This window comes from Rhodoblastus acidophilus (genome assembly GCF_009720655.1).
In the GTDB taxonomy this organism is placed as follows: domain Bacteria; phylum Pseudomonadota; class Alphaproteobacteria; order Rhizobiales; family Beijerinckiaceae; genus Rhodoblastus; species Rhodoblastus acidophilus_A.
The window spans coordinates 55,612-170,954 of the sequence record NZ_WNKS01000006.1; the positions used below are offsets into that span (position 1 = coordinate 55,612).

A 115,343-nucleotide genomic window follows, 5' to 3' on the forward strand; every position below is an offset into this window, starting at 1 on the left:
TGTCCGAATCTTTGCCCGGCGCGGGGAGAACTTCCGCTGAAGGCGCCGCAAGGCGTCCGCAGCGGCGGAAGGGCCGAAATGCTTGAGCCCCAGGTTTGAGCGCTTCGACCCGTCCTGTCCGAGACTGCCGGCGCTTCCCTTTCGGGAAGCTTAATCGGCGCCACGGTTTTCCGTGCGCGGCCAGCATAGACGGGGAAAGACCGGATTTCCCGGCGGCTCAACCGCCGGACACAAGTTTGGTTCGAACCCTCTGATCCACGGGGCGCGTCAAGGCGCGTCCTCGAGTGGGGACAGGCATCGGCGCCGTGACGCGAAAGCATCACGGCATGTCGGCAACCGGCGTGATCAGCTTTCGATTGCGCCTACATAGTGAGAGCACTGTGGACAGAGCGGAAAAAAAACAAGCCGTATCCACGCTCCATGACGTCTTCTCGAAGACGGGCGTGGTCGTGGTGGCGAAATATTCCGGCCTGACCGTCGCCCAGATGCAGAACCTGCGCAAGCAGGCGCGTGCGGCTGGCGCGAGCGTGCAGGTGGCGAAAAATCGCCTCGCCAAGATCGCCCTCGACGGCACTGACGTCGCCTCCATCGGCGCCCTTCTCAAGGGCCCGACCCTGATCGCCTATTCGGCCGATCCGGTGGCGGCGCCCAAGGTCGCTGCGGCCTTCGCCAAGGATCACGACAAGTTCGTCATCCTCGGCGGCGCCATGGGGACCACGGCCCTGAATCCGGATGGCGTGAAGTCGCTTGCGACCCTGCCGTCCCTGGACGAACTGCGCGGCAAGCTGGTTGGCCTTCTCCAGGCCCCGGCGACCAAGCTCGCGCAGCTCACGACCGCTCCCGCCAGCAAGCTGGCGCGCGTGGTCGGGGCCTATGCCGCGAAGGACGACGCCGCCGCGTGACCGCGGCCCGGCGAAGCAAATCGTTAAACGAACCAAACTCAAGACAACGGAACCATTACAATGGCTAACCTCGAAAAGATCGTCGAAGACCTCTCCGCCCTGACCGTTCTGGAAGCGGCTGATCTGGCCAAGATGCTCGAAGAGAAGTGGGGCGTGTCCGCCGCCGCCGCCGTGGCCGTCGCCGCCGCTCCGGCCGCTGGCGCCGCCGCCGCTCCGGCCGAAGAGCAGACCGAGTTCACGGTCGTTCTCGCCGCCGCCGGCGACAAGAAGATCGAAGTCATCAAGGAAGTCCGCGCCATCACCGGCCTGGGCCTCAAGGAAGCCAAGGACCTCGTCGAAGGCGCGCCGAAGCCGCTCAAGGAAGGCGTGTCCAAGGACGACGCCAAGAAGATCAAGGACGCCCTCGAGAAGGTCGGCGCCAAGGTCGAGCTCAAGTAATTCGCTTCGGCGTCCTTGTTCCGCCACGCCCGCTCGCGGGCATGGCCAGGAGCGAATGCGACGCCGAGCTGACGCGAGGGGCGCCGCAAGCGTCCCGCGCTCGGCACGAACAACGGCGGTCCCGGGGTTTCCCCCGGGGCCGCCAAGCCGTCCCAAGGGGCCGAAAGCTTGGGCGTGAGGGGGAAGACCTCACGAACACAAAATCTTCCAGGAATTTGCGCGGTTTCTGGGCCGCGCATCCCCGGCCAGGTCCTTGCCGACCGTCGGGAGGGGCGGAGGTCAATTCGGACCCGCCAGCAATGAGGTGCGAGGAGCGACATGGCGCAAACGTTCACCGGCCGGAAGCGTATCCGCAAATTCTTCGGTCATATCCGCGAAGTCGCGGTGATGCCCAATCTGATCGAAGTGCAGAAGGCTTCCTACGATCAATTCCTCATGGTGGAGGAGCCGAAGGGCGGCCGCGCCGACGAGGGATTGCAGGCCGTGTTCAAATCGGTCTTCCCGATTTCCGACTTTTCCGGCGCGTCCCTGCTGGAATTCGTGAAATATGAGTTCGAAGCGCCCAAATATGACGTGGACGAGTGCCGCCAGCGCGGCATGACCTTCGCTGCGCCGCTGAAGGTCACCCTGCGCCTGATCGTGTTCGATGTGGACCCCGACACCGGCGCCAAGTCGGTCAAGGACATCAAGGAGCAGGACGTCTACATGGGCGACATGCCCTTCATGACGTTGAACGGCACCTTCATCGTCAACGGCACCGAGCGCGTCATCGTCTCGCAGATGCACCGCTCCCCCGGCGTGTTCTTCGACCATGACAAGGGCAAGAGCCACAGCTCCGGCAAACTCCTGTTCGCCGCGCGCATCATCCCCTATCGCGGCTCCTGGCTCGACATCGAGTTCGACGCCAAGGACATCGTCTATGCCCGCATCGACCGCCGCCGCAAGATCCCGGCGACGTCGCTGCTCTATGCGCTGGGCTTCGACGGCGAGGAAATCCTCAAGTCCTTCTATCGCACGCTGACCTACAAGCGCGAGAAGGACGGCTGGCGCCTGCCGTTCGACGCCGACCGCCTCAAGGGCGTCAAGGCGACGATCGACATCGTCGACGCCGACACCGGCGACGTCGTCGTCGAGGCCGGCAAGAAGCTGTCCGCGCGCGCCGCCCGGCAGCTCGCCGAAAAGGTCAAGTTCATCCGCGCGGTGGACGAGGACCTGTACGGCCATTACATCGCCGAAGACCTGTTCAACCCGCAGACCGGCGAGATTTTCGCCGAAGCCGGCGACGAGATTTCGGCAAAATCGCTCGAAAGCCTGATCGGCCTCGGTTTTGACGAACTGCCGATCCTCGACATCGACCACATCAACATCGGCCCCTACATCCGCAACACGCTTGCGGTCGACAAGAACTCTTCGCGCGAAGAGGCCCTGTTCGACATCTATCGCGTGATGCGTCCGGGCGAGCCGCCGACCATCGATTCGGCGGAGGCCATGTTCCATTCGCTGTTCTTCGATCCCGAACGCTACGACCTTTCGGCCGTGGGTCGCGTGAAGATGAACATGCGCATGGACCTCGACTGCGAGGACAGCGTGCGCGTGCTGCGCCGCGCCGATATTCTGGCGGTGGTCAAGGCGCTGGTGGACCTGCGCGACGGCCGTGGCGAGATCGACGACATCGACCATCTCGGCAACCGCCGCGTCCGCTCGGTCGGCGAGTTGATGGAAAACCAGTATCGCCTCGGCCTGCTGCGCATGGAGCGCGCGATCAAGGAACGCATGTCCTCGGTCGACATCGACACGGTCATGCCGCAGGACCTGATCAACGCCAAGCCCGCCGCCGCCGCGGTGCGCGAATTCTTCGGCTCGTCGCAGCTGTCGCAGTTCATGGACCAGACCAATCCGCTCTCGGAAATCACCCATAAGCGCCGCCTGTCGGCGCTGGGTCCGGGCGGTCTGACCCGCGAGCGCGCCGGCTTCGAAGTCCGCGACGTGCATCCCACCCATTACGGCCGCATCTGCCCGATCGAGACGCCGGAAGGCCCGAACATCGGCCTGATCAACTCGCTCGCGACCTTCGCCCGCGTCAACAAATACGGCTTCATCGAAGCCCCCTACCGTCGCGTGAAGGAGGGCAACGTCACCGACGAGGTCGTCTATCTCTCGGCGATGGAAGAGGGCAAATATTCGGTCGCCCAGGCCAACGCCACGCTCGACGAGCAGGGCAATTTGATGGAAGACCTCGTCGTCTGCCGTCAGGCCGGCGAAGTCGTGATGCACACCCGCGACACCGTGGACTTCATGGACGTGTCGCCCAAGCAGCTGGTCTCCGTCGCGGCGGCGCTGATCCCGTTCCTTGAGAACGACGACGCCAACCGCGCGCTGATGGGCTCGAACATGCAGCGTCAGGCCGTGCCGCTGGTGCGCGCCGACGCGCCGCTGGTCGGCACCGGCATGGAAGGCGTGGTCGCCCGCGACTCCGGCGCCGCCATCGCGGCGCGCCGGGCCGGCGTCGTCGACCAGATCGACGCCACCCGCGTGGTGATCCGCGCGACGGAAGAGCTCGACGCCGGCAAGCCGGGCGTCGACATCTACCGCCTGATGAAGTTCCAGCGCTCCAACCAAAGCACCTGCATCAACCAGCGTCCGCTGGTGCGCGTCGGCGATGTGGTTCGAAAGGGCGACATTCTGGCCGACGGCCCGTCGACCGACATGGGCGATCTCGCGCTCGGCCGCAATGTGGTCGTCGCCTTCATGCCCTGGAACGGCTACAACTTTGAGGACTCCATCCTCCTCAACGAAAAGATCGTCAAGGAAGACATTTTCACCTCCATCCACATCGACGAGTTCGAGGTGATGGCGCGTGACACCAAGCTGGGTCCGGAGGAAATCACCCGCGACATTCCCAACGTCTCGGAAGAGGCGCTGAAGAATCTCGACGAAGCCGGCATCGTCTATATCGGCGCCGAGGTTCAGGCGGGCGACATTCTGGTGGGCAAGATCACGCCCAAGGGCGAAAGCCCGATGACCCCCGAAGAAAAGCTGCTTCGCGCCATCTTCGGCGAGAAAGCGTCCGACGTGCGCGACACCAGCTTGCGCGTGCCTCCGGGCGTGCAGGGCACGATCGTGGAAGTGCGCGTGTTCAACCGCCACGGCGTCGACAAGGACGAACGCGCCCAGGCGATCGAACGCGAGGAGATCGAGCGTCTGGCCAAGGACCGCGACGACGAGCAGGCCATTTTGGACCGCAACGTCTACGCGCGTCTCTCGGACATGCTGATCGGCAAGGTCGCTCTGTCAGGCCCGAAAGGTTTTAAGAAGGAGCAGACTCTTACCCGCGAACTGCTGGATGAATATCCGCGCAGCCAGTGGTGGGTGTTCGCCATCAACGACGACGCCATGATGGGCGAAATCGAGGCGATGCGGAAGCAGTACGACGAGGCCAAGAAGGGTCTTGAGAGCCGCTTCCTCGACAAGGTCGAAAAGCTGCAGCGCGGCGACGAGCTGTCGCCGGGCGTGATGAAGATGGTCAAGGTCTTCGTCGCGGTGAAGCGCAAGATCCAGCCCGGCGACAAGATGGCGGGCCGCCACGGCAACAAGGGCGTGGTCTCGCGCATTCTCGCGCAGGAGGACATGCCCTTCCTCGCCGACGGCACCCCCGTCGACATCGTGCTCAACCCGCTGGGCGTGCCTTCGCGCATGAACGTCGGCCAAATCCTGGAGACGCATCTGGGCTGGGCCTGCCGCAACCTCGGCAAGCAGGTGGCGGAGGCCATCAACGCCTACCAGCGTTCGATGGAATCTGGGCCGCTGCGTGAAACGCTCAAGGGCCTTTATGGCGAGGGCGCGAAGATCGATGACCTCGACCGCCTCGAAAACGTCGAACTGCTGGAAGTCGCGCAGAACCTGACGCGCGGCGTGCCGATTGCGACGCCGGTGTTCGACGGCGCCCGCGAGCCCGACATCGTCAAGATGCTGGAACAGGCCGGCCTGGACGCGTCCGGCCAGACCGTCCTCTATGACGGCCGCACCGGCGAGGCATTCGACAGAAAAGTGACGGTGGGCGTGATCTACATGCTCAAGCTTCACCATCTCGTCGACGACAAGATCCACGCGCGCTCGATCGGCCCCTACTCGCTCGTCACCCAGCAGCCGCTGGGCGGCAAGGCGCAGTTCGGCGGCCAGCGCTTCGGCGAAATGGAGGTCTGGGCGCTCGAAGCCTATGGCGCCGCCTACACCTTGCAGGAAATGCTGACGGTGAAGTCGGACGACGTCGCGGGCCGCACCAAGGTCTATGAAAGCATCGTGCGCGGCGACGACACGTTCGAATCGGGCATTCCCGAGAGCTTCAACGTGCTGGTCAAGGAAATGCGCTCGCTCGGCCTCAATGTCGAGCTGGCCCAGTCCACGCCGCCGGGCGTCGATGGCGAACTGCCGCCGGCCGAAGCCGCCGAATAATTTGGGAGGCGTCAACGCCTCCCACCCCCTCCGCAACCGCTTGCCGGTTGCGCGTATGAAAAGACATTCGAGCGAGCATCCCCCTCGGGATCGCAGGAGCAAAGCATGAACCAAGAGGTCATGAATCTCTTCAATCCGGTCGTCCAGCCGCAGGCTTTCGACCAGATTCAAATTTCCATCGCCAGCCCGGAAAAGATTCTGTCCTGGTCGTTCGGCGAGATCAAGAAGCCCGAAACGATCAACTACCGCACCTTCAAGCCCGAGCGCGACGGCCTGTTCTGCGCCCGCATTTTTGGGCCGATCAAGGATTACGAGTGCTTGTGCGGCAAGTACAAGCGCATGAAGTACAAGGGCGTCATCTGCGAAAAGTGCGGCGTCGAAGTCACGCTGTCGCGCGTCCGCCGCGACCGCATGGGCCACATTTCGCTCGCCGCTCCGGTCGCGCACATCTGGTTCCTGAAGTCGCTGCCGTCGCGCATCGGCCTGCTGCTCGACATGACGCTCAAGGACCTTGAGCGCATTCTGTATTTCGAATCCTACATCGTCATCGACAACGGCCTGACCTCGCTGAAAAACCGTCAGCTGCTGAGCGAAGAGGAATATCTCGTCGCCCAGGACGAGTTCGGCCAGGATTCGTTTACCGCCATGATCGGCGCGGAAGCCATCCGCGAGATCCTGCGCAACATGGACCTCGAGAACATCGCGGCGCAGCTGAAGGTGGAGATCGCCGAGGCGACCACCGAGCTGAAGCCGAAAAAGCTCGCCAAGCGCCTGAAGATCATCGAGGCCTTCATCAATTCCGGCAACAAGCCCGAGTGGATGATTCTCACCGAAGTGCCGGTGATCCCGCCGGACCTGCGTCCGCTGGTGCCGCTGGACGGCGGCCGCTTCGCCACCTCCGACCTCAACGACCTCTACCGCCGCGTCATCAACCGCAACAACCGCCTGAAGCGGCTGATCGAACTGCGCGCTCCGGACATCATCATCCGCAACGAGAAGCGCATGCTTCAGGAAGCGGTGGACGCGCTGTTCGACAACGGCCGTCGTGGCCGCGTCATCACCGGCGCCAACAAGCGTCCGCTGAAGTCGCTCGCCGACATGCTCAAGGGCAAGCAGGGCCGCTTCCGCCAGAATCTTCTGGGCAAGCGCGTCGACTATTCCGGCCGCTCGGTCATCGTCGTCGGTCCCGAGCTGAAACTGCACCAGTGCGGCCTTCCCAAAAAGATGGCCTTGGAGCTGTTCAAGCCCTTTATTTACTCGCGTCTCGACGCCAAAGGCCTGTCGGCGACCGTCAAGCAGGCCAAAAAGCTGGTTGAGAAGGAAAAGCCCGAGGTTTGGGACATCCTCGACGAGGTGATCCGCGAACACCCGGTCATGCTCAACCGCGCGCCGACGCTGCACCGCCTCGGCATCCAGGCGTTCGAGCCGACGCTGATCGAGGGCAAGGCGATCCAGCTGCATCCGCTGGTCTGCTCGGCGTTCAACGCCGACTTCGACGGCGACCAGATGGCGGTCCACGTGCCCCTGAGCCTTGAGGCTCAGCTGGAAGCCCGCGTGCTGATGATGTCGACCAATAACATCCTGCACCCGGCGAACGGCCAGCCGATCATCGTGCCGTCGCAGGACATCGTGCTCGGCCTGTACTACCTGACCCTGATGCGCGATGGCGAGCCGGGCCAGGGCATGGCGTTTGCCGAAATGTCCGAGATCGAGCATGCGCTGTTCTCGAAAAGCGTCACGCTGCACGCCAAGGTCAAGGGCCGCGGCTGGACCTATGACGAAAACGGCAATCGCGTCGCGAAAATCTTCGAGACCACGCCGGGCCGCATGATCCTCGGCCAGCTGCTGCCCAAGCACGTAAAGGTCCCCTTCGACGTCGCCAACAAGCTGATGACGAAGAAGGAGATTTCCGCGATGATCGACACCGTCTACCGCAATTGCGGTCAGAAGGAGACGGTCATTTTCTGCGACAAGATCATGGCGCTGGGTTTCCGCGAGGCCTGCAAGGCCGGCATTTCCTTCGGCAAGGACGACATGGTCGTGCCCGAGGCGAAGAAGCGCATCGTCGAGGAGACGCGCAACCTCGCCAAGGAATACGAGCAGCAATATCTCGACGGTCTGATCACCCAGGGCGAGAAATACAACAAGGTCGTCGACGCCTGGGGCAAGTGCTCCGCCGTGCTCGCCGACGAGATGATGAACGGCATTTCCGCCGTCAAGAAAGACACGAACGGCCGCGACGCGCCGATCAACTCGATCTACATGATGGCGCATTCCGGCGCGCGCGGCTCGCGCGAGCAGATGCGCCAGCTCGCGGCCATGCGCGGCCTGATGGCCAAGCCCTCGGGCGAAATCATCGAGAGCCCGATCATCTCGAACTTCAAGGAAGGCCTGACCGTTCTCGAATACTTCAACTCCACCCACGGCGCCCGTAAGGGACTCGCGGATACGGCGTTGAAGACCGCGAACTCGGGTTACCTGACCCGCCGTCTCGTCGACGTGGCGCAGGATTCGATCATCACCACGGTGGACTGCGGTTCGACCCGCGGCATCCGCATGCGGGCGATCATCGACGCCGGCCAGGTGGTGGCGCCGCTGTCGATCCGAATCCTCGGCCGCACGACGGCGGAGGATCTGGTCGACCAGGAAGGCGAGGTGATCGTCAAGACCGGCGAGATGATCCAGGAATGGCACATCGACCGGATCAACGCCGCCGGCATCCAGGAAGTGATGATCCGCTCGGTGCTGACCTGCGAAGCCACCAACGGTGTCTGCGCCAGGTGCTACGGCCGCGACCTCGCGCGCGGCACGCCGGTCAACATGGGCGAAGCGGTCGGCGTCATCGCGGCGCAGTCCATTGGCGAGCCCGGCACCCAGCTCACCATGCGCACCTTCCACATCGGCGGCGCCGCGCAGATCGCCGACAGCTCGTTCATCGAATCGAGTTTCGATGGCGAAGTGCGCATCCGCAACCGCCATGTCGCCCGCAATTCCGAAGGCGACGTCATGGTCATGGCGCGCAACGTCGCCATTGTCGTGGTCGGCCCCGATGGAACGGAAAAAGCCACCCACCGCGTCCAGTACGGCTCGCGGCTGAAGGTGGACGAGGGCGACAAGGTCAAGCGCGGCCAGCGCATCGCCGAATGGGACGCCTACACCCGTCCGATCATGACCGAAGTCGATGGCGTCATCGGTTTCGAGGATCTGGTCGAAGGCATGTCGATGTCAGAATCCGTCGACGAGGCCACCGGCATCGCCAAGCGCATGGTCATGGACTGGCGCATGAACACCCGGTCGTCCGGCCTCAAGCCGGCGCTGGTGATCAAGGGCAAGGACGGCAAGATCCTGAAATTGGCGCGCGGCGGCGAGGCCCGCTACCTGCTGCCGGTCGATTCGATCATCAGCTTCGATCCGGGCTCTTCGGTCCAGGCCGGCGACATCATCGCCCGTATCGCGCTGGACTCGGCGAAAACCCGCGACATCACCGGCGGTCTGCCGCGCGTCGCGGAACTGTTCGAGGCGCGCCGCCCGAAAGACCACGCGATCATCGCGGAAATCTCGGGCACGGTGCAGTTCGGCCGCGACTACAAGAACAAGCAGCGCCTCTCGATCATCCCGAGCGAAGAGGGCGGCGATCCCGTCGAGTACCTGATCCCGAAGGGCAAGCACATCCATCTGCAGGATGGCGACATCGTCGAAAAGGGCGATTACATCGTCGACGGCAATCCCGCGCCGCATGACATTCTGGCGATCAAGGGCGTGGAGGAGCTTGCGGCCTACCTCGTCAACGAAATCCAGGAAGTCTATCGCCTGCAGGGCGTGAGCATCAACGACAAGCACATCGAGGTGATCGTTCGCCAGATGCTGCAAAAGGTCGATATCGTCGATCCCGGCGACACCGACTTCCTGGCCAACGAACAGGTCGACCGGCTGGAAATGGACGAGGCCAACGAAAAGGTTGTCAACGAGGGCGGCAAGCCGGCCACCGGCACCCCGGTGCTGCTCGGCATCACCAAGGCCTCGTTGCAGACCCGCTCGTTCATCTCGGCCGCCTCCTTCCAGGAGACCACCCGCGTCCTCACCGAAGCCGCCGTCAACGGCAAGGTGGACACGCTGGAAGGCCTGAAGGAGAACGTCATCGTCGGCCGGCTGATCCCGGCGGGCACGGGCGCGGCCATGTCGAAACTGCGCAACATCGCCAACACCCGCGACGACCTGATCCTGCAGCAGAAGGCGGAAGATTCCGCCGGAGCGCAGCTGCAGCCCCCGGCCCTGCCGGCGGCGGAATAAAGGACAAAGCAAAGGCCGCGAAAGCGGCCTTTGTTTTGACGAGCGCTGGGGTTTCTGCCTTCTCCCCTTGCGGGAGAAGGTGGCTCGCCGCCGTCAGGCGGCGAGACGGATGAGGGGTGCGCCGACCACTGCTCATACGATTTCCGAAGGATCAGTTCGGAAATCGTATCCCGCTCGCGCGGAAATCCGCCCTTCGCCTGAAGGATTTCCGCGCGATTTCGTTTTCGCGGATCGCGAAGCGATCTTGCGGAAACCGTATCATCCATTTGAAAACGAAGGAAAAGACCCCTCATCCGGCGCTTCGCGCCACCTTCTCCCGCAAGGGGAGAAGGAGAGCGGCGCCGCTTCGGCCCTACTTTGCCCGCTTCTCCCGCGCCATCTGGAAATGCAGCGCCTCGGCCATGAAGGAATAGATCGCTCCGGTCATGGCGTGGATGAAGCCGGGCGCGCCGCACAGAAACACGCGACGCATAACAAAAATGCGGAAGAAATACAGCGGCGGATTGAAGACCAGCTTTAAGACGCTCGGCCTTTCCCCGGCGGCGATGCGCTGCTCCGCCTTGAGCCGCGCGTAAAGAATCTCCTTGGGCATTTGCGCGTCGAGCCGCAAGCCGCGCTCGTGCCGCAGCAGCCCGCGCGCCACATCGCGGATCTCGCCCTCGACGACGAGACCCTCGTGCACCAGCACGTCCTCGTCGAAACGCGCGCCCTCCCGGCGAACCAGCCGCAGGATCGGATCGGGCCGCACCGAGGCCGGCGGCGGCGCCGTCTCGCCGTAAAGCGTCAGCACCCGCGGCAGCCGCCAGCCCCCAACCTCGGCCGGCGCCTCCAGCAACCCCGGCAATGCGGCGCGCAGATCGGCGTCGAGCCATTCGTCGGCGTCGATGCTGAGCACCCAGTTTTCGCGCGCCTGCTCCAATGCAAACTGCTTTTGTTTCGCGTAACCCGGCCAGTCGCGCCGGTACAGCACGATGGGAAAACCCCGTTCGGCAAAATCCTGAACGATGGCCAGGGTGCGGTCGGTCGATCCGGAATCGACCACGATGATCTCGGCGCAATCGGCGAGGCTTTGCAGACAGGCGCCGATGCACGCCTCCTCATTTCTGCAGATGAGTGTGGCGGCGAGCGGCAGAGGCATCAGGCTTCCCCGGAGCGGCGCAGCGGCGTGAGTTGCGGGCGCCGCGTGAATTGCCGACGCAGAATGGTCAGGATGTTGCGCAGCGGCGGCTCCTGCATGCCGAGCTTGCGATGAACGCGGGCATAACCCCAGGCCATGCGCAAGGCCAGCGCTCCGCGCCCCTCGACCCGGCGCCCCCTCTCGTCGATGCCCGCGTAGAACAAGGGGCGATGCCGTCCGGTCACGCCAAATTTCTCGCGCAGAACCGCCTCTTCGTCCTCGGCGATCAAGCCCCGTTTCGCCATCTGGCCGCGCAGCACGCGGCCGACGGGGCGGGTGTGGCGGACCGGAATGCAGTCGAGAATGGCGGCGCGCCGGCGCGGGTCGTCGGAGAGCCGGCACCAGACATAGTCGAGGCCGAAGCCGCTCTGGGTGTAGGCGAAATCAGGCAAGATTTTTTCGAGCACGTCGCGGCGCAGGCAGGGCGCCATGATCTCGACGAAATTCACGTAGCGCAACGTGAAGCCGGGACAGGCCAGCACGGAGAAATGGGAAAAATAGCTGTCCCAGCTCAGCGCGGGCTGCGCCACATCGAGGTCGTGGCGGCGCATGGCGGCGAAGATCGCCTCGATATCGGCCGCGCGCATGTCGAGGTCGTCGTCCGGCAGCAGGACATAGTCATAACCGTCGAGCGCCCCCTCCCGCGCCAGCACGGCGTGGAGGCCGTCCCATTTCCCGCCGGGACGCAGCACGACGGGCGTGTCGGGCCCGTGTTCGAAGGCGGCTTCGGGGTCATAGACGCTGACGATCAGATCGAAGCTGCGCGCGTGCGCGCCGGCCAGCCAGCGCGGGTGCAAAGAATTTCGCCCCGCGCGCACGACGACGAGGTTCCTTCGTCCAGTATCAGGCCGCATCAACCGTGGCTCGTCATCTGCTCTTGAAGCCGACGCACGGCGCGGCGGTTGTCGCCGCGCGCCTGGAAGAGCTGCACATTGTAATCGAGCTGGTAGCGGATATTGGCCATGAACCGGCGCATCCCTCCGACATTGGCCTGGGACGCCGCCTCCAGCCGCGAGGCGGTGATGTGGCTGCGCAGCCCCAGCTCGCCGATGCGCAGAGGCGGCGGATCGACCACCAGCACCGGCAGGCCGAACTCCCACCAGTGCTTGATGTCCATGTCGAGCGGCCGGCTGAACGGCAGCGCGTTGACGAGCAGCATTTCGGCGGCGGTGCGGTCGAGCGCGTAGCCGAGCGTCAAGCCCGGCACGCGCTTGGGCGAGACCAGCCGACGGTCGCCCGTCATGTGGGCGACCGTCGTCCCCAGCACCGGCTTGCGTGAAAACAGCTTGACCAGCGCGCCGGAGGGAGGCGTGGCCCCGATCTCCTCGACCACCTTGCCCAGGACGCAATCCGTCTCGAAATCGTCCTCGAGAATGACGGCGCCTTCGAGATCGTTGTCGACGATGCGCCGCCACAAGGCGTGATGGCTCAGGTAGCAGCCGATTTCCGGCCGCGACAGCGGTCGCTTGTACTGGCGGGCGTTCAGGTCGGCGTCATAGACGCGGGCGACCTCGGCGTCGTCAAGCTCCGCCCCCTCGACGGCGTCGAAAAACGTGAACGGCAGCCCGATCGCATCGAGCGCCCGCTTGCTCGCCGCGCGCCTTTGCATGGCGCGTTTCAGCGAAATCACAAAAATTGGCCAAGCCAAATTGTTGCTCCAAACGAAATTTCGCCCAGGGCCCAAGCCCAAAAACTATTCGCGCGTGGCAGTCCCGCAGGCCGAAAGGCAGACATATACCAAAACGCCCTCGCGCGCCACAGCCAAGTCGTTCGATTCGCCGAGCAACTCTTGAGCTTGACTTGACTATACGCAAGGAGTGGTGTCGAACTGGTAAACAGGTCACGGATTGGGCGCCGCGACGTGACAACAACACGCCCCGCGGCTAGAAAGACAAGAAAATCCGGGGCGTCCTCGTGTCCGACTGCAAGGCCTTCATTCTTCATCTGGAACGGGCCCGCCAGAGGCGGGCGCAAGCGGAGGCGATCGCCGCCGCCACGCCCATGCCGACCGAAATTCTTGCCGCCGTCGACGGTCTGGCGCTCAGCGAGGCCGAGATCGCGACGGTTTACGCGCGCCAGCTTCATGCGCCGCGCTTTTACCTCGGCCTCAACCGCGCCGAGATCGGCGCCTTCCTCTCCCATCGCGCCGCCTGGCGACGCATTGTCGAGGACGGGCTGGATTTCGGGCTGATCTTCGAGGACGACGCGCATGTCGAGGCCAGCGTCTTCGCGCGCACCTGCGCCTTCGCCAAGGCGTCCCGGAGCCAATGGGACTATGCGCTGGCGCCGGCGATGCGCCGCCGCCCCGGCGCGGGCCAGCGCGTGACGCTGAACCATCCCAGCGCCCCGCCGCTGCGCGCGCTGGCGCAATTCGTCTCCAACGCCGCCGCGCGCCGCCTGCTCGCGGTCACCGAGCGGTTCGACCGGCCCGTCGACACGTTTTTGCAGATGAGCTGGATCACCGGCGTCGAACTGCTGACTTTCACGCCGTCCGGCGTTTACGAGATCTCCAGCGCGCTCGGCGGCTCGACGATTCAGCACCCCAGCAAGTCCGCCCAGGAAAAGCTCTGGCGCGAGCTGTCGCGCCCGATCTATCGCGCGCAGGTGCGGTTCTATCACGCCTTCGCGGCGCGCCCGCAGCCGTAATTTTCACTTCCAGCGGTCGTGGGTCCACATCCATTGTTCCGGATGCTGGCGGATCGTGCGCTCCAGCTCCGCCTGCATCGCCGCGGTGGCGGCGAAAATGTCGGCGTTGCGGTCCTCGGTGCGCGGCACGTCGATCACCTGCGCGCGCATGCGGAATTTGACGCCCGGCAAACGTTCCCCGGTGATCAGCACCAGCGGAATGCCGCACTGGCGCGCCACCATGGCGGGAAAAGGCGTGCTCTGCGCCGGACGGCCGAAGAACGGGGTTTGCAGCCCCATATGGACCTGCTGGTCGACCAGGAAGGCGATTCCGCCTCCCTGTCGGGCATAGCGGATCATGGCCACGGGGGTTTCGGGATCGCGCTTGGCCATGAGGCCGCCGGGATAATATTTCAGCCGCGTCGCCAGCACGCGGGCGTTGACCAGCGCGTTGGACATCGGGTGATAGACCCCGAGCGGCTTAAAGCCGAAGTCGACCAGGACGGCGCCGCCGCCCTCCCAATTGGCCTGATGCGCGCCGCAGAACACGGCGCCCTTGCCGGCGGCGGCGATGGCGCGCAGCACTTCGGGATTTTCGACCGCGACTCGCCCCCGGGCGATCTCGTCGAGATGGAAGAATTCGCCGAGCACGAAGCCAAGGTTGCGCCAGACCTCGCCGGCGAGCTTTTCCGCGCCGGCGTCGTCGAGCTCCGGCATGGCGGACTTCAGGTTGCGCAGCAGGCGGGGATGGCGCTTCTTCGATTTCGGCCCGAACCAGCCGACCAGCCAGCCGCCGAGCTTCGATGACGCTTCGACCGGCAGGGCCGAAAGCATGAAGCCCATGACGCGAAAGCCGGCATATTCCAGCATGTGGAGACTCTGACGCGATCGCGTGGCCATTTCACCACATTGCTCCTGATTTTGCGCGGGGGGCGCGGGCGACGCCCGCAAGACGCGAGGCGCCTCTAGCGCATCGGCCGCGCTCGCGTCAAGCCGAGCGCGGGACTGGCTCGGGCGACCGAAGGCTCGCCGGCCTTCGTTAATTTTCCGTTCATGTGGCGCCCCGGATAAGCCAAACTGACATTGCAAGTTTTTCATATGGCGGCAATAGGGAGTTCATCTCGGCGACTCGCTTTCCGCGGCGCACCGGGCTAACACGAAGCCGCCAGACGGACGGAAGGGAATGAAAATGGCCGCGCGGGCCTCGCACAGGAGAGAACGAGCCAAGCGAGCGATCGCCCGATTCGCAACGCTGGCGGCCGTCCTGACCCTGGCGTCCTGCACCGTCGGTCCCGATTACCAGCGCCCGGAAGCGCCCATTTCCGCCGAGTTCAAGGAAGCCAAGGGCTGGAAGCCGGCCCGCCCGCGCGACGCCCTGGAAAAGGGCCGCTGGTGGACGATCTTCCACGACGCCGAACTGGACCGCCTCGCATCCCAGGTCGATGTCACCAACCAGAATGTCGCCGCCCAGCTCGCCGCTTACGAACAGGCCAGGGCGATCGTGCGCGAGACCCAGTCCGGGCTGTTGCCGACCGTCGCGTCCAACTGGAGCGGGCAGCGCAGCGGCACGGGCGGCGCGCTCAGCGCGACCCGCCACGCCGTCGCCACTGGGGTCTCGAACCCGCAGGGCACCATCAGCTGGACGCTCGACGTCTGGGGCCAGGTGCGCCGCCAGGTCGAGTCCAACCAGGCCCTCGCCCAGTCCGACCTCGCCCTGCTGGAGAACGCCAAGCTTTCGGCCCAGGCGCAACTGGCGCTGGCCTATATCAACCTGCGCACCCAGGACATGCTGCGGGCGCTGCTGGCGCGAACCATCACCGCCTACCAGGAAACCCTGCGCATCACCCGCAACCAGTACAACAGCGGAACGGTGTCCCAGGCCGACCTGATCACGGCGGAAATCCAGGTCTTGAACACGCAGGCGCAATATGAGTCCGCCGCCGTCAGCCGCGCGCAATACGAGCACGCCATCGCCGCCCTGATCGGCCGCCCGCCGGCCGATCTGACCATCAAGGTCGGCAGCCTGGCGCATCTGCCGCCGCCGGTTCCGGCGCGCCTGCCCTCCAGCCTGTTGGAGCGCCGCCCCGACGTCGCCAGCGCCGAACGGACCATGCAGGCCCAGAACGCGCTGATCGGCGTGGCGGTCGCGGCCTATTACCCGCAGATCACCTTCAACGCCGCCGGCGGTTTCGAGGGCGCGAACGCCTTTCCGCTCACCGCCGCGCATCTGATCTGGTCGATCGGCGGCCAGGGCGCCGACACGCTGTTCGACGGCGGCCTGCGCGCCGCCCAGACCGACGCGGCGCAGGCCGCCTACAGGCTGGCGGTCGCCAATTACCGGCAGACGGTGCTCACCGCCTTCCAGGAGGTCGAGGACCAGCTCGTCACCTTGCGAATCTACGCCAGGGAGCTGAAGATCCGCGAACAGGCGCGCGACCGGGCGGCGGAAGCCGTCAAGGTCTATCTCAACCAGTACCGCGCGGGCACCGTCGCCTTCACCACGGTGGTGGTGGCGCAGGCGACCCTGCTCGCCGACGAGGAGGCGGTGCTGAACTCCCGGCAGACGCTGTTCGCCGCCACCGTCAACCTCATCCAGTATCTCGGCGGCGGCTTCGACGCCTCCGAGCTGCTCGCCGAACAGCCGCCGCCGCTTTCCGAGGCGGTGGCGCGGTCTCTGCCGATTCCGCCGCAATAGGGCTTGATCCCCGGGGACGCCGCCTCCAAGTGCTGGAGACGGCGCAATCCGTGAGCTGCGCCGCCCCGCCGGCGATGAAATGGACGTGGAATGACGACCGAAGATTTGGAACATTTCGCTTCCGAACGGCAGGCCCCCGCCGGCCGCATCGCCGCGCCGCCTGTCGCGCCCACGCGGACGCGCGGACGGCTGCGCACGATTCTGGTCTGGATCGCGGTGCTGGCGGCGCTCGGGCTTGGCGCCCGTTTCCTCTGGACCCGCAACATCGAGGTCGCGACGCCCGTCGCGCAATTGAAGAAATCCGACCGCGGCGGCCCGCAGCCGGTGGGCGTGGCGACGATCGGGCGGCGCGACGTCCACGTCATCCTCAACGCGCTGGGCACCGTCACCCCGCTCGCCACCGTCACCGTGGTCAGCCAGATTTCCGGCGTTTTGCAAGACGTCGGTTTTGTCGAGGGCCAGAAGGTGAAGAAGGGCGACTTCCTCGCCCAGATCGACGACCGGCCTTATCGGGCGCAAAAGGCGCAGTACGAGGGGCAACTCGCCCGCGACCAGGGTTTTCTGGCCCAGGCGAAGGCCGACGAGGAGCGCTACCAGCGCCTGCTGAAACAAAACTCCATCGCCAGCCAGACCGCGGACAACCAGAAATTCGTCGTCAAGCAATATGAGGGGACCGTCGCCGCCGACCAGGCGCTGGTCGACGCGCAGGCGCTGAACATCGCCTATGCCCGCATCACCTCGCCGGTCGACGGCCGCGTCGGCCTGCGTCTGGTCGATCCCGGCAATTACGTCACCGCCGGAACCGCCTCCTCCTCCTCGTCGAGCGCCGGCATTGTCGTGGTCACGCAATTGCAGCCGATCTCGGTGCTCTATTCCATCCCCGAGGATTCGTTGCGCCGCGTCGCGCCGCAATTGCTGGCCGGAAAGACACTTGAGACCGACGTTTACGACCGCACCAACACCAGGCTTCTGGCCAAGGGCGAGACCCGCGCCATCGACAACCAGGTCGACGCCACCACCGGCATGGTCAAGCTGCGCGCCTATTTCGACAACAAGGACAACACGCTTTTTCCCAATCAGTTCGTCAATGTCCGGCTGCTCGCCAACACCATTCCCCAGGCTCTGGCGGCGCCGATTTCCGGCATCCAGCACGGCGCGCCCGGCGATTACGCCTGGGTGGTGTCTCCGGAAGGCAAGGTTTCCGTCCAAAAGGTCAAGCTCGGCCAGACCGACGGCGACATCGTGCAAATCCTTGAGGGCCTGAACGAGGGCGACCGCATCGTCGTCGACGGCTCCGACCGCCTGCGCGAGGGCGGCGAGGCCCGCGTGGTCATGACCGACGGGGTTTCGGCTCCCGTGGAGGGCGACGCCAAGGCCTCCGAGGCCAAAGCGTCCGGCGAGGAGCGCCGCAAAAAGCGCAAGGACGGCGCCGCGCCGCCGACAACGAACTGAGCCGGCGATGAACGTCTCCGCGCCCTTCATCCGGCGGCCGGTGGCGACCACGCTGCTGATGATCGCCATCATCCTGGCGGGCCTCTCGGCGTTCAGGTTCCTGCCGCTCGCCACCCTGCCCTCGGTCGATTACCCGACCATCCAGGTCCAGACGTTTTATCCCGGCGCCAGCCCGGAGGTGATGACCTCCGCCGTGACGGCGCCGCTGGAGCGTCAGCTCGGCCAGATGCCGGGCTTATCGGAAATGACCTCGGCGAGTTCGGCCGGCGCCTCGATCATCACTCTGCAATTCGGCCTGTCCCTGTCGCTCGACGTCGCCGAACAGGAGGTCCAGGCCGCGATCAACGCCGCCAACAGTCTTTTGCCCTCCGATCTCCCGGCGCCGCCGATCTATGCCAAGGTCAACCCGGCCGACGCGCCGGTCCTGACGCTGGCGGTGACCTCGAAAACCCTGCCGCTGACGCAGTTGCGCGACATCAGCGAGACGCGGCTGGCGCAAAAGATTTCGCAACAGCCGGGCGTCGGCCTCGTCTCCATCGCGGGCGGACAGCGCCCCGCCGTGCGCGTAAAACTCAATCCGGCGGCCCTCGCCGCCTATGGGCTGGCGGTGGACGACATGCGCACCACGCTCGCCAACGCCAATGTCAACATTCCCAAGGGCAGTTTTGATGGGCCGACGCAAAGCTCGACCATCGCCGCCAACGACCAGATCGCCAACGCCGCCCAATATGCGGAGGTCGTCGTCGCCTATCGCAATGGCGCGCCGGTGCGGGTCAAGGACATCGCCACCGTCGTCGACGGTCCCGAAAACACCCGCCTCGCCGCCTGGGCCGACCGCACCCCGGCCATCCTGCTCAACATCCAGCGCCAGCCCGGCGCCAATGTCATCGCCACCGTGGACAGCGTGCGCAAACTGCTGCCCCAACTGCTCTCGGACCTGCCGGCGGGCATGGACGTGGCCGTGCTCACCGACCGCACCACCACCATCCGCGCCTCCGTGGCCGATGTCGAGTTCGAGCTGATCCTGGCGGTGATCCTCGTGGTCGCCGTCATCTTCCTGTTCCTGCGCACCCTGCCCGCGACGCTGATCCCGTCGCTCTCCGTGCCGCTGTCGCTGATCGGCACGTTTGGAATCATGTATCTGCTGGGCTTCAGCCTCGACAATCTGTCGCTGATGGCGCTGACCATTTCGACCGGGTTTGTCGTCGACGACGCCATTGTCATGATCGAGAACATCGCCCGTTACGTCGAGCGCGGCGACAGTCCGATGCAGGCGGCGCTGCGCGGCTCCGCGCAGATCGGTTTTACGATCATCTCGCTCACCGTCTCGCTGATCGCGGTGCTGATTCCGCTGCTGTTCATGCAGGAAGTGGTCGGCCGCCTGTTCCACGAATTCGCTTTGACCCTCGCCATCACCATCATCATTTCCGCCATCGTCTCGCTGACGCTGGTGCCAATGCTGTGCGCGCGGCTGATCAAGCGCAAGCCGGACTCCGAGCGCGGCTGGTTCGATCTTGGGGCCGAGCGCGTCATCAACGGCATGATCTCGGGCTATGCGCGCATGCTGGACGTGGTGCTGCGCCATCAGTTCGCCACCCTCATGGTGGCGATCGCGACGCTGGGCGTGACCGTGGCGCTCTGGGTCGCGATTCCAAAAGGTTTTTTCCCGCAACAGGACACCGGCGTGATTCAGGCCATGTCGGAGGGGCCGCAGGACGTCTCCTTCCCCGAAATGGTGCGGCTGCAAGGCGAGCTCGCCGAGATCATCCTGAAGGACCAGGACGTGGCCTCGCTGTCCTCGTTCGTCGGCGTCGACGGCGGCAATCTCACGCTCAACTCGGGCCGCTTCCTCATCAATCTGAAGCCCCAGGGCCAGCGCAAGGACAATATCGCCGAAATCATCCGGAGGCTGACCAAGGCCGCGTCCGAAATCCCGGATGCAAAACTCTACATGCAGCCGGCGCAGGATTTGACCATCGACGCCTCGGTCACCCGCGCCCAATATAAATTCGTGCTGGAGAACGCGAACTCCAAGCTGTTCAAGGAATGGGCCCCGAAACTGACGGAGCGGCTGCGGCAGTCGCCGGAGCTGGCCGATGTCGCCAATGACATGCAGCAGGGCGGCGCGGCGCTCGACCTCGTCGTCGACCGCGACGCGGCGGCGCGCTTCGGCGTCACCATGGCGAGCATCGACAACGTGCTCTACGACCTGTTCGGCCAGCGCATCATTTCGACCGTTTACAGCCAGTCCAACCAGTACCGGGTGATTCTGGAAGGCGACGAGTCCGTCCGCACCTCGCTCAAGGGGTTGGACTCCATCTACCTGCCCTCCAACGCCTCCGCGACCAACCGGCAGACGCCGCTGTCGGCGCTGGTGACGATGAAACAGCGCAACGGGCCGCTGGTCGTCACCCATCTCGCGCAGTTTCCCGCCACCACCATTTCCTTCAACCTCGCCAAGGGGGTTTCGCTCGGCGAAGCCGTGGAGGCGGTGGATCGCGCCGCCAAGGACATCGGCCTGCCCGACTCATTCTTGCTGGCGTGGCAGGGCGCGGCGGCGGCCTTCAAGTCGAATGTCGTCAACCAGCTGCTGCTGATCATGGCGGCGATCGCCACCATGTATATTGTGCTCGGCGTGCTCTACGAGAGTTTTGTCCATCCGGTGACCATTCTCTCGACCCTGCCCTCGGCGAGCGTCGGCGCCCTGGCGACGCTGATGCTGTTTGGCTACGACCTCGACATTATCGCGGTGATCGGCATCATTTTGTTGATCGGCATCGTCAAGAAAAACGCGATCATGATGATCGATTTCGCCCTGGAGGCCGAACGCGACGAGGGCTTGCCTCCGGTCGAGGCGATCCGGCAGGCGTGCCTGCTGCGCTTCCGCCCGATCCTGATGACCACGCTCGCCGCGATTCTCGGCGCGCTGCCGCTGATGCTGGGGAACGGCGTCGGCCACGAACTGCGCCAGCCGCTCGGCTACGCCATCGTCGGCGGCCTCGTGGTGAGCCAGATCCTGACCCTGTTCACCACGCCGGTGATCTATCTCTATTTCGACCGGCTGGCGCAAAGGCTCGGCGGCGGACAACGCCACGAGCCAACGGACGATGCGTTGCCGGAGCCGCTGGCATGATGGGCGTTTTCGATTTCCGCGCCGTCATTGCGAGCGAAGCGAAGCAATCCACCAAATGTCTCGCCCGAAACGCGGGCCGTGGGGCGCGCGTCGAAACCGATCGCGAGGCGCAGTCGCCGGGTGGATTGCTTCGCTTCGCTCGCAATGACGAACCGAGACCAATCGGGAGCAACGCGTCGCCCGGATCGGGGGCGGGCGGAAAAAGATGAACATCTCCGCCCCGTTCATCCGCCGCCCCGTGGCGACCATCCTGCTGACGCTGGGCATCGCGCTCGCCGGCGCCATTTCCTTCTACCTGCTGCCGGTGGCGCCGCTGCCGCAGTTCAACATCCCCACCATCACCGTCAACGCCGCCCTGCCCGGCGCCAGCCCGGAGACCGTGGCCAACAGCGTCGCCGCGCCGCTGGAGCGCCACCTCGGCCAGATCGCCGACGTCACCGACATCGTCTCGCAATCGAGCCTCGGCCAGACCCGCGTCACCCTGCAATTCAACATCCGCCGCGACCCCGACGGCGCCTCGCGCGACGTGCAGGCCGCCATCAACGCCGCGCGCGCCGACCTGCCCACCGCCCTGCGCTCCAACCCCACTTACCGCAAATTCAACCCGGCCGACGCGCCGATCCTGATCCTCAGCCTGAAATCCAAGACTCTGACGCGCGGCCAGCTCTATGACCTCGCCTCCAACGTCCTGCAGCAGCGCATTTCGCAAATCCCCGGCATCGGCCAGGTCCTGATCGGCGGCTCGACGCTGCCCGCCGTCCGCGTCGAACTCAATCCGCAGGCCCTGTTCAAATATGGCATCGGCCTGGAGGACGTGCGCGCCGCGCTCGCCTCCGCCAACGCCAACGCGCCCAAGGGGGTCATTGAACAGGGGCCGCGCTCCTACCAGATCTACACCAACGATCAGGCGTCGCATGCCGAGGATTATCGCCCGCTGGTGATCGCCTATCGCAACGGCAACGCGGTGCGGCTGTCCGATGTCGCCGAGGTCGTGGATTCCGTCGAGGACCTGCGCAACGCCGGTTTCGCCGACGGCGTCCCCGCCATTCTCGCCATTCTCACGGCGGAGCCCGGCGCCAACATCATCTCCACCGTGGATGCGGTCCAAGCCGAGCTGCCGCGCCTCGCCGCCGCGCTCGGCGGCGATGTCGTGCTGAACACGGCGATGGACCGATCCATCACCATCCGCGCCTCGCTGAAGGACACGGAAATTTCGCTGGTGATCTCGATCGCGCTGGTGACCCTTGTCGTCTTCCTGTTCCTGCAGAACGGCCGGGCCACGCTGATCCCGAGCATCGCCGTGCCGGTGTCGATCATCGGCACGTTCGCCGCCATGTACCTGCTCGGCTACAGCCTCAATCTGCTGTCGCTGATGGCGCTGACCATCGCCACCGGCTTTGTCGTCGACGACGCCATCGTCGTGGTCGAGAACATCGAGCGCCATCTGGACGAAGGCATGCCGCCCCGGCAGGCGGCGCTGGTCGGGGCGAGCGAGGTCGGTTTCACCGTGCTCTCCATCACCCTGTCGCTGGTCGCGGTGTTCGCGCCCATCCTGTTCATGGGCGGCATCATCGGCGCGTTCTTCCGCGAATTCGCCATGACGCTCACCGTCGCCATCATGATCTCGCTGGTGATTTCGCTCACCACCACGCCCATGCTCTGCGCGCTGCTGCTGCGCCGCCGGGAGGGCGAGGGTCACGGCCGCATGGCCCGCGCCCTGCAAAACGCCTTTGCCGCGACGCAGGCCCTTTACGGCCGCACCCTGTTGGTGGCGCTCCGCCATCCCAAACTGATCGTGGTCAGCCTGATCCTGGTGGTCGTGGCCAATGTCCAGCTTTACAAGCACATCCCAAAAGGCCTGTTCCCGCAGCAGGACACCGGGCGCCTGATCGGCCGGCTCGAAGCCGACCAGAGCATTTCCTTCGCCGCGATGAGCGCCAAGCTGGAAGAGCTGGTTCGCGTGGTCAAGGAGGACCCCGACATCGAGACCGTGGTCGGTTTCACCGGCGCCGGCAGCGGCGGCGGTTTTGGTTCCGTCAACACCGCCACCGTCTTCGCCGCGCTCAAACCGCTCGGCGTGCGCAAGCTCACCGCCGACCAGGTGATCGCGCGCCTGCGGCCCAAGCTCAACCACGTCCCGGGCGGGCGCCTCTACTTCTTCCCCGCGCAGGACCTGTCGCGCGGGCCGCGCAGCTCCTCCGCACAATTCCAGTACACGCTCGGCGCCGACGACACGGCGGAACTGCACGAATGGGCGCAAAAACTCGTCGACCAGTTGCAAAAACGCGGCCGGCTCAAGGATGTGACCTCCGACCAGCAGACCAAGGCGCTGCAAACCGACCTGGTGATCGACCGCGACGCCGCCGCCCGCTACGGCATCACGCCGGCGATGATCGACAACACGCTTTACGACGCCTTCGGCCAGCGTCAGGTGTCGGTGATTTTCGCCCCGATCAACCAATATCACGTCGTCATGGAAATCGACCCGCGCTACACCAAGCGCCCGTCCATGCTCGACGAAATCTATATCTCGACGGCGGGCGGCGCCGCGAAAGGATCGGCGACGACAAACCTGCCGTCGGGCGCGGTGACCAAATCCGGCGACACCACGGCGGCGGCGGGATCGGCGAGCCTCGATTCCGCGCGCAACGCCTCCACCAACGCGCTCGCGGCGAGCGGCCGCAGTTCGGCCTCGGCCGGCGCCGCCGTCTCCACCGCGCAGGAGACGATGATCCCGCTCTCGGCCATCGCCCGTTACGAGCGGGGCAACACGCCGCTTTCGGTCAACCACCAGGGCGGCTTCGTCACCACCACGATCAGCTACAATCTCGCGCTCGGCGACACCGAATCCGACGCGGACGCGGAGATTCGCGCCGCCGCCGCGGACATCCACATGCCGGCGAGCGTCCACCCCGTCACCAACGGCGCCAACGCCATGTTCGCGGAGAGTTTTTCGAACATGCCGCTGCTGCTGATGATCGCGATCCTGTCGATCTACATCGTGCTCGGCATTTTGTACGAGAGCGCCATCCATCCGATCACCATCCTCTCCACCCTGCCCTCGGCGGGCCTGGGCGCGCTGATCGGCCAGATGGCGTTCGGCATCGAATTCACCGTGATCTCCGCCATCGCCGTGGTGCTCCTGATTGGCATCGTCAAGAAAAACGCGATTTTGATGGTCGATTTCGCCATAGACGCGCGGCGCGAGCGCGGCCTGTCGCCGTTCGAGGCGATTTACGAAGCCTGCCTGATGCGCTTCCGCCCGATCATGATGACGACTTTCGCGGCTGTGCTCGGCGCGGTGCCGCTGGCGATCGGCTTTGGCGAGGGCGGCGAGGTGCGCCGGCCGCTGGGCGTTTCGATTGTGGGCGGCCTGCTGGTGTCGCAAATTTTGACGCTCTACACGACGCCGGTGATCTACCTCTATCTCGACCGCTTCAGCCTGTGGATGGAGCGCAAGCGGGCGAACTGGAAGGGTCAGCGCGCGGCGGAAAGCCCGGCCGAATGATGACGAAAAGGTGATAATTGCGCCTCCCCGGCGCTTGACATGGGGTTCGGCTGGAGGACAATTTTGCGCTATGCATTGACAAACACTTCGTTGCCGAGAGCCATCACATGAATGAACAGGCTCAACTCGAAAGCGCGGCCTCCGACCGCGATCGCAAGCCCAGGTTCTCCATCAGCGTGACGACGTTCATCGCGGTCTCGTCCTTCGTCATCTCCATCTACAATTTCTACGTGACCTCGATCAAGCAAACCGAAGCGCTGATCGTCTCGCAGGATGGATTTGGCGACTACGTCTCGATGAAGAAGGACGACCTCAAGATATCGACGAAGTATTTTTCGCACGTCAATTTCGCCAATGCGGGAAACCGGAACCTGGTGATCGACGAGGTCTCGCTGGTGGTGTTCCAGCCGGGCGCCACGGATTATTCATCCTACCCTCTGGAGCAATACACCCAGGCGGCCGACCCCATGAACCCCTCGACGAACCGTTTCGACAATCAACGCTGCGTCGGCGACATGTCCGTCATCAGGCTCGACATCCCGCCCTTCACCGTCAAGGGCGGTGAAATCGAAATCAAGAATTTCAGCCTGGGCGCCGGCCTGGAGGTGCATGAGCAGATCAAACCTCCGCAAGTCGCATCGCTGAACGGAGAAGACGGCAGACCGCGCTCTGTGGCCGCCCTGGCGCTGACCGAGCAGAACAGGACGCAAACCGCCCGTTTCGTCTATTGCATCACCATCCGCTTGCGCAACGCCGACGGCAAGACCTTCCCCCTGACGCGGCCGATGTGGTCGGCGGAGTTCAAGCTCGTGTCGGATTCCGACCTCTTGGAGCCCGGCGCCTTCAATTGGCTGCCGGGACTGGACCAGAAGGTTTTCGAGCGCACGAGTTTCAGATTGCTGGATTAAGCACTGCCTCTGGCGCTTGATAGACAGCGTCTATCACGTCTTAAGAAAAATTCATTTGCGCCAAACGAACCTTACCGTTTCAATCGGGTTCAATCTGCAAAACCATAAAAAATGCAGGACTCAGGGATGGAAAAACCGCTGGCGTGGGACGAACCGCGCGCGAAAGCGCTTGTCGACGCAAAATCAGGACTGGAAGGACCGCTGCTGCCGATCCTGCACGATCTGCAGGAAACATTTGGCTATGTCGATCCGCGCGCGGTGGCGATCATCGCCGGCGCGCTCAACGTGTCGCGGGCCGAAGTTTTTGGAACCCTAAGCTTCTACAAGGATTTCAAGAAGCAGAAGCCGCTCGGGCGCACCATAAAACTGTGCCTGGCCGAGGCCTGCCAGGCGCGGGGCGCCGACGCGCTGGCCGAGCGTTTTGAAACGAAAACCGGCTGCAAGATCGACGGCGGGTTTCACCAGGGCGTGGAGGTCGAGACCGTCTATTGCCTCGGCAATTGCGCGCTCGGCCCCAACGCCCTCTACGACGGCGAGCTGTTCGGCGCGCTGACCGACGAGTCTCTCGCCGCCCTGCACGCCCGCGCCGCACGCGAAGGAGTCGCTCCATGACGACCCTGACCGTTTACATCCCGGCGGACGCCGCCGCGCTGTCGCTCGGCGCGGAGCGGCTGGTCGCGGCCTTCGGCCGCGAGGCCGAAGCCCGAGGCGTTCCGATCGACATCAAGCGGGTCGGCTCGCACGGCATGTTCTGGCTGGAGCCGCTGATCGAAATCGAAACCTTGAAGGGACGCGTCGGCTTCGGCCCGGTCCGCCCCGAGGACGTGCCCTCGCTGTTCGACTCCGGCGCCCTGGCCGGCGCCGAGCACCCCTTAAAACTCGGCCATGTCGCCGACATGGTGTGGATGCTGCGCCAGCAGCGCCTGACCTTCGCGCGCTGCGGCGTGATCGATCCGCTGTCGCTTTCGGACTACGAGGAAAAGGACGGTTTTAGGGGCCTGCGCAACGCCCTCGCCATGTCTCCGGCCGAAGTGGTCGAGCAGGTCCGCGCCTCGGGCCTGCGCGGTCGCGGCGGCGCCGGCTTTCCCACCGGCATCAAGTGGAAGACGGTTCATGATGCGCAGGCCGACCGCAAATATGTGATCTGCAACGCCGACGAAGGCGACAGCGGCACATTCGCGGATCGCATGGTGTTCGAAGGCGATCCGTTCATGCTCATCGAGGGCATGGCCATCGCCGCCTATGCCGTCGGCGCCGACAAGGGTTTTATTTATCTGCGCTCCGAATATCCGCACGCGGCGAAGGTCATGGCGCGCGCCATCGCGCTCGCCGAACAGGCGGGATGGATCGGCGAGAACGCTTTTGGGCCGGGCAAGCCTTTTTGCCTGGAACAGCGCATCGGCGCCGGCGCCTATATCTGCGGCGAGGAAACCGCCCTGATCGAAAGTTTGGAGGGCAAGCGCGCGCTGGTGCGGGCCAAGCCGCCGATTCCCGCGCTGCATGGGCTGTTCGGGCGTCCGACGCTGGTCAACAATGTGCTGTCCTTCGCCGCCGTCCCCTTCATCCTCGCCGAGGGCGGCCAGGCCTATGCCGATTTCGGCAGCGGAAAATCGCGCGGCACGCTGCCGGTGCAGCTCGCCGGCAATGTCCAGCGCGGCGGGCTGATCGAACTGGCGTTCGGCATCACGCTGCGCGAAATCGTCGAAGGGTTTGGCGGCGGCACGGCCTCGGGACGGCCGATCCGCGCGGTGCAGATCGGCGGGCCGCTGGGCGCCTATATCACCGAAAGCCAGCTCGATCTCGAAATGGACTATGAGGTGCTGGCGGCCAACGGCGCCATGCTCGGCCACGGCGGCATCGTCGTGTTCGACGACACCGTCGACATGGCGAAAATGGCGAAATTCGCCATGCGTTTCGGCGCCGAGGAAAGCTGCGGCAAATGCACCCCCTGCCGCATCGGCGCGACGCGCGGCGGCGAGGTCTTGCAAAAAATCATCGCCGGCGAGCGCGTCGAACAGAATATCGCCCTGCTGCGCGATCTCTGCGACGTGATGACCGCGGGGTCGCTGTGCGCCCATGGCGGGCTGGTTCCCAATCCGGTGCTGTCAGCCCTCAATCGTTTTCCCGAAGATTTCTCCAAGGGACCACAAGAGACCGTCGCGCACAAAAACGCCGCCGAATAGGAGCGTTCCATGTTGATCAAGGAACTGGACACCGGCACGCCGATCCGGACCAATGTCGAAACCGTCACCCTCACCATAGACGGCGAGCAGGTCACTGTCCCCAAGGGGACCTCGGTGATGGCCGCCTCGACGCTGCGCGGCGTCAACATCCCAAAACTCTGCGCCACCGACTCGCTCGAAAGTTTTGGCTCCTGCCGCATGTGCATGGTGGAGATCGAGGGGCGGCGGGGAACGCCCGCCTCCTGCACCACGCCCGCCGAACAGGGCATGGTGGTGCGCACCCAGACCGAGCGCCTGGCAAAACTGCGGCGCGGGGTGATGGAGCTGTACATCTCCGATCACCCGCTCGACTGCCTGACCTGCGCCGCCAACGGCGATTGCGAGTTGCAGGACGTGGCGGGCGAAGTCGGCTTGCGCGAGGTGCGCTATGGCGACGGCGCCAACCATCTGAAGGATGTGAAGGACGCGTCCAACCCCTACTTCACCTACGATCCCGCCAAATGCATCGTCTGCTATCGCTGCGTCCGCGCCTGCGAGGAGGTGCAAGGCACCTTCGCGCTCACCGCGAGCGGACGCGGGTTTGACTCGCGCATCGCCTCGGGTCCGACCGATTTTCTCTCCAGCGAATGCGTCTCCTGCGGGGCGTGTGTTCAGGCCTGCCCGACCGCGACGCTGATCGAAAAGAGCGTGATCGCCGAGGGCCAGCCGGAACACTCGAAAGTGACGACCTGCGCCTATTGCGGCGTCGGCTGTTCGTTCAAGGCGGAGATGCGCGGCGAAAAGCTGATCCGCATGGTCCCCTACAAGCAAGGCCAGGCCAACGAGGGCCATTCCTGCGTCAAAGGCCGGTTCGCTTACGGCTATGCGACCCACAAGGACCGCAAGACCCGGCCGATGATTCGCGAAAAAATCACCGATCCCTGGCGCGAGGTGAGCTGGGAGGAGGCCATCGCGCACACCGCGTCCGAGTTCAAGCGTCTGCAAGCCAAATACGGCCGCGAATCCGTCGGCGCCATTTCCTCCTCGCGCTGCACCAACGAAGAAGTTTTTGTGCTGCAAAAGATGGTGCGCGCCGCTCTGCGCAACAACAACATCGACACCTGCGCGCGCGTCTGCCACTCGCCCACGGGCTACGGCCTGTCGGTGACGCTCGGCACCTCCGCGGGCACGCAGGATTTCAAGTCGGTCGACGAGGCCGATGTGATGCTGGTGATCGGCGCCAACCCGACCGACGCCCATCCGGTGTTCGGCTCGCGGATGAAGAAGCGGCTGCGCCAGGGCGCCAAGCTGATCGTGATCGATCCGCGCGCCATCGACTTGGTGCGCACGCCGCATGTGCAGGCGGCGCATCACCTGGCGCTGATGCCGGGAACCAATGTCGCCGTGGTCAATGCGCTGGCGCATGTAATCGTCACCGAAGGGCTGCTCAAGGAGGATTACATCGCCGCGCGCTGCGACCGCGACGCTTTTGAATCCTGGGCGCGCTTCATTGCGCTGGAGCAGAATTCGCCCGAGTACACCGAACAATTCACCGGCGTGCCGGCGGCGGAGGTGCGCGCGGCGGCGCGGCTTTACGCCGGCGTGAAGAACGCGGCGATCTATTACGGCCTCGGCGTCACCGAGCACAGCCAGGGCTCGACCACCGTCATGGCGCTGGCGAATCTGGCCATGGCCACCGGCAACATCGGCCATGTCGGCGCCGGCGTGAATCCGCTGCGCGGACAGAACAATGTGCAGGGCTCCTGTGATATGGGCTCGTTCCCGCACGAGTTCCCCGGCTACCGCCACGTCTCCAACGACGCGGTGCGTTCTGTTTTTGAGACGCGCTGGGCGACGAAACTCGACGACGAGCCGGGCCTGCGCATTCCCAACATGTTCGACGAAGCGCTCGATGGCGCCTTCAAGGGTTTGTTCGTCCACGGCGAGGACATCGCGCAATCCGACCCGAACACAAATCACGTCTCCGCCGCGCTGAAAAACATGGAATGCGTGGTGGTCCAGGACTTGTTTCTGAACGAGACCGCCAAGTTCGCGCATGTCTTCCTTCCAGGCGCGAGCTTTTTGGAAAAGGACGGCACCTTCACCAATGCCGAGCGCCGCATCAACCGCGTGCGAAAAGTGATGACCCCGCTGTCCGGAAAAGACGAATGGGCGGCGATTTGCGAGCTCTCGACCGCGCTCGGCTATCCCATGAGCTACGCGGACCCGTCCGAAATCATGGACGAGATCGCCGCGCTCACCCCCACTTTCGCGGGCGTCAGCTACGCCAAGCTCGACGAAATGGGCTCGGTGCAATGGCCGTGCAACGAGGCTTCTCCAAACGGCACGCCGATGATGCATGTCGAGCGTTTTGTCAACGGCGCCGGCAAGTTCATGCTCACCGAATATGTGCCGACCAGCGAGCGCAGCGGCCCGCGCTTCCCGCTGATCCTCACCACCGGGCGCATCCTGTCGCAATACAATGTCGGCGCGCAGACCCGGCGCACCGAAAACAGCGCCTGGCATGCCGAGGACGTGTTGGAAATCCATCCGTTCGACGCGGAACAGCGCGGCATTCTCGACGGCGAACTGGTGTCGGTGGCCTCGCGCGCCGGCGACGTCGCGCTGCGCGCGAAAATCAGCGAGCGCATGCAGCCCGGCGTGGTTTACACGACGTTCCATCATCCGGGCTCGGGCGCCAATGTCGTGACCACCGACAACAGCGACTGGGCGACCAACTGTCCCGAATACAAGGTGACGGCGGTGGAGGTGCGGCGCACGAACTCCCTGTCCGAATGGCAGCAGCGCAACGCCGACGAGGATTTTTCGCTGCGCCGCCTGGAGGTGATCGATGCCGCAGAGTGAGATTTTCGCCGCGCGGAAAATCCCAACCAAGGTGTTCGAAGCCAACGGTTTGACGCACACGGGCGAGCGCGCCGTCGCCGAGGAAACGCCGATCAGTTTTCTCTACGGCGGCGTGCCCTATGCCGTGATGATGGCCAGCCCCGGCGACACCGAGGATTTCGCCTACGGCTTTTCCCTCACCGAAGGTTTGATCGCACGCGCCGACGATATTCGTGCGCTCAACGTGTCGCCGCAGGGCCATGGCCTCGCCGTGGACATCCGCCTTGCGCCGGAGAAGATGAGCGGGCATCTGGCGCGGCGGCGCGTCATCGAAGGCCGCAGTTCCTGCGGGTTGTGCGGCGTCGAAAGCGCCGACATGCTGCCGCAGGCGCGGCCCGTCGAAAAGACCGCGCCCGTCGAGGCGCAGGCGGTGTTCATGGCGCTGCGCCATCTCTCGGCGAACCAGCCGCTCAACGCCGCGACCCGCGCCGTCCACGCCGCCGCCTTTTGCGCCCGCGACGGCTCGATCCTGGTGGCGCGCGAGGATGTCGGCCGCCACAACGCGCTCGACAAATGCATCGGCGCGGCGCTGCGCGCTCGGCTCGACGCGCGCGAGGGATTTGTCGTCGTCACCAGCCGCGCCTCGTTCGAAATGGTGGAAAAAACCGCCTTCTTCGGCGCGCCCCTGCTCGCCGCCATTTCGGCGCCGACCGGCCTCGCCATCGAGCGGGCGGAAGCGTTGGGGCTGACGCTGGCGGCCATCGCCCGCGCCGACAGTTTTGCGGTTTTCGTCGGCGATATCGCCGAGACGAACGCCTCTTGTCACAGGAATGTTTCATGAGCGAAATTGCGCACGACACGGAAGCGAAACTTTTGCGCATGGCCGTCCAGATCGCCGATTACTACAAGGCTTACGGCGACACGGCGCCCGGCGCCATCGCGGGCCACATCAACAAGTTCTGGACCCCGAAAATGCGCGAGGAATTTTTGTGCGCCGCCACCGGACGCACGCTGGAGCCGCCGCCGCTGGACGCCGCGCGCGCCCTGGTGAAGAGGAGAAAAGCGGAGGTGTTTTAGCCGCGATCCATCCCCTCTCCCCGCGAGCGGGGAGAGGGTGAGGGGGACTCGAGCGCTGGCTCCAACGCCGGGGCTAATACCGTACTCCCCCTCACCCCTGCCCTCTCCCCGCTCGCGGGGAGAGGGAGAAGGTCGAGGCCTTCATCGAACATCGAAATTCGGACCGGAGCAAAAAATTCCGGCCGCTATGGGAGGGAAGCAATGACTGCGACGACACACGCCGGCGCCCCGCCGGCGCCGCATTGGCTTGACCGCGAATACACCGTGGCCAAGCCGGGATTCAATCGCTGGCTGGTCCCGCCGGCCGCGCTGGCCATCCATCTGTGCATCGGCATGGCCTATGGCTTTTCGGTGTTCTGGCTGCCGCTGTCGCAGTCCATCGGCGTCACCAAAGCCGTCGCCTGCCCCGCCGACACCGGCCTGCTGACCGCTTTGTTCACCACCAGCTGCGACTGGAAAGTGGCCGATCTCGGCTGGATGTACACCCTGTTCTTCGTCCTGCTCGGCTCCTCCGCCGCGCTCTGGGGCGGCTGGCTGGAGCGCGCGGGACCGCGCAAGGCGGGCCTCGTCGCGGCCTTCTGCTGGGCCGGCGGCCTGCTGCTCGGCGCGCTCGGCGTCTATTGGCACCAACTGTGGCTGCTGTGGCTTGGCCCGGGCATCATCGGCGGGATCGGCCTCGGCCTCGGCTATATCTCGCCCGTGTCGACGCTGATCAAATGGTTCCCGGATCGGCGCGGCATGGCGACGGGCATGGCGATCATGGGCTTTGGCGGCGGCGCCATGATCGGCTCGCCGCTCGCGGCCATGCTGATGAACCATTTCAAATCCGCCGACGGCGTCGGCGTCTGGCAAACATTTGTGGTGCTGGCCGGCGTCTATTTTCTCTACATGCTCGGCGGCGCGCTGGGCTATCGCGTGCCGCCGCACGGCTGGCGCCCGGACGGCTGGACCCCGCCCGTCCGCAGGAACAAGCTGATCTCCAGCGGCAACGTCCATCTGCGCGACGCGCACAAGACGCCGCAATTCTGGCTGATCTGGCTTGTTCTGTGCCTCAACGTGTCCGCTGGCATCGGCGTCATCGGCATGGCCTCGCCCATGCTCCAGGAAATTTTTGGCGGCGGCCTGATCGGCAAGCCGGAGCTGGGTTTTGCCGCGCTCGACGCCGGGGACAAGGCGAAGATCGCCGTGATCGCCGCCGGCTTCACCGGCCTGCTCTCGCTGTTCAACATCGCCGGGCGTTTTGTTTGGGCTTCTTCGTCCGACCATTTGGGACGCAAGGCGACCTATTTCATCTTTTTCGGCTTGGGCATCGCCCTTTATGCGGCGGCGCCGACCCTGGCGCATACCGGCAACAAGGCCCTGTTCGTGCTGGCCATCGGCGTCATCCTGTCGATGTATGGCGGCGGTTTCGCCACTGTGCCGGCCTATCTCGCCGACATTTTCGGCACCGCTTATGTCGGCGCCATCCATGGACGGCTGCTCACCGCCTGGTCCACCGCCGGCATCGTCGGCCCGGTCGTCGTCAACTACATCCGCGAGTTCAACAAGGCGGCGGGCGTGCCGGCGGACCGGCTCTATGACGCCACCCTCTACATCCTCGCCGGATTCCTCGTGGTCGGGCTGATCTGCAACGCTCTGGTGCGGCCTGTGAACCCCAAATATCTGATGCCGGAGGACGAATCGGAAAAGCTGGCGGCGGCGCAGGCGATTCCCTCGGGTCCGCTCGGGACCTATGGCATCGGCGGCGGCGGATTCGGCATAAAGACCGCGCTGGCCTGGAGCGTGGTCGGCATCCCGCTGGCCTGGGGCGTCTGGCAGACGCTGCAAAAAGCGCTGGCGATCTTCCAGTAATTTTGAGCCCGGAGGCGAACCCTCCGGGCTCAGACTGCCGACAAACGCGTGGACCGCCCTCGTCCTTCGAGACAGCCGCCAAAGGGCGTCTTTAGACGCCCGTCTGGCCACGGGCTTTGGCGGCTTCCTCAGGATGAGGGCTACTATTTTGATCTAGAAAGATAAAAATCCTCCGCCCGGAGGCGAGCCCTCCGGGCCTGTGCTCAAAAACCCGCGCAAGCGGGCGTCGCGAAGCGGGCTTTTTAGAATTTTTCCAAACTACGCCATTTTCGTTTGCGACAAGCGCGGCCGCTGGCATTCTGGCTGCGTTGACGAACAAGGCGAGGGTTCGGAATTGATCATCTGTTCCTGCAATGTCATCTCTGATCGGGACGTGCACGGCGCCTCCAAACCGTGCGGGGCTCCGGCCGAGCGACCCGCTGACGTGTTCCGCGGGCTCGGCCGCGCCCCCAAATGCGGCAAATGCGTGCGGAACATTCGCGCGGCGCTCGACTCGCGCTGCTGCGGCGACGAACACGCGGCGCGTGAGCCCGGCATGGAGGCTTGCGCCTGAGCAAGACGGTGTTTTCAAATGCAACGGCGCCGAAAAATCCCGCTTGCCGCGAACCTTCCAGCCGATACACTCGTTATGAGACGATATTGAGGAGGCGAGGATGCGCGGCGACGCCAAAGTGATCGACTATTTGAACAAGGCCCTCCGCAGCGAGTTGACCGCAATCAACCAGTATTGGCTGCACTATCGCATTCTCGACAATTGGGGATATCGCGAGCTGGCGAAAAAGTGGCGCAAGGAATCCATCGAAGAGATGGAGCATGCCGACAAGGTGACGGCGCGCATCCTGTTCCTTGAAGGTTTTCCCAACATGCAGGAGCTGAACGCCCTGCGAATCGGCGAAAACATCGAAGAAATTTTGCGCGCCGATCTGGCGGCGGAAACCGATGCGCGCACGCTCTATCTCGAAGCCGCCGCCTATTGCCTGTCGGTCAACGACCGCGTCACCCAAAACCTGTTCGAACAGCTCACCCATGACGAGGAGGAGCACATCGACTTCCTCGAGACCCAGCTTGAGCTGATCAAGCAGATCGGCGTGCAGCTTTACGCGCAAAAGCACATCGGGGAGATGTCCTGAACCGTCGCAGCGCCTGGGCGGCGCTGCTGTTTTTCGGATCGATCCAGCAGGTCGGCGCCACCGCGACGCTGACCTGCGATATTGACGACCGCACTCTGCATTTCAGTTTTCAGACCGCGGTCGGCAGCGCATCGAGCCTGAGCGGCGCGCAGGGCCGACTCGACCTCAAAGGCGACGGCTTGCCGAAACTGGGCTTCGACCTGGACGCCGGCAACGTCGCCCAACATTGGCTCGACGAACCCGATCTGCGCCTGTGGCTGCGCGGGCCGGCAGAGGTTCCCTTCGAGATCGATCTCGTGCTGAAGACGCGAAAAATCAAGGAATTCGATTTTTCAGGCGCCTATCTCTTGAAGGTCGCCTCGGCGGGCAAGACGCTCAAGCGCTCGGGCCGGGCCTCCTGCACGCTGGGGGCGTTGCCGCCGGCGCCTCAATCCGCACGTTCCGCCGTCAGATCGACATCGACGCCAACCGCGAAAGCCACCCAGGCGTCGCTGGCGTAATCCCCCTGCCCGACCCCAAATTCGTTGCGCAGCAAATCGGCATGGCCGCGTGCGCGCGCCGTCCGGCCGTCGATGTCGAGGCTGAACGGCAGCACGATTTTCTTGGTGACGCCGCGCAGCGTGAGATCGCCGGTGGCGACAAACCCTTTTTCCGCGCGCTTGACCTCGGTGGCGACGAAGGTCGCGTTCGGCGTTTTCGCCACGTCGAACCAGTCCTTGTCCGGCAAGGCGCCGTCGCGCTGCCGGTCGCCGGTCGTGGCGCTGGCGAGATCGACGGTCACCGCAATCTTCGCGGATTCGGGATGCTCGGGGTCGAAGCTGATCCGGGCGTCGAACCGGGAGAAGGCGCCCGTGAATTTTTCGCCCATCTGAGTCCCGGTAAAGGTCAGGGCGCTTTTCGGCGCCAAAACCTTCCATTCCGCGGCGTCGGCCATGGGCGCCGCGCCGGACAGCGCGAGCGCCAGCAGGACAAAGCTCATCCTTCTCCCCTTGCGGGAGAAGGTGGCTCGCGCGAGGCGCGAGACGGATGAGGGGGTGCGCTTGGGAGGGACGAACCCCTCATACGGTTTCCGCAAGATCGCTTCGCGATCCGCGAAAACGAAATCGCGCGGAAATCCTTCAGGCGAAGGGTGGATTTCCGCGCGAGCGGAATAGGATTTCCGAACTGATCCTTCGGAAATCGTATCATCCGGCGCTCCGCGCCAGCTTCTCCCGCAAGGGGAGAAGGGCGTGGCGTCCTTCGTGACATCGAATTTCAACGCTGTTTCCTCCGAAACGAAAAGCCCATCCGCGCCAGGGGCACATCGCCCTTCACCGCATGCCGCACCGCCGCCGCGCCATGTCCCAGGATGACCGCGATAAAGACAAGGGCCCCGGTGTCGTGGATCGCCTTGAACAGCGGCTCCAAACCCTTCTTGTCCTCAAGGGTCGAAAACCACGGCAGGTGCGGCCAGGGAATCGCGCCGTAAAGCACGGTCGGCAGCTTGAGCGGCGAGGCCGAGACCACGACCCAGCCGCTGACCGGGACCGCGATCAGCAGCACATAAAGCAGCGCATGGCCGGCATGGGCCGCCGTCCGCTCCCAGGGCGCGAGCGCCTCCGGCAGCGGCGGCGGACGATGCGTCGCCCGCCAGACCAGCCGCAACGCTGCCAGCCCCAGCGCCGTCACCCCAAGACTCTTGTGGAGCTGGAACAGGGCGAACATGGTTTTGGGCGGCAGCGGCGCGTTCTTCATATAAAGACCGACGCCGATCGCCGCGAGCACGAATAACGCGCTCAACCAGTGCAGCGCGACCGCGCCGCGCGAATATGGCGTCATCTCAGTTCGCGGCCTCGAAGGCGGCGTGGATGGTCAGCGTGACCTCGTCGCCAATCATCGGCGCATATTTCGACACGCCGAACTCGGTGCGCTTGATGACCCCGGTCGCGTCGAAACCAACCGTATAAACCTTCTTCATCGGGTTCAGCCCGGCGCCGACGAATTTTGCGTGCAGGGTCACGGGCCTGGTGACCCCGCGCAGGGTCAGTTCGCCGGCGATGTCGGCCGTTTCCGCGCCCGTCTGCGTCACTTTTTTCGAGACAAAGGTCGCCTTGGGGAATTTGGCGGCGTCGAACCATTCGGGATCGCGCAGCTCGCCGGTGAGTTTGTCCACCGGCGTCGAAACCGTCCCGGTGGCGACGGAAACCTCAAGCTGCGTGTCGAGCGGCTTGGCCGGGTCAAGCTTCATCGTTCCCTCGACGCCGGAGAGGACGCCGGAAAAATTCGACAGACCGAAATGCGACACCGAGAACAGCACTTCGCTGTGCGGAGAATCGATCGTGTAGGTCCCCGCCTTCACGGATTTGGCGCTGTCGGCGAGCGCGGGGGCGGCGGCCAGCAGGGCGGCGGCGAAAACAATGGCTTTCATGTCGTGACCTCTCAAAATCCGGCGATTGACGTTCGCCTTGGCCGAGACTCTGCCGGCTTGCGGCCCCACCGTCCAGCCGTTAGTTTGTGATAAAATCCATCGGATATTCAGATAGAATGCGCGACCGCTTCTCCCTCGACCAGATTCGCACCTTTATCGCCGCCGCCGAACACGGCTCGTTTTCCGCCGCGGCGCGCAAACTGGGACGCGCGCAATCCGCCGTCAGCGACCTGATCCGCCGGCTGGAGGAGGAGACCGGCGTTCCCCTGTTCGATCGCAGCGCGCGCTCGCCGACGCTCACCCGCGAGGGAAAACTGCTGCTCGCCGACGCCCGCGCCATCGCCGGCGCCGCCGACAAGCTCAATTTTCGCGCCCACGGCATGAAAAAGGGGGTGGAGGCCGAGCTTTGCGCCGTCATGGACGTTTATTTTCCCGTGCAGGCCATGGCCGAGGCCGCCGCCGACTTCCGCGACGCGTTTCCGGCGACGCCGCTGCGGCTTTATGTGGAAGTGTTGGGCGGCGCGCTCAAACCCGTGCTCGACGGACGCGCCAGTTTCGCCGTGATCGGCCCCACCCCGATTCCCGGCGATTGCGCCAGCGAACCGCTTTACGGCGTCGAAATCGTCATGGTGGCGGCGCCGACCCACCCGCTCGCCTGCATCAACGGGCCGATCACCCGCGAACACCTCGCCGCCGAGGTCCAGCTGGTCCTCACCGAGCGCAACAGCGCCGCGCCGGAGCGCGAATATGGCGTGCTCTCGCCCACCACCTGGCGGCTCGCCGACCTCTACGCCAAGCAGGCGTTCCTGCTCAGCGGCCTCGGCTGGGGTTCGATGCCCCGCCACGCCATCGCCCGCGAACTCGAGGACGGCAGGCTCAAGATCCTGGAGATCGCGGACGCCCCGACCTTCTCGAGCGCGCCGATGAACGTGGTCTATCGCGCCGCCTCGCCCCCCGGCCCCGCCGGGCGCTGGCTGATCGAGCGCCTGCGACGGCCGGCGTGATACGATGTCCGAACGGTCCGTTCGGACATCGTATTCCACTCGCGCGGAAATCCGCCCTTCGCCTGGAGGATTTCCGCGCGATTTCGGTTGCGCGGATCGCGAAGCGATCTTGCGGAAACCGTATGATACGATGTCCGAACGGTCCGTTCGGACATCGTATTCCACTCGCGCGGAAATCCGCTCTTCGCCCGGAGGATTTCCGCGCGATTTCGTTTTCGCGGATCGCGAAGCGATCTTGCGGAAACCGTATGACGCCGCAGTTTGGAATTCTTCCAAACTGAGGGCAGGTCCATTGCCCCGGCGGCCCGCTTCCTGCATCGTCGGGATCAAGGCGGCGCAACGCCGCGTGACAGGGAAACACAATGCTCGGCGCGCTCATCATCGTCTTTCGCGAGGTCATCGAGGCCGGCCTGATCGTCGGCATCGTGCTGGCGGTCACCCGTGGGGTGCCGCGACGCGGATTTTTCGTCGCCGGCGGCGTGGGCGCGGGCGTGCTCGGCGCCTGCCTGCTCGCGATTTTCGCCAAGGAGATCGCCGGCGCGCTCGAAGGCATGGGCCAGGAGGTTTTTAACGCCGCCGTGCTGATCGTCGCCGCCTGCATGCTCGCCTGGCACAACGTCTGGATGGCGAGCCACGGCCGCGAAATGGCGGCGGAGCTGCGCGGCGTCGGCCAGCAAGTCGCGGAGGGCGGCAAGGATTTGACCGCGCTCGCCATTGTCGTCGCCGTCGCCGTGCTGCGCGAGGGCTCCGAGGTGGTCCTGTTCCTCTATGGCGTCGCCGCCTCCGGCAAGGAGACATTGGGCGCGATGCTGGCGGGCGGCGCGGCGGGCGTGGCGCTCGGCGCCGGCCTGTCCGCCCTGATGTTCTACGGTCTGGTCAAAATTCCCGCCAAAACCCTGTTTGGCGTCACCACGGCGCTGATCACCTTCCTCGCCGCCGGCATGGCCGCGCAGAGCGTCGTTTATCTCCAGCAGGCGGGGCTCGTGGAGGCCTGGTCGCGCACGCTGTGGAACACCTCCGCGCTGCTGCCCGACGACGGCATTTTGGGGCGCGTGCTGCATGTGCTGTTCGGTTACGTCGATCAGCCCTCCGGCATGCAGGTCGCGGTCTATCTCGTGGCGCTCGCCAGCATTTTCCTCGCCACCCGCGCCGCGGCGCCCAAGCCGCCGCAGCCGAGCCTCAAAGTGGCGAAATCTTGACGCGCATCATGGCGGTTCCGTGACGCCGGGGGTTCACTCGTGACTGGAAGGGTTTTTCGCCGTCATGCGAAAAAATCCTTCCGAACAGGAGTCGATAGCCGTGACCAAGCTCGCAGTTCCCCATGACGCCTTCGTCTTTGTCGGCGATGGCCGGAAAGCCCTTTTTCTGCGCAATGAAGGGGACGAGGTTTACGCCAATTTCGTCACCGAGCGCGTTCTGGCGGACGAGCCGAATCCGGCCACGCGCGAGCAGGGCAGCGATCGTCCGGGCCGCGTGAGTTCGGGAAGCGCCCGCAGCGCGGTCGAGACCACCGACTGGCATGACATCGAGGAGCACAAGTTCGCGCAGCACGCCGCCGCGGCGCTGGAAACGGTCGTGCGCGAGCGGGACGCCCCGGCGCTGGTGATCGCCGCCCCGGCCCGAACCCTCGCGGACGTTCGCAAAGCCCTGCACGACGACGTGAAGGCGCGAATCATCGCCGAAATCGACAAGGATTTCACCAAAATGCCGGTCTGGGAGATCGAGAAGCACATCATCGGCTGAGCCCGAGCCCCGCGCATCCGGCGAAACGGGTCTCGCCGGATGCGCCGCCGCTGGCGGACTCACAACTTCAAGATTGCATCTCAAGCCTCTGTTTCACCGGCTTTATTTTACGCAACCTCCAGTCATACGGTTTCCGCAAGAACGCTTCGCGATCCGCGAAAACGAAATCGCGCGGAAATCCTCCAGGCGAAGGGCGGATGTCCGCGCGAGTGGAATACGATTTCCGAACTGATCGTTCGGAAATCGTATCATGTCTCAAGAGCCGGGGCCCGTCTCCGGCCGGGCCGCGCGACCGTCCCTGAAAAATCCGCCCGCAAGCCCAGCACAACCTTGCCCGCCTAGCCTGCCGGCCGATCGCCAAGAGTTCGGATCTGGGAGGCGGAAAAGTGATCAATTCGTTATGGCGGAACATCAGCGCGCGCGTCAAAATCATCGCGGCGTTTTCCGTGCTGCTGGTCGTCGTCGCCGGGCTCGGCGCGCTGTCGCTGACGCAAATGGCGAAGATGGAGGAAACCGCCGCCATCATCAGCAAGAACCGGCTTCCCTCGGTGTACCGCGCCTCGCTGCTGCGCGCCTCGGTGAACGCTTACCGCAACGCCGAAGCCAATGGCATATTGGCCATCGCCGCCAACTTCGGCGCCGAACAGGTCGAGGACGACATGGCCAAGGCGGCGGCCAAGGTCGATGAGGCGCTGGCGACCTACCGCAAGCTGGTCGACGCCGGCACGGAACACGAAAAGCTGATGGCCGAATTCGCCGCGGCCTGGCCGGCGTTCCGCCAGTCCGCCCTGGACACCCAGGACATCGCCCGCTCCGGCAACATGACCGGCGCGATGAACGCCTTCAACAATGGCGACGCCGCCGCCCGCGACAAGCTGATCAAGATCGTCGCCAAGGATCTCGACTACAATCTCGCCGCCGCCGCCCGGGAACAGGCGGCCGAGGAGGACATCGCCAGCTTCAGCCGCAAGATTGTGGGGGGCGCCATGGTGTTCACCGTGGCGCTGGCGCTCGCCGTCGGCGGCGCGCTTTTGTTTGGCCTGCTCACGCCGCTGCGCCGCGCCATCGATGCGCTGCAAAAACTCGCCAAGGGCGATTCCAGCGTGGACATCGGCGGCGACGAGCGCGGCGACGAGATCGGCGCCCTGGCCCAGGCCCTGCACGTGTTCAAGGCCAATCTGCTGCACAGCCGGGAGCTGGAGACCGAGGCCGACGCCGCCCGCGCCAGCCAGGAGGCGCAGCGCCGCGCCGTGGCCGCGCAGCTCGCCGAAAAATTCGAGGCTTCCGTCAGCGGCATCGTCAGCGGCGTGTCGCGCGCGGCCGAGGAATTCCAGTCCACGGCCCGCATCATGAGCGATTCGGCGGCCGAGGCCGCGACCCAGGCCGCCGCCGTCGCCACGGCCTCGGAGGCCTCCTCCGGCAATATCGGCTCGGTCGCCTCCGCCACCGAGCAATTGTCCTATTCGGTCCGGGAAATCGACGAGCAGGTGCGGCAATCGCAACAGATCGCGCAGGAATCGGCGGAGCAGGCCGAGCGCACCGACGCGCGCATGCGCGAGCTCGCGGCGGCGGCCGAAAAGATCGGCGGCATCGTCAACGTGATCTCCGACATCGCCGGCCAGACCAACATGCTGGCGCTGAACGCCACCATCGAGGCGGCGCGCGCCGGCGAGGCGGGCCGGGGCTTCGCCGTGGTGGCGCAGGAGGTCAAGGGCCTGGCCGAACAGACCGCGCGCTCCACCGCCGAAATCGGCGCGCAGATCACCGACATCCAGGCCACCAGCCACCGCGCCTCGGAAACCATCACGGCGGTGGTGCGCGCCACGGAACGGGCGGCGGCGATCGCCCAGTCCATCGCCGCCTCGGTCAGCCAGCAGGGCGAGGCGACCCGCGAAATTTCCGCCAATGTCCAGGAGGCGTCATCGGGCGCGCGGCAGGTGACCGACAATATCGGCGGCGTCCTCCAGGCGGCGCGGGAATCCTCCAGCGCCTCCAACCAGATTCTGGCCTCCGCCGGAGAGCTGGCGAGCCAGGCGGGCCTTTTGCGCGCGGAAGTCGACGCCTTCCTGGCGTCGATCCGCGCCGCCTGAGGGCGCGAAGCGGCGGGGACGCGACGCTCCCGCCGCCCCGAGCGCGTCCACGGGCGTCCGCTTCGCTTGAAAACGCTCTATTTCGAGAACCAGAAGAAGGTCTGGACGAGCGCGATGATGATGGCGGCCAGAAGGACGGCGGCGGCGATGCGCGGCAGCGCCGCCCCGACGCGGCCGCCGACGAAGCGGGGCAGCAGGTAGAGCAGAATGGCGACGACCGCCAGCGCCTGCATGAGTTGATCGAGATTGGCCATTGGCGTTCCCATAACAGGAAAGCTCCATTATCGCTTGAACCGACGTGCGCGCAACGCTTCGAGCGGCCCACCGGAATTCTGCCCCGCGCCGCCTTGTGCGCCAAACCTTTCATGCATATCATACACACGATGAAGAGCGCCGACCTGATCCGTGAGCTCAAGGCGCGCGGTTGGGTCCTGGACCGAATTCGCGGGTCGCATCACGTCTTTCGGCATCCTGACCACGCGGGACATGTGATACGATTTCCGAAGGATCAGTTCGGAAATCGTATTCCGCTCGCGCGGAAATCCGCCCTTCGCCCGAAGGATTTCCGCGCGATTTCGTTTTCGCGGATCGCGAAGCGATCTTGCGGAAACCGTATGACTGTGCCCCATCCGAAGAAGGATCTCGGCCGAGGACTGGTCGCGGCGATCCGCAAGCAGGCGGGCCTGGAGGGTTGAGATGATGCGTTATCCCATCGCGATCGAGCCGGGGACCGAGACCTCCGCGTTCGGCGTCATCGTTCCAGATCTTCCGGGCTGCTTTTCGGCCGGCGACACCCTGGACGAGGCGATCGCCAACGCCGAGGAAGCCGTGGCGGCCTGGATCGACAGCGCGCTCGACCACAACCAGGCGATTCCCGGCCCATCCGGCATCGAGCGCTTGCGCGCCGATCCACGTTTCGCCGGCTGGATTTTGGCGATCGTCGCCGTCGATCCGGCTTTGCTTGACGATTCCATCGAACGCGTCAACATCACGCTGCCCCGACGCGTGCTGAACCGGCTGGACGCCATGGCCAAAGCGGCCGGAGAAACACGTTCCGGTTTCATCGCCAAATTGACATTGGGCTCAAAAACAGCGGCGTAATTCCCTCCCGTCTTGCGTCAACATCGGGGGCGACGCCACGCGCCTCCGCCAGCGCCTTCCCGCAAGGGGGCCGTCTCCCCTCACCTTCGAAAACCATGCCGTTCCATATCAATCTCGAAGGCGCGCCAAAAGGGCCGCCGCCCTCCGAACTCTGGCCGTTCGTCTGGCATTTTGTCCGTCAGATCAAGGGCCTGCTGCTGGTGCTGCTGACGCTGGAGGCCTGCGTCGCGGCGGGCCAGGCGATGATCCCGCTGATGATCGGCTGGCTGGTCAACGACATCAACGCCTCCGGCGAAGCCCGCGACGTGCTCGCCCATCCCTGGCTGTGGACGACGGCGCTGCCGATCCTGGTCGGCTGGGGCCTGTGCATGATGGTGATGTGGTTCCTCTACGACCACATCTACACGCCGCGCTTCAACAACCTGATCCGCCTGCAGCTGGCGCGCTACACGCTCGGCCATTCCATGGCCTATTTCGCCCATGATTTCGCTGGCCGCATCGCCAGCAAGGTGATCGAGGGCGGCGGCGCCCTGCGCGATCCCCTGCGCAGCGTGATGAGCGCGCTGTGGTACTGCGGGTTTTTCTCGCTCGCCGTGGTCGGGACGATGATGCATTTCGATCTGTGGCTGGCGACGCCGGTGGTGTTGTGGCTCATCGCCTATATCGGCTCGCTGTTTTATTTTTTGCCCGGCGCGCGAAAATTGCAGCTCGCGCACAATCGCGACCACTCGCGGCTGGTCGGCCATGTCAACGACGTCTACGCCAACATCGGATTGGTGAAACTTTTCGCCCGCGAGCGCGAGGAAGCCGCCGCGACACAGGCCGAGATGGAGGCGCATGGCGCGAGTTTCACGAAGGCGCTGGACCGCATCTGGCGGATGGGCGCGACCCATACGGTGATGAATGTGGCGCTGATGATCTCGGCGCCGACGCTGGCGCTGATGTACTGGCAGGAGGGCCGCATTTCCTCGGGCGTGGCGGTGATGGTCATCCCGATGGTCTGGCAGCTCGTCAACATGTCCGGATGGATTCGCCATGAATCCACCGTCGTGTTCGAGTGCCTGGCGCGGGTCGAGGAATGCATGGAGACCATCACGAAGCCGTGGTCCGTGGTTGACCGCCCCGACGCCACGGCGCTGACGGTGAAGCCGGACGGCGGGACCATCGCGTTCCACGACATCACCTTCGACTATGGCGGCGAGACGGTGATGCACGGGCTCCACCTGAAGATCCCGGCGGGCCAGAAGGTGGGGCTGATCGGCCGCAGCGGCGCGGGCAAGAGCACGCTGGTCAACCTGCTGCTGCGTTTTTACGATCTCAAGTCCGGCAAGATCCTGATCGACGGCCAGGACATTTCGACCGTGACGCAGCGCAGCCTGCGCCGCCACATCGCCGTGGTGACGCAGGACAGCAGCCTGCTGCATCGCACCATCGCGGAGAACATCGGCTATGGCCGCCCCGGAGCCTCGGAGGAGGAGCTGCGCGAGGCGGCGCGGCGCGCCCATGCCGAAAGTTTTATCGAATCCCTTTACGATCAGGACGGCGCGCGCGGTTTTGACGCCCAGGTCGGCGAGCGCGGGGTCAAACTGTCGGGCGGCCAGCGCCAGCGCATCGCCATCGCGCGGGTGATCCTGGAGGATGCGCCGATCCTGGTGCTCGACGAGGCGACCAGCGCGCTGGACAGCGAGGTGGAGGCGGCGATCCAGCAGGAAATGCGCGAGCTGATGCGCGGCCGCACGACGCTCGCCATCGCGCACCGCCTCTCGACCATCGCGCATCTCGACCGTTTGATTGTTTTGGACAAGGGCCGGATTGTCGAGGATGGCTCGCATGCGGAGCTTCTGGCGCGCGACGGGCTTTATGCGCAGCTGTGGCGGCGCCAGAGCGGAGGCTTTTTGGGCGATTGACCCGCCCAAAATTGCTTGGCATAAGGGGACGCGCGCGGGTGTAGCTCAATGGTAGAGCAGCAGCCTTCCAAGCTGAATACGAGGGTTCGATTCCCTTCACCCGCTCCACCACTAACCTTCTGAACAACGAGCGATTCTGTTTTAGCAGCACTCGACGCGCCGTTCGCTTTCGTTGCAGAACATGTCGCCCTGCTTTTTCAAATCGGCGCCGCGTCCTTCATGCTTACCCAGACGGTAAGACCGCGTTGAGGATCGTCAGCAGGATCACCGCGCCGACGAAGAGGAACCACGCCCTGCGGGAGTCCTTGCCGGCCCTCATCGCCTCGACTTCTCTGGCCGACATTTGCGAGGATTTCTCGTTCAGCCTCTTGCGTTCACGAATAGCGTTCGGATCGAATTTGTAGACGTTTGACATTCGTTTCTCCGTCATTGTTGGCTGACACGACAGTCCTTGTTCCCTCGGGGGCGGGCTGCGTCGGCGCAGGGGCGCCCGTCAGAGACTCTCGACCTTCAGCGTGTTGTGGAACGTCCGGCCGCAGAATTTCTCGAAAATTTCGACGGCGGAGATGCTCTCCGCGTCATTGTAGAAGGGCGTGCCGGGGCCGCGCTCCTTTATCAGGTCGCCGTTCGAGCCGCGCAAGTGCGCGACGATGGCGTCGACTTTGAATTCCTTTGCGGGACCGCGACCGATGCTGGCGGGCTTGGCAACGACCGGAGTGAACGCGATCGTCAGCCCCGCCTTCTTGACCGCGCTGCTCAATTCGTTGGTCGTGTAGCGCGCGGCCTTGTCGCGTCCTCTTGCGGCGGCTGGCGCGGGGGTCGTCGGCGCGGCCCTGCGCGCGCGCGTCGCCTTGGCGGGCTTCGCAGCCTTCGCCGGCTTGGCGCCACGGTCGGACTTCTTTGTCTCCCGCGCCTGCGCAGGAGTTTCGACGACAGCCGTCGGGGTCTCGGAAACGGTCTGTCCGGCTTCGGAATTCGTGTCGGCGGCCTGCGTGTGGTCGGTCATACGGTTTCCGCAAGATCGCTTCGCGATCCGCGAAAACGAAATCGCGCGGAAATCCTCCAGGCGAAGGGCGGATTTCCGAGCGAATGGAATACGATTTCCGAACTGATCGTTCGGAAATCGTATCATGCGTCTGGTCGTTCGCTCCGAATATTCAGCCTCTCGGAGCATCGCCTGCAGCGCAACGTGCTTGTCAATCTGTTTCGTCGAGAGTGCTCGGCTTCGGAGCGCCAGCGCGTGTCGCATTGGACTGCGACACGACTCGCGATGCGCCTGGGTCAGCGAACGAATCCGAAGCCGATGAGGCCTGAAAGGATCAGGTAGATAGCGACGACGTAATTCAGGAGTTTCGGCCGGATGAGGATCAGCACGCCCGCGACAAGCGAGACGATCGGTTGGAGGTGGGGAACGCCGATGTTCACATGCATGTGCAGTGTCTCCGATCCGAGAAGGCGAGGCGAACGTGCCTGGCGCCGTGCCCCGTACCTGCAACTCGCGGCTGGCGCCCTAATGACGCGCCGCCTTTCGCGCCTTCGCGCCAATCCACCTCGCAGCGCGGGTTCGGCTTTGCGGTGGAGTGCTGTCGCCATCCGGCCTTGTCGCGGGCGGCCGGTCCGACTGCGAAAGGGTGGTGGGCGTCGGCTTCGCGCTGGCGGAGCGGGCGGGTTTTTCCCTGCCCGCGGCTGGCGCAGCTTCGGAGGCCGGCTTGGCGGGACGCCGGCCTCGCTTGGTCTGGGCCGCGTCAGCGCGGTCCGGCGCGGGAGCGGAATTCCTGCCGGAAGTCTTCGACAAGGCAGCCCGCTTTCGCGTCACCGTCGCCTCCGCGGGCGCCTCCGATTGCGGATTGGCCTTTTTGGCCAAGCTGCTTTGGGCGCCCTGCTCCACACCGCGCTTCGTCCTGGCGACGACCTTCTGCGCCGCGACCTTCGACTTCGACCCCGCCACGCGCTTGCCGGTCGGCGTGCTTTCCATGCGCGCCGTCGTCGCCGGTCGCGCCTCTGGCGCTTCGATCTCCAGCCCGAACAGCGCCGCCATGTCGTCGACGGCGAGCACGCGCGCGCTGCTGGCGCCGGCGTCGCAGATCGACAGATCGCCCGCCGAGGACACGAGGTCGCCGCGATCGACGCCACGCAGGGTGAACAGCACGTCGGGATCATGGTCCAGCCGCGCGCCCACGCCATAAAGCGTCGCCGCCACATGTTTGCACATTCCCGCCCAGTCCGGGCACGAACAGGACATCTTGATCTCTTTTGGCGTCGGGAACAGCCCGTCGGTCTCGCGGCAGACGCGCTCCATCACATGTTTCGAGAATTTTCCCTGAAGCAGTTCGACGAGCGAGCCGATCGAGCCGGCGCAATCGGCGCAGATCGCGCCCCAGCGCGCCGTCGCAGCGACGGTGACGTCGATCTTGACCTTGTAGGTTTCCGAACCCGCCACCAGAGCCTCGACCTTGCCGCGCGAAACACGCAAGTCGATGACGGCGCCATGCTTGACGTAAGAGCGCCCGCGCCCCAGCCGGTTGGCGTAGTCGGAATAGCGCTCGAGATTATCGCACCACGCCCTGCCCCAGAAGCTTTTGGCGATCTTGGCGCCGTCCACCACCACCGGCGCGACGGACGTCCCCTTCTTGCGCAGCTTTTCGACTTCCTTCGCAGCCCGGGCGCGGCGCTCGGCGACCGAGACATAAGGCTGGAAACCCCAAAAGCTCATCACGCCTCCCGTGTCGCCGCGTCGAGATCGAGACGAACGAGGTCGAGCAACTGGCGGCCGTCGAGTTCAGTCAAATTGATCTCGCCGCCGCCGTGCAACAGGTCATCGGCCATCCGCATCTTCGACTCGATCAGCGCATCGATTCGCTCTTCTATCGTGCCACGGCAGATGAACTTGTGCACCAGCACATTTCGCTTCTGGCCGATGCGGAAGGCGCGGTCGGTCGCCTGGTTCTCGACCGCGGGATTCCACCAGCGGTCGAAATGCACCACATGCGACGCCGCCGTCAGCGTCAGTCCCGAACCGCCCGCCTTCAATGACAGCACGAAGAAGGGCGCACGCTCGTCCTCCTGAAATTGCTTCACCAGCGCCCTGCGCTTGCCCACCGCCGTCTCGCCGCTGAGCGACAGGCCGGGACGCTGGAAAATGTCGGCGAGCAGGGCGTACAGCGGGTCGATCGCTTCGGTGAACTGCGTGAACACCAGCAGCTTTTCTTGCCGGCTGGCGATGGTGGCGGCGACTTCGGCGAGCCGGGCGAATTTGCCGCTGTCCTCGCTCGCCCAGTTCGATCCGACGATCCCGTGCTCGGCGTGATTGCAAATCTGCTTCAAGCGCATCAGCGTCGTCAGAACCAGCGCGCGCCGCTCCATTCCGTCAGCATTCTCAAGCCGGCTTTCAAAGGCGTCGACGGTGGTCTGGTAGAGCGCCGCCTGTTTGCGGCTGAGGCTGCAAAACGCCTTCACCTCCGTCTTGTCCGGCAGGTCGGCGATCACGCTGCGATCGGTTTTCATGCGCCGCAGGATGTAAGGCGCGATCAGGCGCCGCAGCGGCGCGTAGGACGGCGGCGTCTGGTCGGCGAGCCGCTTGGCGAAGGTTTGAAATGCCTTGGAAGACCCCAGCAGTCCCGGATTGAGGAAGTCGAAGATCGACCAGAGATCGCCGAGGTTGTTCTCGACCGGCGTGCCCGTGAGCGCGATGCGTCCCTCGGCTTCCAGCGCCTTCACTGCGCGGGTCTGCTTGGCCTGCGGGTTCTTGATCGCCTGCGCCTCGTCGATGACGACGAACCTCCAGGGAGTCTTGGCGATCCAGCCGAACCGCAACAGCGCGCCATAGCTGATCACGACGAGATCGTTTTTCGCCAGCGCGGCTTCTGGCGCCGCGAGCGTGTCCGCCTTCGCGAAGGCGGGATGCGCGACAAACACGTTTAGGGACGGCGCGAATTTTTCCGCCTCCGCCGCCCAGTTGGCGAGGAGCGACGCCGGGGCGACGATCAGGCTGGGGCGGCGCTCTCCGTCGCGCTGGGCGAGCAGCAGCGCGAGCACCTGAACCGTCTTGCCCAGGCCCATGTCGTCGGCGAGACAGGCGCCGAGGCCGAGGCGCGCCAGAAACCCGAGCCAGCGCACACCGGCCTCCTGATACGGCCTGAGCGTCGCCTTGAGCGCCTCGCCCGGCAGCGCCGCCGCGATGGCCTCCGGGCGGCGACAGGCGTCAAGGGTTTGGGCGAGCCAGTCGCCCGCCTTCACATGCGCCCAGGTCCTTTCGGCGGAAGACGCCGCATCGCGCGCGCCGATGTCGGCGCCGGCGAGCAGCCGCATCGCCTGGCCAAAGGAAATCCCCTCGGTCTGGGCAAGCCTTTCGATCTCGGCGTAGCGGTCGAGCGCCGCCTTCAGCTTGTCATGATCGACCTCGACCCATTTGCCGCGCAGCAGGACGAGGCCGTCGGTGGCGGCGACGAGGCTGGCGATTTCGTCGCGGGTCAGGGGCTCGCCATCAAGCGTGACATCCACCTTGAAGTCGAGCAACTGCCCTGCCCCCACCAGCGACGGCGTGTTCGCGCCGACGGTGGCTTCGACGGCCGGGCGGCTCGGACGGCTGGCGGGCCAGGACGCCGGCATCCGCACCACCAGGCCGGCTTCCTCCAAGGTCGCGACATCCTGCAGCAGTCGCATGGCGTCGGCGGGCGTCCAGCGCAGGGGATGGAAAATCTCGCCGGAGTCAACGATCTCCCTCAGCCAATCGCAGGCTTCGCTGGCGCGACTGACCGGCTCCAGCAGTTTGAGCAGATCGGCTTTGGCGCTCGCGCCGGCATATTCGCGCAGAACCGCCCCCAGCGGCGCATGGCGAAGCGCGCCCTGCCCTGTCAGGCCCGGAACATAGGTGGCGAGAAAGGCGAAGGGCCGCTCGGCGTCCTTGCGGTTTTCGGCAAGATTGAAATGCACGCGCCCGACATGCCGCCACCGGCTGTCGCGCGCGGCGAGAAACGCGTCCAGATCGAGACCGCTTTCTGCGCGCTCGACGTCAAAGGCATCGCTGAGCAAACGCCACAGTCCGGCTAACGCATCGGCGTCAAGATATTCGCCGCCGAGCATGGGCGGCGCCTCCTCGGCGATCTGCGCGCATTCGTCCAAGCTCGGGGCTGGCGCCGGCTCGTCTCCCGCCCGGCAGCGCGCAGCGGTGAAACGGAGCGCGACACTGCGCCAAAACGCAAGGTCGGCTGGCAGACGCCCGCCCGCTTCGGCGAGCCCAAGATGCGCGAGCCCATAACCCGCGCCACGCGCGAACGCCGCCTTGATGCCCGCTGCTATAGCGGCATCGTCGATGGTCGCCTCGCCGGCCACGTTTTCCAGACGCAGAGTTCCATGTGGCGTGATGACGGCGGCGAGGGAAAGAGGGTGCGCGCAAGGAGTCGGAGCCATCGCCTTTACCTAACACAGGCAACCGACGCTCCATACCGGGGTGCGGCGAGGCCTGGGTCCGACGGATTTTTTTCGGGAGGAAAACTGGTAATCATCCCGGTGACAATTGAAGAGACGAAAGTCCTTAATTTATTGACTTTATTATCTTTTATCGCCTTGTCGGCTGTTTCCCTTCACCCGCTCCAAAATCCCTGATGGAAAGTGTTTGGACGCGCGCGGTCGCTCGCCGGCTTCATGCGCCTTGTCGCCATCACACGAAAAACCCCGCAACCGGCTTTCGCCGTGCGGGGCCTCTGATCCTCGGCCACTGTACATCCCAGCTCGCCTTGGAATTGCAACTATACTGACCCAAGCTTGTGGCAAACTTATGACGACGAGCGCGCAGGTTTCTGTTTTCCAGAATGACCTGGATGCGCTTGATCTCGGCCTCGGCGTTTTTCACGCGGCCTTGGCGTGATCACACTGCGAAATTGTCGACGTCAGCAGGATTTTCATCCGAAAACCCGTGGCCACTTTTCGGAAATTCCGCTTAGGGCGACGTCGCCTCGATGGCGGCGGCCGACGCCTCCATGGTCTCGATATCCATCGCGCGGGTTTCCGTGCTCAGCAGCAAGGCGACAAGCGTGGCGCCGCCGAGCCCGGCGAGATAGAGGCCGACCGATCCCGGGCCATAGCCGGACGCAAGCCACGTGGCCGCGAAGGGAGTCAAAGCGGCGCCGAGGATCGAGGCCGCGTTATAGGCGATCCCCGAACCGGTGTAGCGCGTGTTGGTGGGAAAAAGTTCGGGCAACAGCGCCGACATCGGCCCGAAGGACAGGCCCATCAGGCTCATGCCAAGGCTCAAGAACGCCGCCATCAACCAGAGGTTCGCGTCCGCGCCCGATCCCATGGTGGCGGGCGACAGGAACCAGCCAAAACTCAGGCCGAACAGGATGATGGCGCTGGTCACAATGAGCAGAAGGCGGCGTCTTCCAAAACGGTCGGCGAGCGCGCCCGAAATTGGGATGAACAGCGCGAAGAACAGTACGGCGACGAGCTGGAGAGTGAGAAATGTCCTGTAGTCGATGCCGAGCATGCCCTGCTCGACCTTGCCGATGGCGTAGGACAGGGTCCAGGTGTTCATCAGATAAAAAATGCCGTAGGTGGCGACCATGATGAAGGCGCCGCGGAAAAGTTCGCCGAAATTGTTGCGAAACACTTCTGTCACCGGCGACCGCAGCTTTTCGCCGCGCTCCACGGCGCGGAGGAACACGGGCGTTTCGTTGAGTTTTACGCGCGCGTAAAGCCCGACCAGCACCATGAGGAGGGAGGCGAGGAACGGCAGCCGCCAGCCCCAGACGAGAAAGGGATCGTCGAGCCGCGCCGCGCCCGACTGGAACGCAAAAGCGGTGGTCAGGGCGAGAAAAGAACCGTTCGCCAGAATGAAGCCGAAGGGGGCGCCGAGCTGCGGCCACATCGCCGCCTTGGCGCGCTGGCCCGGCGCGGCGGTTTCGACGGCGAGCAGAGCGGCGCCGGACCATTCGCCGCCGAGCCCGAGGCCCTGGCAGAACCGCAGCGACGCCAGCAGCGCCGGCGCCAGCAGGCCCACCGTGTGATAGGGCGGCAGCAGGCCCACGGCGAAAGTGGCGAGCCCCATCAGCAGCAGTGAGCCGATCAATGTCGCTTTTCGTCCGGCGCGGTCGCCGAAATGACCGAACAGCATGGAGCCGATGGGACGCGCGATAAAGGCGACGCCAAAGGCGGCCATGGAGGCCAGCAGCGCCGCCGTCCCTTCGCCCTTGGGAAAGAACAGCAGCGGGAAGATCGAGACGGCGGCGGTCGCGTAAACGTAGAAATCGAAGAACTCGATGGTCGTGCCGATCACGCTGGCGACGATGATCCGCCGCCGCTCCTCCGGCGCGACCTCCACATGTCCGCTCATGGCCGGCTCCCATCGGGACAGAGCGCATCGCAAGCGACCGCCGGCGTCGGAACGACGACGATCGCCTTCACGCGAAATGCGTCAGAGCAGTTCGACCTTGAGCTTGTTGTGGAACGTCTTGCCGCGGAACTTTTCGAAGATCTCCACCGCGGCCAGGCTTTCCTTGTCGTTGTAGAACGGCGTGCCGGGACCGCGCTCGCGGATCAGGTCGCCGTTGGAGCCGCGCAGATGCGCGATCATGGCGTCAACCTTGAATTCCCGGGCGGGGCCGCGACCGATGCTGGCGGCCTTGGTGACCACAGGCGTGAAATCCACGGTCAGCCCGGCCTTCTTCGCGGCGGCGTTCAGCTCGTTGCTGGTGTAGCGGGCCGCCTTGGCGCCGCGTCCGGCGGCGACGGCCACGCGCGCGGGTTTCGCCGCGGCGGCCTTGACCGGCTTGCTCGCGGGCTTGGCGGCCTTCACCGGCTTGGCGGCCTTCACCGGCTTGGCGGCCTTCACCGGCTTGGCGCTTTTCGCGGCGGGCTTGGCGCGCTTGGCCGGCGCGGCGGTCTTCGCGCCTTTGGCGACCTTGGCGGGCTTGGCTTCAGCCTTCACCGGCTTGGCGGCTTTCGCCGCCCGGGCGGCGGGCTTGCGCGCCTTCGCGGGCTTGACGACAGGCTCTTCCTGAACCGGCGCGGCGGGCGCCTCGACTGCCTTTTTGGCGCGCGGGGATTTCGCCGGTTTCGCGGCTTTCGGCTTCGCGACTTTGGCCCTCACGGCGCGCTTCTTCGGCTGCGACTCCTGAGCGGGCGTTTCGACACTCGCCGGAGTTTCGGCGACGGCCGGTTGAGCGTCGGAAGTGATTTCGGTAGCCTGCGTGTCGTCGGTCATGAGTTAGTCTCTTGCCTCTGCTATTTTACTTCATTCAGCGTCGCACGAAATATTTGTCAACTTGTTTCGCCGGATTCACGCATCCAACCGCGCGTTTCGCGCGGCGCCAGTCTTGCTGGGGCACAGGTCGCGAACGCAATCGAGGAGGAGTTGCGCGTCATGAATACGACAACGCTCGCCAGCTTCAGGTTTCCGCGTCGGCTCACAACGACGTCCCGGGAGGACTATGCGCCGCAGGACATCATCGATGTCCTGAAGATCGATCCCTCCTATTTTCACCAGTCTTTTCGCAGGAAATTCAAGCCGAAGCCGGCGGAGCCCGACGCCGGCGATTTCTTCGGCGGACCCGCGCGCGCGCTCGACGTGACGTCGAAAACCCGCGACGCGCGCGAACTGCTGGAGACGATGGCGGCGCTCGCCGACTTCCACAAACTTGTGGTCCGCGAAGACGTCGACCGCTTCGAGGCGATCGAGCCGGATTTTTCGCGCTGGCGCGATTTTCCCGGCGCCTTCGTGCTGTGGACGGCGCGAATCATCGCCGATGAGTCCGCGCGCCTGCGCGTCGTCCGCCAGCTCGTCACCAGCGAGGGCGCGGTCGCCGCCGTCGCGCAGGCGCTGGCGCTGTCGCCGCGCGTCAGCGTGGACGGCGAGGACATGATCGTCGCCTATGTCGCGGAGCGGAGCCGCCGTCCCGCGCTCGCCGGGGAACGATGAGACAACCAAGACTCCTGGCGAGTGACTCCTGGCGATCTCGCGAGTGCGGCCCTATCTTGAGTGTCCCTGAACAAGCAAGACGGACCCGATGAAGATTCGCGCGATCGTGTTTCTCGCCGCCGCCCTCGCCATCGCCACCGGCTTGTGGTCGTTGCTGGCGCCGAAAGCCGATCTGACCATCGAGACCACGCAGGTGGACGAAATGCCGGTCACGGTGTTCCGTCCCGCGAACGCGCCGCCCGGCCCCGTCGTCGTCGTCGCCCATGGGTTCGCCGGCTCGCAGCAATTGATGCAGCCGGTCGCCGAAACCCTCGCCCACGCCGGCTATACCGCCATCACCTTCGACTTCGCCGGCCACGGACGCAACACGCGGCCGCTGTCGGGCGGGATCAAGGATCACGACCTGAGTTTTCGCATCCTCAGCGACGAGATCGACCGGATGATCCGGTATGCGCTGACCCTGCCCGGCGCGGGGCCGCGCGTCGGTCTTGTCGGTCATTCCATGGCGGCGATTCTGACCATCGACAACGCCGTCAACAACGACAAGGTCGCGGCCGTAGTCGCCTTCTCCAATTTCGGCAGCAAGGCGACGGCGAGCGAACCGAAAAACCTGCTGATCGTCGACGGCGCATGGGAGGCGTCGCGGCTGAAGGACGACGCGCTGCGGATCATCGGCATGGCGGCGGCGTCGCCGCAGGAACGGGTCACTTACGGCGACATGGCGAAGGGTTCCGCGCGCCGTCTGGTCTATGCCGAGGGCGCCGAACATGTCGGCGTCATCTACAGCCGCGACGGCCTCACCGAAATGCTGGACTGGCTGAACGCGGTGTTCGGGCGCACGCAAACCGGCGCGGTGGATGCGCGCGGAAAGGCGCTCGGCCTGCTGTTCCTCGGCCTGTTCGCGCTCGCGGCGCCGCTGTCGCGATTGCTGCCGGAGCTTTCGACGGTCCCGCTGGGCGCCGGTCTGCCGTTCAAGCGGCAATGGCCGGTCGCCGTGGCGCCGGCTGTTTTGACGCCGCTGATCCTGTGGAAAATCCCGACGGACTTTTTGCCCATCCTGCTCGGCGATTATCTCGTCGTTCACTTCGCGCTTTACGGCGCGCTCACCCTGCTGGGCCTGTGGCTGACGGCGCCTTCACACACCATGTGGCGGGCGCCCTGGCGCGGGTGCGTTGTCGCGGCCTTGCCCATCTTCGCCTATTACGCGGTCGGCTTCGGGCTGCCGATTGATGCGTTCGCGACCTCGGTCGCGCCCACCGCGACGCGCTGGCTGCTGATCGCGCCGATGTTCTGCGGCGTCGTCGTCTATGTGCTGGCCGACGAATGGTTTACGCGCGGCGTGGGGGCGGCGAAGGGCGGCTATCTCTTTTCAAAAATCTGTCTGGTCGTGTCGCTGGCGCTCGCCGTCGCGCTCAATCCGTCAAAACTGTTCTTCCTGGTGATGATCGTTCCGGTGATCTGCCTGGTCTTCGTCCTGTTCGGATGGGTCAGCCGGCTCGCCTACAAGCGCACGGGCGATCCGCGCGTCGCGGCGCTCGCCAACGCCGCCGCGCTGGCCTTCGCCATTTGCGCGACCTTCCCGGTGGTGGATTAGCGGTCCTCTACCCACGTGCGGGGCGATACTCGACCTGTTCATCGGCAAAGCAGGCTGGATCATCGAGTTCGATTCTGCGACTCCCCCTCTCCCCGCTCGCGGGGAGAGGGGGCGGCGGCGCCTCTCTCATACGGTTTCCGCAAGATCGCTTCGCGATCCGCGAAAACGAAATCGCGCGGAAATCCTTCAGGCGAAGGGCGGATTTCCGCGCGAGCGGAATACGATTTCCGAACTGATCCTTCGGAAATCGTATCACTCGACCCAGTCGAGGGACCGGGCCACCGCCTTGTTCCACATCTCGTAAAGCTTTTGACGCTCTTCCTGCGCCATGGCGGGGCGCCAATGCCGGTCCGCCTCCCAGTTGGCGACGATGTCGTCGGTGGACCCCCAAAAACCCGTGGCGAGCCCCGCCGCATAGGCGGCGCCGAGCGCCGTCGTCTCGATCACTTTCGGCCGCACAACCGGGGCGTCGAGCATGTCCGCCTGGAACTGCATGAGCAGGTCGTTGACGACCATGCCGCCATCGACGCGCAATTCCTTGATCGCCACGCCGGAGTCGCGGCTCATGGCGTCGAGCACTTCGCGGGTCTGATAGGCCGTGGCTTCGAGCGCGGCGCGGGCGATGTGCCCCTTGTTGGCGAAGCGCGTCAGGCCCGCGACGAGGCCGCGCGCATCGGCGCGCCAGTGCGGCGCGTAGAGTCCGCTGAAGGCGGGCACGAGATAGACGCCGCCATTGTCCGGAACAGTTTTGGCCAGCGGCTCGATTTCGGACGCCGCGCCGATCAGGCCGAGATTGTCGCGCAGCCATTGCACCAGCGCGCCGGTGATGGCGATGGAGCCCTCCAGCGCATAGACCGGCGCCGCCGCGCCGAGCTTGTAGGCCAGCGTGGTGATCAGCCCGCATGTGGATGGAAACGGTTTTGCGCCGGTGTTCATCAGCATGAAGCAGCCGGTGCCATAGGTGTTCTTCGCCTGTCCGGGATGCAGGCAGGCCTGGCCGAACAGGGCGGCATGCTGGTCTCCCAAAATGCCGGCGAGCGGGACGCCGGCGAGAACGCCGGTCGCGTCGCCAAAAACTTCGCTGGACGAGCGGATTTTTGGCAGGCAGGCGCGCGGGATGTCGAACAGGTTCAGAATGTCCTGATCCCAGTCGAGCGTTTCGAGGTTCATCAATTGCGTGCGCGAGGCGTTGGTGACGTCGGTGACGTGCCAGCCGCCAAGCTTCCAGGCGATCCATGAATCCATCGTGCCGAACAGCACATCGCCCGACTCGGCGCCTTTTTGCGCGCCGGGGACATGATCGAGCAGCCAGCGCAGTTTGAGCCCGGAAAAATAGGTGGCGAGCGGCAGTCCGGTTTTTTGCCGCAGCCGATCCTGGCCGCCGTTTTTTGAAAATTCGCGCACGAGATCGTCGGTGCGCGTGTCCATCCACACCAGCGCATTGTGCAGGGGTTCGCCGGTGTGGCGATTCCAGATCAATGTGGTTTCGCGCTGGTTGGTGAGGCCGACGCTGCGCAGATCGGCGGGTTTTAGGCCTCGCTTCGCCAGCGCGCCCAAAATGACCGCCTGGGTGTTGCGCCAGATTTTTGCGGCGTCGTGTTCGACCCATCCCGGCCTGGGCGTGATCTGTTCATGCTCCATCTGGTCGATGGCGACGATCTCGCCCTGGCGATCGAAAATGATGAAGCGGGTCGAGGTCGTGCCCTGGTCGATCGCGCCGACATAACTGCCCATTCTTTCCTCCGCCGGACGAAAAGGGCAGGCTATAACCTTCGACGCGCCGGCGCCATCGGGGCGCCCACTTGGGGTGACGCCCGGGCGCCGACGAGGATTTGCTTTATTTCGCGGGAGCGGCCTTGAGGCGCACGCCGCGGCCTCCGCCACGGCTTTCGACGTTCTCGCCCAGGATCTCCACCCCGGCGCGGTCGAGGGCCTCGATCACCTTGGTCAGCGTCTGCACCACGCCCCGGACATTGCCCGCGCTCGTTTCCATGCGCTGGATTGTCGGCAACGACACCCCCGACAGTTCGGCCAACTGCCGCTGGTCGATGCCGAGCAGGGCGCGTGCGGCGCGCATCTGGCAGGCGGTGATCACGTGACCTCCGGAGTCGCGATGGTGAATAAAGGCTCAATTCGCATTCTACCATGTTGACCATGGAAATATAGGGTTTAGGCTACGCTTCTCACGTTCGCTCTGTGAACTCTGATGGGTGATACATGACTCTTGACGGACTGCGCAGGACTCCGCGCCCGTCGGCCGGCGGCGCCCTCGGGGCGGGCTAAGCCATGCCGCTGTCCGCCTGGCTCCTCGGCGACGCCGCCCTGCTGGTTCTGGGATTTTTGGGCGTGTTCCTGAGCCGCGCCCGCGCCGGGTCGGCCCTTGTGTACAGCGCCGCCTTCGTCATCACCGCCCTGCTCTGCGGCGTCTCGGTGGCGCGCCTGCTGACCGGCGGCGAAGCGGCGACCATCACCCTGCCCTTCGGCCTGCCCTGGCTCGGCGCGCATTTCCGCATCGACACGATCTCGACCTTCTTCCTCGCGGTGGTGAATTTCGGCGCGGCGGCCGCCAGTTTTTTTGCCATCGGCTACGGCCGCCACGAATCCGAGCCCGGCCGCGTGCTGCCGTTCTTTCCGGTTTTTTTGGCGGCGATGAATTTTGTCCTGGTCGCCGACGACGCCTTCACCTTTCTTCTGTCCTGGGAGCTGATGTCGCTGGCCTCCTGGGCGCTGGTGATGGCCCATTCCCGCGAGCCCGCCAACGCCCGCGCCGGCTTCGTCTATATCCTGATGGCGAGCCTCGGCACGTTCGCGCTGCTGCTCGCCTTCGGCCTGCTCGCCGGCGCCGATGGCCACTACGCTTTTGACGTCATCCGCGCGCATCCGCCCACCCCCGTGCTCGCGGGGCTGATCCTGGCGCTGGCCCTGTTCGGCGCGGGCTCCAAGGCCGGCCTCGCGCCTCTGCATGTCTGGCTGCCGCTCGCCCATCCCGCCGCGCCCAGCCACGTCTCCGCGCTGATGAGCGGCGTGATGACCAAGGTGGCCGTTTACGGGTTTTTGCGCCTGGTGTTCGACCTCAACGGTCCCGCCGACTGGTGGTGGGGCATTCCCGTCCTCACCGCCGGCGCGGGGACCGCCGTGCTCGGCGTGCTGTTCGCGCTGTTGCAGAACGATTTCAAGCGCGTGCTGGCCTATTCGACGATTGAAAACATCGGCGTCATTTTTGTCGCGCTCGGTCTGGCGCTGGCCTTCAAGACCCATAATTTTGGCGCCGCCGCCGCGCTGGCGATGACGGCGGCTCTGTTCCATGTGCTGAACCACGCTGTGTTCAAAAACCTGCTGTTCTTCGGCGCCGGCGCCGTGCTCGCCGCGACCGGTGAGCGCGACCTGGGAAAACTCGGCGGCCTGCTGAAAAACATGCCGGCGACCGGCCTGTTTGTGCTGGTCGGCTGCGCCGCCATTTCGGCGCTGCCGCCGCTCAACGGCTTTGCTTCGGAATGGCTGGTGTTCCAGGCGATCCTGCTGAGCCCGTCGCTGCCGTCATGGGCCTTAAAACTGCTGATTCCGGCGGTGGGCGCGCTGCTCGCCCTGGCGGCGGCGTTGGCCGGCGCCTGTTTTGTCCGCGCTTTTGGCATCGGTTTTTTGGGGCGCCCGCGCAGCGATGCGGCCAAGGACGCGCACGAGGTCGACCGCTTTTCGCTGGTCGCCATGGGCGTTCTGAGTGTGCTGTGCCTGCTTGCCGGCATTTTTCCCGGCGTCATCATCGACGCCTTGTCCCCCATCGTGCGCGCGCTGGTCGGCGTCAGCATGGCGCCGCAAGCCGCGCTCGGCTGGTTCGCCATCGCGCCGATCGCGGAAAGCCGCAGCTCCTATGACGGCCTGCTGGTCTTCCTGTTCATCGCGCTCTCGGCCATGCTCGCCGCCTTCATCATCCACCGGCTCGCCTCGGACGCGGTGCGCGTCGCCCCGGCCTGGGATTGCGGTTTTCCCGATGCCGATCCCAACACGCAATATTCGCCGGAAAGTTTTGCCCAGCCGATCCGGCGGGTGTTCAGCGGCTTCGTCTTCTCAACGCAGGAGAGCGTGGACATGCCCGCGCCCGGCGATCTTCGCCCCGCCCGCTACGAATTGCGCGTGCGCGACCGCGCCTGGGACATCGTTTACAAGCCGGTGGTGGGCGCGGTGCAAAAACTCGCCGACGTGCTGAACCGGCTGCAATTCCTGACCATCCAGCAATATCTCAGCCTTGTCTTCGCGGCGCTGGTCGTGTTGCTGCTGGCGCTGGCGATCTGGACCTGAGCCATGCTGGAACAGCTCTCCATTCAAATGGTGCAGATGTTTCTGGTGCTGCTGGCGGCGCCGCTGCTCACCGGGTTCATTCGCAAAGTGAAGGCGCGGCTGTTGCGCCGGCGCGGCCCGCCCCTGCTCCAGCCCTATCGCGACCTGATCAAACTGGCGCGCAAGGAGGTGGTGGTCGCCGACAGCGCCTCCTGGCTGTTCCGCGCCGCGCCCTATCTGATCTTCGCCGCCACCTGGGTTGCGGCGGCGCTGGTTCCGACGTTTGGAACGGGGCTGATGTTCAGCTGGTCGGCCGACCTGATCGCCATCATCGCTTTGCTCGGCAGCGCCCGCTTCTTTCTGGCGCTGGCCGGCATGGATGTCGGCACGAGTTTCGGCGGCCTCGGCTCCAGCCGCGAAATGATGTTCGCCACTTTGGCCGAACCGGCCCTGATCATGATCGTGTTTTCCGTGGCGCTGATCGCCGGCACGACGCAATTGTCCTATATCGCCGCCTTTGTGATGTACGCGGCGGGCCTGCGGGTGTCGCTGGTGCTCGGTCTCGTCGGCCTCGTCATCGTCGCCATCACCGAGAACGCGCGCATTCCCGTCGACAATCCCGCCACCCATCTCGAACTCACCATGGTGCATGAGGCGATGGTGCTCGAATATTCGGGCCGCCACCTCGCCATGATCGAGCTGTCGTCGCAGTTGAAACTGATCGTCTATGTCTCGCTGATCGCCTGCATCTTCTTCCCCTGGGGGCTCGCCCCGGTCGGCGCGGGTTTGAACGCGCATGTCCTTGGGTTCGCGGCTTACGCCGGCAAGCTTGCGGCGGCGGGCGCCATGCTCGCCCTGTTCGAAACCACGGTGGCGAAAATGCGGGTGTTCCGCGTGCCCGATTTCATCGGCGTGGCGCTCATGCTCGGCCTGCTCGCCACGCTGCTGCGCTTCATGTCGGAGAGCCTGTGATGGATCGTCTCGCCTTCGACATCGCGCATTTTCTGGCGGGCGGCCTCGTCCTGATCAGTTTTGTGCTGCTCTACCAGGACCGGCTGTTCGCTTTGCTCAACGCCTATGCCCTGCAAGCCCTGACGCTGGCCTTCGCCGTGGCGTGGCAGGCCCATATCCAGGAGGCGCCGCATCTCTACATCACCGCCGGCATCACCCTGGTGTTCAAGGCGCTGATCATTCCGGTCGCCTTGCACCGCATGGTGGCGCGACTGGGGGTTCATCGCGAGGTCGAGACAGTGGTGAGCCTGGTGCCGACCATGCTCGGCGGCATCGGCCTCGTCGCCCTGTCGATGGTGGTGATGCTGCGCGTCACCCACGGCGCCGACCCGCTCACCCGCGAAGATCTCGCCTTCGCGCTGTCGGTCGTTCTGCTGGGCATGCTGATGATGGTGACGCGCACCAATGCGGTGAGTCAGGTGGTCGGCTTCATGTCGCTGGAAAACGGCCTCATCCTCGCCGCCGCGGCCGCAAAGGGCATGCCGCTGGTGGTCGAGATCAGCGTCGCCTTTTCGGTGCTGATCGCGCTGATCGTCATCGGCATTTTCCTGTTCCGCATCCGCGAACGTTTTGACTCCGTCGATCTCCAGGCGCTCGACGATTTCAGGGGCGAGACCCGATGAGCGCGCTCGCCGCCTATAACATCCAGATCATCCTGTTCCTGCCGCTGCTCACGGCGGCTTTGCTGGCGGCGCTGAAATCGTATCGCGTTTCGGCGGCGATCAACGTCGGCTCCGCTTTCGTCACCTTCCTCGCCGCCTGTTCGCTGCTGGTGTTTCGCCCCCACTCCGGGCGCTATCTGCTGATCGACGACCTCAACATCGTCTTCGTCGTCCTCAACACGTTTGTCGCCTTCACCACCAGCGCCTTCAGCGCCAGCTACATTTCCCACGAACTCGAGACCCGGCGGCTGACCGGCGCGCATCTGCGTTTTTACCACGCCATGTACCAGTTGCTGCTCGGGGCGATGAACCTCGCGCTCACCGCCAACAATATCGGCATCATGTGGGTGGCGATCGAGGTGGCGACGCTCACCACCGTGCTCATGGTCGGCATCTATCGCACCCCGCAGGCGCTGGAGGCGGCGTGGAAATATTTCATTCTCGGCAGCGTCGGCATCGCGCTCGCCCTGTTCGGCACCATCCTGATCTATATGGCGGCGCGGCCCGTGGTCGGCGAAGGGTTGAACGGCATGGTCTGGACCGAATTGATCCAGCATGTCGCCGCTTTCGACCCGGCCCTGCTCAACTTGGCTTTTGTGTTCCTGCTGCTCGGCTATGGCACCAAGGTTGGGCTGGCGCCGCTGCACGCCTGGCTGCCGGATGCGCATGCGGAGGGGCCGACGCCGATCTCGGCGGTGCTGTCGGGGCTGCTGCTCAATGTCGCGCTCTATGCGGTGCTGCGCTTCAAGCTGCTGATGGCGGCGAACGCGGGCGCCATCGCGCCGGGGCCGCTGATGGTGGCGCTTGGCCTGCTGTCGCTGGTCTTCGCCGGCTTCATGCTGTACCGGCGCGGCGACATCAAACGCCTGTTCGCCTATTCGTCGATCGAACACATGGGCATCATCGTGTTCGCCTTCGGCATGGGCGGCGCCATCGCCAATTTCGCCGGGCTGCTGCACATGACCATGCACAGCCTGACGAAATCCGCCATTTTCTTCGCCGTTGGCCACATCACCCAGGTCAAGGGCACCCAGCAGATCGCCGACATCAGGGGGTTGACCACCACCCACCCGTTCCTGGGATGGGCGCTGGTGGTCGGCGTCATCGCCATCGCCGGCCTGCCCCCGGCGGGCGTGTTCATGAGCGAGTTTTTGATTGTCAGCTCGACCATTTCGCGGGCGCCGATCCTTGCGGTCATTCTGGTGATCGGCCTGCTCGTCGCCTTCGGCGCGCTGCTGCTGCGCCTGCATGGCCTCGCCTTCGGCGAGCCCAAGGGGGAAACAGGGCCGGTCCACGCCTCCTATCTGCCGCTGGCGGCGCATCTGTCGCTGGTGCTGGTCGCGGGCGTTTACCTGCCGCCGCCGCTGGTCGCGTGGTTCCAGCATATCGCCACATCGCTGCACTAGAGCGAGGAGGTTTTGTGACCACCCTCATCCAAGCCTTCGCCGCCTTGCCGCCGGTCCCCGGCCATGGGCCGTGGCCGCGGCGGATGGTCGACGAGACCATCTGGGAGGGACTCGCCGAATGGCTCGGCAACGGCCACGGCGCCTTGTTGGGCCTGTGGGGCGATGCCGAGGCTGTCCATATGGCCCTGCTTGACGCCCCTGAAGGCGTGTCCGTCGCCAGCATCGCCTGTCGCCCGGGACAATTTTTTCCCTCCGTCGGCGCCCTGCACCCGCCGGCGATCCGTTTCGAACGCGCGGTGTGCGACCTGTCCGGCCAAATCCCGTTTGATGCGCCCGACGACCGGCCCTGGCTGGACCATACGCAAGCCTATGCCTTCCTGCCCAGCGAGGGCGAGGGACTGCACCAGATCCCCGTCGGCCCTGTGCATGCGGGCATTATCGAGCCCGGCCATTTCCGCTTCACCTGCAACGGCGAAACCATCGTCCGGCTGGAGGCGCGTCTCGGCTATGTCCACAAGGGCGTGGAGGCGCTGATGACGGGCGCGCGCCTCGACCGCGCGGCGCAACTCGCGGCCCGCTGCTCGGGCGACAGCACCGTCGCCTATTCAATCGCCTTCGCACGCGCCGTCGAGGCCGCTGGGGGCGTCGAAATTCCGGAGCGGGCGCATGGACTGCGCGGGCTGATGGCGGAACTGGAGCGTCTGGCCAATCATCTCGGCGACATCGGCGCCATTTGCAACGACGCCGCTTTTGCATTGATGCTGGCGCATTGTTCTGTGCTGCGCGAAAGAGTTTTACGCGCTTGCGCCGCCTGCTTTGGCCATCGGCTGATGATGGATGGCGTCGCGCCGGGCGGCGTGTGCGTCGATCTCGACGGCGCGGCCACGCGGCGCCTGCAAGAGTTGGTTGCGACGATTCGCACGGCCTTTCCGCCGCTGGTCGAACTCTACGACTCCACCACCTCCTTGCAGGACCGCACGGTCGCCACGGGCATTTTGAGGCCGGAGCTGGCGAAAAAATTCGGCGCCGGCGGTTTTGTCGGCCGCGCCTCCGGCCGCGATTTCGACGCGCGGCGCGCCCTGCCCTACCCACCCTACGACCGCCTGCGTTTTTCCACGCCGGTCTTGACCGAGGGCGATGTAAACGCCCGCGTCTGGATTCGGATCAGGGAAGTCGAGCAAAGTCTTGCGCTGATCGCGCAAATTCTGGAGCGCCTGCCGCCGGGCGAGATTTTTGTGGAGCCCGGCGCGATCACCGGCGAGGGGCTGGCTCTGGTCGAAGGTTTTAGAGGCGACGTGCTGGTTTGGGTGCGCGTCAATAACGGCGTGGTCGAGCGTTGCCATCTGCGCGACCCCTCCTGGCTGCAATGGCCGCTGCTCGAAGCCGCCATCGAAGGCAACATCGTCGCGGATTTCCCGCTCTGCAACAAGTCGTTCAACTGTTCCTATTCGGGGCACGACCTCTAGGGCTTTCGACATGCGCAAGCTGTTGTTTCAGACTGTCGTCAAAAAGCCGCTGACCGAGCCGGCGCCCGCCGCCGACGATCCCGAACTGCTGGCGCTCGCGGAAAAGCTCAAGCACAGGATCGACGCGACATTCGCCGGCAGCCTTTCGATCCGCGCCGTGGACGCGGGATCGTGCAACGCCTGCGAGTTGGAAATCCACGCGCTCAACAATCCGTTCTACGATCTCGAGCGTTTCGGGCTGAAATTCGTGGCGTCGCCGCGCCACGCCGACATCCTGCTGGTGACCGGTCCGGTGACGCGCAACATGCGCGAGGCCTTGCAACGCACCTACGACGCCACGCCGTCGCCGAAATGGGTTGTGGCCGTGGGCGGCTGCGCCGGGGACGGCGGCGTTTTCGCCGGAAGCCCGGCCTGCCTGGGCGGGGTGGCGGAGGTCGTTGCCGTGGACCTGTTCATTCCCGGCTGTCCGCCGACGCCATTGACGCTGATCAAGGGGTTCTTGGCGCTGGTCGGCGGCTGATGCGGCGTTCGCCAGGGGGCGACGGCCCGCGATCTTCAAAATGAAATTTAGCTAACGCCTTATTTTGGAATATATTTTTTCCAACGTCGCGCGGACGAATCGTTCAAGCCCACACCGCAGGGGAGCGCGGATGGCTCAAAAACCCAATGCGTCTCAGCGGCCGGTCGTCACTCCGCCGCCGCTCGCTTCGCTCTGACGCCGTTCGAGTACAGCACGCCGAGGGCCGCGCTTTCGATCGCCTGGACGATCAGCGCATCCTTCGACAGATAGCCGGTGATGCCCGCCCGGAATCCGCAGCGGCGCACTTCCGGCGTGTCGAGCCCCGTCAGCAGGACCACGGGAAGATTGTACTTGCGCTGGAATTCCTGGATCAGCGGGATCGAGGTTTCCTGGCCCAGCCAATAGTCGACGATGGCGAGATCGTAGTGATCCCGACCGGCCGAATCCTTGGCTTCGCCGCTTGAGCCGCATTGCGTGAAGCGGATGTCGAGCTGTTCGCCGCCGCGCGCCGCGCGCATGATCAGCTCCCGGTCGATCGGGTCGTCATCGACGAGAAGCACCCTCACTGTTTCGCGCGTCGGCTGCGCCAGATAGTCAAAATCGGCGCCGACATCCATGTCGATTTCCTGGACTGCCGTCATTGCACTCCCCTCGTTGTTGGCCTCAAACCCATTCCGCGCCGCGCGAAAAATGCTCACGCGTCGAACTTCGGCGCGACGTCCCCCGCGCCCTCCGCCTCGGGCGCGGGCGAACGACTCGCCCAGCGCACGGTCTCCAGAATTTCGCGAACGATTTGCGTCAACTCAGTCATCGTGTTCGGCTTGACGAAGATTCGCGTCGCGCCCAGGTCCATGGCGGCGCTATGCACGGTTTCCGTCGCCGTGGTGGTCAGGACAAAAATCGGCAGTTCGCGCAAATCAAGGGAATGTCGCACCGCGCGCAAAACCCCGACCCCGTCGAGTTTCGGCATGTTGATGTCGAGAATCACCGCCGCCGGCAATTCCGCGAGCATGTCCCTGCGCGACAGCAACGCCAGCGCGTCCACACCATTGTCGACCCGGCCGCATTCGATATGCGCTCCGACGCCCCAGCCGATCCGCTTGAGGGCGCTTTTCATCAGGAAGACGTCGTCGTCATCGTCGTCCACAATCAGGATGTACGGTGACTTCGCGTGCTCGGCGATTTCGAGCATTGTGCGCATCCCTTTCACCGGCGAAACACCGTCGCAACACGCACTCAACCGACTTGCGAATCAGCTAATTGTCGAGCCTCTGTTGCAAATTGTAAACGGAAAGTTAACACACGCAAGCGTTGTGATGTCACGACGAAGGTTGTATCTCCGCCCGCCGGTCATGCGGCTATTCCGTCGCCGCGACCACGTCCTGCGCCGGAATGACGACGGCGAAAGTGGAGCCGACGCCGGGCTCGCTCTCGACCGAAATGGTCCAGGCCCGCCGCTCGCACACCGACTTGCAGATGGCGAGGCCAAGCCCGGAGCCCGCGATCTTGCTGCGCGGCATCAGCCGGGTGAAGGGCTGGAAGATCAGGGCCTGCTGCGACGCCTCGATCCCCCGGCCGTTGTCGCGCACGCGCAGCACGCAATCGCCGTTCGCCTCGATCTGCGCGGTGATCGCCACGCGCGGGTCTTCTTCGGCGCGACGGTATTTGATCGCGTTGGAGACGAGGTTGCGGACCAGTTGCTGCACGCCCGTCATGTCGCCCCGGATCACCGGCAGGCCCGCGCTGACGACGATCGCCGCATTGGACCGGATCGCGGCGTCGAGTTCGTTCACGACCTCGACGACAACGGAATCAAGAGGAATGTCCTCGATGTCGGCCTGCGCATTGTTGGCGTAGGAGAAGGCCAGGATGTTGTGCACGAGGTCGCGCATGCGCACGGCCGCGTCGGTCATCACCTCGAGGCAATGCCGCCCTTCGGCGTTGAGCGCGTCCCCGTGCTCGTCGGCGAGCATCTTGCCGAACACGCTGATTTTTCGCAACGGCTCCTGGAGGTCATGCGAGGCCACATGGGCGAATTTCTCCAGCCCCTCGTTGGCGCTGGCGAGACGCATGTTGGCGCGCTGCAACTCCTCTTGCGCGCGATTGCGCGCGGTCACGTCGACGAGCACGCAGAGATAGGACAGTTCCGGCTCGGTCTCGGTCTCGGCGAAGGCGGAAAACTCGACCTCGATCACCGTGTGGTCGCTGGCGACCAGACGCAAGGGCGCCCCCTGGCAATAGCCGGCGTCGGCGAGCGAGGGCAGCAGTTCGCCGACCAGGGTTTCGCGCGATTCGGGATCGAGCAGATCGCAGATGTCGCGGCCGATGATGTTTTCGCGCGCGCGCCCGGTCTTTTCGAGCAGGGCGTCGCTGGCCACCGCGATGCTGCGGTCGGCCAGAAACGAACACATCATCACCGGCGTGTGGCGGTAGAGCCGCTCGAACCGGATCTGGCTGGCGTCCAGCGCCGCATTGGCCGCCGACAGCGCGGTTTCGCGGGCCTTCAGCTGGGTGATGTCGCTGGTGACGATCAGCAGCATCGCATTCTCGTCGCTGGCGGCGTCGCGATAGGGAATGCGGTCCGTCGAGGTCCAGCGGACCGCCCCGTCCGGCTCGACCGCCTGCGTCAGGACATTGTAGCTGGCGCGGCCCGCCGTCAGCGCTTCGTCGTTGTGCGCGCGCCAGTCCGCGTCGAGCGGCGCCAGCACGCTGTCGATGTCCATGCCGACGACGTCCTCGGGCGTGCGGCCCACCGTGGACGCCGCCGCCCTGTTGGCGCGCAGCACGCGCCGCTCCGCGTCGATCAGCCAGATCGACTGCGGCACGCTGTTGAACAGCAGACGCAGCTTGCTCTCGTTGCGCAGCAGCGCCTGATGGGCGTTGTGCGCCTCGATCTTGAGCCCGATCCACTGCGCGATCTGCTTGACGAAGCCGCGCTGGATGTTGGTGAGCGGCCCGTATTTCGGCCCGGAGTCGGAAAAGAAGCTGACGGCGGCATAGACCTTGCCACGGGTTTGCGGGCGTATGCCGATATAGGTCGCCGAGCCCCTTTCGGTTTCGACCAGCTCCGCCCGGCCGTCCCGCAGACTCAGCTGGGCGCCGGCCAGCACGATTTCGCAGAGGTCCTCATCCTCGGGACAATTGGCATAAGCCTCGGCGCCCGGCGCGATTTGGGGCCAGCTGGACCCCTCCGACGAACAGAAGCGACAGGTTTCCGGCTCCGGCGCGCCGCAGCTCCGGTTGCACAGGTCATGGGGCAGCCAGATCGGCGTTCCCGGCGCGAGCGCCTCGTCCTGCGCGCCGACGACGCCGATCACGCGATGGTGGTCGCCGGCGACCTCGGAGGCGAGCGCGCGGTCGAGCCCGAGAATGCGCAGGCCGATCTCCAGGGCGGGCCGGATCGCCTCGTGCACCGGGAGGTTGAGGTCGCCCTCGATGGCCGAAAGCTCCTTGAGCGCGGCGACATGGCGCACCTGCTCCGAGACGTCGCGGCCGCAGGCGACATAGGCGATGGTCGCGCCCTCGTCGTCCTGGACAGGCGCGAAAATCACCGTGCGCCAGATCTCGCCGCCGTCGGCGCGCTGGCGATGGATGAGCGTTTCGTATTTGCGTTCGGTCTTGAGCGCCTCAATGGCGGCGCGCACATGGGACAGGGTTTCGGGCGCGAGCGAATCCAGAACGTCGAAAATGTCGCGTTCGACCAGGGCGGACGGCGAGGTCTCGTAAACGGACGCGAAAACCTGGTTGCAGAAGGTGATGCGGTTGGTGCGCGCGTCCCAGCTCACCAGCGAATCCTGCATCGACGCCAGAATGGTGCGCTGCCGCCGGTCGAGTTCGCGCACCTGGGCCTGCGCGCGCTTCAGCTTGTCGATGTCGACCAGCGTGACCACCGAGCCCTGCATGTCCTCGCCGTCGACCCGGTAGGGCAGGATGCGCAGCAGATAGCCGCGTCCGCCGACGCTGACCTCCTTCTCGCACAATTCGCGGCTCTCGCTCACCCGGTCGAGCAGCGCATGGAAATCGGCGTTGTCGAAGCGCACGGTGATGTGCGAGATCGGCCGGCCGACGTCATGGGGGATCAGGTTGAAGGCCTGCGCGGCGGCCGGCGTGTAGCGGCGCACATGCTTCTTGTCGTCGAGGAAGATGGTGCCGATCTCCGTCGCCTTGAGCAGGTGCTCCATGTCCAGCGTCACCTGGATCAGCTCGTCGATCTTGCGCTGGTGCTCCGAGGTGACCGAATAAAGCTCCTCGTTGACGGAATGCAGCTCCTCGTTGGTGCTCTGCAATTCCTCGTTCGAGGCCATCAGCTCCTCGTTGGTGGATTGCAGCTCCTCGTTGCTGGTGGCCAGCTCCTCGATGGCGGATTGCAGGTTTTCTTCGGTGGATTGCAGCTCGTCCAGAAGACCCTGGTTGCGGTGGCGCAGCTCCAGCACCTCGTCGGCGGTGGACGCCGATTCCACCGCCGGCGCCGGCTCGGCCGCCCTGGGTTTTTCCTCGCGGGTCTCGATGGTCAGCAGCAGGAAGTCGCTGACGCCCTCGGATTCGGACACGGGTTCGATCGACACCAGTTCGATCCGTTCGCCGGCTTCGGTCTCGCGCCTGATGCTGCGGCGAAATTTTGGAAACGGCATCCGCGCCAGGGGCGTCGCCAGACGCCCGTCCAGGGACGGGCTGTGCGCGCCCAGCCCGTTGGCGACGACCAGCGCGAGTTCGCGCGGCAGCATGTCGGCGATTTTTTGGGTGAAGACGCCCGGCTTCAGGTCGATGTATTTCGAGGCGTCGCCAAAAATGTGCAGCAGCGTTCCGTCGCGCGACAGCAGGAAGCCGGGCGGCGCGAAGCGGGCGAGCAGCTCCTTCAGCGCGGCGAATGTGGCGCGGGACACGTCCCGGGAGGGCGCGAGTCCGCGCGTCGCTTCGACCGCGCGCGCCGCGCCGCCGTGACTTGTGTGCAGGCCGCGCGGCGTGAGCACGCCGGTGGGCAACAGCCTGACGTCGCGCGTCTTGGTGAAAATGCGCCACTTCTGGTTGACGGTCTTGAATTCGTTGGCGACATCGCCGAGCGATTCGCTCGGGCCAAGGAAGGCCACGCCGCCCGCGACCAGGCAGAAATGGAACAGGTTGAGCGCGAATTTTTGCGCGTCCTCGTCGAAATAGATCAGCACATTGCGGCAGGTGAGCAGGTCGATGCGCGCGAACGGCGGGTCCTTGAGAATATTGTGCTGGCTGAAGACGATCAGGCGGCGGATGCTTTTTCGGATGCGGACATGGTCGCCTTCGCGCTCGAAATAGCGTTCGACGTGCTCGGCGGGCAATGGGGCGACCGCCGAGGCCGGAAAGAGCCCCGCCGAGGCCACGGCCAGGGTCTGGGCGTGGATGTCGGTGGCGAGAATTTTCAAGTTCAGCCGCTTGCCCAGCGCTTCCGCGGCTTCGGCGAAACAGATGGCGATCGAATAGGCCTCCTCGCCCGAGGAACAGCCGGCCACCCAGACGCGAATCTCGCGCTCGTCGCCGATGCGCTCGACCAGCGGCTTGACCACCTGTTCGATCAGCGCCTCGAACGCCTCGGCGTCGCGAAAAAAGGCGGTGACGTCGACCAGCAGGTCGTTGAACAGATTCGCCACCTCCTCGCGGTTGATCGCCAGGAAGTCGGCGTAATCGACCAGGCTCAGGCAGCCGACCAGACCCATGCGCCGGCGGATGCGGCGCTCCATCGTCGGGTGCTTGTAGACGCTGAAATCGATGTCGTAGCGCGACTTGATGATCGAGAAGATCGTCGCGAACGGGTCCGCCTCGAGAAGGAGTTCATGACGGGGTTGCGGCGGCGCGTCGCCGCTCAGGCGCTCGGCGATCAGCGCCGGGAGATTTTCGGGCGCGGCGACCCCGTCGGCGAGGTTTTTCGCCAGCACCGAGGACGGCATCGAATCGAATTTCGCGCTCGACGGCTCCTGGACGAAGACGCCGCCGCCGCATTTCTTGATGGCTTCGCAGCCTTTGGTTCCGTCCGAACCCGTGCCCGACAGGATGACGCCGATGGCGCGCGCGCCGAATTCCGCCGCGGCCGAGGCGAAGAAGGAATTGATCGGCAGATTGAGGCCGCCGACCTTTTCGGACGGGAACAGCCGGAACCGCCCGCTTTCGAGCCGCATCTCCTGGCGCGCGGGATTGAGATAGATGACGTTCGGCTCGATCGGCATGCCCGTCTCGGCCTTGCGAATCGGCAGGCCGGAATGCCGGGACAGCAGCTCGTCCATCATGGAGCGGAAATTCGGATCGAGATGCTGGATGACGACGTAGGCCGCCCCGGTGTCGTTGGGGACGAAGTCGAAGAATTTTTCCAGCGCGTCCAGGCCGCCGGCGCTGGCGCCGATGGCGATCACGGCCAGAGGCGGCTCCGCCGTCTTGGCCCTGCGCGGCTTGCCTCCGGCCTGAGCCCCCCGCTTCGTCGATTGACCCGGTTCTTTCACCAACCCCGCCTCCCGCCCGACGAGGGTTTATGGTCGTCACGCCGCGCGGCTCAAGATACCGAGGCGCCGAGGCAAATCAATTCGGAAGATCAAAGACTCCCCGGGCTCTTTCGTCGCGGCGGCGGTCGTCGGCGCGTTTCCTTTGGACCGCCAACAGCTTCGCCGTTTCGCCGCCGCGCTCGCGTGGCGACGCGACGTCATAGACTTGACCAAGATCAGAACGCAGCGTCAGCGCGCCAAGCGTCGCTCGGCCACAATTGATTCGATAGATTGCGGCGCAAAAGTGTTAACGCTCCCTTAACAACTGCGTGTGGCCGCCGAATCACTGTCAATATGCTGCTGATGGGTCATGTCGAAAACACGGTTAAATTTGTAACAGGCGCGTAAGAAAGTTTGATTTGGTTTGACAGGGGGGTGCGGTTACCTTCTAGACGTGGCGCAGCGCATTGCGCCGTCGCCGCTCCAGAGCGACCGGGCCTCAAGGGTTCGCGCACAGTGGAGCCGAAGAGAAAAAGTCCGGCGCGCCGCCTTCGGGACCAATGTCTCGCGAAAATGTGGCGACAGCCGGTCAAAAGCGGAACGCTCCCGCGAATCTTGCGGGGCGAAAAAAAGATCGGGATGCGAATGAAGTCGACCCAACAGACCACGCTTCGGAACCGCGTCGTCGTCTCCGGAGGCATCGGGGTTCACTCGGGCAAGCCCGTCCGCCTCGTCCTCAATCCCGCGGAAGCCGGCGTCGGCATCGTCTTCCAGCGCACCGGCCTCGCCAATGGCGCCAGCCGCCGAATCGAAGCCCGCCATTCCAAAGTCACCATGACCGACCTGTGCACGGTGATCGGCGAAGAAGGCAAAAATCTCGTCGCCACCATCGAACATCTGGTCGCCGCCCTGCGCGGACTGAACGTCGACAATTGCCTGATCGAAGTCGACGGCCCGGAAACCCCGATCATGGACGGCTCCGCCGCCGCCTTCGTCGAGGCCATCGACAGCGTCGGCCTCACCAGCCTCGAAGCGCCCCGCCGCTTCATAAAAATTCTCAAGACGGTGCGCATTGAACACGGCCGCGGCTATTCCGAGCTGCGCCCCGCCAGCGAGGGCTTCAACCTCGACGTCGAAATCGATTTCGACAATCCGGTGATCGGCCGCCAGCGGAAAATTCTGGACCTGGAGCCGCAGGCCTTCCGCCGCGAACTCGCCCGCGCCCGCACCTTCGGCTTCCTCTCCGACGTGGAAAAACTCACCAAGATGGGTTTTGCGCTCGGCGCCTCGCTGGAAAACTCGGTCGGCATCGACGGCGACCGCATCCTCAACCCCGAGGGCCTGCGCTATGCCGACGAATTCGTCCGCCACAAGATGCTGGACGCCGTCGGCGACCTCGCGCTCGCCGGCGCGCCGCTGATCGGCGCCTACCAGTCCTATTGCGGCGGCCACAAGATGAATGTCGCCGTGCTCGACGCCCTGTTCGCCGACAAGCGCGCCTGGCGTTTCGTCGAGGCCCCCGTCCCTCACCGCGAGGGCGCCCGCGCCGACCTTCGCGCTCCCGCCTTCCTGCCGGAACGCAACTGAACGCTTCCCGCCTCAAAAACCAAGGCGCCGCCGCGAGGCTGGCGCCTTTTGCATGCCGTCCTCATCCTGAGGAAGCCGCCGCGAAGCGACCGCTTCAGACTGCCGTGGACCGCCCTCGTTGTTCGAGACGGAGGCTCCGCCTCCTCGTCACCATGAGGGCTCCGGATCTGTTTTTTATAGAGAACACCCACATGGTGAGGAGGCCGCGAAAGCAGCGGTCTCGAACCATGGCCATCAGAACGTCCCGTGTCATCGCAGGCGCCGCAACGCGGCGGCTGTCTCGAAGGACCTGACTTAAATTCGCCGCAAAAGCCCGGCTTTTGTGGCAACGCGCCGCTATAGCCTCGCGACGCGACATCCGTTACAAGCGCTCGAACGCGATCGCCAAACCTGTCCAGAGCCCCAAGATGAACCGCAAAAGCGAATATGGCCCGAAACTGTTTTTGGCGCTTGCCGCGCTCGCCGTGTCCGGCGCGCCCGCGCTTGCCTTTTCGCTGGAAGACCTCAATCCGTTCGGCCCCTCCAAATACGAGCAGAAGGTCGATCCGCAGGTTCCCGCCGACCATTTCTACAACGAGGGCCTGACCAAGCTCGAAAAGGGCGATTACGAAGGCGCGGCGAAGAAATTCGGCGAGCTGCAGAAGAAGCATCCGTTCACCCAGCACGCGCGCAAGGCGCTGCTGATGGAGGTCTATTCCAACTATCGCGAAGGCAAGACCACCGACACCACAACCGCCGCCGACCGCTACCTGTCGCTCTATCCGAATACGCCGGAAGCGGCCTATGTCACCTATCTCGCGGGTCAGGTTCTGTTCGAAAACATGCCCGACATTCATCGCGACCAGGGCAACATGACCAAGGCGATGAAATATTTCCAGGCGGTCGTGGAAAAATACCCGAAATCCGACTATGCCGCCGACGCCCGCACCAAGCTGCAAATCGCGCGCGACCAGCTCGCCGCCTATGAGCTGAACGTCGGCCGCTTCTACATGAAGAAGGAAAATTACGCGGCCGCCATCAACCGCTTCCGCGAAGTCCTGTTCAAATACCAGACCACGCGCGAAGCCGAGGAGGCGCTGGAGCGCCTGACCGAATGCTACCTCGCCATCGGCGTCACCCACGAGGCGCAGACCGCCGCCGCCGTGCTCGGCGCCAACTACCCCAACTCGCCGTTTTACCAGGATGCGTTCGACCGGCTGAAGGGCCAGGGCCTGTCGCCGAAGGAAAGCCAGGACTCCTGGATCTCCAAGCTTTTCCGCAGCTGATCGTTTCTTGAATTCGCGCGGCGTTTTTGCGAGAAACACCTTCAACGCTGCGGAAGACCAAAATGCTCGTCCAGCTCGCGATCCGCGACATCGTCCTGATTGACCGGCTGGAGCTGGATTTCGGCGCCGGCATGACCGTGCTCACCGGCGAAACCGGCGCGGGCAAGAGCATCCTGCTCGACGCCTTCTCGCTGGCGCTCGGCGGACGCGGCGACGGCGCCCTGGTGCGCGCCGGCCAGCCGCAGGGCCAGGTGACCGCGGTGTTCGATCCGCCGCTCGACCATCCCGCCCGCCAGATCGCCGCCGAACAGGAAATTCTGGTCGATGGCGACCTGATCCTGCGCCGCGTGCAGCTCGCCGACGGCCGCAGCCGCGCCTATGTCAACGACCAGCCGGTTTCGGTGCAGGTTTTGCGCGCCATCGGCCGGGAGATGGTCGAGATTCACGGCCAGCACGACGACCGGGCGCTGGCCGATCCCGCTCTGCACCGCACGCTGGTGGATGCGTTCGGCGGCTTGGAGCCTTTGGCCGAATCGACGCGCTCGGCCCATATCCAATGGCGGCACGCCGAACGGCTTTTGCAGGACGAGCAGCAAAAAATCGAGCTGGCGCGCAAGGAAGCCGATTATCTCAACCATTCCTTCGACGAACTGTCAAAACTGCGCCCGGAGCCGGGCGAGGAGGAACGGCTCGCCGGCGAACGCATCGCCATGCAGCAGGCGGAAAAAGTTTTTGGCGAATTGCGCGACGCCCAGGACACAGTGTCCGGCGACGGCTCGCCGCTCGCCCAGCTTTCGGGCGTGCTGCGCCGGCTCGACCGCCGCCAGCCCCAGGCGCCCACGCTGATCGATCCCTGCCTTCAGGCGCTCGACGCCGCGCTCAACGCGCTCGACCATGCCCAGCAGGTGTTGGACCAGGCGCTGCGCGACGCCCGGTTCGACCCGCGCGAGCTGGAGCGGGTGGAGGAGCGGCTGTTCGCCCTGCGCGCCGCCGCCCGCAAATATGGCGCGCCGGTCGAAAGCCTTTCGGCGCTGGCGCAAAAGATCGCCGACGACCTCGCCGCGCTCGACGCCGGGGAAAACCGTCTCAAGCAGCTGGAAGTCGAGCGCGAGGCGACGCAAGCCGCATTCCGAACATGCTGCGCGGCGCTGAGCAAGGCGCGCAAAAAGGCGGCGGCCGAGCTGGACAAGGCGGTCAACGCCGAACTGCCGCCGCTGAAACTGGCCGACGCGAAGTTTTCGACCGAGATCACCCTGGACGAGGCCGGCGCCAACGCCGATGGGTCCGAAAGAATCGAGTTCTGGGTGCAGACCAACCCCGGCGCCCGCCCCGGCCCGATGATGAAAGTGGCCTCGGGCGGCGAGCTGTCGCGGTTCATGCTGGCGCTCAAAGTGGTTTTGGCGGATCGGGGCTCGGCGCCGACCCTGGTGTTCGACGAGATCGATTCCGGCGCGGGCGGCGCGGTGGCCGACGCGATCGGCCAGCGGCTGGCGCGGCTGGCGGAACGGGTGCAGGTTCTGACCGTCACCCACGCGCCGCAGGTGGCGGCGCGGGCGGAGACGCATCTGCGCATCTCGAAACATCTGGCCGACAAGGGGGCGCGGGCCGCGACCAGCGTGGCGCCGCTGGAAGATCGCCACAGGCTGGAGGAAATCGCGCGCATGCTGTCGGGGGCGAAGATTACCGATGAGGCGCGGGCGGCGGCGGCGCGGCTGATGGACGGGTCGGAGTGACGCGTTGAACCCCGCGCCGCAGAGTCTTGCTTTATTGGCGTGGAGGTCTTGCTCATGGCGACGACGGTCACGGTGAAGGGTCAGGTCACGCTGCCGAAAGCGGTGCGCGACGCCGCCGGCATCAAGCCCGGCGACCGCGTCGAGGTGCGCGCCGCGCCGGGCGGCGGCATTCTGATCGAACGGGAACAAAAGGCTCCGACCGATGCCGATGCGTACCGCCGCCAGTTGCAGGAGATTGCGCGGCGGCAGCCTTTTCGCGGCGGGCCGCTGACCGGCATGACCAGCGATGAAATCATGCAATTGCTGCGTGGCGAGGAATAATTCTCGTCGACACCAATATCCTGATCGACATTTTTCAGAACGACGCCGTCTAGGCGGCGTGAACGACACCGCTTCGGCAAGTGGGTTGGCGTGGATGCCCGCGACAAGCGCGGGCATGACGGTTTAGAGTTGGCGGCGTCGCGCTCAAAACGCCCAGTAGGCGCGGGCGTGGGGCGCGCCGTACCACAGCGCCAGTCCGAACAGCACCGTGCGTATGTTAAAAATGCTGAACAGATCGAGCCATCCCCGCGCCGCCGCGGGTTCGGTCGCCGCGCCCTGGACGTAGTGGCCAGCGCGCAGCCACGGCAGCCAAAACGTCCGGCAAAATTCGGCGTTGAGGAAATCGCAATGCGACAGGCCGGCATGGCGCCGGTCCCGGACCCAGGATTTTCGGAAGCCATGGGCGCCCGCGGAGCCGTAGCCGAACGTGACCGCCTCCGCCACCGCCGGCCAGATGTCCCGCGCGCCGATGTCATTGATCAGCGGCCCGTTGAACCGGGTCTTGTGATCGTCCCAACAAAAACTCGACGGCGTCACGCCACCGCAGAAAATGATCCGGTCGAAGGTGAGTTCCTCGCATTCGCGTAAAACGTGCGCGAACACATAGGCGCCAAAACTGTGGGCGATGACGGAGACGGGGGCGGCGCTGTCGCGCACGATCTCGCGGATTTGCGCCTTGGCCTGCTCGATGGCCTGGCGGCGAAAGCGCCCGACCGGCGCCAGAAACCGAAACAGGTCGATGTAGCCGTAATTGGTGAGATGGGCGGTCACGCCGGCATCCCGCAAGGTCGCTTCGATTTCCGGGCGCCAAAGGGTGTTTGAACGGATGCCGTGAATGAGAATGACGACGGGAGGGCGTGCAGCCTCTGGCGAACGGACGCGGTTAACCGACGCCTTGCATCGGAGCGATTCCACGCTCCTCGCGAAATTTTCAGTCTGGACGACGTGTTGCAGCAATGGGGCGCTCGCCAAATTTCCTTGATCTGCATCAATATGACGGGAGAAATCTTTACGTTCAAGTGTGGCCGCGCAATCATCGCGAGCGGAGCGATCCAGCCTGCGACGCGCGGGGTCGCGGATGGCTTCGTCGCTGCGCTCCTCGCAATGACGGCGGGAGGCGGTCACGAAAAAGGCCGGGCGCATCGCCCGGACTCAGACGGCTGATACGGTTTCCGCAAGATCGCTTCGCGATCCGCGAAAACGAAATCGCGCGGAAATCCTTCAGGCGAAGGGCGGATTTTCGCGCGAGCGGAATACGATTTCCGAACTGATCGTTCGGAAATCGTATGACACATCCGGGACCACCCTCGCCCTTCGAGACGCCTGCTCCGCAGGGTGAGGGCTACTTGATTGAACCCGGCCTTAAATCAGCGGGAAAACTTCTTGTACTTCAGCCGGTGCGGGATGACGCTGTCCACGCCGAGCCGGCGCTTCTTGTCTTCCTCGTATTCGGCGAAATTGCCTTCAAACCACTCCACATGGCTGTCGCCCTCGAACGCCAGCATGTGCGTGGCGATGCGGTCGAGGAAGAAGCGGTCATGCGAGATGATCACCGCGCAGCCCGCATATTCCTCCAGGGCTTCTTCCAGCGCGCGCAGGGTGTCGACGTCGAGATCGTTGGTCGGTTCGTCGAGGAGGAGGACGTTGGCGCCTTTTTTGAGCATTTTGGCGAGATGCACGCGGTTGCGCTCGCCGCCTGAGAGCATGCCCACCTTCTTCTGCTGGTCGGCGCCCTTGAAATTGAAGGTCGAGCAGTAGCCGCGCGAATTGATCTCGCGTTTGCCGAGATAGATCACGTCATTGCCGCCGGAAATCTCTTCCCAGACCGTCTTCTTGCCGTCGAGCGCGTCGCGCGACTGGTCGACATAGCCGAGCTGCACGCTCTCGCCGATCTCGATCTCACCGCCATCGGGCTTTTCCTGGCCGGTGATCATGCGGAACAAGGTGGTCTTGCCCGCGCCGTTGGGGCCGATGACGCCGACAATGCCGCCCGGCGGCAGCTTGAAGGAGAGATCGTCGATCAGCAGCTTGTCGGCGAACGCCTTGTTGAGATGCTTGAACTCGATGACGTTCTGGCCGAGGCGCTCCGCCACGGGAATGATGATTTCGGCGGTGCCCGGCGCCTTGTCGTTCTGCTTGGCGACCAGATCCTCGTAACGCTGGATACGCGCCTTCGACTTGGCCTGACGCGCCTTGGGGCTGGAGGCGATCCAGGAGCTTTCCGCCTCGATGGCGCGCTGGCGCGCCTCGTCCTCGCGGCCCTCCTGTTGCAGGCGCTTTTGCTTCTGCACCAGCCAGGACGAATAATTGCCCTCGTAGGGGATGCCGCGGCCGCGATCCAGCTCCAGAATCCAGCTGGTGACATTGTCCAAGAAATAGCGGTCGTGGGTGACGATCAGGATCGCGCCGGGATATTCGCGCAGATGGCCTTCCAGCCAGTTGACGGTTTCCGCGTCCAAATGGTTGGTCGGTTCGTCGAGCAGCAGCAGTTCCGGCTGCTCCAGCAGCAGCTTGCACAGCGCCACGCGGCGGCGCTCGCCGCCCGAGAGTTTTGACACTTCCCAATCGTCGGGCGGGCAGCCCAGGGCGTCCATGGCCTGATCGACCTGGCTGTCGAGGTCCCACAGGTTTTTGGCTTCGATTTCGTCCTGGAGACGGGTCATTTCGTCCGCCGTCTCGTCCGAATAATTCATGGCGAGATCGTTGTAGCGATCCAGAACGTCCTTCTTCTCCTTGACGCCGAGCATCACGTTGCCGCGCACGTCAAGGCTTTCGTCCAGCTTGGGCTCCTGCGGCAGGTAGCCGACCCGCGCGCCCTCGGCGACCCAGGCCTCGCCATTATACTCCGTGTCCATGCCGGCCATGATCTTCAGCAGGGTGGATTTGCCCGCGCCGTTGACGCCGAGCACGCCGATCTTGGCGTCCGGGTAGAAGGAGAGATGGACGTTGTCCAAAACCTTCTTGCCGCCCGGCCAAGCCTTGGAAAGCCCCTGCATGTGATAAATGAATTGCCGCGCCATCGTGCATCCCTGTCGCCGGTTTTTCCGGTGTTTAGCTCCGGTGTCTCTTGGGTCGATCTTGTAGCGGCGGCTCCAGCCCGACGCAAAGGGGAAATTGCCGGGGGACGAACGCGTTTCCGCGCCCTCGGCGCCTTAATTCCCGCCGCGCTTTGCGCTAAGGAGATTCGAGCCGTCCGCCAGCCGGAGCCCGCCGTGCCCGAATTCGACCGAGATTTCACCTCCGAGCCGTCCATCACGCGGTTTCCCGCCAAAACCGCGCCCGCCGCCGCGCCCAAGCCGGGTCCGGCGCCTGCGCCCGTCGCCGCGGTCAGCTTCGCCAGCGATTCGCCGGTCGCGGCCGAGGCCTATGCGCCGCCGCCGACCTGCGCCGTGCGGCTCGCCCGATTCGTCGATCTCGCCGGCGCCGCCCCCACCCCCTTCGCCCTGGGGCTGCTGGCGCCGGCCGGCGGCGGCAAGACCAGCGCTCTCGGCTGGATCGAGGCGCGCGCGCAAAAACAGGGCGGACTGGTTGTGGCGCGATTCGAGGCCGCCGAGCTCGCGGCCGAGCCGGAGCGCGCGTTGGCCGCCGGGCTGTTTCGCGCGCTGGCGCCGACGCAATCGGCGCTGGTCGCCGTCGCCGCGCGCGAGGCGGAAGACGCTTCCGCGACGTCGCACGCGCAGGACAAGCTCGACGAGTTGCGCAAAAAACTGATCGCCGAGCGGCAGGCGCTCGCCGACCATCAGGCGCGTCGCGCCGCCCTGCCCGAGACCGTGCTCTACGACATGCCGGGCACGCAGGTCGACAATTTCGCCCGGCGCATGCGCGGCCGTTTCGAGGCGCGCATGCAAACGTTCGGCCTCACCGGCGATCCCTTGCTGACCTTCAAGGATTTGACCCGCGACCTCGCCGCCCTCGACGGGATGAGGGCGCGGGTCCTGGCCTGCTTGCGCTCGCTTTACGCCTACAAGGGCCAGACGTCGCTGCTGGTTTACGCCGTGCTGCTTTACGTCCTGGCGCAGGGGCTGGACTGGGCGTCGCTGCACAAGGCCGACTGGCTCGGCTGGCTGTCGCGAACCCACGACGCCGGCGCGCAGACCGCCGATTACCTGCGCGACCGGCTCGGGCCGCTGGACGGCGCCGCAACTTTCGCCGCTTGGCTCGCCGTTTTCTGCCTCGGCCTCAATCTTTGGCGCGCCTATGCCTTTTCCGCGCCACTGCTGCGGGCGGCGAAAAAACTCGACGAGGATGTGGCGGCGCGGGCGCCCGAGAGCGACGAGGCGGTGACCAGCCAGGCGCGCGTGGTCGAACGGCTGGCGGCGCAGACCGCCGCCGCCAAACAGCACGCCGCCGAGGCGGAGCGCCGCGCCGAGAGCGCCGGCGCGCTGCAAAACCCGCCCGCCTTTCTGGAGCGCGACGCGGGCGGCCAGAAACGCGATCAGGCGCTGTCGCTGCTGAGCGCCCTGTCCGCCGGTTTGGCGAAAAAGAACGCGCGGGCGCTGGTGATCGTCGACGGCTTCGAAAAGGTTTTGGCGGGCGGCGCGCTGTTCGAGCGTCTCGGCGCCCTGCTGGCGCGTCCCGGCCTCGTGTCTATCTTCGCACTCGATCCGGCGCTGTGCGACGCGTCCAGCCAGGCGCGGCTGTTGCAATTGCCGCTGCGGCTCACCGCCGGCGCCTTCGATTCGCCGAGCTATGCGCCGCTGGATGCGTCGCTGTCGGCGCTGGAGGAGCGGATGCTGGTCTCGCTGACGCCGCTGGTCGGCGATACGCCGCGGGCGAAAAAACGGCTGCGGAACTTTTATCTGTTCCTGCGCCCGGCCCAGGGCGCCGACGACAAGCTCGCGCCCGTCCTGGCCTTCGCCATCGCGACGGACATGGCGGGCGGCGCGGAGCGCGAGGCGCTGGAGACGCTGGTGGCGGGCGGCCATCCCGATGTCGCGCGGGCGCCGCTGTTCGCCGAGATGTTGAAGGCGACGCAGGACATCGGCGGCCCCATCGACGCGGAGACGCTGCGCCGCGCGGCCGCGCTGGCGCGGGTGGTGACGGGGTAAGGGCGCAGCGCTCCTTCTCCCCTTGCGGGAGAAGGTGGGTCGGCGGCGACAGCCGCCGAGACGGATGAGGGGTCCGTCACGGCGATGAGGGGTTCATCACGTCGCGGCGCCCCTCATCCGTCGCGCTAACGCGCGACACCTTCTCCCGCAAGGGGAGAAGGGAGACCGTCACATCATGCCGGTCTTGCTTTCGAGCGTCATGCCGGAAAACGGCTCGATCCACACCAGTTGATCCAGAACCTTGGTCACGCCCGGAATGTTTTCGGCCGCGCAGATCAGCGCCCCGCGCTGGCGCTCGTCGAAAATCTCGCCGGTCAGCGTCACCACGCCCTGGTCCACGGTCACGTCGAGCGTGCGCGGCGACGCAAAGCCCTGTTCCTTCAACTCCTCGATCAGCCGGTCGAGGATCGCCTGGTCGCCGAGCGGCGCCGCCGGGGAAGCCTGCCGAGACGCCGTGAGCGCGCGCAAAAGATCGGAGCGGGTGACGATGCCGACCAGTTCGTCGCCGGTCACCACCGGAACGCGCTTGACCTTGCGCTTGTCCATCACCGCGACGATCTCGCTCAGCGAGGCGTTGGCGGGGACGGTGACGACGTCGCGGGTCATCACGTCGCCGACCCTGCGGCTGTGGCTCATCACATAGGCTTCGGCCACCTCGCCCGGACCGAGCAAAAATTCGATCCAGCGCGGCCGGCGTTTGGCGGTGCCGATCTCGACACGATGCAAAAAGTCGCTCTCGCTGACGATCCCCACCAGCCGCCCGGCGCTGTCGAGAACAGGCAGGCCGGACGCGCGGATCGACAACAGCACGTTGACCGCCTCGTCGATTGTCGCCTCGGGCGCCACCGTCTTGACGTCCCGGGTCATGATATCAGACGCTCTCATGGAAGCTCCCTCCGCGGGGCCTGGACCCTATTGCAAGATTATACACCTGCGGACGCAAATCGTTGACGCCGATCAAGGCTTGTTTTAGGCCTCGCGCCGATAGATGACCGCGAAGTCATTTTTTTGGAGAGTCCGATGGCCAGGCAGGCGCGCACGCCCGAGGCGCGCGAGGCGCGCGTCAAGGCGATCATGGCCGCCGCGCTCGATCAGTTCTCGAAGGTCGGCTTCGAGGCCGCGCGCCTCGACGACATCGCCCAAGCGGCCGGCGTGGCGAAGGGCACGATCTATCTCTATTTCGAGTCCAAGGAGCGTTTGCTGGAGGGGCTGGTCGCCTCGACCATCAGCGCGCCGCTGGAGGCGCTCGAACACTCGGTGGCGGCCTCCACGGCGCCGGCGAGCGAGTTGCTGAGACAATACGGCGCGTTCATGGCGCAGGGGGCGCAGAACGCCGACCGGCGGCGGGTGATGCATCTGGTGTTTTCCGAGGGCGCGCGCTTTCCCGCCATCGCCCAGTTCCATCATCGCGAAGTGATTTCGCGCGGCGCCGCCCTGATCCGCGCCATCATCGCCAAGGGTCGCGCCTCCGGCGAATTCGTCCACGACGAGCCCGAGCGTTTTCCCCAGCTGGTGATCGCCCCGGCGCTGGTCGCCGCCGTCTGGCTGCATGTGTTCGATCCCATCGAAAAGCTCGACGCGCCCGCGCTGATCAGCGCGCATATCGACATGCTGTTGCGCGCCCTCAAGGGCGGCTGAACCCGCAAGGCGCGCCACTCGACATGACGTGCGTAAGATTACACAGGTCATTGAAAAGCACAGGACGCGCGTCACCAAGTAGAAATCGGACCACCATTTACCTTTTTATTAAATTATTGCTCTAAAGCTCGTCGCCAGCGAGATCACTGTGCGGGCGAAAGCTGGCGATGCAGAAGAGTCATCCGTCGGGGGCGCCCCCGTGCGCGGTCGCCCGGCCCCGCGTCAAACCATTGCTGGCGCTCAACCTGTGCCTCATGGGCCTCGCCTTGTTCGGCCCCGCGCTGCTGCCGGCGCCCAACGCCCGTTCCGTCATCGTCATCCCGCGTCCCTTCGGACCCGATGCGGCGACCATCGTCGCGCAAGCTCAAGGCTTTATCCTGCGAACTGGAATGGCGGGCGCCCTGCTCGCGCGCGGCGACGCGCCGGACTTCGTCCTGCGGCTCTACGCAAACGGCGCCCTGATGGTGTTGGACGGCAAGGCCCTGGAAGGGTGCGCCTCCTGAAGATCAAGAAGCCGGTGGAAAGGTCAATTCATGAACAATATCGATCGCCTGCGGGCGACTTTTTCGCCGGCCATGATGGGCGCCATCGCGCTGGCGGCGGTGATTTCGGCGAGCGTGGGCCTGCTGCGCATGGAGGCCGGAGGCTGGCTGGTCGCGCTGGGCGCGCTGGCGGTCGCCGGCGGCGCGGCCGCCCTGTGGCTCGTCGACCGAACCGGCCCGGCGACGCGCATCGTCACCTCGGCCGCGCTCGCCGTCGAGATCGCGATTCTGGTCTATGCCACGGCGGGGCACGCCTACCAGATCGACATGCACATGGCTTTCTTCGCCGCCCTGGCCATCACCGCCGGATGGGTGGATGAGCGGGCGCTGATCGCCAACGCCGCCGTGGTCGCGATCCATCACCTGCTGCTCAATTTCCTGCTGCCCTGGGCCGTCTTCCCCGAAACCGTCTCCGACCTGCCGCGCGTGCTCGTCCACGCCGCGATCCTCGTCGCGCAGACCGGCGCGCTGTGCTGGCTGGCGGCGCGGCTGCGCCACGCCTTCGCCGACGCGGAAAACCTCCAGGTCGAAGCCGAAACGAACAGCCGCGCCACCGCCGACCGCGCCGTCCAGGAGAGCCGGCGCGCGGAAGGCGAGAGCCACCGCCGCACCGAAATCCAGGAGACCATCGCCGGCTTCCAGCGCGAGATCGGCGGCCTCATCGAAAACCTGCGCGGCCAGGCCCGGCAGATGACCCAGACCAGCCAGTCGCTCACCTCCGTCGCGGCCTCGGCCTCACGCGACGCGGAGCAGGCGGCGGATTCGTCTCAGCACTCCTCCGGCGCCATCGGCGCGGTGGCGGCGGCGAGCGAGCAGCTTTCGCACTCCGTCGCCGAAATCCAGAACCAGATCGGCGGCATGAAGGCGCTGATCGACAAGGTTTTCGGCGCCGCCGCGACGGCGCAGGGCGATGTCGGGCAGCTGACGGAACAGGCCAACCGCATTTCAGAAGTGGTCGCCATCATCCAGAACATCGCGGGACAGACGAACCTGCTGGCGCTCAACGCCACCATCGAGGCGGCGCGCGCCGGCGAGATGGGCAAGGGTTTTGCTGTGGTCGCCAATGAGGTCAAGGTGCTCGCCGACCAGACCGGCAAGGCCACCGAGGACATCGCCCAGCGCATCGCCGCGATCAACGCCTCGACGCGCTCGACCGTCGGCGCCATGGAGGAAATCGCCCGGCACATCGACGAGGCCAGCCAGTGCGCCGGCGGCATCGTCTCCTCCATCGACCAGCAGAGGGTCGCGACCAGCGAGATCGCCGCCAACATCTCGCAGGTGGCGCAAACCACCCGCCATGTCTCCGAACTGTCGCGGCGCGCCAGCGAGCAGACCCGCTCCGCCGACAAGGGCGCCGGCAGCGTCGCCGAGGGGGCGGTGAAGGCCGAGGCCACCACCGACGGATTGACGCGGACCGTCGAAACCTTCCTGCGGCGCCTGGCGAGCTGAGACGCGACGTGTCGGCGCCCTTCCCGCCCAAAGCCTTTTCGCGCGCAAGGAGCGGGAGGGGGCGCGCATGACGCGAAGCTTCGCGCTCAAGGCCAGCCTGCTCTACGCTTTGGTCGGCTCGGCGTATATCGCCCTGTCCGACCGTTTCCTGGCGCAGGTCGTCGACCACGACACTTTTGTTGTCCTGCAAAGCTACAAGGGCTTCGCCTTCGTCGCGGTGACCAGCGGTCTGCTCTACTATCTGCTGCAGCGCGGCGAGCGGAAACGCGGCGCCGCGCCGGGAGCGGGGGCGACGCGCGCGCCCGCCGTCGTTTCGATCGCGGCGGCGCTGACGCTGGCGATCGTCGGCGCGGGCTGGCTGGTGTTCCAGAACATGCTCGCGACCATGGAGCAGAAGGCCTTCGACGAAGTCCGCACCGTGGCGGAGCTGAAAGCCGGCGACCTCGGCCGCTGGCTCCAGGCGCAGGAAAGCGCCGCCGCCTCGCTCGCCGCCAACGTCGCCGCGCAGGGCGTGCTCGACGAGCTCGACCTGCGCGGCCTCGACATGGCGTCGATCCGCACCGAACTGGCGCGGCGCGGCGCCGCGTTCAATTTTGTCTCGGTCGATCTCATCGACAACAAGGCGCGCTCGTATTTCGGCGCCGCCGACCAGCCGCCGGAACTCGTGGCCGCCGCCGCCAGGGCTTTCGGCGAATCCGCGCCAGGTTTCGTCGACCTCCATGTCAGGAGCGGCGCCGTCGGGCCGCGTTTCGGCTTTGTCGCGCCGCTGCCGCCGACGGTCTCCACGGGCGCGCGCCGCTTCGCCCTCTATGCCGAACTCGCGGCGGGCGACCATCTCTACCCCTTCGTCTCCGCCTGGCCGCTGCCGCGCGCCACCGGCGCGGGCATTCTCGCGCGCCGCGACGGCGACGACGCGCTCATCCTCACCGGCCTGCCCGGCGACGCCGGCGCCGCGCTGCGCCTGCGCGTGAGCTTCGCCGGCTCGGACGCGCCGATCGTGCGCTTCATGCGCGGCGAGGCCGAGACCATGCGCGGGATCGATCCCTTGGGGCTGCCGGTGTTCGCCTCTGGCGCGAGCGTGCCGGGAACCGGCTGGGCGCTGGTCGCCCGCGTCGACGAAAGCGAGGCGCTCGCCGAAAAAAACCATTTCGCGCGCATCGTCGGACTCGCCGTGACCCTCGCCATCGCCGCCGTCTGGCTGATCGCCGGTTTCGTGCTTCAGGGCCAGAAACTGGCGAAGGCGCGCGCCGACCGAAAGTTGCAGAAGCGCTTCCGGGTCACCTTCGACCAGGCCGCCGTCGGCATGATCCATGGCGACCTCCACGGCGGCATCCTGCGCGTCAACCGGCGCGCCTGCGAAATGTTCGGCTATACGCAGGAGGAAATGCTGGCGAACCACGCGCTGCTGATGTCCGCGCCGGAAGACACGGCCAGGCAGGACAGCGACCTGGAGAGCCTGCGCAGCGGCGCGCAGACGGAATATTTCACCGAGCGCCGCTACCGGCGCAAGGACGGATCCTGGTTCGACGCCTCCGTCTCCGCGAGCCTGGCCAAGGGCGAGGCCGGCGAGCCCGACTATGTCATGATCGTCCTCCAGGACATTTCCGGCCGCAAGGCGACGCAGGCGGCGCTGGAACAGAGCGAGGAGCGTTTTCGCCTGGCGCTGGAGAGCGCGCGCGAAGGGGTCTGGGACTGGCGCCCCGACAGCGACGAAGCCTATTTCTCGCCGGGCTGGAAGGCCATGCTCGGCTATGGCGACGACGAGATCGAGAACCGCGCCTCGGCGTGGCGGCGCGCGGTCGCGGACGAGGGCCGCGAGGCCTTTCGCCGGCAGTTTCTGGAGATCCGGGCGGGACAGCGGAGAAACTTCGAATTCGAAACGCGCATGCGTCATCGCGACGGACGCTGGATCGACATTCTTTCGCGCGGCATTCCCGTTTTCGACGCCGGCGGGCGCATGATCCGCGTGGTCGGCGCCGACACCGACATCACCGAGCGCAAGCGGCACGAGGCGCAGAGGCGGCTGGCCAGCGCGGTGTTCGTCAGCACCCACGAAGGCGTCTGCGTCACCGACGCGCAACGCAACATCCTCATGGTCAATCCGGCCTTCGAGGAAATCACCGGCTATCGAGAGGCCGAAGTGCGCGGCGAGAACCCGCGCGTCCTGAAGTCGGGCCTCCACGACGACGCCTTCTACCAGGCGATCTGGCAGGACATTGGCGACAAGGATTATTGGCGCGGCGAAATCTGGAACAAGCGCAAGGATGGCTCCGTCTATCCGGAATGGCTGACGATTTCGGCGGTGCGCGACTCCCTCGGCGTCGTCACCAATTACGTCGCCCTGTTCACCGACATCAGCCGGGTCAAGGAATCCGAGGAGCGGCTGAAATTTTTGGCGCACCACGATCCGCTGACGTCGCTACCCAATCGCACCCTGCTCAGCCTGCGCATCGCCCAGGCGCTCGGCCGCGCCCGCAACGCGCCGACCACGGCCGCCGTGCTGTTTCTCGACCTCGACCGGTTCAAGACCGTCAACGACAGCCTCGGCCACGCCGCCGGCGACGAGTTGCTGGCGCTCGCCTCCGAACGCTGGAAGCAGGCCTTGCGCCCGACCGACACGCTGGCGCGGGTGGGCGGCGACGAATTCGTCGTGCTGCTGGAAAATCTTCGCGACGCCCACGAGGCGGAGCTGATCGCGCGGCGGCTGATCGCGGCGACATCGGCGCCCTTCACCCTGGCGCACGAGCGCGAAGCCTGCGTCGGCCTGAGCGTCGGCGCGAGCCTGTTCACCCCCGACGCCGACGCCGACGCGCTGATCCAGCGCGCGGATTCCGCGCTCTATCTGTCAAAGCAATCCGGCGGCGGCGCCTTGAATTTCTATTCGGAAGACGTGACCGCCGAGGCCACCGCCCGTCTCGCCATGGAGGCGGGACTGCGGCGCGCGCTGGAGCGCGGCGAATTCGTGCTGCAATATCAGCCGCTGGTTTCCCTGAAGGACCGGGCGATGGTCGGGGTCGAGGCGCTGGTGCGCTGGCGCGGGGCGGGCGGGCTCGTGCCGCCCGAACAGTTCATCGCGCTCGCGGAAAAGACCGGGCTGATCGTTCCGCTGGGCGAATTCGTGCTGCGCGAAGCCTGTGCGCGGATGAAGGTCTGGCGCGACGCGGGCGCGGCGATCGAGTCGATTTCGGTCAATTTTTCGCCGGTGCAGCTCAGCCGCGCCAATATCGCGGAACGCGTGGCGGCGATCCTTGCGGAAACGGGACTGCCGCCGCACTGCCTGGAGATCGAAATCACCGAAACCGCTCTGGCCGAGCCGGGCGAAGAGCTGGAAGCCCGGCTGCGCGCGCTGAAAAACCTGGGCGTGCGCCTCGCCATCGACGATTTCGGCGCCGGGCATTCGTCGCTGTTCTACCTGCGGCGCTTCCCCCTCGATAAGCTCAAGCTCGATCGCGGTTTCGTCCAGGATATTCCGCGCGATCCCGTGAGCATGGAGATCGCGGTCGCCATCATCCGGCTGGCGAATTCGCTCAAGGTGACGGCGCTGGCGGAGGGGGTCGAAACCCGCGAACAGGCCGATTTTTTGGCGGCGAGCGGGTGTTCGCTGGCGCAAGGGTATTTGTTCGACAAGCCGCTGTGGGAGGAGGAGCTGTTGCAGCGGCTGGGAGTCGCGGGCGAAGAACGGCGGGCGGCGGGGTGAGGCGCGGTTTGCCGGTCAACGCGGGCGCAAAGGGGCAGCGTGGCGGGCGCGACGGCTTTCCAAGTTCCGCAATCTCCGCAAGCCTGATTGTGACGAAACGGTGAACGCCGGCTTAACCGGGCGGCAAGAAGCTGGAGCTAGATAGGAGCTGGATCAACAACTTATGGTTGTCCCCCAGCATCCGAACCACGTCATGCTTGTCGACATTTTCCCGGCTGTAGAGCTCGCCATCGCCGCCGACGCAATTCGGCTGCCGACGGCGTCGACGCCAATGGCCGAATGCGCCGACGAGCACGCGATACAGGAAAGCTCCATCGATGCGGATTTCGTTCGGCGCCAAACTTTGGGCTGTCATGGGCCTTTCCTTGATGATGGCTTTAGGGCTTTTCGCTTTTGTCACGCGCCTCAGCGAGTTGAACCGCGGTCAAATCGAAGGCTTGGTGGAGGCTTATGAAGTCGCCCTGGCGTCCTCGAATTTGGTCCAGACCGTGGAACAGGCGGTTGCGCAGGTCGGCGCCGTGATCATGGCGCCCGACACGACGACCGCGCGATCAAAATCCGCCAGTCTTGAAGACAAAATCGCCCAAGTCGACAGCCAGCGGCGCATCCTTCTGTCCAAGATCGGGGACCATCTTCCCGAAGCGGAGAAGATAAAAATCTCCCTCATGATCGACGAATTCATATCCTATCAGACCGACACCGCTCAGCTCTGTCTGAAATTCTCGCCCCAGGCCGCCATTATACAGGCCAATGACAAATCGACGACGGTGAACCGCGAACATATGCTCGCCGAGGTCAAACAGCTGCACTCCGGCATGGTGCGCAGCGCCGAGGAGATGCGAAAGGAGCTTGCGACGTCGCAAAGCACCCGTTCCACGCTTCTCCAGATCGTTCCGGCCTCCTCCCTGATGATCGGCGCGCTCATGGTTGCGGCCCTCATGCGCGGCAGACAGGCGAAAACGAACAAGCAGCGCTTCGATAGCGCCCTGGACACTATGTCCCAAGGCTTTTGCCTGGTGGACGACACGGGCCGCCTGCTCGTCGTCAACAGCCGCTTGCAGGTTCTCTTCGGCCTGACAGAGGATCTGGTTGGCCAAAGCGTGCAGGAAATGGCGCGGCGGATCGTCATCGCAAGACAGATCGACGATCCCGAAGCTCTCAAATTTCTCATGAATTTCAACCTTCACGTCCAGAACATGAAGGCAGCGGTGCTCACGGCGGAACTCGGCCAACGCATTTTCGACTTTCGCTTCGATCCCCTTGCCGATGGCGGACTCGTTCTTCTCGCCGAAGAGGTGACTTACGCGCGCACGGCCGCGCGCAAAATGGAGCGCATGGCGCTGTTCGACGCCCTCACCGGCCTGCCGAACCGCGCCCAACTCTTCCGCAAACTTGAGGCGACGCTCCAGACCTTTCGATTGGATGCGCGCCCCTTTGCCGTTCTTTGCGTGGATCTCGACGCCTTCAAGGACGTCAACGACACGCTCGGACACCTCATGGGCGACAAATTGCTGATCGAGGTCAGCCGCCGCCTCAAGGCCTGTCTGCGGCCGGAAGACTTCGTCGCGCGCCTCGGCGGAGATGAATTCGTCGTCGTGATCGCGCCTTCGCCGACCGCGGTCGTTCCGAGCGCGATCTGCGAGCGCCTGATCGCCGAGATTGGCCGCCCGTATGACATCGAAGGTCAAAGACTCAATATCGGCGCCAGCGCCGGCGTGGCTCTGGCGCCCGCACAGGCTCGGTCGGCCGAAGAGATTTTGGCCAATGCGGATTTGGCCCTCTACCACGCCAAGGAGCAGGGTCGGGGATGTTACCGCCACTTCACCGCTGAAATGCAGGCGAAAGCCGAGCGGCGACGACGCCTCGGCGCCGATCTCCGCAACGCCACGGCCAATCGGGAACTCGATCTCTATTATCAACCCATCGTCGATGGCAGGACGGGCCAGATCGAGACCTTCGAAGCGCTCGTGCGCTGGCGGCATCCGACGGAAGGCCTGGTTTCTCCCGCCGAGTTCATCCCGATCGCGGAGGAATCGGGGATGATCGTCGATATCGGTCAATGGGTGCTGGAGCGCGCCTGTCACGACGCGACCACATGGCCGGACCAGATCCGCGTCGCCGTGAACGTCTCGCCGCTGCAATTTCGGCGCGGCGACATCCTGCAGAGGGTCAAGCAGGTTCTGGCCGTCTCGGGGCTTCCGGCGCGCCGGCTTGAAATCGAGGTGACGGAATCCGTCGTGATCCAGGACCCGAATGTGACGCTGCAAATCTTCGAGGAATTGGCCGCGCTTGGCGTGCGTCTCGCCCTTGACGATTTCGGCACCGGCTATTCAAGCTTGAGCTATCTGAGCCGCTTTCCCTTTCACAAGATCAAGATCGATCGCGCCTTCGTCAAGAGCATCGACGATTCCAAGTCGCTTGCTGTCGTCGGCGCCATGACTCAGCTCGCGAAAAGTCTCGACGCCAAGCTCGTCGCCGAAGGCGTGGAGACGCGCGAACAATTGGAGGTTCTGATCCATCGCGGCGTGACCTCCATCCAAGGCTTTCTCTACAGCCAGCCTCGGCCCTTGGACGAAGTCGCCGACATGATTGAAGCGTCATTCCCCGCGCAGCGATGCGCGTAGCGGTTTAGCGCATTTTCAAGCGAAGTGGATGCCGGCTCCCCGCGCGCGGGACGCGCGCAAGCCAAGCGGGTTCCCTTTTTTTGTCGCGTCGCCCATGTCCGTCGTTATCCAATCCGTCGTTTTCCAAGCGGCGGCGATCGCGTGGTATGTTTTTGGCCTGAATGCGCCGGGCGGCGGCGGGGCGATTCCGGGAAAATTCTATCTGGAGTTGAAATCGATACGAAAGAATTGATCGCAAATCGCGTGTTTTTCTGCATTTTCGCGAAAAAAACGCGAAAAACATGTCGATTTTCGCGCGCACAACTCCGAGGTTGTTTCCGGTGAGGCGCGGCGGCGCGCTCACGCTGGGGTGAGTAAAATCTCGGTAAATCAAGGTTTTGCACAAAAATGTTTCACGTGGAACATAACGAGAACAAAATTTTGGCTTTTGTCAAGCCGGGCGAATCCGTTTTCACTTTTCACCCGCTGGCGCTTTTGGCGCCGGTGTTGGTCTTCTGCGCTCACGCGATCATGCGTCGCTCGCGTGAGTTCTGGATTGCTTCGCGGAGCCTGTCATCGGGCCGGCCAAAGGCTGGACCCGTTGGCTCGCAATGACGGCGGGGGCGGCTTGCGTCGCGCCCAACGCTTCGTCTCGCGGGCTTTCCTGACGACAATGAAGCCAGCGCCCCTGCCCCTCACCCTGTCCCTCTCCCCGCTAAAGCGGGGCGAGGGGACGCGCTTCATCCGCCGTGCTTAACGCGAGGTGCGCATCAGCCGCACATCCAGGTCCCGCACTTTTTTGCGCAGCGTGTTGCGGTTGAGGCCCAACAATTCCGCCGCCTTGATCTGGTTGCCGCGCGTCGCCGCCAGCGCGATCGAAATCAGGGGATATTCGACCTCGCGCAAAATGCGGTGGTAGAGGCCGGGGGGCGGCAGGTTGTCGCCGTGGGCCTTGAACAGTTCGGTCAGGTGGCGCTCGACCGACATGGCGAGCGACTCGTCCGAGTGCGCCGGCTGCGCCGACAGCGAGGCCGAGCCGCTCGGCGGCGTCGGGCGCGGCGCGCCGCTGGCGGTGTCGAGCCCCAGTTCCGAAACCACGATCTGCTCGGAGATGATGTCCTGCGGATACAGCGCGGCCAAGCGGCGGACGAGGTTTTCCAGCTCGCGGATGTTGCCCGGCCATTTGTAGCGCTTGAGGCGGTCGAGCGCGAGCGGCTCCAGCGACTTCAGCGGCAGGCCCTCGTTGGCGGCCTGGGTGAAGAAGTGACGGGCGAGGTCGCCGACGTCCTCGCTGCGCTCGCGCAGCGGCGGCAGGCGCAGCGGCACCACGTTGAGGCGGAAAAACAGGTCTTCGCGGAACAGTCCCTGCTGGATCAGGACGCGCAAGTCCTTGTTGGTGGCGGCGACAATGCGCACGTTGGTCTTGATCGGCGTGCGCCCGCCCACCGTGGTGTATTCGCCCTGTTGCAGCACGCGAAGCAGCCGGGTCTGCGCGTCCATTGGCATGTCGCCGATTTCATCCAGAAACAGCGTGCCGCCCTCGGCCTGTTCGAACCGGCCGATGGAGCGGGAGTTGGCCCCGGTGAACGCGCCCTTCTCGTGGCCGAACAGCTCGGATTCGATGAGGTCGCGCGGGATGGCGGCGACATTGATCGGCACGAACGGGCCTTTTTTGCGCTTGCCGTAATCGTGCAGGGCGCGCGCGACCAGTTCCTTGCCGGTGCCGGATTCGCCGGTGATCATCACCGTGAGGTCCGACTGCATCAGCCGCGCCAGCGCGCGATAAATGTCCTGCATGGCCGGCGAGCGGCCAACCAGCGGCATGGCGTCGAGGTCATCAGGCTCCGGCGCCGCGCGCTTTGACCGGGGCTCGCTCATGGCGCGGCCGACGATGGCCAGCAGCTCCTTGAGGTCGAAGGGTTTGGGCAGATATTCGTAGGCGCCGCGCTCGGAGGCCTTGATCGCGGTCATGAACGTGTTCTGGGCGCTCATCACGATCACCGGCAGATCCGGCCGCGCCTTTTTCACGCGGGGAAGCAGTTCAAAGGCGTTCTCGTCGGGCATGACCACGTCGGTGATCACCAGATCGCCCTCGCCGGCCTCGATCCAGCGCCACAGCGTGGTGGCCGCGCCGGTGGTGCGCACGTCGTAGCCGGCGCGGGTCAGCGCCTGGCCGACCACGGTGCGGATGGCGGCGTCATCATCGGCGACGAGAATATTGCCGGTTGGCATTCAAAAACCTCCAAAAACCGCTTCAGACGTCGCGGCGGGAATAAACGGGCATGAGCATGCGGAACACGGTTTTGCGGGGATGCGATTCGCATTCGATGACCCCGCCGTGATCGCCCACGATTTTCGCAACCAATGCAAGTCCGAGGCCAGAGCCTGACGTTTTCGTGGTCACAAAGGGGTCGAACAGATGCTGGACGAGGTCTTCGGGCACGCCGGGGCCGTTGTCGCGCACGCAGAACTCCAAGGGCAGGCTGACCGGCGAGGCCTTGCCCGGCGCGCGAATGCGCACGCCCGGACGATAGGCGGTGGTCAGCTCGATCTCGCCTTGAAGCGCGTCCGGTCCGATCGCCTCGGCCGCGTTCTTCACCAGGTTGAGAAACACCTGGATCAGCTGGTCGCGATTGGCCAGCACCGGCGGCAGCGAGGGATCGTAGGATTCGACGAAGCGGATGTTGCGGGCGAAGCCGGCCTGCGCCACTTTTCGCACGTGCTCCAGCACTTCGTGGATGTTGATCGCCCGGCGCTCCACCGGCCGCCCGTCGGAAAACGCCTCCATGCGATCGACCAGATGGACGATGCGGTCGGTCTCGTCGCAAATCAGCCGGCACAGAGCCCGGTCCTCGTCGCCCAACGCCGTCTCCAGCAGTTGCGCGGCGCCGCGAATGCCCGACAGCGGATTCTTGATCTCATGGGCCATCATCGCGCCCATGGCGGACAGCGAACGCGCCGCGCCGCGATGGGTGAGCTGGCGGTCCATCTTGTCGGCGATGGTGCGCTCCTGAAGCATCACCACCACGCCATTGTCGAGCTGCGGCAGCGGCGCGATGTGAATGTCCACATAGCGCTCGACGCCGATGCGCGGCGTGCCCAGATCGACGCGATATTCGTTGATCGGCGCGCGGCGGGCGCGCACCTGCTCGATGGCGCCGATCAGCGGCGAACCGAACGGCAGCAGGTCATGAAAGCGGATTTTTCGCAGCGCGTTGCGCGACATGGCGAAAAACAGCTCGGCGGACGGGTTGGCGTCGTGGATCTTGCCGTCGCCGCCGACCGACAGCAGCGGATGCGGCAGCGCATTGAGCAGATGGGTCGCCATGCAGGCGTCCATTTCGCATTCAGCCTCATTTATGGGCAGAACGCCGAAGGGCGCGCCAAGACTCTGGATTTTCTTGGCCTTCATGCGGCTTCCTTCCGGGGCGGGGCGTAGAGGTTCTGCAAAAGGTCCTGGACCTCGCGCGGGTCCTCGCTTTCGACGAGGCGGCGGCGCGCGTGAGGATCGATATCAAAACCGTCGCGGGCGGCCTGGTCGGCATAGGCGGCCAGATGCTTTCGCGCATGGCGCAGGCCGTGGGTCTCGCCGAAAATTTTTAGAAGGGTTTCGAAGTGCTCTACAGCGGCGGCGCGGCGCGTTTCGGCCGGCAGGCTTGCGCGCGCAAAACCGCACGCCAGCTGATGGGCGATGTCGCCGACCAGCCAGGGCTGGCCCAGCGCGGCGCGGCCGATCATCACCGCCTTCGCGCCCGAGAGCGCCAGCATTTTGCGCGCGTCGGCGGCGTCGCGGCAATCGCCGTTGGCGACCACCGGAATCTGGACCGCCTCGACCGTGGCGCGGATCGCCGCCCAGTCGGCCTCGCCCGTGTAAAACTGGTTGCGGGTGCGGCCGTGCACCGTGACCATGACCGCGCCCTCCCCTTCGGCGCGGCGCGCCAGTTCCGGGGCGTTGAGCGCATCGCGGTCCCAGCCGAGCCGCATTTTGACGCTGACCGGGATTTTGGTGGCGCGCACGGTCGCGGCGATCAGGGCTTGCGCGAGATCGAGGTCGCGCATCAGCGCGGATCCCGCGGCGCCCCCGGTCACGCGCCGCGCCGGACAGCCCATGTTGATGTCGATCAGGTCGGCGCCGGCCTGCTCCGCCCGGTGCGCGGCCTCGGCCATCTGGGCGGGATCGCAGCCGGCGATCTGCACGGCGTGCGGCGTCACGCCATCGCCTTGCAGGCGCAGCAGCGATTCGCGCCGGTCGCGGCCGCGCGCGTCGCTCGCCACCATTTCGGAAAAGGCCAGGGCCGCGCCAAAGCGCCGCGCCAGCCGCCTCATGGCGAGATCGGTGATCCCGGCCATCGGCGCCAGCAGCGCGCGGCCCTGCAGCGCCAGCCCGCCCACATGCCAGGGATCGCAGAGATCGCTGCATGTTTGTTGAGCAAAAAGGTCCATGCATTCATTTTAGACAGATTCTTGGATGCTGCAAAGAAAAACGGCGGCGGCTTGACAACGGTCGTCATGCCCGGCCTTGTGCCGGGCGTCCACGCCGAGCCGCGACTTCATCGGAGTCCGAAAGATTCGAGCCTTCCAAAGCGTTTGGTCGCGCTTCATCACGGCGTGGATGGCCGGGACAAGCCCGGCCATGACGCGCGTGGAAATGACAGGCGGAGTTTGCATGGCGGAGCTTTGCGTTTTCCTTGTTGTCGCGGCGGGGCGCGGATCGCGCGCGGGCGCCGGCGGGCCGAAGCAATATCGCGAACTCGGCGGCAGGCAGGTCTTGACCCGCACGCTGGAGGCGCTGTTGCGCGCCGCGCCGGATGCGCGGGCCTTGACCGTCATCCACGCCGACGACCGCGACCTCTATGACGCCGCCGTGGCGCCGCTGTCTCAAGATTTGCGCGAGCGATTGCTGCCGCCGACCATCGGCGGCGCGACCCGCCAGGAGAGCGTCTGCAACGGCCTCGACACGCTGGCCCGCGTCTGCGGCGCCGACGATCTCGTCCTGATCCACGACGCCGCGCGCCCCTTCGTCAGCGCCGCCCTGATCGAGCGGGCGAAGGACGCGGCGCGGAAAGGCGCGGGCATTCCCGGCCTCGCCGTCACCGACACGATCAAGCAGATCGCCGGGGACGCCCGCATCGTGGCGACGCCGGAGCGCGCCACGCTGCGCGCCGTGCAGACGCCGCAGGCGTTTCGTTTCGGCCTGATCCACAAGGCCCATCTCTCCGCGAAGGCGGAGGGCGCCGGCGAACTGACCGATGACGCCGCCGTCGCCGAATGGGCGGGCCATTGCGTTTTCGTCTTCCCTGGAGAGGCGGAAAACGGCAAACTGACCACACTGGAGGATTTTGTGCGCGCCGAAGCCAAGCTCTTGAACGATCTGCCCGACATTCGCACCGGCATGGGATTTGACGTCCATGCGCTCGGCGAGGGCGACCATGTCTGGCTCGGCGGTGTGAAAATCGCGCATACCCAGGCCCTGATCGGCCATTCCGACGCCGACGTGCTGCTGCACGCCATCACCGACGCCGTGCTCGGCGCCATCGCCGACGGCGACATCGGCGCGCATTTCCCGCCCAGCGACGAAAAATGGCGCGGCGCCTCCTCCGACCGCTTTCTCGCCCACGCCGTGGCGCTGGTTTCCGCGCGAGGGGGGCGCATCGCCCATATTGACGCCACGTTGATCTGCGAACGTCCCAAGATCGGCCCGCACCGCGAGGCTATTCGCGCGCGCATCGCCGAAATCATGGACCTGCCGCTCGATAGGGTGGCGGTCAAGGCGACCACCTCGGAACAACTCGGGTTTACCGGAAGGCAGGAGGGCATCGCCGCGCAGGCTGTGGCGACGGTGCGCCTCCCCTAGGAAAAGGGGAGAGGGGCATGAAACGGCATCTGGTCGAGCAGTCCGAAAAGCTGCTGGCGGCGGCGCGCGAGCGAAAGCTCAAGCTCGCCACCGCCGAAAGCTGCACCGGCGGCCTGATCGCCGCCGCGCTCACCGAAATTCCGGGCTCCTCGGATGTTTTCGAGCGCGGCTTCGTCACCTACAGCAACGAGGCCAAGATCGATCTGCTCGGCGTCGCCAAGGAGCTGATCGCCCGGCACGGCGCTGTCTCCGAGGCGGCGGTCGAGGCCATGGCGCTCGGCGCGCTGGAAAATTCCCGCGCCCATCTCGCCCTCGCGGTTTCGGGGATCGCCGGGCCGGAGGGCGGCTCCGCCGACAAGCCGGTGGGCACGGTTTTTTTCGCCCTCGCCCGCGACGAGCGCCCCGTCAAAATTGTCCGCAAGAATTTTTCGCCCGATCTCGATCGCAGCGACATCCGCGCGCAGGCGGCCGCTTTCGGGCTGGACATGCTGATGGAGGCCGTCGAGCCGCATATTCTGGCGTGACGACGCGCGCCGACCGCTGAAGCTTCCGAAACGGCAAACGCCGCAGCAACCAAACCGGGGCCTCTGGCGTTACGGACCCATGTCCGAGCCCTTGCCCCACTTTTTCAAACGCCACTACACGCCCGCGGAATTGATCGCCGACGCCCTGGTGCATGGCCTGGCCATCGCCGGCGGACTGATCGGCTTCGCCATATTGTTCTTTCGCCTCGGCCAGAAGGGTGACGCGGAGAACACGGCCGCCATCGGCGTTTACGCGATTGCGTTCTTCGTGCTGTTCGGCTGTTCCTGCGCCTATAATCTCAGCCCGCCGAGCCGCACCAAATGGCTGCTGCGCCGCCTCGACCATGCCGCAATCTTCCTGATGATATCCGGCACCTATACGGCGCTGCTGTCGCTGACCAAGGACGGCGGCGCCTGGGTTCTGGCGTCTTGCGTGTGGCTCGTCTCCCTGATCGGCGCCGGCGTTGCGCTGCTGGCGCCGCCGGGCCGATTCGACCGGCTGCTGCTGGCGCTCTATCTTGCGCTCGGGTGGGGCGCGCTGGCCGACGCCCCCCGCCTGACGACAAGTCTGCCGCCGGAGACCGTCATCCTCACGGTCGCGGGCGGGGTCATGTATTCGCTCGGCGTTCCGTTCCACCTTTGGAACAGCCTGAAGTTCCAGAGCGCCATCTGGCACGGTTTCGTCGCTGTCGCCAGCGCCTGCCAGTTCGCCGGAATCGCCAAGGCGGTCGGCCCCTGACCCTTGCCATCATCCCGCCTCAAGTTTTAGTTTAACTCTGAACCTTGCTGAACCGGAGCTGTTCATGTCGCTGCCCGAAGATCATCCGCGTCTGAAGAAACGCCTCTATGGCGTCGATGAACTGATCGCCGATGGCTTTGTTCACGCCATCGCCATTGTCGCCGGGCTGATCGCCTTCGGCGTGCTCATCAACCATGCGGTCGAGCGCGGCGCGGTGTCCGAGGCCTTCGCCTTCGGCGCCTATGCGGCGGGCTTTTTCCTGCTGTTCGGCTTTTCCTGCGCCTACAACATGACGCCGCCCTCCAATCTCAAATGGATCTTGCGGCGCTTCGACCACGCCTCGATCTATCTGATGATCGCCGGCACCTATACGGCGCTGCTGTCGCAACTGCCCTCCGGGATTTTCGCGTGGTCCCTGGCCATTTTCGTCTGGGTGGTGGCGCTGGGCGGCGCGGCCGTAAAAGTGTTCTTGCCCGGCCGCTACGACAAGGCGTCGCTGTTCGTCTATCTGGCGCTGGGCTGGGTCGGCGTGGTGGCCGCCAAATCGCTGTTCGACAATCTGCCGATGGCGACGCTCGTTCTGACCCTGGTCGGCGGCCTGTTCTATTCGGTCGGCGTGCTGTTCTACCGCTGGCACACGCTGAAATTCCAGAACGCGATCTGGCACGGTTTTGTCGCGGTGGCGGCCGGCTTCCAATATGCGGGGATCGCCCAGGCGGTGGCGGCGGCGGGGTGATCCGCTGATGGTTAACGCGTGATTAAACGCGGGACGTCATCACACTTTGTTGACGCCGTTGCGTCAGCAAGACGCCCGGCAAGAAGCGGAGTTCAACAATCGGGTAAGACTAGCTGAAGGTCTAGCCCGATTTGTTGCGCTGCATCATTGACCTGCGCGCGCGCCAAGGGCAAGCTCGATTTGCCTTTCAGGATCGTGCATGAACACTCGACTGCGTTTCACTCTCATGGGGATTGTCGCGGCTTTCGCCGCGTTTCCTGTTGTCGCGCCAGGCGAGACGCATGAGCGTCAGCTGCGCGTCACGCCCGAGGCGTCCTGCGCCGCCACCTTGCCCGCCCATGTCGCGGGCCTGCCGAAATTCTCCGAAGCGCTGCTGTCGGGACGCAGCGTGCGGATCGTCGCCATCGGCTCCTCCTCGACAGAGGGCGTCGGCGCCTCCGCGCCCACCCGCAGCTATCCCGCGCAGCTGCGCGCGCTGCTCAATCTGGCGCTGCCCGCGACCGAGTTCGAGGTGATCAATCTCGGCATCGGCGGCGAAACGGCCGCTGTGACGGTGGAACGGCTGCGCCGAGACCTCCCCAAACAACGTCCCGATCTGGTGATCTGGCAGGTCGGCACCAACGACGGCCTGAGGGACGTGCCGATCGGCGACTACGAGCGGACCCTGCGCTCGGCGCTGGGGTTTCTCCGGCAGCGCGGCGACGATGTGATGCTGGTCGGCATGCAATGGACGCGCAAATTCGCCGCCAATCCCCATTATCTCGCCGTGCGCGACGCCACCGCGCAGATCGCCGGCGAGAGCGGCGTGACCCTGATCTCGCGGTTCGACGCCATGCGCCGGCTCGCGGACCTCAGCGGCCGCGAGGACCTGATCGGCCCGGACCAGCTGCACATGAACGACCGGGGCTATCGCTGCCTCGCCGAACAGGTTGCGGCGACCCTTTCGCATGCGATCGACTACAGCGAAAAACCGCCGCTCAACGATCAGGGCTGACGCCGCCATCCGCTCTTCAGATCAGATTTTCGCGCCACGCCAGAACCGCGTCGGCGTCGCAAGGCAGTTCGCAGGCGAACTCCCCCGCATAGGCGCGCCAGTCAGCCGCGCGCTTGCGGGAGACGCCGACCAGCGTGGGTTGTCCCATAGCCGCGGCCGCGCCGATTTCGGCGATAAAACCCCGGCCCTCCGCCTCGGCGCGACCGAACCGGCTGATCAGCAGCAGGTCGGGTTTGCGCGCAAGGCTCTGCGCCAGCAGACCGGCGACTTCGGCGAGCGCGCCGCTGTCCAGCCGGCAGCCGCTCGCGCAGGGGCCGAGATTCTGCATCAGGTCGAACGTGCGGCCGCTGTCGATATGCACGGCGTAAACCGTTTCCGCGCACGGGGTCTGCGTCACGCCTCCGACTCGCTGGCCGCGCGCCTCCAGCGCCGCGCGCACCTGGGCGAACAGCGTGTCGACAGGCTCGCCTTCGTCGTAGATCACGGCGGCCAGGGCAGTCATCGGACCTGCCTGCGGATGAGGAACACCGCGACGCCTTCGGCGCGGCTTTGCGCCTCCAGCACATTTCCGGTCTCGCGCACGAGATGCGGCACGTCGACAAAACTCATGGGATCGGTGCAGGACACTTCGACCCGCTCCCCCGGCGCCATTTCCGCCAGAACTTTTCGAGTCTTCAACACCGGCAGCGGGCATTTGAGGCCGCGCAGATCCAGAATTTTTGGCGCCAACAGCGCCTCGGCTTGAGCCAGATCCTCGGGCGTGTTGACGTTCATGAAGGGATTGCGCGGTTTTGTCGGCCATTCGACGGTCGCGCAGTCGAAGCGGCGTTGGAACTGGCCGACGCCGCGCACGCCCTCGACCAGCGCGCGGCGCAGGTTTTCGCGCAGGGAGACCGGCCAGAGCCCGACCACCGGATGGACGCGCCCGCCGGACGCCGCGCAAGCGAGGCCGTCGCGGGTTTTGCGCGCGGCTTCGCTGAGGCGGTCCGCCAGATCGTCCGGCAAAAACGGCGTGTCGCAGGGCAGGCTCAGCACGGACCCAAAACCCTCGGCATAGTCCAGCGCGGCCAAAATCCCCGCCAGCGGCCCGGCATGGCCTGGAATGGCGTCGGCGATGAGAGGCAATCCGGCAAACGGCGCCGCGACCTCCGGCGTGACGGCGTGGAGGTTCACGACGACATCGAGGTTTTGCGCACGCGCACGATCGACCACGTGGTCGATCAGCCGCCGGCCGCCGAGCGCGAGCAGCGGTTTTTGCGCGCCGTCCATGCGGCGGGCGAGGCCGCCGGCGAGAATGACGGCAAGTTTGGGACGCGTTTCCATCGCGGGACTTTAGCTCAAAAGACGATGAAGCGCGCGCAGCGTCTCCAGCGTCGAGACATCCGCGATCCCGTCCACCTTTTCCGGCCGAAAATGACGCTGGAAGGCGGCGACCACGTCTTGCGTCGCGGCGTCATAGAGTCCCGTGACCTCGACGCCGTAGCCGTAGGCCGCGAGCATTTGTTGCAGCGCCGCCACAGGTGGGCCGAGCGCGCCGGGCTCATAAATCGGGCCGGGCCGGATGCTTGACGGCCCGGCCCACAGACCGACGCCTGCCGCATGCAGGCGCGCCCATGGAAAATACTCGCCGGGGTCGATCTTGCGCGACGGCGCGATGTCGGAATGGGCGAGGACGCGACATGGCGGAATCGCCTTGCGGGCGCAAATGTCTTGGCACAGCGCGATCACCGCGGCGATCTGCGGCTCGGGGTATGGCGGGCAGCCGCCGTCATGACCCGGGTTGACGATTTCGACTCCGATGGAGCGGGAGTTGAGATCGGTTTCTCCGGCCCAAAAACTCTTGCCCGCATGCCAGGCGCGACAATCCTCCGCCACGAGCTGCCAGATGCGGCCATCCTCCCAGACGAGATAATGGCAGGAAACGCCGCCCCGCTCCGTGGTCAACAGGTCCAGCGCCACCTCGCCGGTGGGCATGCCGGTGTAATGGAGGATCAGCGCGTCGGTTGGAGCAACAAGCCGCGCGCCATGGTTAGGCGAAGCCACGAATTTTTCGACGAGCGGGGAGTCGGGGCGTGGATGCATATGGCGCCGAGAAATTCCTGCTCCCCCTGCGGGAGAAGGTGGCTCGCGGCCGTAGAGCGTCGAAAGACGCCCGTCTTTCGACGGGCTATGGCCGCGAGACGGATGAGGGGTCTTTTTCAACGACGCCGGGACGAACCCCTCATCCGGCGCCTGAGGCGCCACCTTCTCCCGCAAGGGGAGAAGGAGGGCGCCCGTTCCTTCAATTCAAAACCACGCGATGCAGTGGCGGCGGCCGTAGAAATCCTCTTCCCACTCGGCGCAGCGGCGGCGGGGCGGCGGCGGCGGATTGCTGTTGGCGCCGATGACGCCGCCGGCGGCGCCGCCGAGCAGCGCGCCCGCGACCGCCCCGCCCGCGCTGCCGCTGGCGAGACCGCCGATCATCGCGCCGGACGCCGCGCCCACGGCCGCGCCATTCACCGTCCGCTGTTCCTGCGTGTAGCCGCAGCCGCCGAGCGTCAACGCCCCGGCGAAGGCGACGCCCAGCAGAATGGTCTTGTTCATGCAAACCTCCGGATCGAACCTCTACGCCCCGCGGGCGCGCACGCGTTCACGAAAACGTGTAACGGTTAACACCGGCAAAACCAAGACCGCGAAAGCGGCGCTTCACAATTTCAGGGCGGGGCCGACGCGGGCCTGCAACGCACTGAGCGTGATCGGCCCGACATGCGCGAACGAGAGTCTGCCGCCCGGCTCCAGGACAAAGCTCGCGGGTATCCCGCGCGCGCCCAGCACGCGATAGAGCCAGCCTTTTCGATCAACGCCGAGCCGCGCATAGGGATTGCCGAACGCCCGCAGGTATTTGAGGGTATTCGCCGGATCGTCCGCCGATGCGACGCCGTAAATGGTCGCGCCGGCGCGGGCGAAATCGACCAAAGCCTGGTGTTCCTCGCGGCATTGCGGGCACCAGGAGGCGAAGGCGTTGAGAAACACGGTCTTGTCCGCGATGTCGGCGGCGGAGAAGCCGGGAACTTGCACGCCCACCGCGTCGGTCAGGCCCGCCAGCGGCGGCAGATCGAAACGGTCGGCGGCAAACGGGTTGAACAGATTTGCCAGGCGATCGCGGCCGCGCCACGCGGATATGCCAAGCCCGCCCGCGGCGAAACCCGCCATGCCCAGCAAGACCGCACGTCTGGAAGTATCTTTCGCCATTGGGCCTCCCCCGCGCATCAGCGCGCAAGCGTGAAGCACATTCAAGATGAACATGATCGCAGGCTTAACGCGGGCCGCCCTTGAACTCGCATCGGCAACACCCCTAAATGGAGCCTCAGGAGATCCGGCATGAGCGAGACAGAAATTCCCCACGCATGTGATGTGCTTGTCGTCGGCGCAGGCGCGGCCGGGCTTTCCGCCGCGCACGCCTTCGCCGCGCAGGGGCGCAGCGTCATCGTGGTGGGCAAGGTCGAGACCCATCTCGCGGGACGCACGGTCGCCCTGTTCGAGGGCAGCCTGCGATTTTTTCGCGCGCTGAACCTTTGGGAGGCCTGCGAGCCCCATGCGGCGCCGATGGAGGGGATCAGGCTGATCGACGACACCGGCTCGATGTTTCCCACCGAGCCCAAAGAGTTTCGCTCGCGGGAGATCGACCTCGACGCCTTCGGCCAGAACATCGAGAACAACGCGCTGGTGGCGGAACTGGCGGCGGCGGCGCGCGCCAATCCGGCGATCACGCTGATCGAAGGTTTTTTGGACGGGTTCGAGCTGAATTATTCCGGCGCCCGGGCGAAGCTGGTCGGCGGCGGCTGGATCGACGCGCAATTCATCGTCGCCGGCGAGGGCCGCAACTCGCAGGCGCGCCAGATCGCCGGCATCACGGTCAAGACCTGGACCTATCCGCAGACGGCGATCACCGTGCTGCTCAAGCATGAAAAGCCGCACCACAATATTTCGACGGAATGGCACAAGCGCAGCGGCCCCTTCACCTTCGTGCCGTTGCAGGGCCGCGAGGGCGCGCCGCATCGCTCGAGCATGGTCTGGCTGGTGACGCCGCGCGAGGCCGCGCGCTTGCAGGCCCTTTCGCCCGAGGAACTGGCGGGGGAAATCCAGGACCAGTCGCACGACAGGTTCGGTCACATCGAACTGGACGGTCCCGTCGGCGCCTTCCCGATGGGGGCGCTGAAGACGGACCGGGTCACCGGGCTGCGCCTCGCCCTGATCGGCGAATCCGCGCATCTGTTCCCGCCGATCGGCGCGCAGGGATTGAACCTGACTCTGCGCGACGTCGCCAATCTCGTCGACTGCCTCGAAGGCCTTGACCTCGACGAACCCGACCCAATCTCGCGTGCGCTCAGACGCTACGAGCGCGACCGGGCGCGCGACATCGGTTTCAGGGTCAACAGCATCGACGTTCTCAACCGCTCGCTGCTGGTCCATGCGCTGCCCGTGGATTTCGCCCGCGCCTTCGCGCTGAACTTTTTCTCGGCGTTCGGACCGCTGCGCCGCGCGCTGATGCGCGAGGGCGTGACGCCGCACGGGCCGACTCCAAAACTGATGCGCGAGCGGCCGCCCGTTTTTTCGCGCGCCGCGCGTCGCTGAAATGCGAATCGCCACCTGGAACATCAATTCGGTTCGGCTGCGGCTCGACCTGGTGCTCGCCTATCTGCGCGACGTCTCGCCCGACGTCCTGTGCCTGCAGGAGATCAAGTGCCAGGACGACGCCTTCCCCCGTCTGGAGATCGAGGCGGCCGGCTACAATGTCGCCGTGCACGGGCAGAAGAGTTACAACGGCGTCGCGCTGCTCTCCAAGGCGCCGATGGAATGCGTTCCCGGCCTGCCCGGCGACGAAAGCGACGAGCAATCGCGCTACATCGAGGCCGTCATTCCCTTCGGGCCGCGCGTGGCGCGGGTCGGCTGTCTCTATCTGCCCAACGGCAATCCGCTGGGGACGGAGAAATACGCCTACAAACTCGCCTGGATGGACCGTCTCATTGCGCACGCCCGCGCCATGCTCAAACATGAAGAAGTGTTCGTGCTCGCAGGCGACTACAATGTGATTCCCGACGCGCGCGACGTCCACGATCCCGCGGCATGGCTGGGCGACGCGCTTTACGCCCTGCCGACCCGGCAGAAATTCCGCGAACTGCTGGCGCTCGGATTCACCGACGCCCTCCGCGCCACCACGGACGAGGCGAAGCAATACACGTTCTGGGACTATCAGGCGGGGTGCTGGCCGAAGAACCAGGGGCTGCGCATCGACCATTTGCTGCTGTCGCCACAGGCCGCCGACCGTCTGGAGGGCGTGAAGATCGACCGAGAGATGCGGACGAAGGACAAGCCGTCGGACCATGTGCCGGTGCGCGTGGATTTGCGGGATTGACGCGCTTTCCTTCTCCCCTTGCGGGAGAAGGTGGATCGCGCTGAAAGCGCGAGACGGATGAGGGGGCGGTCGCGACGGACGAACCCCTCATCCGGCCCCTTCGGGGCCACCTTCTCCCGCAAGGGGAGAAGGACGCCGGCGATCAGCGCTGCGGTCCTGTTTTTCTGAGGATGGGCTGACAATGAACTATCTGTTCGACCTCATTGATTCGAAAATCTCCGATCCGGACAAAACCTTCATCGAGACCGACAGCGGCGCAAAAATCTCCTACCGCCAGATGCTGTCGGCCAGCGCGCGCTACGCCAACGCCCTCGTCGCGGCGGGCGTGGAGCCCGGCGACCGCGTCGCCGTGCAGATGGAGAAATCGCCGGCCGTTCTGTTCATCTATCTCGCCTGCCTGCGCGCCGGCGCGATTTTCCTGCCGCTCAACACCGCCTATACCCCGCACGAGGTCGGCTATTTTCTCGGCGACGCACGGCCAAAAGTCTTTGTCTGCGATCCCGCCTGGGCCGAGGCGCACGCGCCGGCGGCGAAGGAGGCAGGCGCTTTGATTCTTGCTCATGGCGCGGGCATGGAGGGCGAGCTTTTTGAGCGCGCCAAAGCCAGCGCAGAAAATTTTGTCAACGTGGCGCGCGACAAAGATGATCTGGCGGCGATCCTTTACACGTCGGGGACGACGGGGCGCTCCAAGGGCGCCATGCTCAGCCATGACAATCTCGCCTCGAACACAATCACGCTCGTCGATTATTGGCGCTTTACGTCCGACGATATTTTGATCCACGCTCTGCCCGTCTATCACACCCACGGCCTGTTCGTGGCGACCAATTGCGTGCTGCTGTCCAACGCTCGCATGATTTTTCTGCCCAAATTTTCCGCCCCGCAGGTGCTGAAAACCCTGCCCCGCGCCACCGTCCTGATGGGCGTTCCGACCTTTTACACCCGCCTGCTGGAAGAACCCGGCCTCACCCGCGAGGCCTGCAAAGCCATGCGGCTGTTCGTCTCGGGCTCCGCGCCGCTGCTCGCCGAAACCCATCGCGCCTTCCGCGAAAAAACCGGACACGCCATTCTCGAACGCTATGGCATGACCGAGACCAACATGAACACGTCAAATCCCTATGACGGCGACCGCATCGCCGGCACGGTGGGCTTTCCGCTGCCCGGCGTTTCCCTGCGCGTGGTCGATCCCGACACCGGCGAGGACGTTTCGAATGGCGAGATCGGCATGATCGAAGTCAAGGGGCCGAATGTTTTTCGCGGCTACTGGCAAATGCCGGAGAAGACGGCGGCCGAGTTCCGCGCCGACGAATTTTTCATCACCGGCGACCTCGGGCGCATCGACGGGGACGGCTATGTCCACATCGTCGGGCGCGGCAAGGATTTGATTATTTCCGGCGGCCTCAACATCTATCCCAAGGAAGTGGAAGGCGAGATCGACGCTCTGCCCGGCGTGGTCGAAAGCGCGGTGATCGGCCTGCCCGACGCCGATTTCGGCGAGGCGGTGGTCGCCGTGGTGGTGCGCGAAAAGGGGGCGTCCCTCAGCGAAGACGATATTCGAACCGCGCTGGCCGGACGTCTGGCGAAATTCAAGCAGCCCAAGCGCATCCAGTTTGTCGACGCCCTGCCGCGCAACACGATGGGCAAGGTGCAGAAGAACGTCTTGCGCGAGTCCTACGCTAAAATTTGAGCGTAATGTCCATCACGAAGCGGCGCTGTTCGCCCGGCGCCAGAGTCAGCACGCCGGGGCGCTGCGCAAACGCGCCGTCGAAATCAAGCGGGGCGGCAAACCCCTGCCAGGGCTCCAGGCAGAGGAAGGGCGCGCCGGGCTTGGTCCACAGGCCGAAATGCGGCATGTCCGGAAAGGATGCCGCGACCTCGGGGCCGCCTGGCGGGCCGAAGGCGACGCGGCGGCTTTGCAATTTTTCGAAAATCAGCGCGCCCGCCTCGAACAGGCCGGGCTCCAGCGCCAGCACGCCCGAAGCCGCCGGATTTTTATACTCTTGCGGATCGAGCAGGCCGTCGGTGAGACGCCGGATCGGCGCCGGCTCCGCGCGCTCGAACCGCACCTCATGAACACCTTTTCCGCCCGGCAGCGGCCAGCGGAAAGCGGGATGGAAGCCGAGCGAAAACGGCAGCGGCTTTTCGTCTTCGTTCGCCACCGTCGCCACCACGTTCAGCGTCGCGCCGGCGAGCGCGTAGGCGATGTCCAGCCTGAAGGCGAAGGGGTAGGAGACCAAGGTTTCCCCGCTTGGACCCAGGCTCAGCACCGCGCGATCCCGGCCGGCTTCCACCACCGAAAACGTCGAGCGCCGGGCAAAACCATGCTGCGGCAGCGGAAAAAGCTGACCATCCACGCGGATATGGTCACCTACGGCGCGGCCGACCATGGGAAACAGGATGGGCGCGCGGCCGCTCCACCATGCGGGATCGCCGTCGTGCAGCCAATCGGCGCCGGTCGAGTCTTGCAATCGGACAAGCTCCGCGCCGAGCAAGGCGATCTCGGCGCGGAAAAACTCATTGGTGAGCGTGATCCTCGTCATGCTTGCCTCCCAAAAAACCGAGCTTGCGCAGCACGGGCGGCATGCTCAGCCCCTGCACGACGATCGAGAAGGCGACGCAGAAAAAGGTCACCAGCACGATTTCGTCGCGCAGCGGGACGCGGCTCGGCAGCGACAGCACCAGCGCCAGCGCCAGCGCGCCACGCAACCCGCCCCACCACAGAACGAATTGCTCGCCCTGGGTGATCCGCCAGCGCGAGCGCGAAAACAGCGCGGACAGCGGATAGACGGCGGCGGCGCGGGCGAAAAGCGTGATGGCGAGGACGCCGGCATATTCCGTCCACGGATAATGCGCGTAGGTCGAACCGGCGACGCGCGCGCCGATCAATAGGAACACCATGGAATTCGCGACGAAAGCGGCGAAATCCCAGAAATCCGTCATGAACTCGCGGCCTTTTTCGGTCAGAAAATCGCCTTTTTCGCTGGCCGGGCGGAAATTGCCGATGATCAGGCCAGCCGTCACCGCCGCGAGCACGCCGGAATCGTGAAAATGTTCGGCAAGCAGGAACGAGCCGTAGGCGGCCAGCATGGTGAGCGTCAGCTCGACAAGATGTTCGCTGGTCCCGCGCGCAGCGAAGATCACGGCGACGCCAAACCCCGCGCCGATCAGCGCGCCGCCGACGACGATTCGGAACAGCTCCCAGGTCATTTGCGCGCCGGTCAGGCCATCAGCGCCAGCGAGCGCAAAAGCCAGCGCCAGGGCGAACAGCACCGCCGCGGCGGCGTCGTTGAGCAGGCTTTCCGCCTCGACCAACACGCGCAGACGGCCATGCACGCCATTGTCTTTGAACATGGCGATGATCGCGACGGGATCGGTGGCGGAGATCAGCGCGCCGAACACCAGGGCCGCCGCGAGCGGCCAGCCCATGAGATAATGAAGCGCGGCCGCCACCACCGCCATCGCCGCGACGGTGCCGAACACGGCGAGCGACAGGATCGGCGCGAGGTCGCGCTTCAGATCGCGCCAGCGCAGGGCGAGCGCCGCCTCGAACAGCAGCGGCGGCAGGATCAGGTAATAGATCAGTTCCGAGGTCAGCGGCGGCAGGCGCCGCGTTCCCAACCAGGCCAGCAGGCCGCCGACCAGTACGAGGCCGATGGTGTAGGGAAGTTGCAGTCGCCGCGCCAGCATCGCCACGATCATGGCGACGGCCAATAGGCCCATGATTTGTTGTAATGTTTCGCTCATGCCCGCCTTCTGCCACGAGCGCGCAGCGATCTCAACGTCAAGTTAAGGCCAAGGCCCCCTCCGGCGCGGTCATTTTCAGTGCAGCAGGTTGTGCGCAGCGACGTAAGTCGCCGCCCCCGCGAGATAGCCGAGAAGCGCGGGGCCGCTCATGTGTCTGACGTACCAGAAGAACTGGATTTTCTCCAATCCCATCGCCGCCACGCCGGCAGCCGAACCGATGATCAGGATCGATCCGCCCGTGCCCGCGCAATAGGCCATGAACGTCCACAGAAAGGCGTCGGGAGGATATTGGTCGAGACTGTACATGCCTATGGAGGCGGCGACGAGCGGCACATTGTCGACAATCGCGCTGGCGAGGCCAAGCAGGAAGACAATGAGGTCGAGTCGCCCGACGCTCTGGTCGAGCCAGGCCGCCAGCCGCGTCAGAATATGGGTGTGTTCGAGCACGGCGACCGCCAGCAGGATGCCGGTGAAGAACACCAGCGAACTCAGATCGATTCGCTCGAGCGCGCGCGCCAGCGCCCGGCGCTCCCTGTCTGCCGGGGGCTTGCCGCGATGCAGGGTGTCGGCGAAGGCCCAGAGAATGCCGAGGCCGAAGAGAACGCCGAGGAACGGCGGCAAGTGCGTAACCGTCTTGAAGACGGGCACCAGCAGCAGGATCGTGACGCCCAGAAGAAAAATGGCGTTGCGCTCGAATGCCGACGCGCCCTCGTCTTCAACCATGTTTCCGCAAGCGAAACGTCGGTTTTCCAGTTGACGGCTCACCAGCAGCAGCGGGACCAGCAGGCTGACGACCGACGGCGCGAACACGGTCGACATGACCGCCGTGGTGGTGATCTGGCCGCCAATCCAGAGCATGGTCGTGGTGATGTCGCCGATCGGCGACCACGCGCCGCCCGCATTGGCGGCGATCACGATCATGGAGGCGAACAGCAGCCGGTCGCTTTCCTTCGCCAGAAGTTTTTTCGTGAGGGAAACCATGGCGACGGTCGTCGCGAGATTGTCGAGGATGGCGCTCAGGAAAAAGGTCACGAGGCACATCAACCACATCAAGCGCGGGAGGCTGGTGGTTCTGATCCGTGCGGCGACGATCTGGAAACCGCCATGGAGGCCGATCACCTCGACGATGGTCATGGCGCCCATGAGGAAAAAAACGATCTGGGCGACTGATACGACCGAATGACCAAGTTGAGCGTTGATCGCCGCGGAATCGGCGGAAGCAAAAGCGTAGATTGTCCAGAGAACACCGGCCGCCACTACGGCCGAGGCGGCTTTGTCGATCCTGAGTCTATGCTCGAATGCGATGGCGACGTAAGCTATGCTGAATACGGCTATGATCGCGCTATCCAAGACAAATACCTCGAAACTGACACCTCAGGAAACGTCTGAAAGGGCGGCGCCGAAGTCAAGAATTATCGGGGGACGCGCACAGATTGGGCAGTCCGGCCCTGTCCCTTTTGCTGATCTGTGCAATGCGGCCTTTTCGGGTAAGTTCCCATGGCGTTGCAGAAAGACAGCCGTCCCCAAGGACGTGAACCGGAGGAGTTTCATGAGTTTTGTTGTCGCCCTCGGGGCGCTCATATTCCTGATGATTGTCGCCTACCGCGGCTTCTCGGTCATCCTGTTCGCCCCGGTCGCCGCCATGGGCGCCGTGCTGCTCACCGATCCCGCCGCCGTCCCGGCCGCGTTTTCCGGCGTGTTCATGGAGCGCATGGTCGGGTTCATCCGCGATTATTTTCCGGTGTTCCTGCTCGGAGCGGTGTTCGGCAAGCTGATCGAAATGTCGGGCTTTTCGAAAAGCATCGTCTCCGCCGTGACCTCGCTGCTCGGCCCCCGATTCACCATCGTCTCGATCGTGCTGGTCGGCGCCATCCTCACCTATGGCGGCGTGTCCCTGTTCGTCGTGGTGTTCGCGATCTATCCGTTCGCGGCGGAAATGTTCCGCCAGCACGATATCCCAAAGCGGCTGATCCCCGGCACAATCGCGCTTGGCGCCTTCTCCTTCACCATGGATTCGCTGCCGGGCACGCCGCAAATCCAGAACATCATTCCGACCACCTATTTCAAGACCACCGCTTTTGCCGCGCCGGCGCTCGGCACGCTCGGCGGCATTTTTATTTTCGTGGTCGGCGTCGCCTATCTGGAATGGCGCCGCTACGCCGCGCTGAAGGCCGGCGAAGGCTATGGCGATGGCCACATCAACGAACCGGCGCCGCTGGCGCATGAAAAGCTGGCTCCGGCCTGGCTGGCGATGCTGCCGCTCGTGCTGGTGTTCGGGCTGAACAAGCTGTTCACCACCCTGATCGCCGACAATTACGGCAAGGTCTACGAACTCAAGCTCGCCGCCATGGCCAAGCCGGTCACGGTCGCGGTGGACAAGCTCACCGCCGTCTGGTCGGTGGAGGCCGCGCTGATCGTCGGCATTCTCTCCGTGGTCGCGCTCGGCTGGACGCAGGTGCGGAAAAATTTCGCGGAAGGCGGCAAGACGGCGGTGTCGGGCGCCCTGCTCGCCTCGATGAACACCGCCTCCGAATATGGCTTCGGCGCGGTGATCGCCACCCTGCCCGGCTTCATCGTCATCCGCGAGGCGCTGGCCTCGATCCCCAATCCGCTGGTCAACGAAGCCGTGACGGTGACCTCGCTCGCCGGCATCACCGGTTCGGCCTCGGGCGGCATGTCGATCGCGCTGGCCGCCATGGCGGACCAGTTCATCGCCGCCGCCAACGCGGCGGGCATTCCGATGGAGGTGCTGCACCGCGTGGCCTCGATGGCCTCCGGCGGCATGGACACCCTGCCCCACAATGGCGCGGTGATCACCCTGCTGGCCGTGACCGGGCTCACCCATCGGCAGAGCTACAAGGACATTTTCGCGGTCACCATCATCAAGACCACCGCCGTGTTCGTGGTGATCGGAATTTACTACGCGACCGGACTGGTTTAGAGCTTTTCCACGTTTCATGGAAACATGAAAAAGCTCTAGAGTCTTGTTTTAACGCAGTGTCTTCACGCGAACCGGCATCCACTTCGCTTGAAAATGCTTTAGCGCGAGCGTTGACTCGGTTTCCGGCGAAAAGCATAGTTCCGGCGCGTCCTCGCGCCGGAATTTTGATATGCGCCTATTGAGTTCATTGCGGCTTCTGCTCGCGGCCGGCGCGCTTTTTGCGGCCGCGCCCGCTTTCGCCGATTTCGGCTCCGCGCAACGCAATTTCTCCGCCACCCCCCTGAACGAACGACTGCTGGTCCAGACCTTTTTGATCGGCGCCGGCTATCTCAATGGCGTGCCCTCAGGCGATTTCAGCAAGCGGCAGTATGAGGGGGTGCAAAACTTTCAGGCCGAAAACGGTTTTTACGCCGACGGCGATCTATCCGCGCCCCAGTTCGAAAAACTGGCGGCGCTGGCGCGCCCCTGGTTCCAGACCTGGGGCTTTCGAAAAATCCTCCATCCCAGCCGGAACATTCCCCTGTGGGTTCCGGTCGGTCTCGGCCTGCGCGAATCGCGCGAGGATACGGGAATCAAATTCGAGGACCCCAGCCGGCGCATCTCCATTACTTTCGCCAGTTTTTCCGCGACCCCCATCCCCGCAGCTTTCGCCCTGATGACGCGCCTTTACGAGGAAAAGCGCGCGCACATCCACTACAAGGTGATGAAGGACGGTTGGTTCGTCATTTCGGCCTCGACGCCCGACGGCGTGGACCACTATCTGCGCTACCACCAGGACGGGCGCGCCGCCACCGGCTTCACCCTGATGTGGAACAACGCCAACGGCAATGTGCATGGCGAACGGATCGCCACGCTGATGTCCGGGGGCCTGTGGGCGACGATGACCGGCGCGCCCGCCGTGGATCTTCCCAACCCGGGGCCCGCCCCGGCGCCCAAGCCCGCTTCGCCCCCGGCCGCCAGCGCCAAAGCCAGCCCTCCGGCGCGCGAGCGGGAAAAAGACAGGATTTCGACCGGAACCGGCTTCTTCATCGCCGCCGACGGCCATTTCGTCACCTCGGCCCATGTCATCGCCGATTGCGCGTCGATCAAGGCCAAGTCGGATGACGGCGCCATCCTCGATGCGAAACTGGTCGCGCGCGACGCCACCAACGATCTCGCTCTGCTCAAGGTCGACAAAACCGCCGCCAAGGCCGCCCATCTGCGCACCTCCCTGCGGCTGGGCGAAAACGTCGCCGCCTTCGGTTTTCCCCACGCCGACATTCTCGCGACCTCAGGCAATTTCACGCTCGGCAATGTCACGGCGCTGAGCGGGCTTGGCGACGACAGCCGCTTCGCCCAGATTTCGACGCCGGTTCAAGCCGGCAATTCGGGCGGCCCGCTGCTCGACCGCGACGGCAATGTCGTCGGCGTCGTCGCCATGAAGCTCAACGCGCTGAAAGTGGCGTCGGAGGGCGGCGACCTCCCGCAAAACGTCAATTTCGCGGTCAAGGCGACCAATCTGGTCAATTTCCTCGACGCCAATCGCATCCAATACCTGCCGGCGGTTTCAGAAAAACCGCTCGAACCCGCCGATCTCGCCGACCGCGCCAAGTCCATCTCGGTTTTCGTCGTCTGCAAATAGGTCAGGTTTTCGCCAGCGCCGCCTGGTCGATCTCGTTGCGCTTGGCATAGGCGAGCGCGAAATCGGCGATGGCCTCGTCGAAGGCGCCGCTGTCGCCCATATAGCCCGCGAGCAGCGCCGGATCGGCGGAGCGGGCGTGGGCGCGGGCCAGCGTGCGCCCGCACAATCTGGCGTAGTCGCTCAATCCCTCGGCCTGCGCGATTTCGCTCACCGAGCCCAGCCGGCGGTTTTTCAGCATGCGGACGTAATAATGCCGGTCCGAGGGGTCATGCTCGGTCCACCCCAAAAAAATGTCGCTCGCCGCCTGCATCATGCGCTGGCCCTCGACCACGCGCTGGCCCTGGTGTCTCCCAAAAGCGGGGGCGAGCGCCTCCAGAACGGACGGCCCCGCCTCCTTGACTTGCAGCAACAACGGCGCGCCGTCGCCATTCTGGAACAGGCCGACATAGCAGCAGGTTCCCACGGAGCCGACGCCCACCGCCTTGAACACGCAATCTTTCAACGCGTATCGCTCCAGCAGCGCGCGGCGTTCGGGCGGCAGCGCCGCGCCATAGCGCGCAAAACCGCTTTGCGGGTCGAACGCCTGTCCGGCCTCGCTGTCGGGCTTGAAATGGAACAGGCGCGGCGGTTTTTCGAGGATGCCGTTCGCCCCGGCCAGTTTGGGGAAATTGTCATCGCGGTCGAGCCCGGCCCCGCGCGCGCAGCCGATGATCGTCAGCAGCTTGCGCCGCAGGTCGGCGTCCTCGAAATTTTTCGCCTCCTGTTCGAGATCGACGCGGCTGTGCCAGACCTCCATCGGTGTTTTTTCCGACAAAAGAGCGATGCGCTTGCGATAGGCGCGGACCGCCTCGCCAGCGATGTCGTGGCGGGTGGATTTTGATGCCCCCAGCGCCTCGCCCGCGACGGCGAAGCTGACCGCCAGGCGCTTCAGATCGACGGTGAAATCGACGCCCGGCAGGGTCTCGTCGAAATCGTTGATGTCGAAAAGGATGTTGTCCTCCGGGGTGACGAAGGCGCCAAAATTCATCAGGTGGCAGTCGCCGCAGGCCTGCACGGGAATGCCGGCCATCGCCTGGTATTGCAGGTCATGCGCCATCACCGCCGCCGCGCCGCGCAGATAGGCGAAGGGGTCGGCGCTCATCAGCGCGCGGCGCAGCCCGACCAGCGACGGCAACCGGCGCGCGTTCTGCCCCTCCAAAATGGCGTTGGCGTCGCGCTGGAAGGGGCCGAGCACGCGCCCATGCGCGGCGCGAGGCGTCTGCTTGCGCAGCGCCTTGCCCTGCTCGATGCGTTGCGCGCGCGATTGGACTGCTGGGCTCATGGCCTCCCCCTCAAATTCGCTTGAGCTGAAGCGGGAGCAGGATGCGAGGCAAACAGGACCGGCAGAGGCGCGAGGGCAAATGTTTTGGAGAGCCGCGCATGCAGCGCCCGCGCGGTGGCGACGGCTTCCGGCCCGTCGCCGTGGACGCAAATGGAATGGATCGGGGTTGGAAGGATTTTGCCGGAGCGGGTTTTGAGGCCGCCGGCGGCGAGCATGGCTTCGACATGCGCAAGGCTTTGTTGCGGATCGTGCAGCACCGCGCCCTCTTCCCCGCGCGGCGTGAGCTGGCCGTCGTCCTGGTAAGCGCGGTCGGCGTAGATTTCGAGCGCGGTTAAAATGTTTTCCCGCGCGCCCGCGTCCGCCAGCGCCGACAGCGCCGGCGCCAGCAGAATTGTGCGCGCGTCGTA

90 protein-coding genes and 1 tRNA gene (1 of these 91 running past the window's edge) are annotated in these 115,343 nt (G+C 65.2%); 54 read left to right on the forward strand and 37 right to left on the reverse strand.

Annotation, left to right across the window (positions count from 1 at the left end; all coding sequences use genetic code 11):
- Positions 1 to 380 precede the first annotated feature (380 nt).
- The 4 genes from rplJ to rpoC all read left to right on the forward strand — a co-directional run bounded on the left by rplJ (position 381) and on the right by rpoC (position 10,082).
- A complete protein-coding gene (gene rplJ / locus GJ654_RS08995) occupies positions 381 to 902 on the forward strand; it encodes a 50S ribosomal protein L10 (protein ID WP_184425149.1) in 522 nt (173 codons plus the stop codon).
- 60 nt (positions 903 to 962) lie between these two features.
- Positions 963 to 1,340: a 50S ribosomal protein L7/L12 gene (rplL, locus tag GJ654_RS09000; protein WP_155445823.1), complete on the forward strand. Its 378-nt coding sequence runs from the start codon at positions 963 to 965 to the stop codon at positions 1,338 to 1,340.
- A 318-nt stretch (positions 1,341 to 1,658) separates the two neighbouring features.
- Positions 1,659 to 5,792: a DNA-directed RNA polymerase subunit beta gene (gene rpoB, locus GJ654_RS09005; protein ID WP_155445824.1), complete on the forward strand. Its 4,134-nt coding sequence runs from the start codon at positions 1,659 to 1,661 to the stop codon at positions 5,790 to 5,792.
- Between the two features lie 105 nt (positions 5,793 to 5,897).
- On the forward strand, positions 5,898 to 10,082 hold the full coding sequence (rpoC, locus tag GJ654_RS09010) for a DNA-directed RNA polymerase subunit beta' (RefSeq protein WP_155445825.1): 4,185 nt from the start codon (positions 5,898 to 5,900) through the stop codon (positions 10,080 to 10,082).
- Between the two features lie 352 nt (positions 10,083 to 10,434).
- Here the strand turns inward: rpoC and GJ654_RS09015 are convergent, their stop codons facing one another.
- The 3 genes from GJ654_RS09015 to GJ654_RS09025 are packed head-to-tail and all read right to left on the reverse strand — an operon-like array spanning position 10,435 to position 12,889.
- Positions 10,435 to 11,220, reverse strand: a complete 786-nt coding sequence (locus GJ654_RS09015; protein ID WP_155445826.1) for a glycosyltransferase family 2 protein — start codon at positions 11,218 to 11,220, stop codon at positions 10,435 to 10,437.
- Complete coding sequence (locus GJ654_RS09020) at positions 11,220 to 12,056, reverse strand: hypothetical protein (RefSeq protein ID WP_155445827.1); 837 nt, start codon at positions 12,054 to 12,056, stop codon at positions 11,220 to 11,222. The genes GJ654_RS09015 and GJ654_RS09020 overlap by 1 nt, the downstream gene beginning before the upstream one ends.
- A 56-nt stretch (positions 12,057 to 12,112) precedes the next feature.
- Positions 12,113 to 12,889 carry a glycosyltransferase family 25 protein gene (locus GJ654_RS09025; protein WP_264586184.1) on the reverse strand — a complete coding sequence of 259 codons (777 nt, stop codon included), beginning with the start codon at positions 12,887 to 12,889 and terminating at the stop codon, positions 12,113 to 12,115.
- Between the two features lie 284 nt (positions 12,890 to 13,173).
- Here GJ654_RS09025 and GJ654_RS09030 point away from each other — a divergent pair, with 284 nt between their 5' ends.
- Positions 13,174 to 13,905, forward strand: a complete 732-nt coding sequence (locus GJ654_RS09030) for a glycosyltransferase family 25 protein (protein WP_155445829.1) — start codon at positions 13,174 to 13,176, stop codon at positions 13,903 to 13,905.
- Between the two features lie 3 nt (positions 13,906 to 13,908).
- Here the strand turns inward: GJ654_RS09030 and GJ654_RS09035 are convergent, their stop codons facing one another.
- The gene (locus GJ654_RS09035) at positions 13,909 to 14,784 is read right to left on the reverse strand and encodes a lysophospholipid acyltransferase family protein (RefSeq protein ID WP_196305481.1); all 876 of its coding nucleotides are present in this window, start codon (positions 14,782 to 14,784) and stop codon (positions 13,909 to 13,911) included.
- Positions 14,785 to 15,073: 289 nt separating this feature from the next.
- Between GJ654_RS09035 and GJ654_RS09040 the strand changes: the two genes are divergently transcribed.
- The 13 genes from GJ654_RS09040 (at position 15,074) to GJ654_RS09105 (ending at position 35,144) form a co-directional block, all read left to right on the forward strand.
- On the forward strand, positions 15,074 to 16,579 hold the full coding sequence (locus tag GJ654_RS09040; RefSeq protein ID WP_246664672.1) for an efflux transporter outer membrane subunit: 1,506 nt from the start codon (positions 15,074 to 15,076) through the stop codon (positions 16,577 to 16,579).
- A gap of 90 nt (positions 16,580 to 16,669) precedes the next feature.
- Positions 16,670 to 18,031, forward strand: coding sequence for an efflux RND transporter periplasmic adaptor subunit (locus tag GJ654_RS09045; RefSeq protein ID WP_155445832.1), 1,362 nt, complete (start codon positions 16,670 to 16,672; stop codon positions 18,029 to 18,031).
- A 7-nt stretch (positions 18,032 to 18,038) separates the two neighbouring features.
- Positions 18,039 to 21,164: a multidrug efflux RND transporter permease subunit gene (locus GJ654_RS09050; RefSeq protein ID WP_155445833.1), complete on the forward strand. Its 3,126-nt coding sequence runs from the start codon at positions 18,039 to 18,041 to the stop codon at positions 21,162 to 21,164.
- 205 nt (positions 21,165 to 21,369) lie between these two features.
- Positions 21,370 to 24,672: an efflux RND transporter permease subunit gene (locus GJ654_RS09055; protein WP_155445834.1), complete on the forward strand. Its 3,303-nt coding sequence runs from the start codon at positions 21,370 to 21,372 to the stop codon at positions 24,670 to 24,672.
- Positions 24,673 to 24,779: 107 nt separating this feature from the next.
- The gene (locus tag GJ654_RS09060; protein ID WP_155445835.1) at positions 24,780 to 25,580 is read left to right on the forward strand and encodes a hypothetical protein; all 801 of its coding nucleotides are present in this window, start codon (positions 24,780 to 24,782) and stop codon (positions 25,578 to 25,580) included.
- Positions 25,581 to 25,706: 126 nt separating this feature from the next.
- On the forward strand, positions 25,707 to 26,192 hold the full coding sequence (locus tag GJ654_RS09065; RefSeq protein WP_155445836.1) for an NAD(P)H-dependent oxidoreductase subunit E: 486 nt from the start codon (positions 25,707 to 25,709) through the stop codon (positions 26,190 to 26,192).
- Positions 26,189 to 27,763, forward strand: coding sequence for a formate dehydrogenase beta subunit (locus tag GJ654_RS09070; RefSeq protein WP_155445837.1), 1,575 nt, complete (start codon positions 26,189 to 26,191; stop codon positions 27,761 to 27,763). Before GJ654_RS09065 ends, GJ654_RS09070 begins: the two co-directional genes overlap by 4 nt.
- A gap of 9 nt (positions 27,764 to 27,772) precedes the next feature.
- Positions 27,773 to 30,607 (forward strand): formate dehydrogenase subunit alpha, encoded by a 2,835-nt coding sequence (gene fdhF, locus GJ654_RS09075; RefSeq protein WP_155445838.1) that lies wholly within the window; start codon positions 27,773 to 27,775, stop codon positions 30,605 to 30,607.
- Complete coding sequence (fdhD, locus tag GJ654_RS09080) at positions 30,594 to 31,427, forward strand: formate dehydrogenase accessory sulfurtransferase FdhD (RefSeq protein ID WP_155445839.1); 834 nt, start codon at positions 30,594 to 30,596, stop codon at positions 31,425 to 31,427. The genes fdhF and fdhD overlap by 14 nt, the downstream gene beginning before the upstream one ends.
- Positions 31,424 to 31,663 carry a formate dehydrogenase subunit delta gene (locus GJ654_RS09085; protein WP_155445840.1) on the forward strand — a complete coding sequence of 80 codons (240 nt, stop codon included), beginning with the start codon at positions 31,424 to 31,426 and terminating at the stop codon, positions 31,661 to 31,663. The genes fdhD and GJ654_RS09085 overlap by 4 nt, the downstream gene beginning before the upstream one ends.
- A 201-nt stretch (positions 31,664 to 31,864) precedes the next feature.
- Positions 31,865 to 33,514 (forward strand): OFA family MFS transporter, encoded by a 1,650-nt coding sequence (locus GJ654_RS09090; RefSeq protein WP_155445841.1) that lies wholly within the window; start codon positions 31,865 to 31,867, stop codon positions 33,512 to 33,514.
- A gap of 653 nt (positions 33,515 to 34,167) precedes the next feature.
- A complete protein-coding gene (gene bfr, locus GJ654_RS09100) occupies positions 34,168 to 34,644 on the forward strand; it encodes a bacterioferritin (RefSeq protein ID WP_155445843.1) in 477 nt (158 codons plus the stop codon).
- 179 nt (positions 34,645 to 34,823) lie between these two features.
- Entirely contained in the window at positions 34,824 to 35,144 is a 321-nt protein-coding gene (locus tag GJ654_RS09105) for a hypothetical protein (RefSeq protein ID WP_155445844.1), read from the forward strand.
- Here the strand turns inward: GJ654_RS09105 and GJ654_RS09110 are convergent.
- The 3 genes from GJ654_RS09110 to GJ654_RS09120 all read right to left on the reverse strand — a co-directional run bounded on the left by GJ654_RS09110 (position 35,072) and on the right by GJ654_RS09120 (position 37,051).
- Entirely contained in the window at positions 35,072 to 35,623 is a 552-nt protein-coding gene (locus GJ654_RS09110) for a YceI family protein (protein ID WP_155445845.1), read from the reverse strand. The genes GJ654_RS09105 and GJ654_RS09110 overlap by 73 nt on opposite strands.
- 275 nt (positions 35,624 to 35,898) lie before the next feature.
- A complete protein-coding gene (locus tag GJ654_RS09115) occupies positions 35,899 to 36,462 on the reverse strand; it encodes a cytochrome b (protein WP_155445846.1) in 564 nt (187 codons plus the stop codon).
- Position 36,463: 1 nt separating this feature from the next.
- A complete protein-coding gene (locus GJ654_RS09120; RefSeq protein WP_155445847.1) occupies positions 36,464 to 37,051 on the reverse strand; it encodes a YceI family protein in 588 nt (195 codons plus the stop codon).
- 116 nt (positions 37,052 to 37,167) lie between these two features.
- Here GJ654_RS09120 and GJ654_RS09125 point away from each other — a divergent pair, with 116 nt between their 5' ends.
- The 4 genes from GJ654_RS09125 (at position 37,168) to GJ654_RS09140 (ending at position 41,888) form a co-directional block, all read left to right on the forward strand.
- Positions 37,168 to 38,055 carry a LysR family transcriptional regulator gene (locus tag GJ654_RS09125; protein ID WP_155445848.1) on the forward strand — a complete coding sequence of 296 codons (888 nt, stop codon included), beginning with the start codon at positions 37,168 to 37,170 and terminating at the stop codon, positions 38,053 to 38,055.
- A 362-nt stretch (positions 38,056 to 38,417) separates the two neighbouring features.
- Positions 38,418 to 39,254: an FTR1 family iron permease gene (locus tag GJ654_RS09130; protein ID WP_155445849.1), complete on the forward strand. Its 837-nt coding sequence runs from the start codon at positions 38,418 to 38,420 to the stop codon at positions 39,252 to 39,254.
- 100 nt (positions 39,255 to 39,354) lie between these two features.
- The gene (locus GJ654_RS09135) at positions 39,355 to 39,798 is read left to right on the forward strand and encodes a host attachment protein (RefSeq protein WP_264586178.1); all 444 of its coding nucleotides are present in this window, start codon (positions 39,355 to 39,357) and stop codon (positions 39,796 to 39,798) included.
- 386 nt (positions 39,799 to 40,184) lie between these two features.
- Complete coding sequence (locus tag GJ654_RS09140) at positions 40,185 to 41,888, forward strand: methyl-accepting chemotaxis protein (protein ID WP_155445851.1); 1,704 nt, start codon at positions 40,185 to 40,187, stop codon at positions 41,886 to 41,888.
- A gap of 77 nt (positions 41,889 to 41,965) precedes the next feature.
- Here GJ654_RS09140 and GJ654_RS09145 read toward each other — a convergent pair whose 3' ends face one another.
- On the reverse strand, positions 41,966 to 42,142 hold the full coding sequence (locus tag GJ654_RS09145; RefSeq protein WP_155445852.1) for a hypothetical protein: 177 nt from the start codon (positions 42,140 to 42,142) through the stop codon (positions 41,966 to 41,968).
- A 111-nt stretch (positions 42,143 to 42,253) separates the two neighbouring features.
- Between GJ654_RS09145 and GJ654_RS09150 the strand changes: the two genes are divergently transcribed.
- The 4 genes from GJ654_RS09150 (at position 42,254) to GJ654_RS09165 (ending at position 45,004) form a co-directional block, all read left to right on the forward strand.
- Positions 42,254 to 42,583: a type II toxin-antitoxin system HicA family toxin gene (locus GJ654_RS09150; RefSeq protein ID WP_210350816.1), complete on the forward strand. Its 330-nt coding sequence runs from the start codon at positions 42,254 to 42,256 to the stop codon at positions 42,581 to 42,583.
- Between the two features lies 1 nt (position 42,584).
- Entirely contained in the window at positions 42,585 to 42,989 is a 405-nt protein-coding gene (locus tag GJ654_RS09155) for a type II toxin-antitoxin system HicB family antitoxin (RefSeq protein WP_210350817.1), read from the forward strand.
- Between the two features lie 95 nt (positions 42,990 to 43,084).
- On the forward strand, positions 43,085 to 44,896 hold the full coding sequence (locus GJ654_RS09160; RefSeq protein ID WP_155445853.1) for an ABC transporter ATP-binding protein: 1,812 nt from the start codon (positions 43,085 to 43,087) through the stop codon (positions 44,894 to 44,896).
- A gap of 34 nt (positions 44,897 to 44,930) precedes the next feature.
- Positions 44,931 to 45,004 (forward strand) — tRNA-Gly (locus tag GJ654_RS09165).
- 115 nt (positions 45,005 to 45,119) lie between these two features.
- Here the strand turns inward: GJ654_RS09165 and GJ654_RS09170 are convergent.
- The 7 genes from GJ654_RS09170 to GJ654_RS09200 all read right to left on the reverse strand — a co-directional run bounded on the left by GJ654_RS09170 (position 45,120) and on the right by GJ654_RS09200 (position 53,096).
- Positions 45,120 to 45,311 (reverse strand): hypothetical protein, encoded by a 192-nt coding sequence (locus GJ654_RS09170; RefSeq protein WP_155445854.1) that lies wholly within the window; start codon positions 45,309 to 45,311, stop codon positions 45,120 to 45,122.
- A gap of 78 nt (positions 45,312 to 45,389) precedes the next feature.
- Positions 45,390 to 45,902 (reverse strand): hypothetical protein, encoded by a 513-nt coding sequence (locus tag GJ654_RS09175; protein ID WP_155445855.1) that lies wholly within the window; start codon positions 45,900 to 45,902, stop codon positions 45,390 to 45,392.
- Positions 45,903 to 46,177: 275 nt separating this feature from the next.
- The gene (locus GJ654_RS09180; protein ID WP_155445856.1) at positions 46,178 to 46,327 is read right to left on the reverse strand and encodes a DUF3096 domain-containing protein; all 150 of its coding nucleotides are present in this window, start codon (positions 46,325 to 46,327) and stop codon (positions 46,178 to 46,180) included.
- Between the two features lie 79 nt (positions 46,328 to 46,406).
- Complete coding sequence (locus GJ654_RS09185; protein ID WP_196305482.1) at positions 46,407 to 47,609, reverse strand: hypothetical protein; 1,203 nt, start codon at positions 47,607 to 47,609, stop codon at positions 46,407 to 46,409.
- Complete coding sequence (locus GJ654_RS09190) at positions 47,609 to 50,305, reverse strand: DEAD/DEAH box helicase (protein ID WP_155445857.1); 2,697 nt, start codon at positions 50,303 to 50,305, stop codon at positions 47,609 to 47,611. Before GJ654_RS09190 ends, GJ654_RS09185 begins: the two co-directional genes overlap by 1 nt.
- Before the next feature lie 529 nt (positions 50,306 to 50,834).
- Positions 50,835 to 52,226 (reverse strand): MFS transporter, encoded by a 1,392-nt coding sequence (locus GJ654_RS09195; protein ID WP_155445858.1) that lies wholly within the window; start codon positions 52,224 to 52,226, stop codon positions 50,835 to 50,837.
- A gap of 81 nt (positions 52,227 to 52,307) precedes the next feature.
- Positions 52,308 to 53,096: a hypothetical protein gene (locus GJ654_RS09200; RefSeq protein WP_155445859.1), complete on the reverse strand. Its 789-nt coding sequence runs from the start codon at positions 53,094 to 53,096 to the stop codon at positions 52,308 to 52,310.
- A 159-nt stretch (positions 53,097 to 53,255) separates the two neighbouring features.
- Between GJ654_RS09200 and GJ654_RS09205 the strand changes: the two genes are divergently transcribed.
- Complete coding sequence (locus tag GJ654_RS09205; protein WP_155445860.1) at positions 53,256 to 53,810, forward strand: hypothetical protein; 555 nt, start codon at positions 53,256 to 53,258, stop codon at positions 53,808 to 53,810.
- An 88-nt stretch (positions 53,811 to 53,898) separates the two neighbouring features.
- Complete coding sequence (locus GJ654_RS09210) at positions 53,899 to 55,404, forward strand: dienelactone hydrolase family protein (protein ID WP_155445861.1); 1,506 nt, start codon at positions 53,899 to 53,901, stop codon at positions 55,402 to 55,404.
- Positions 55,405 to 55,656: 252 nt separating this feature from the next.
- Here GJ654_RS09210 and glpK read toward each other — a convergent pair whose 3' ends face one another.
- Positions 55,657 to 57,138, reverse strand: coding sequence for a glycerol kinase GlpK (gene glpK / locus GJ654_RS09215; protein ID WP_155445862.1), 1,482 nt, complete (start codon positions 57,136 to 57,138; stop codon positions 55,657 to 55,659).
- A gap of 103 nt (positions 57,139 to 57,241) precedes the next feature.
- On the reverse strand, positions 57,242 to 57,499 hold the full coding sequence (locus GJ654_RS09220; RefSeq protein ID WP_264586177.1) for a helix-turn-helix domain-containing protein: 258 nt from the start codon (positions 57,497 to 57,499) through the stop codon (positions 57,242 to 57,244).
- A 191-nt stretch (positions 57,500 to 57,690) separates the two neighbouring features.
- On the opposite strand from GJ654_RS09220, the gene hyfB reads away from it, so the two are divergent.
- The 6 genes from hyfB to GJ654_RS09250 are packed head-to-tail and all read left to right on the forward strand — an operon-like array spanning position 57,691 to position 64,744.
- Positions 57,691 to 59,700, forward strand: a complete 2,010-nt coding sequence (gene hyfB / locus GJ654_RS09225; protein WP_155445863.1) for a hydrogenase 4 subunit B — start codon at positions 57,691 to 57,693, stop codon at positions 59,698 to 59,700.
- A gap of 3 nt (positions 59,701 to 59,703) precedes the next feature.
- A complete protein-coding gene (locus GJ654_RS09230; RefSeq protein ID WP_196305483.1) occupies positions 59,704 to 60,651 on the forward strand; it encodes a respiratory chain complex I subunit 1 family protein in 948 nt (315 codons plus the stop codon).
- Positions 60,651 to 61,313: a hydrogenase-4 component E gene (locus GJ654_RS09235; protein WP_155445864.1), complete on the forward strand. Its 663-nt coding sequence runs from the start codon at positions 60,651 to 60,653 to the stop codon at positions 61,311 to 61,313. Before GJ654_RS09230 ends, GJ654_RS09235 begins: the two co-directional genes overlap by 1 nt.
- Positions 61,310 to 62,758 carry a hydrogenase 4 subunit F gene (locus GJ654_RS09240; RefSeq protein WP_155445865.1) on the forward strand — a complete coding sequence of 483 codons (1,449 nt, stop codon included), beginning with the start codon at positions 61,310 to 61,312 and terminating at the stop codon, positions 62,756 to 62,758. The genes GJ654_RS09235 and GJ654_RS09240 overlap by 4 nt, the downstream gene beginning before the upstream one ends.
- Positions 62,759 to 62,772: 14 nt before the next feature.
- Positions 62,773 to 64,224, forward strand: coding sequence for a hydrogenase expression protein HypE (locus GJ654_RS09245; protein ID WP_425540381.1), 1,452 nt, complete (start codon positions 62,773 to 62,775; stop codon positions 64,222 to 64,224).
- 10 nt (positions 64,225 to 64,234) lie between these two features.
- Positions 64,235 to 64,744, forward strand: a complete 510-nt coding sequence (locus GJ654_RS09250; protein ID WP_155445866.1) for an NADH-quinone oxidoreductase subunit B family protein — start codon at positions 64,235 to 64,237, stop codon at positions 64,742 to 64,744.
- A 167-nt stretch (positions 64,745 to 64,911) separates the two neighbouring features.
- On the opposite strand, the gene GJ654_RS09255 is transcribed toward GJ654_RS09250, so the two are convergent.
- The 3 genes from GJ654_RS09255 to GJ654_RS09265 form a co-directional block, all read right to left on the reverse strand.
- Positions 64,912 to 65,385 (reverse strand): response regulator, encoded by a 474-nt coding sequence (locus tag GJ654_RS09255; protein ID WP_155445867.1) that lies wholly within the window; start codon positions 65,383 to 65,385, stop codon positions 64,912 to 64,914.
- A gap of 53 nt (positions 65,386 to 65,438) precedes the next feature.
- Complete coding sequence (locus GJ654_RS09260) at positions 65,439 to 65,936, reverse strand: response regulator (RefSeq protein ID WP_196305484.1); 498 nt, start codon at positions 65,934 to 65,936, stop codon at positions 65,439 to 65,441.
- 166 nt (positions 65,937 to 66,102) lie between these two features.
- On the reverse strand, positions 66,103 to 71,208 hold the full coding sequence (locus GJ654_RS09265; protein WP_196305485.1) for a CheR family methyltransferase: 5,106 nt from the start codon (positions 71,206 to 71,208) through the stop codon (positions 66,103 to 66,105).
- 624 nt (positions 71,209 to 71,832) lie between these two features.
- On the opposite strand from GJ654_RS09265, the gene lpxC reads away from it, so the two are divergent.
- From lpxC to GJ654_RS09285, 4 genes are all read left to right on the forward strand, one after another.
- Positions 71,833 to 72,774, forward strand: coding sequence for a UDP-3-O-acyl-N-acetylglucosamine deacetylase (gene lpxC, locus GJ654_RS09270; RefSeq protein WP_155445870.1), 942 nt, complete (start codon positions 71,833 to 71,835; stop codon positions 72,772 to 72,774).
- Between the two features lie 407 nt (positions 72,775 to 73,181).
- Complete coding sequence (locus GJ654_RS09275; RefSeq protein ID WP_155445871.1) at positions 73,182 to 74,039, forward strand: outer membrane protein assembly factor BamD; 858 nt, start codon at positions 73,182 to 73,184, stop codon at positions 74,037 to 74,039.
- A 62-nt stretch (positions 74,040 to 74,101) separates the two neighbouring features.
- On the forward strand, positions 74,102 to 75,772 hold the full coding sequence (recN, locus tag GJ654_RS09280; RefSeq protein ID WP_155445872.1) for a DNA repair protein RecN: 1,671 nt from the start codon (positions 74,102 to 74,104) through the stop codon (positions 75,770 to 75,772).
- A 54-nt stretch (positions 75,773 to 75,826) separates the two neighbouring features.
- A complete protein-coding gene (locus GJ654_RS09285; RefSeq protein WP_155445873.1) occupies positions 75,827 to 76,093 on the forward strand; it encodes an AbrB/MazE/SpoVT family DNA-binding domain-containing protein in 267 nt (88 codons plus the stop codon).
- A 144-nt stretch (positions 76,094 to 76,237) separates the two neighbouring features.
- Here GJ654_RS09285 and GJ654_RS09290 read toward each other — a convergent pair whose 3' ends face one another.
- Together GJ654_RS09290 and ettA are read right to left on the reverse strand one after the other, a co-directional pair.
- Positions 76,238 to 76,864 (reverse strand): hypothetical protein, encoded by a 627-nt coding sequence (locus GJ654_RS09290; RefSeq protein ID WP_155445874.1) that lies wholly within the window; start codon positions 76,862 to 76,864, stop codon positions 76,238 to 76,240.
- A 596-nt stretch (positions 76,865 to 77,460) separates the two neighbouring features.
- Positions 77,461 to 79,113, reverse strand: a complete 1,653-nt coding sequence (ettA, locus tag GJ654_RS09295) for an energy-dependent translational throttle protein EttA (protein WP_155445875.1) — start codon at positions 79,111 to 79,113, stop codon at positions 77,461 to 77,463.
- 192 nt (positions 79,114 to 79,305) lie between these two features.
- Here ettA and GJ654_RS09300 point away from each other — a divergent pair, with 192 nt between their 5' ends.
- On the forward strand, positions 79,306 to 81,141 hold the full coding sequence (locus GJ654_RS09300; RefSeq protein WP_155445876.1) for a hypothetical protein: 1,836 nt from the start codon (positions 79,306 to 79,308) through the stop codon (positions 81,139 to 81,141).
- 168 nt (positions 81,142 to 81,309) lie between these two features.
- On the opposite strand, the gene GJ654_RS09305 is transcribed toward GJ654_RS09300, so the two are convergent.
- On the reverse strand, positions 81,310 to 82,026 hold the full coding sequence (locus GJ654_RS09305; RefSeq protein ID WP_155445877.1) for a CBS domain-containing protein: 717 nt from the start codon (positions 82,024 to 82,026) through the stop codon (positions 81,310 to 81,312).
- Between the two features lie 135 nt (positions 82,027 to 82,161).
- Between GJ654_RS09305 and GJ654_RS09310 the strand changes: the two genes are divergently transcribed.
- The 4 genes from GJ654_RS09310 to GJ654_RS09325 all read left to right on the forward strand — a co-directional run bounded on the left by GJ654_RS09310 (position 82,162) and on the right by GJ654_RS09325 (position 88,467).
- Positions 82,162 to 82,779 (forward strand): TetR/AcrR family transcriptional regulator, encoded by a 618-nt coding sequence (locus tag GJ654_RS09310; protein ID WP_155445878.1) that lies wholly within the window; start codon positions 82,162 to 82,164, stop codon positions 82,777 to 82,779.
- A 167-nt stretch (positions 82,780 to 82,946) separates the two neighbouring features.
- The gene (locus GJ654_RS09315; protein ID WP_155445879.1) at positions 82,947 to 83,282 is read left to right on the forward strand and encodes a hypothetical protein; all 336 of its coding nucleotides are present in this window, start codon (positions 82,947 to 82,949) and stop codon (positions 83,280 to 83,282) included.
- Between the two features lie 30 nt (positions 83,283 to 83,312).
- Positions 83,313 to 84,770 (forward strand): methyl-accepting chemotaxis protein, encoded by a 1,458-nt coding sequence (locus GJ654_RS09320; RefSeq protein WP_155445880.1) that lies wholly within the window; start codon positions 83,313 to 83,315, stop codon positions 84,768 to 84,770.
- 67 nt (positions 84,771 to 84,837) lie between these two features.
- Positions 84,838 to 88,467 carry a sensor domain-containing protein gene (locus GJ654_RS09325; RefSeq protein WP_155445881.1) on the forward strand — a complete coding sequence of 1,210 codons (3,630 nt, stop codon included), beginning with the start codon at positions 84,838 to 84,840 and terminating at the stop codon, positions 88,465 to 88,467.
- Positions 88,468 to 88,579: 112 nt separating this feature from the next.
- On the opposite strand, the gene GJ654_RS20770 is transcribed toward GJ654_RS09325, so the two are convergent.
- Entirely contained in the window at positions 88,580 to 88,822 is a 243-nt protein-coding gene (locus GJ654_RS20770) for a hypothetical protein (protein WP_196305486.1), read from the reverse strand.
- An 85-nt stretch (positions 88,823 to 88,907) separates the two neighbouring features.
- Here GJ654_RS20770 and GJ654_RS09330 point away from each other — a divergent pair, with 85 nt between their 5' ends.
- Positions 88,908 to 91,091: a putative bifunctional diguanylate cyclase/phosphodiesterase gene (locus tag GJ654_RS09330; RefSeq protein ID WP_196305487.1), complete on the forward strand. Its 2,184-nt coding sequence runs from the start codon at positions 88,908 to 88,910 to the stop codon at positions 91,089 to 91,091.
- Between the two features lie 732 nt (positions 91,092 to 91,823).
- Here the strand turns inward: GJ654_RS09330 and ntrC are convergent.
- From ntrC to dusB, 3 genes are all read right to left on the reverse strand, one after another.
- On the reverse strand, positions 91,824 to 93,302 hold the full coding sequence (ntrC, locus tag GJ654_RS09335; protein ID WP_155445883.1) for a nitrogen regulation protein NR(I): 1,479 nt from the start codon (positions 93,300 to 93,302) through the stop codon (positions 91,824 to 91,826).
- Positions 93,303 to 93,324: 22 nt separating this feature from the next.
- Positions 93,325 to 94,410 (reverse strand): two-component system sensor histidine kinase NtrB, encoded by a 1,086-nt coding sequence (locus GJ654_RS09340; protein WP_155445957.1) that lies wholly within the window; start codon positions 94,408 to 94,410, stop codon positions 93,325 to 93,327.
- 68 nt (positions 94,411 to 94,478) lie between these two features.
- On the reverse strand, positions 94,479 to 95,513 hold the full coding sequence (gene dusB / locus GJ654_RS09345) for a tRNA dihydrouridine synthase DusB (protein ID WP_155445884.1): 1,035 nt from the start codon (positions 95,511 to 95,513) through the stop codon (positions 94,479 to 94,481).
- A gap of 223 nt (positions 95,514 to 95,736) precedes the next feature.
- On the opposite strand from dusB, the gene GJ654_RS09350 reads away from it, so the two are divergent.
- The 5 genes from GJ654_RS09350 (at position 95,737) to GJ654_RS09370 (ending at position 99,917) form a co-directional block, all read left to right on the forward strand.
- Positions 95,737 to 96,924 (forward strand): bifunctional 2-C-methyl-D-erythritol 4-phosphate cytidylyltransferase/2-C-methyl-D-erythritol 2,4-cyclodiphosphate synthase, encoded by a 1,188-nt coding sequence (locus tag GJ654_RS09350; protein WP_155445885.1) that lies wholly within the window; start codon positions 95,737 to 95,739, stop codon positions 96,922 to 96,924.
- 17 nt (positions 96,925 to 96,941) lie between these two features.
- Positions 96,942 to 97,448, forward strand: a complete 507-nt coding sequence (locus tag GJ654_RS09355; RefSeq protein WP_155445886.1) for a CinA family protein — start codon at positions 96,942 to 96,944, stop codon at positions 97,446 to 97,448.
- Positions 97,449 to 97,527: 79 nt separating this feature from the next.
- Complete coding sequence (gene trhA / locus GJ654_RS09360) at positions 97,528 to 98,187, forward strand: PAQR family membrane homeostasis protein TrhA (RefSeq protein ID WP_155445887.1); 660 nt, start codon at positions 97,528 to 97,530, stop codon at positions 98,185 to 98,187.
- A gap of 64 nt (positions 98,188 to 98,251) precedes the next feature.
- Positions 98,252 to 98,923, forward strand: coding sequence for a PAQR family membrane homeostasis protein TrhA (gene trhA / locus GJ654_RS09365; protein WP_155445888.1), 672 nt, complete (start codon positions 98,252 to 98,254; stop codon positions 98,921 to 98,923).
- 199 nt (positions 98,924 to 99,122) lie between these two features.
- Positions 99,123 to 99,917, forward strand: coding sequence for an SGNH/GDSL hydrolase family protein (locus GJ654_RS09370; protein WP_155445889.1), 795 nt, complete (start codon positions 99,123 to 99,125; stop codon positions 99,915 to 99,917).
- Between the two features lie 16 nt (positions 99,918 to 99,933).
- On the opposite strand, the gene GJ654_RS09375 is transcribed toward GJ654_RS09370, so the two are convergent.
- From GJ654_RS09375 to GJ654_RS09395, 5 genes are all read right to left on the reverse strand, one after another.
- The gene (locus tag GJ654_RS09375; RefSeq protein WP_155445890.1) at positions 99,934 to 100,419 is read right to left on the reverse strand and encodes a DUF2478 domain-containing protein; all 486 of its coding nucleotides are present in this window, start codon (positions 100,417 to 100,419) and stop codon (positions 99,934 to 99,936) included.
- Positions 100,416 to 101,240: a molybdenum cofactor guanylyltransferase MobA gene (mobA, locus tag GJ654_RS09380; protein WP_155445891.1), complete on the reverse strand. Its 825-nt coding sequence runs from the start codon at positions 101,238 to 101,240 to the stop codon at positions 100,416 to 100,418. Before mobA ends, GJ654_RS09375 begins: the two co-directional genes overlap by 4 nt.
- 9 nt (positions 101,241 to 101,249) lie before the next feature.
- Entirely contained in the window at positions 101,250 to 101,999 is a 750-nt protein-coding gene (locus GJ654_RS09385; protein WP_155445892.1) for an N-acetylmuramoyl-L-alanine amidase, read from the reverse strand.
- Positions 102,000 to 102,203: 204 nt separating this feature from the next.
- A complete protein-coding gene (locus GJ654_RS09390; RefSeq protein WP_155445893.1) occupies positions 102,204 to 102,500 on the reverse strand; it encodes a hypothetical protein in 297 nt (98 codons plus the stop codon).
- A 102-nt stretch (positions 102,501 to 102,602) separates the two neighbouring features.
- Complete coding sequence (locus GJ654_RS09395; RefSeq protein WP_196305488.1) at positions 102,603 to 103,148, reverse strand: redoxin family protein; 546 nt, start codon at positions 103,146 to 103,148, stop codon at positions 102,603 to 102,605.
- A gap of 129 nt (positions 103,149 to 103,277) precedes the next feature.
- On the opposite strand from GJ654_RS09395, the gene GJ654_RS09400 reads away from it, so the two are divergent.
- The 3 genes from GJ654_RS09400 (at position 103,278) to GJ654_RS09410 (ending at position 106,996) form a co-directional block, all read left to right on the forward strand.
- On the forward strand, positions 103,278 to 104,531 hold the full coding sequence (locus tag GJ654_RS09400) for an FAD-dependent monooxygenase (protein ID WP_155445895.1): 1,254 nt from the start codon (positions 103,278 to 103,280) through the stop codon (positions 104,529 to 104,531).
- Between the two features lies 1 nt (position 104,532).
- Positions 104,533 to 105,312, forward strand: a complete 780-nt coding sequence (gene xth / locus GJ654_RS09405) for an exodeoxyribonuclease III (RefSeq protein WP_155445896.1) — start codon at positions 104,533 to 104,535, stop codon at positions 105,310 to 105,312.
- 181 nt (positions 105,313 to 105,493) lie between these two features.
- Positions 105,494 to 106,996, forward strand: a complete 1,503-nt coding sequence (locus GJ654_RS09410) for a malonate--CoA ligase (protein ID WP_155445897.1) — start codon at positions 105,494 to 105,496, stop codon at positions 106,994 to 106,996.
- On the opposite strand, the gene GJ654_RS09415 is transcribed toward GJ654_RS09410, so the two are convergent.
- The 3 genes from GJ654_RS09415 to nhaD form a co-directional block, all read right to left on the reverse strand.
- Entirely contained in the window at positions 106,986 to 107,849 is an 864-nt protein-coding gene (locus GJ654_RS09415) for an aldose 1-epimerase family protein (RefSeq protein WP_155445898.1), read from the reverse strand. The genes GJ654_RS09410 and GJ654_RS09415 overlap by 11 nt on opposite strands.
- Complete coding sequence (locus GJ654_RS09420; RefSeq protein ID WP_155445899.1) at positions 107,824 to 109,053, reverse strand: cation:proton antiporter; 1,230 nt, start codon at positions 109,051 to 109,053, stop codon at positions 107,824 to 107,826. The genes GJ654_RS09415 and GJ654_RS09420 overlap by 26 nt, the downstream gene beginning before the upstream one ends.
- A 75-nt stretch (positions 109,054 to 109,128) precedes the next feature.
- Positions 109,129 to 110,403 carry a sodium:proton antiporter NhaD gene (nhaD, locus tag GJ654_RS09425; protein WP_155445900.1) on the reverse strand — a complete coding sequence of 425 codons (1,275 nt, stop codon included), beginning with the start codon at positions 110,401 to 110,403 and terminating at the stop codon, positions 109,129 to 109,131.
- A gap of 199 nt (positions 110,404 to 110,602) precedes the next feature.
- Between nhaD and GJ654_RS09430 the strand changes: the two genes are divergently transcribed.
- Positions 110,603 to 111,994, forward strand: coding sequence for a GntP family permease (locus tag GJ654_RS09430; protein ID WP_155445901.1), 1,392 nt, complete (start codon positions 110,603 to 110,605; stop codon positions 111,992 to 111,994).
- Positions 111,995 to 112,163: 169 nt separating this feature from the next.
- Positions 112,164 to 113,615 (forward strand): serine protease, encoded by a 1,452-nt coding sequence (locus tag GJ654_RS09435; RefSeq protein WP_155445902.1) that lies wholly within the window; start codon positions 112,164 to 112,166, stop codon positions 113,613 to 113,615.
- Between the two features lies 1 nt (position 113,616).
- Here GJ654_RS09435 and GJ654_RS09440 read toward each other — a convergent pair whose 3' ends face one another.
- Together GJ654_RS09440 and GJ654_RS09445 are read right to left on the reverse strand one after the other, a co-directional pair.
- Entirely contained in the window at positions 113,617 to 114,936 is a 1,320-nt protein-coding gene (locus GJ654_RS09440) for a DUF2252 domain-containing protein (protein ID WP_155445903.1), read from the reverse strand.
- On the reverse strand, positions 114,933 to 115,343 hold the 3' portion of the coding sequence (locus tag GJ654_RS09445; protein WP_155445904.1) for a 5-oxoprolinase subunit PxpA. 414 nt of this gene lie beyond the right edge of the window; the window shows 411 of its 825 coding nt (coding positions 415–825); the start codon falls outside the window, past its right edge — the gene reads right to left on this strand; its stop codon occupies positions 114,933 to 114,935. Before GJ654_RS09445 ends, GJ654_RS09440 begins: the two co-directional genes overlap by 4 nt.

What these genes read in the sequence shown, in the direction of transcription:
- rplL (WP_155445823.1), top strand. Translation starts at nt 963, where the DNA reads ATGGCTAACCTCGAAAAGATCGTCGAAGACCTCTCCGCCCTGACCGTT.
- rpoB (WP_155445824.1), top strand. Translation starts at nt 1,659, where the DNA reads ATGGCGCAAACGTTCACCGGCCGGAAGCGTATCCGCAAATTCTTCGGT.
- rpoC (WP_155445825.1), top strand. Translation starts at nt 5,898, where the DNA reads ATGAACCAAGAGGTCATGAATCTCTTCAATCCGGTCGTCCAGCCGCAG.
- GJ654_RS09015 (WP_155445826.1), bottom strand. Translation starts at nt 11,220, where the DNA reads ATGCCTCTGCCGCTCGCCGCCACACTCATCTGCAGAAATGAGGAGGCG.
- GJ654_RS09035 (WP_196305481.1), bottom strand. Translation starts at nt 14,784, where the DNA reads ATGGCCACGCGATCGCGTCAGAGTCTCCACATGCTGGAATATGCCGGC.
- GJ654_RS09040 (WP_246664672.1), top strand. Translation starts at nt 15,074, where the DNA reads ATGGCCGCGCGGGCCTCGCACAGGAGAGAACGAGCCAAGCGAGCGATC.
- GJ654_RS09045 (WP_155445832.1), top strand. Translation starts at nt 16,670, where the DNA reads ATGACGACCGAAGATTTGGAACATTTCGCTTCCGAACGGCAGGCCCCC.
- GJ654_RS09050 (WP_155445833.1), top strand. Translation starts at nt 18,039, where the DNA reads ATGAACGTCTCCGCGCCCTTCATCCGGCGGCCGGTGGCGACCACGCTG.
- GJ654_RS09055 (WP_155445834.1), top strand. Translation starts at nt 21,370, where the DNA reads ATGAACATCTCCGCCCCGTTCATCCGCCGCCCCGTGGCGACCATCCTG.
- GJ654_RS09060 (WP_155445835.1), top strand. Translation starts at nt 24,780, where the DNA reads ATGAATGAACAGGCTCAACTCGAAAGCGCGGCCTCCGACCGCGATCGC.
- GJ654_RS09065 (WP_155445836.1), top strand. Translation starts at nt 25,707, where the DNA reads ATGGAAAAACCGCTGGCGTGGGACGAACCGCGCGCGAAAGCGCTTGTC.
- GJ654_RS09070 (WP_155445837.1), top strand. Translation starts at nt 26,189, where the DNA reads ATGACGACCCTGACCGTTTACATCCCGGCGGACGCCGCCGCGCTGTCG.
- fdhF (WP_155445838.1), top strand. Translation starts at nt 27,773, where the DNA reads ATGTTGATCAAGGAACTGGACACCGGCACGCCGATCCGGACCAATGTC.
- fdhD (WP_155445839.1), top strand. Translation starts at nt 30,594, where the DNA reads ATGCCGCAGAGTGAGATTTTCGCCGCGCGGAAAATCCCAACCAAGGTG.
- GJ654_RS09085 (WP_155445840.1), top strand. Translation starts at nt 31,424, where the DNA reads ATGAGCGAAATTGCGCACGACACGGAAGCGAAACTTTTGCGCATGGCC.
- GJ654_RS09090 (WP_155445841.1), top strand. Translation starts at nt 31,865, where the DNA reads ATGACTGCGACGACACACGCCGGCGCCCCGCCGGCGCCGCATTGGCTT.
- bfr (WP_155445843.1), top strand. Translation starts at nt 34,168, where the DNA reads ATGCGCGGCGACGCCAAAGTGATCGACTATTTGAACAAGGCCCTCCGC.
- GJ654_RS09110 (WP_155445845.1), bottom strand. Translation starts at nt 35,623, where the DNA reads ATGAGCTTTGTCCTGCTGGCGCTCGCGCTGTCCGGCGCGGCGCCCATG.
- GJ654_RS09115 (WP_155445846.1), bottom strand. Translation starts at nt 36,462, where the DNA reads ATGACGCCATATTCGCGCGGCGCGGTCGCGCTGCACTGGTTGAGCGCG.
- GJ654_RS09120 (WP_155445847.1), bottom strand. Translation starts at nt 37,051, where the DNA reads ATGAAAGCCATTGTTTTCGCCGCCGCCCTGCTGGCCGCCGCCCCCGCG.
- GJ654_RS09125 (WP_155445848.1), top strand. Translation starts at nt 37,168, where the DNA reads ATGCGCGACCGCTTCTCCCTCGACCAGATTCGCACCTTTATCGCCGCC.
- GJ654_RS09130 (WP_155445849.1), top strand. Translation starts at nt 38,418, where the DNA reads ATGCTCGGCGCGCTCATCATCGTCTTTCGCGAGGTCATCGAGGCCGGC.
- GJ654_RS09145 (WP_155445852.1), bottom strand. Translation starts at nt 42,142, where the DNA reads ATGGCCAATCTCGATCAACTCATGCAGGCGCTGGCGGTCGTCGCCATT.
- GJ654_RS09150 (WP_210350816.1), top strand. Translation starts at nt 42,254, where the DNA reads ATGCATATCATACACACGATGAAGAGCGCCGACCTGATCCGTGAGCTC.
- GJ654_RS09155 (WP_210350817.1), top strand. Translation starts at nt 42,585, where the DNA reads ATGATGCGTTATCCCATCGCGATCGAGCCGGGGACCGAGACCTCCGCG.
- GJ654_RS09160 (WP_155445853.1), top strand. Translation starts at nt 43,085, where the DNA reads ATGCCGTTCCATATCAATCTCGAAGGCGCGCCAAAAGGGCCGCCGCCC.
- GJ654_RS09170 (WP_155445854.1), bottom strand. Translation starts at nt 45,311, where the DNA reads ATGTCAAACGTCTACAAATTCGATCCGAACGCTATTCGTGAACGCAAG.
- GJ654_RS09175 (WP_155445855.1), bottom strand. Translation starts at nt 45,902, where the DNA reads ATGACCGACCACACGCAGGCCGCCGACACGAATTCCGAAGCCGGACAG.
- GJ654_RS09180 (WP_155445856.1), bottom strand. Translation starts at nt 46,327, where the DNA reads ATGCATGTGAACATCGGCGTTCCCCACCTCCAACCGATCGTCTCGCTT.
- GJ654_RS09185 (WP_196305482.1), bottom strand. Translation starts at nt 47,609, where the DNA reads ATGAGCTTTTGGGGTTTCCAGCCTTATGTCTCGGTCGCCGAGCGCCGC.
- GJ654_RS09190 (WP_155445857.1), bottom strand. Translation starts at nt 50,305, where the DNA reads ATGGCTCCGACTCCTTGCGCGCACCCTCTTTCCCTCGCCGCCGTCATC.
- GJ654_RS09195 (WP_155445858.1), bottom strand. Translation starts at nt 52,226, where the DNA reads ATGAGCGGACATGTGGAGGTCGCGCCGGAGGAGCGGCGGCGGATCATC.
- GJ654_RS09200 (WP_155445859.1), bottom strand. Translation starts at nt 53,096, where the DNA reads ATGACCGACGACACGCAGGCTACCGAAATCACTTCCGACGCTCAACCG.
- GJ654_RS09205 (WP_155445860.1), top strand. Translation starts at nt 53,256, where the DNA reads ATGAATACGACAACGCTCGCCAGCTTCAGGTTTCCGCGTCGGCTCACA.
- GJ654_RS09210 (WP_155445861.1), top strand. Translation starts at nt 53,899, where the DNA reads ATGAAGATTCGCGCGATCGTGTTTCTCGCCGCCGCCCTCGCCATCGCC.
- glpK (WP_155445862.1), bottom strand. Translation starts at nt 57,138, where the DNA reads ATGGGCAGTTATGTCGGCGCGATCGACCAGGGCACGACCTCGACCCGC.
- hyfB (WP_155445863.1), top strand. Translation starts at nt 57,691, where the DNA reads ATGCCGCTGTCCGCCTGGCTCCTCGGCGACGCCGCCCTGCTGGTTCTG.
- GJ654_RS09230 (WP_196305483.1), top strand. Translation starts at nt 59,704, where the DNA reads ATGCTGGAACAGCTCTCCATTCAAATGGTGCAGATGTTTCTGGTGCTG.
- GJ654_RS09235 (WP_155445864.1), top strand. Translation starts at nt 60,651, where the DNA reads ATGGATCGTCTCGCCTTCGACATCGCGCATTTTCTGGCGGGCGGCCTC.
- GJ654_RS09240 (WP_155445865.1), top strand. Translation starts at nt 61,310, where the DNA reads ATGAGCGCGCTCGCCGCCTATAACATCCAGATCATCCTGTTCCTGCCG.
- GJ654_RS09250 (WP_155445866.1), top strand. Translation starts at nt 64,235, where the DNA reads ATGCGCAAGCTGTTGTTTCAGACTGTCGTCAAAAAGCCGCTGACCGAG.
- GJ654_RS09255 (WP_155445867.1), bottom strand. Translation starts at nt 65,385, where the DNA reads ATGACGGCAGTCCAGGAAATCGACATGGATGTCGGCGCCGATTTTGAC.
- GJ654_RS09260 (WP_196305484.1), bottom strand. Translation starts at nt 65,936, where the DNA reads ATGCTCGAAATCGCCGAGCACGCGAAGTCACCGTACATCCTGATTGTG.
- lpxC (WP_155445870.1), top strand. Translation starts at nt 71,833, where the DNA reads ATGAAGTCGACCCAACAGACCACGCTTCGGAACCGCGTCGTCGTCTCC.
- GJ654_RS09275 (WP_155445871.1), top strand. Translation starts at nt 73,182, where the DNA reads ATGAACCGCAAAAGCGAATATGGCCCGAAACTGTTTTTGGCGCTTGCC.
- recN (WP_155445872.1), top strand. Translation starts at nt 74,102, where the DNA reads ATGCTCGTCCAGCTCGCGATCCGCGACATCGTCCTGATTGACCGGCTG.
- GJ654_RS09285 (WP_155445873.1), top strand. Translation starts at nt 75,827, where the DNA reads ATGGCGACGACGGTCACGGTGAAGGGTCAGGTCACGCTGCCGAAAGCG.
- ettA (WP_155445875.1), bottom strand. Translation starts at nt 79,113, where the DNA reads ATGGCGCGGCAATTCATTTATCACATGCAGGGGCTTTCCAAGGCTTGG.
- GJ654_RS09305 (WP_155445877.1), bottom strand. Translation starts at nt 82,026, where the DNA reads ATGAGAGCGTCTGATATCATGACCCGGGACGTCAAGACGGTGGCGCCC.
- GJ654_RS09310 (WP_155445878.1), top strand. Translation starts at nt 82,162, where the DNA reads ATGGCCAGGCAGGCGCGCACGCCCGAGGCGCGCGAGGCGCGCGTCAAG.
- GJ654_RS09315 (WP_155445879.1), top strand. Translation starts at nt 82,947, where the DNA reads ATGCAGAAGAGTCATCCGTCGGGGGCGCCCCCGTGCGCGGTCGCCCGG.
- GJ654_RS09320 (WP_155445880.1), top strand. Translation starts at nt 83,313, where the DNA reads ATGAACAATATCGATCGCCTGCGGGCGACTTTTTCGCCGGCCATGATG.
- GJ654_RS09325 (WP_155445881.1), top strand. Translation starts at nt 84,838, where the DNA reads ATGACGCGAAGCTTCGCGCTCAAGGCCAGCCTGCTCTACGCTTTGGTC.
- GJ654_RS20770 (WP_196305486.1), bottom strand. Translation starts at nt 88,822, where the DNA reads ATGACAGCCCAAAGTTTGGCGCCGAACGAAATCCGCATCGATGGAGCT.
- ntrC (WP_155445883.1), bottom strand. Translation starts at nt 93,302, where the DNA reads ATGCCAACCGGCAATATTCTCGTCGCCGATGATGACGCCGCCATCCGC.
- GJ654_RS09340 (WP_155445957.1), bottom strand. Translation starts at nt 94,410, where the DNA reads ATGGACGCCTGCATGGCGACCCATCTGCTCAATGCGCTGCCGCATCCG.
- dusB (WP_155445884.1), bottom strand. Translation starts at nt 95,513, where the DNA reads ATGGACCTTTTTGCTCAACAAACATGCAGCGATCTCTGCGATCCCTGG.
- GJ654_RS09350 (WP_155445885.1), top strand. Translation starts at nt 95,737, where the DNA reads ATGGCGGAGCTTTGCGTTTTCCTTGTTGTCGCGGCGGGGCGCGGATCG.
- GJ654_RS09355 (WP_155445886.1), top strand. Translation starts at nt 96,942, where the DNA reads ATGAAACGGCATCTGGTCGAGCAGTCCGAAAAGCTGCTGGCGGCGGCG.
- trhA (WP_155445887.1), top strand. Translation starts at nt 97,528, where the DNA reads ATGTCCGAGCCCTTGCCCCACTTTTTCAAACGCCACTACACGCCCGCG.
- trhA (WP_155445888.1), top strand. Translation starts at nt 98,252, where the DNA reads ATGTCGCTGCCCGAAGATCATCCGCGTCTGAAGAAACGCCTCTATGGC.
- GJ654_RS09370 (WP_155445889.1), top strand. Translation starts at nt 99,123, where the DNA reads ATGAACACTCGACTGCGTTTCACTCTCATGGGGATTGTCGCGGCTTTC.
- GJ654_RS09375 (WP_155445890.1), bottom strand. Translation starts at nt 100,419, where the DNA reads ATGACTGCCCTGGCCGCCGTGATCTACGACGAAGGCGAGCCTGTCGAC.
- mobA (WP_155445891.1), bottom strand. Translation starts at nt 101,240, where the DNA reads ATGGAAACGCGTCCCAAACTTGCCGTCATTCTCGCCGGCGGCCTCGCC.
- GJ654_RS09385 (WP_155445892.1), bottom strand. Translation starts at nt 101,999, where the DNA reads ATGCATCCACGCCCCGACTCCCCGCTCGTCGAAAAATTCGTGGCTTCG.
- GJ654_RS09390 (WP_155445893.1), bottom strand. Translation starts at nt 102,500, where the DNA reads ATGAACAAGACCATTCTGCTGGGCGTCGCCTTCGCCGGGGCGTTGACG.
- GJ654_RS09395 (WP_196305488.1), bottom strand. Translation starts at nt 103,148, where the DNA reads ATGGCGAAAGATACTTCCAGACGTGCGGTCTTGCTGGGCATGGCGGGT.
- GJ654_RS09400 (WP_155445895.1), top strand. Translation starts at nt 103,278, where the DNA reads ATGAGCGAGACAGAAATTCCCCACGCATGTGATGTGCTTGTCGTCGGC.
- xth (WP_155445896.1), top strand. Translation starts at nt 104,533, where the DNA reads ATGCGAATCGCCACCTGGAACATCAATTCGGTTCGGCTGCGGCTCGAC.
- GJ654_RS09410 (WP_155445897.1), top strand. Translation starts at nt 105,494, where the DNA reads ATGAACTATCTGTTCGACCTCATTGATTCGAAAATCTCCGATCCGGAC.
- GJ654_RS09415 (WP_155445898.1), bottom strand. Translation starts at nt 107,849, where the DNA reads ATGACGAGGATCACGCTCACCAATGAGTTTTTCCGCGCCGAGATCGCC.
- GJ654_RS09420 (WP_155445899.1), bottom strand. Translation starts at nt 109,053, where the DNA reads ATGAGCGAAACATTACAACAAATCATGGGCCTATTGGCCGTCGCCATG.
- GJ654_RS09430 (WP_155445901.1), top strand. Translation starts at nt 110,603, where the DNA reads ATGAGTTTTGTTGTCGCCCTCGGGGCGCTCATATTCCTGATGATTGTC.
- GJ654_RS09435 (WP_155445902.1), top strand. Translation starts at nt 112,164, where the DNA reads ATGCGCCTATTGAGTTCATTGCGGCTTCTGCTCGCGGCCGGCGCGCTT.
- GJ654_RS09440 (WP_155445903.1), bottom strand. Translation starts at nt 114,936, where the DNA reads ATGAGCCCAGCAGTCCAATCGCGCGCGCAACGCATCGAGCAGGGCAAG.